This is a genomic window from Actinosynnema sp. CA-299493, from assembly GCF_050946825.1.
Classification (GTDB): domain Bacteria; phylum Actinomycetota; class Actinomycetes; order Mycobacteriales; family Pseudonocardiaceae; genus Actinosynnema.
Genome location: NZ_CP191993.1, coordinates 8636686 through 8749998 on the forward strand (window position 1 = coordinate 8636686; position 113313 = coordinate 8749998).

Annotated in this window: 103 protein-coding genes, 2 tRNA genes and 5 pseudogenes (2 of these 110 cut by a window edge); 48 read left to right on the forward strand and 62 right to left on the reverse strand. The window is 72.6% G+C overall.

The features are described from left to right. The 5 genes from ACQPYE_RS37035 to ACQPYE_RS37055 all read right to left on the reverse strand — a co-directional run. On the reverse strand, positions 1–197 hold the 5' portion of the coding sequence (locus tag ACQPYE_RS37035; protein WP_498717771.1) for a nucleotidyltransferase family protein. Its footprint begins 112 nt before the window's first position; only the first 197 of its 309 coding nucleotides appear in the window; its start codon is at positions 195–197; its stop codon lies off the left edge, out of view. Between the two features lie 16 nt (positions 198–213). Beyond that, positions 214–1038 carry an exodeoxyribonuclease III gene (locus tag ACQPYE_RS37040; protein ID WP_498717772.1) on the reverse strand — a complete coding sequence of 275 codons (825 nt, stop codon included), beginning with the start codon at positions 1036–1038 and terminating at the stop codon, positions 214–216. 9 nt (positions 1039–1047) lie between these two features. Continuing rightward, positions 1048–1266, reverse strand: a complete 219-nt coding sequence (locus ACQPYE_RS37045) for a hypothetical protein (RefSeq protein WP_498717773.1) — start codon at positions 1264–1266, stop codon at positions 1048–1050. A 12-nt stretch (positions 1267–1278) separates the two neighbouring features. Beyond that, complete coding sequence (locus ACQPYE_RS37050; RefSeq protein ID WP_498717775.1) at positions 1279–1593, reverse strand: SH3 domain-containing protein; 315 nt, start codon at positions 1591–1593, stop codon at positions 1279–1281. Between the two features lie 212 nt (positions 1594–1805). Continuing rightward, positions 1806–3026: an NADP-dependent isocitrate dehydrogenase gene (locus tag ACQPYE_RS37055; protein ID WP_498717776.1), complete on the reverse strand. Its 1221-nt coding sequence runs from the start codon at positions 3024–3026 to the stop codon at positions 1806–1808. Between the two features lie 350 nt (positions 3027–3376). Here ACQPYE_RS37055 and ACQPYE_RS37060 point away from each other — a divergent pair, with 350 nt between their 5' ends. Both ACQPYE_RS37060 and ACQPYE_RS37065 read left to right on the forward strand, forming a co-directional pair. Continuing rightward, positions 3377–4183 (forward strand): metal-dependent hydrolase, encoded by an 807-nt coding sequence (locus ACQPYE_RS37060; protein WP_498723064.1) that lies wholly within the window; start codon positions 3377–3379, stop codon positions 4181–4183. A 141-nt stretch (positions 4184–4324) separates the two neighbouring features. Continuing rightward, positions 4325–4804, forward strand: a complete 480-nt coding sequence (locus tag ACQPYE_RS37065; RefSeq protein ID WP_498717777.1) for a hypothetical protein — start codon at positions 4325–4327, stop codon at positions 4802–4804. 29 nt (positions 4805–4833) lie between these two features. Here the strand turns inward: ACQPYE_RS37065 and ACQPYE_RS37070 are convergent, their stop codons facing one another. From ACQPYE_RS37070 to ACQPYE_RS37080, 3 genes are all read right to left on the reverse strand, one after another. Further along, a complete protein-coding gene (locus ACQPYE_RS37070) occupies positions 4834–5091 on the reverse strand; it encodes a metallothionein (RefSeq protein ID WP_498717778.1) in 258 nt (85 codons plus the stop codon). A 100-nt stretch (positions 5092–5191) separates the two neighbouring features. Beyond that, positions 5192–5265, reverse strand: a tRNA-Pro gene (locus ACQPYE_RS37075). Next, positions 5266–5339, reverse strand: a tRNA-Pro gene (locus tag ACQPYE_RS37080). A 59-nt stretch (positions 5340–5398) separates the two neighbouring features. Between ACQPYE_RS37080 and ACQPYE_RS37085 the strand changes: the two genes are divergently transcribed. Beyond that, on the forward strand, positions 5399–6514 hold the full coding sequence (locus ACQPYE_RS37085; RefSeq protein WP_498717779.1) for a J domain-containing protein: 1116 nt from the start codon (positions 5399–5401) through the stop codon (positions 6512–6514). Here ACQPYE_RS37085 and ACQPYE_RS37090 read toward each other — a convergent pair. Continuing rightward, positions 6507–7847, reverse strand: coding sequence for a glycosyl hydrolase (locus ACQPYE_RS37090; RefSeq protein WP_498717780.1), 1341 nt, complete (start codon positions 7845–7847; stop codon positions 6507–6509). The two genes, ACQPYE_RS37085 and ACQPYE_RS37090, sit on opposite strands and share 8 nt — an antisense overlap. 165 nt (positions 7848–8012) lie before the next feature. Between ACQPYE_RS37090 and ACQPYE_RS37095 the strand changes: the two genes are divergently transcribed. Further along, the gene (locus ACQPYE_RS37095) at positions 8013–9191 is read left to right on the forward strand and encodes an LLM class flavin-dependent oxidoreductase (RefSeq protein ID WP_498717781.1); all 1179 of its coding nucleotides are present in this window, start codon (positions 8013–8015) and stop codon (positions 9189–9191) included. Positions 9192–9221: 30 nt separating this feature from the next. Here ACQPYE_RS37095 and ACQPYE_RS37100 read toward each other — a convergent pair whose 3' ends face one another. Beyond that, positions 9222–9983, reverse strand: a complete 762-nt coding sequence (locus tag ACQPYE_RS37100; RefSeq protein WP_498717782.1) for a hypothetical protein — start codon at positions 9981–9983, stop codon at positions 9222–9224. Then, on the reverse strand, positions 9983–10252 hold the full coding sequence (locus tag ACQPYE_RS37105) for a hypothetical protein (protein WP_498717783.1): 270 nt from the start codon (positions 10250–10252) through the stop codon (positions 9983–9985). The genes ACQPYE_RS37100 and ACQPYE_RS37105 overlap by 1 nt, the downstream gene beginning before the upstream one ends. A gap of 225 nt (positions 10253–10477) precedes the next feature. Here ACQPYE_RS37105 and ACQPYE_RS37110 point away from each other — a divergent pair. Then, positions 10478–11050 (forward strand): annotated as a pseudogene (locus tag ACQPYE_RS37110) (HhH-GPD-type base excision DNA repair protein); the annotation flags it as partial. 165 nt (positions 11051–11215) lie between these two features. After that, the gene (locus ACQPYE_RS37115) at positions 11216–12706 is read left to right on the forward strand and encodes a serine/threonine-protein kinase (protein WP_498717784.1); all 1491 of its coding nucleotides are present in this window, start codon (positions 11216–11218) and stop codon (positions 12704–12706) included. Here ACQPYE_RS37115 and ACQPYE_RS37120 read toward each other — a convergent pair. Next, positions 12640–13839 (reverse strand): MFS transporter, encoded by a 1200-nt coding sequence (locus tag ACQPYE_RS37120; protein WP_498717785.1) that lies wholly within the window; start codon positions 13837–13839, stop codon positions 12640–12642. The two genes, ACQPYE_RS37115 and ACQPYE_RS37120, sit on opposite strands and share 67 nt — an antisense overlap. 76 nt (positions 13840–13915) lie before the next feature. On the opposite strand from ACQPYE_RS37120, the gene ACQPYE_RS37125 reads away from it, so the two are divergent. The 7 genes from ACQPYE_RS37125 to ACQPYE_RS37155 all read left to right on the forward strand — a co-directional run bounded on the left by ACQPYE_RS37125 (position 13916) and on the right by ACQPYE_RS37155 (position 17952). Further along, positions 13916–14233: an ArsR/SmtB family transcription factor gene (locus tag ACQPYE_RS37125; RefSeq protein ID WP_498717786.1), complete on the forward strand. Its 318-nt coding sequence runs from the start codon at positions 13916–13918 to the stop codon at positions 14231–14233. Between the two features lie 11 nt (positions 14234–14244). After that, on the forward strand, positions 14245–14658 hold the full coding sequence (locus ACQPYE_RS37130; protein ID WP_498717787.1) for a hypothetical protein: 414 nt from the start codon (positions 14245–14247) through the stop codon (positions 14656–14658). A 49-nt stretch (positions 14659–14707) separates the two neighbouring features. Further along, positions 14708–15484 carry an ABC transporter permease gene (locus ACQPYE_RS37135; RefSeq protein WP_498717788.1) on the forward strand — a complete coding sequence of 259 codons (777 nt, stop codon included), beginning with the start codon at positions 14708–14710 and terminating at the stop codon, positions 15482–15484. Next, positions 15477–16274 carry an ABC transporter permease gene (locus ACQPYE_RS37140; RefSeq protein WP_498717789.1) on the forward strand — a complete coding sequence of 266 codons (798 nt, stop codon included), beginning with the start codon at positions 15477–15479 and terminating at the stop codon, positions 16272–16274. The genes ACQPYE_RS37135 and ACQPYE_RS37140 overlap by 8 nt, the downstream gene beginning before the upstream one ends. Further along, positions 16271–17227: an ABC transporter ATP-binding protein gene (locus ACQPYE_RS37145; protein ID WP_498717790.1), complete on the forward strand. Its 957-nt coding sequence runs from the start codon at positions 16271–16273 to the stop codon at positions 17225–17227. Before ACQPYE_RS37140 ends, ACQPYE_RS37145 begins: the two co-directional genes overlap by 4 nt. A 37-nt stretch (positions 17228–17264) precedes the next feature. Then, positions 17265–17660 (forward strand): bacteriophage spanin2 family protein, encoded by a 396-nt coding sequence (locus ACQPYE_RS37150; protein WP_498717791.1) that lies wholly within the window; start codon positions 17265–17267, stop codon positions 17658–17660. 67 nt (positions 17661–17727) lie between these two features. Continuing rightward, positions 17728–17952 (forward strand): DUF1918 domain-containing protein, encoded by a 225-nt coding sequence (locus ACQPYE_RS37155; protein WP_123745377.1) that lies wholly within the window; start codon positions 17728–17730, stop codon positions 17950–17952. Here ACQPYE_RS37155 and ACQPYE_RS37160 read toward each other — a convergent pair. The 3 genes from ACQPYE_RS37160 to ACQPYE_RS37170 form a co-directional block, all read right to left on the reverse strand. Beyond that, positions 17874–18065 carry a hypothetical protein gene (locus tag ACQPYE_RS37160; protein WP_498723108.1) on the reverse strand — a complete coding sequence of 64 codons (192 nt, stop codon included), beginning with the start codon at positions 18063–18065 and terminating at the stop codon, positions 17874–17876. The genes ACQPYE_RS37155 and ACQPYE_RS37160 overlap by 79 nt on opposite strands. A gap of 355 nt (positions 18066–18420) precedes the next feature. Then, positions 18421–19230 carry an inositol monophosphatase family protein gene (locus tag ACQPYE_RS37165; protein WP_498717792.1) on the reverse strand — a complete coding sequence of 270 codons (810 nt, stop codon included), beginning with the start codon at positions 19228–19230 and terminating at the stop codon, positions 18421–18423. A 55-nt stretch (positions 19231–19285) separates the two neighbouring features. Then, entirely contained in the window at positions 19286–20275 is a 990-nt protein-coding gene (locus ACQPYE_RS37170) for a malate dehydrogenase (RefSeq protein WP_498717793.1), read from the reverse strand. A gap of 155 nt (positions 20276–20430) precedes the next feature. On the opposite strand from ACQPYE_RS37170, the gene ACQPYE_RS37175 reads away from it, so the two are divergent. Continuing rightward, positions 20431–21018, forward strand: a complete 588-nt coding sequence (locus tag ACQPYE_RS37175; protein ID WP_498717794.1) for a pentapeptide repeat-containing protein — start codon at positions 20431–20433, stop codon at positions 21016–21018. Here ACQPYE_RS37175 and ACQPYE_RS37180 read toward each other — a convergent pair. The 6 genes from ACQPYE_RS37180 to ACQPYE_RS37205 form a co-directional block, all read right to left on the reverse strand. Beyond that, positions 21015–23891, reverse strand: coding sequence for a TNT domain-containing protein (locus tag ACQPYE_RS37180; RefSeq protein WP_498717795.1), 2877 nt, complete (start codon positions 23889–23891; stop codon positions 21015–21017). The two genes, ACQPYE_RS37175 and ACQPYE_RS37180, sit on opposite strands and share 4 nt — an antisense overlap. A gap of 83 nt (positions 23892–23974) precedes the next feature. After that, positions 23975–25477 carry a TNT domain-containing protein gene (locus tag ACQPYE_RS37185; protein WP_498717796.1) on the reverse strand — a complete coding sequence of 501 codons (1503 nt, stop codon included), beginning with the start codon at positions 25475–25477 and terminating at the stop codon, positions 23975–23977. Further along, positions 25474–25950 (reverse strand): hypothetical protein, encoded by a 477-nt coding sequence (locus tag ACQPYE_RS37190; protein ID WP_498717797.1) that lies wholly within the window; start codon positions 25948–25950, stop codon positions 25474–25476. Before ACQPYE_RS37190 ends, ACQPYE_RS37185 begins: the two co-directional genes overlap by 4 nt. After that, positions 25913–32338, reverse strand: a complete 6426-nt coding sequence (locus ACQPYE_RS37195; protein ID WP_498717798.1) for a WXG100-like domain-containing protein — start codon at positions 32336–32338, stop codon at positions 25913–25915. Before ACQPYE_RS37195 ends, ACQPYE_RS37190 begins: the two co-directional genes overlap by 38 nt. Before the next feature lie 11 nt (positions 32339–32349). Further along, entirely contained in the window at positions 32350–32661 is a 312-nt protein-coding gene (locus ACQPYE_RS37200) for a WXG100 family type VII secretion target (RefSeq protein WP_498717799.1), read from the reverse strand. Next, a complete protein-coding gene (locus tag ACQPYE_RS37205) occupies positions 32658–33161 on the reverse strand; it encodes a YbaB/EbfC family nucleoid-associated protein (RefSeq protein WP_498717800.1) in 504 nt (167 codons plus the stop codon). Before ACQPYE_RS37205 ends, ACQPYE_RS37200 begins: the two co-directional genes overlap by 4 nt. A 109-nt stretch (positions 33162–33270) precedes the next feature. Here ACQPYE_RS37205 and ACQPYE_RS37210 point away from each other — a divergent pair, with 109 nt between their 5' ends. From ACQPYE_RS37210 to ACQPYE_RS37225, 4 genes are read left to right on the forward strand one after another with little or no spacing between them, the layout of a single operon-like run. After that, positions 33271–34479 (forward strand): MFS transporter, encoded by a 1209-nt coding sequence (locus ACQPYE_RS37210; RefSeq protein ID WP_498717801.1) that lies wholly within the window; start codon positions 33271–33273, stop codon positions 34477–34479. Beyond that, a complete protein-coding gene (locus ACQPYE_RS37215) occupies positions 34472–35401 on the forward strand; it encodes a DMT family transporter (RefSeq protein ID WP_498717802.1) in 930 nt (309 codons plus the stop codon). Before ACQPYE_RS37210 ends, ACQPYE_RS37215 begins: the two co-directional genes overlap by 8 nt. A gap of 16 nt (positions 35402–35417) precedes the next feature. Beyond that, positions 35418–36266, forward strand: a complete 849-nt coding sequence (locus tag ACQPYE_RS37220) for a bifunctional methylenetetrahydrofolate dehydrogenase/methenyltetrahydrofolate cyclohydrolase (RefSeq protein ID WP_498717803.1) — start codon at positions 35418–35420, stop codon at positions 36264–36266. 21 nt (positions 36267–36287) lie between these two features. Continuing rightward, positions 36288–36581 (forward strand): DUF3017 domain-containing protein, encoded by a 294-nt coding sequence (locus ACQPYE_RS37225; protein ID WP_498723065.1) that lies wholly within the window; start codon positions 36288–36290, stop codon positions 36579–36581. A 28-nt stretch (positions 36582–36609) separates the two neighbouring features. Here ACQPYE_RS37225 and ACQPYE_RS37230 read toward each other — a convergent pair whose 3' ends face one another. Next, entirely contained in the window at positions 36610–37173 is a 564-nt protein-coding gene (locus ACQPYE_RS37230; RefSeq protein WP_498717804.1) for a TetR/AcrR family transcriptional regulator, read from the reverse strand. 96 nt (positions 37174–37269) lie between these two features. Between ACQPYE_RS37230 and ACQPYE_RS37235 the strand changes: the two genes are divergently transcribed. Beyond that, the gene (locus ACQPYE_RS37235; protein ID WP_498717805.1) at positions 37270–37839 is read left to right on the forward strand and encodes a dihydrofolate reductase family protein; all 570 of its coding nucleotides are present in this window, start codon (positions 37270–37272) and stop codon (positions 37837–37839) included. A 281-nt stretch (positions 37840–38120) separates the two neighbouring features. Further along, a pseudogene (locus tag ACQPYE_RS37240) lies at positions 38121–38730 on the forward strand (IS982 family transposase); the annotation flags it as partial. A 1-nt stretch (position 38731) separates the two neighbouring features. Here the strand turns inward: ACQPYE_RS37240 and ACQPYE_RS37245 are convergent. The 4 genes and pseudogenes from ACQPYE_RS37245 to imuA' all read right to left on the reverse strand — a co-directional run. Continuing rightward, positions 38732–39633, reverse strand: a pseudogene (locus tag ACQPYE_RS37245) (PHP domain-containing protein); the annotation flags it as partial. Beyond that, complete coding sequence (locus tag ACQPYE_RS37250) at positions 39633–39887, reverse strand: hypothetical protein (protein ID WP_498717806.1); 255 nt, start codon at positions 39885–39887, stop codon at positions 39633–39635. The gene ACQPYE_RS37250 and the pseudogene ACQPYE_RS37245, both read right to left, overlap by 1 nt. Next, on the reverse strand, positions 39887–41083 hold the full coding sequence (locus tag ACQPYE_RS37255) for a Y-family DNA polymerase (protein WP_498723066.1): 1197 nt from the start codon (positions 41081–41083) through the stop codon (positions 39887–39889). The genes ACQPYE_RS37250 and ACQPYE_RS37255 overlap by 1 nt, the downstream gene beginning before the upstream one ends. Before the next feature lie 30 nt (positions 41084–41113). After that, positions 41114–41785, reverse strand: a complete 672-nt coding sequence (gene imuA', locus ACQPYE_RS37260; protein ID WP_498717808.1) for a DnaE2-dependent mutagenesis accessory factor ImuA' — start codon at positions 41783–41785, stop codon at positions 41114–41116. A gap of 200 nt (positions 41786–41985) precedes the next feature. On the opposite strand from imuA', the gene ACQPYE_RS37265 reads away from it, so the two are divergent. Further along, on the forward strand, positions 41986–42774 hold the full coding sequence (locus tag ACQPYE_RS37265) for a hypothetical protein (protein ID WP_498717809.1): 789 nt from the start codon (positions 41986–41988) through the stop codon (positions 42772–42774). A 50-nt stretch (positions 42775–42824) separates the two neighbouring features. On the opposite strand, the gene purH is transcribed toward ACQPYE_RS37265, so the two are convergent. From purH to ACQPYE_RS37300, 7 genes are all read right to left on the reverse strand, one after another. Next, positions 42825–44408 carry a bifunctional phosphoribosylaminoimidazolecarboxamide formyltransferase/IMP cyclohydrolase gene (gene purH / locus ACQPYE_RS37270; RefSeq protein ID WP_498717810.1) on the reverse strand — a complete coding sequence of 528 codons (1584 nt, stop codon included), beginning with the start codon at positions 44406–44408 and terminating at the stop codon, positions 42825–42827. After that, a complete protein-coding gene (gene purN / locus ACQPYE_RS37275; protein WP_498717811.1) occupies positions 44405–45067 on the reverse strand; it encodes a phosphoribosylglycinamide formyltransferase in 663 nt (220 codons plus the stop codon). The genes purH and purN overlap by 4 nt, the downstream gene beginning before the upstream one ends. Positions 45068–45095: 28 nt before the next feature. After that, positions 45096–46679 carry a cell division protein PerM gene (locus tag ACQPYE_RS37280; protein ID WP_498717812.1) on the reverse strand — a complete coding sequence of 528 codons (1584 nt, stop codon included), beginning with the start codon at positions 46677–46679 and terminating at the stop codon, positions 45096–45098. Positions 46680–46781: 102 nt separating this feature from the next. Then, positions 46782–47432 carry a DUF5336 domain-containing protein gene (locus ACQPYE_RS37285; RefSeq protein WP_498717813.1) on the reverse strand — a complete coding sequence of 217 codons (651 nt, stop codon included), beginning with the start codon at positions 47430–47432 and terminating at the stop codon, positions 46782–46784. Positions 47433–47617: 185 nt separating this feature from the next. Continuing rightward, on the reverse strand, positions 47618–48508 hold the full coding sequence (sucD, locus tag ACQPYE_RS37290) for a succinate--CoA ligase subunit alpha (protein ID WP_498717814.1): 891 nt from the start codon (positions 48506–48508) through the stop codon (positions 47618–47620). A gap of 2 nt (positions 48509–48510) precedes the next feature. Then, complete coding sequence (gene sucC / locus ACQPYE_RS37295; RefSeq protein ID WP_498717815.1) at positions 48511–49680, reverse strand: ADP-forming succinate--CoA ligase subunit beta; 1170 nt, start codon at positions 49678–49680, stop codon at positions 48511–48513. Between the two features lie 267 nt (positions 49681–49947). Beyond that, the gene (locus ACQPYE_RS37300) at positions 49948–51579 is read right to left on the reverse strand and encodes a hypothetical protein (protein ID WP_498717816.1); all 1632 of its coding nucleotides are present in this window, start codon (positions 51577–51579) and stop codon (positions 49948–49950) included. Positions 51580–51698: 119 nt separating this feature from the next. Between ACQPYE_RS37300 and ACQPYE_RS37305 the strand changes: the two genes are divergently transcribed. Together ACQPYE_RS37305 and ACQPYE_RS37310 are read left to right on the forward strand one after the other, a co-directional pair. Next, positions 51699–52643, forward strand: coding sequence for an alpha/beta fold hydrolase (locus ACQPYE_RS37305; protein WP_498717817.1), 945 nt, complete (start codon positions 51699–51701; stop codon positions 52641–52643). 272 nt (positions 52644–52915) lie between these two features. Continuing rightward, positions 52916–53674 (forward strand): M23 family metallopeptidase, encoded by a 759-nt coding sequence (locus ACQPYE_RS37310; RefSeq protein WP_498717818.1) that lies wholly within the window; start codon positions 52916–52918, stop codon positions 53672–53674. A 360-nt stretch (positions 53675–54034) separates the two neighbouring features. Here ACQPYE_RS37310 and pcrA read toward each other — a convergent pair whose 3' ends face one another. Next, on the reverse strand, positions 54035–56368 hold the full coding sequence (pcrA, locus tag ACQPYE_RS37315) for a DNA helicase PcrA (protein WP_498717819.1): 2334 nt from the start codon (positions 56366–56368) through the stop codon (positions 54035–54037). 186 nt (positions 56369–56554) lie between these two features. Here pcrA and ACQPYE_RS37320 point away from each other — a divergent pair. Continuing rightward, positions 56555–56845 (forward strand): annotated as a pseudogene (locus tag ACQPYE_RS37320) (chorismate mutase); the annotation flags it as partial. A 3-nt stretch (positions 56846–56848) separates the two neighbouring features. On the opposite strand, the gene ACQPYE_RS37325 reads toward ACQPYE_RS37320, so the two are convergent. Further along, positions 56849–57910: an arginase family protein gene (locus tag ACQPYE_RS37325; protein ID WP_498717820.1), complete on the reverse strand. Its 1062-nt coding sequence runs from the start codon at positions 57908–57910 to the stop codon at positions 56849–56851. 64 nt (positions 57911–57974) lie between these two features. On the opposite strand from ACQPYE_RS37325, the gene ACQPYE_RS37330 reads away from it, so the two are divergent. From ACQPYE_RS37330 to ACQPYE_RS37355, 6 genes are all read left to right on the forward strand, one after another. Beyond that, positions 57975–58289 carry a hypothetical protein gene (locus ACQPYE_RS37330; protein ID WP_498717821.1) on the forward strand — a complete coding sequence of 105 codons (315 nt, stop codon included), beginning with the start codon at positions 57975–57977 and terminating at the stop codon, positions 58287–58289. 202 nt (positions 58290–58491) lie between these two features. Next, positions 58492–59466, forward strand: coding sequence for a hypothetical protein (locus tag ACQPYE_RS37335; protein WP_498717822.1), 975 nt, complete (start codon positions 58492–58494; stop codon positions 59464–59466). A 160-nt stretch (positions 59467–59626) separates the two neighbouring features. Next, entirely contained in the window at positions 59627–60412 is a 786-nt protein-coding gene (locus ACQPYE_RS37340) for a hypothetical protein (RefSeq protein ID WP_498717823.1), read from the forward strand. A gap of 159 nt (positions 60413–60571) precedes the next feature. After that, positions 60572–61483 (forward strand): hypothetical protein, encoded by a 912-nt coding sequence (locus ACQPYE_RS37345; protein WP_498717824.1) that lies wholly within the window; start codon positions 60572–60574, stop codon positions 61481–61483. 394 nt (positions 61484–61877) lie between these two features. Further along, a complete protein-coding gene (locus ACQPYE_RS37350) occupies positions 61878–63236 on the forward strand; it encodes a serine/threonine-protein kinase (protein WP_498717825.1) in 1359 nt (452 codons plus the stop codon). A 108-nt stretch (positions 63237–63344) separates the two neighbouring features. Continuing rightward, the gene (locus ACQPYE_RS37355) at positions 63345–64955 is read left to right on the forward strand and encodes a serine/threonine-protein kinase (protein ID WP_498717826.1); all 1611 of its coding nucleotides are present in this window, start codon (positions 63345–63347) and stop codon (positions 64953–64955) included. Between the two features lie 36 nt (positions 64956–64991). Here ACQPYE_RS37355 and ACQPYE_RS37360 read toward each other — a convergent pair whose 3' ends face one another. Beyond that, complete coding sequence (locus ACQPYE_RS37360; RefSeq protein WP_498717827.1) at positions 64992–65885, reverse strand: LysR family transcriptional regulator; 894 nt, start codon at positions 65883–65885, stop codon at positions 64992–64994. Positions 65886–65960: 75 nt separating this feature from the next. Here ACQPYE_RS37360 and ACQPYE_RS37365 point away from each other — a divergent pair, with 75 nt between their 5' ends. The 3 genes from ACQPYE_RS37365 to ACQPYE_RS37375 all read left to right on the forward strand — a co-directional run bounded on the left by ACQPYE_RS37365 (position 65961) and on the right by ACQPYE_RS37375 (position 69078). Continuing rightward, positions 65961–66917, forward strand: coding sequence for a DMT family transporter (locus tag ACQPYE_RS37365; RefSeq protein ID WP_498723067.1), 957 nt, complete (start codon positions 65961–65963; stop codon positions 66915–66917). 195 nt (positions 66918–67112) lie between these two features. Next, positions 67113–67523, forward strand: coding sequence for an SsgA family sporulation/cell division regulator (locus ACQPYE_RS37370; protein ID WP_053721570.1), 411 nt, complete (start codon positions 67113–67115; stop codon positions 67521–67523). 37 nt (positions 67524–67560) lie between these two features. Beyond that, a complete protein-coding gene (locus tag ACQPYE_RS37375) occupies positions 67561–69078 on the forward strand; it encodes a serine/threonine-protein kinase (RefSeq protein ID WP_498717828.1) in 1518 nt (505 codons plus the stop codon). 51 nt (positions 69079–69129) lie between these two features. Here ACQPYE_RS37375 and ACQPYE_RS37380 read toward each other — a convergent pair whose 3' ends face one another. Both ACQPYE_RS37380 and ACQPYE_RS37385 read right to left on the reverse strand, forming a co-directional pair. Further along, positions 69130–69780: a response regulator gene (locus ACQPYE_RS37380; protein ID WP_498717829.1), complete on the reverse strand. Its 651-nt coding sequence runs from the start codon at positions 69778–69780 to the stop codon at positions 69130–69132. Next, complete coding sequence (locus tag ACQPYE_RS37385) at positions 69777–71015, reverse strand: ATP-binding protein (protein ID WP_498717830.1); 1239 nt, start codon at positions 71013–71015, stop codon at positions 69777–69779. The genes ACQPYE_RS37380 and ACQPYE_RS37385 overlap by 4 nt, the downstream gene beginning before the upstream one ends. Before the next feature lie 110 nt (positions 71016–71125). Here ACQPYE_RS37385 and ACQPYE_RS37390 point away from each other — a divergent pair, with 110 nt between their 5' ends. Then, entirely contained in the window at positions 71126–72382 is a 1257-nt protein-coding gene (locus ACQPYE_RS37390; RefSeq protein WP_498717831.1) for a PspC domain-containing protein, read from the forward strand. Then, a complete protein-coding gene (locus ACQPYE_RS37395; protein WP_498717832.1) occupies positions 72375–72578 on the forward strand; it encodes a hypothetical protein in 204 nt (67 codons plus the stop codon). Before ACQPYE_RS37390 ends, ACQPYE_RS37395 begins: the two co-directional genes overlap by 8 nt. Before the next feature lie 63 nt (positions 72579–72641). On the opposite strand, the gene guaA is transcribed toward ACQPYE_RS37395, so the two are convergent. Then, the gene (gene guaA / locus ACQPYE_RS37400; protein ID WP_498717833.1) at positions 72642–74201 is read right to left on the reverse strand and encodes a glutamine-hydrolyzing GMP synthase; all 1560 of its coding nucleotides are present in this window, start codon (positions 74199–74201) and stop codon (positions 72642–72644) included. A gap of 51 nt (positions 74202–74252) precedes the next feature. Between guaA and ACQPYE_RS37405 the strand changes: the two genes are divergently transcribed. Both ACQPYE_RS37405 and ACQPYE_RS37410 read left to right on the forward strand, forming a co-directional pair. Next, positions 74253–74963, forward strand: a complete 711-nt coding sequence (locus ACQPYE_RS37405; protein WP_498717834.1) for an aminoglycoside phosphotransferase family protein — start codon at positions 74253–74255, stop codon at positions 74961–74963. Between the two features lie 92 nt (positions 74964–75055). After that, on the forward strand, positions 75056–76501 hold the full coding sequence (locus ACQPYE_RS37410; protein ID WP_498717835.1) for an aldehyde dehydrogenase family protein: 1446 nt from the start codon (positions 75056–75058) through the stop codon (positions 76499–76501). Here ACQPYE_RS37410 and ACQPYE_RS37415 read toward each other — a convergent pair. Further along, positions 76491–77057 (reverse strand): TetR/AcrR family transcriptional regulator, encoded by a 567-nt coding sequence (locus ACQPYE_RS37415; RefSeq protein ID WP_498717836.1) that lies wholly within the window; start codon positions 77055–77057, stop codon positions 76491–76493. The two genes, ACQPYE_RS37410 and ACQPYE_RS37415, sit on opposite strands and share 11 nt — an antisense overlap. A 79-nt stretch (positions 77058–77136) precedes the next feature. Here ACQPYE_RS37415 and ACQPYE_RS37420 point away from each other — a divergent pair, with 79 nt between their 5' ends. After that, positions 77137–77928 (forward strand): SDR family NAD(P)-dependent oxidoreductase, encoded by a 792-nt coding sequence (locus ACQPYE_RS37420; protein WP_498717837.1) that lies wholly within the window; start codon positions 77137–77139, stop codon positions 77926–77928. Continuing rightward, on the forward strand, positions 77925–79262 hold the full coding sequence (locus ACQPYE_RS37425) for a cytochrome P450 (protein WP_498717838.1): 1338 nt from the start codon (positions 77925–77927) through the stop codon (positions 79260–79262). The genes ACQPYE_RS37420 and ACQPYE_RS37425 overlap by 4 nt, the downstream gene beginning before the upstream one ends. Positions 79263–79272: 10 nt before the next feature. Here ACQPYE_RS37425 and ACQPYE_RS37430 read toward each other — a convergent pair. The 4 genes and pseudogenes from ACQPYE_RS37430 to guaB all read right to left on the reverse strand — a co-directional run. Beyond that, positions 79273–79695: pseudogene (locus ACQPYE_RS37430) on the reverse strand (MBL fold metallo-hydrolase); the annotation flags it as partial. 33 nt (positions 79696–79728) lie between these two features. Then, positions 79729–81447 carry an FAD-dependent oxidoreductase gene (locus ACQPYE_RS37435; RefSeq protein WP_498717839.1) on the reverse strand — a complete coding sequence of 573 codons (1719 nt, stop codon included), beginning with the start codon at positions 81445–81447 and terminating at the stop codon, positions 79729–79731. Between the two features lie 112 nt (positions 81448–81559). Next, positions 81560–82693 (reverse strand): GuaB3 family IMP dehydrogenase-related protein, encoded by a 1134-nt coding sequence (locus ACQPYE_RS37440; RefSeq protein WP_498717840.1) that lies wholly within the window; start codon positions 82691–82693, stop codon positions 81560–81562. Between the two features lie 80 nt (positions 82694–82773). Beyond that, the gene (guaB, locus tag ACQPYE_RS37445; RefSeq protein WP_498717841.1) at positions 82774–84285 is read right to left on the reverse strand and encodes an IMP dehydrogenase; all 1512 of its coding nucleotides are present in this window, start codon (positions 84283–84285) and stop codon (positions 82774–82776) included. Between the two features lie 65 nt (positions 84286–84350). On the opposite strand from guaB, the gene ACQPYE_RS37450 reads away from it, so the two are divergent. Beyond that, a complete protein-coding gene (locus tag ACQPYE_RS37450; RefSeq protein WP_498717842.1) occupies positions 84351–84800 on the forward strand; it encodes a DUF5319 domain-containing protein in 450 nt (149 codons plus the stop codon). Between the two features lie 60 nt (positions 84801–84860). On the opposite strand, the gene ACQPYE_RS37455 is transcribed toward ACQPYE_RS37450, so the two are convergent. The 5 genes from ACQPYE_RS37455 to ACQPYE_RS37475 form a co-directional block, all read right to left on the reverse strand. Beyond that, positions 84861–85769 (reverse strand): anti-sigma-D factor RsdA, encoded by a 909-nt coding sequence (locus tag ACQPYE_RS37455; protein ID WP_498717843.1) that lies wholly within the window; start codon positions 85767–85769, stop codon positions 84861–84863. 36 nt (positions 85770–85805) lie between these two features. Then, positions 85806–86378 carry a sigma-70 family RNA polymerase sigma factor gene (locus ACQPYE_RS37460; RefSeq protein ID WP_033436769.1) on the reverse strand — a complete coding sequence of 191 codons (573 nt, stop codon included), beginning with the start codon at positions 86376–86378 and terminating at the stop codon, positions 85806–85808. 520 nt (positions 86379–86898) lie between these two features. Further along, complete coding sequence (locus ACQPYE_RS37465) at positions 86899–87495, reverse strand: response regulator transcription factor (RefSeq protein ID WP_015805222.1); 597 nt, start codon at positions 87493–87495, stop codon at positions 86899–86901. Positions 87496–87575: 80 nt separating this feature from the next. After that, the gene (locus tag ACQPYE_RS37470; RefSeq protein ID WP_498717845.1) at positions 87576–88475 is read right to left on the reverse strand and encodes a hypothetical protein; all 900 of its coding nucleotides are present in this window, start codon (positions 88473–88475) and stop codon (positions 87576–87578) included. 66 nt (positions 88476–88541) lie between these two features. Next, positions 88542–89549: a MerR family transcriptional regulator gene (locus tag ACQPYE_RS37475; RefSeq protein ID WP_498723068.1), complete on the reverse strand. Its 1008-nt coding sequence runs from the start codon at positions 89547–89549 to the stop codon at positions 88542–88544. A gap of 189 nt (positions 89550–89738) precedes the next feature. Between ACQPYE_RS37475 and ACQPYE_RS37480 the strand changes: the two genes are divergently transcribed. After that, entirely contained in the window at positions 89739–90035 is a 297-nt protein-coding gene (locus ACQPYE_RS37480) for a WhiB family transcriptional regulator (protein ID WP_033428626.1), read from the forward strand. 78 nt (positions 90036–90113) lie between these two features. On the opposite strand, the gene groL is transcribed toward ACQPYE_RS37480, so the two are convergent. Beyond that, positions 90114–91736 carry a chaperonin GroEL gene (gene groL, locus ACQPYE_RS37485; RefSeq protein WP_498717846.1) on the reverse strand — a complete coding sequence of 541 codons (1623 nt, stop codon included), beginning with the start codon at positions 91734–91736 and terminating at the stop codon, positions 90114–90116. 79 nt (positions 91737–91815) lie between these two features. After that, positions 91816–92109, reverse strand: coding sequence for a co-chaperone GroES (gene groES, locus ACQPYE_RS37490; RefSeq protein ID WP_015105192.1), 294 nt, complete (start codon positions 92107–92109; stop codon positions 91816–91818). 226 nt (positions 92110–92335) lie between these two features. On the opposite strand from groES, the gene ACQPYE_RS37495 reads away from it, so the two are divergent. Then, the gene (locus tag ACQPYE_RS37495) at positions 92336–93853 is read left to right on the forward strand and encodes an alkaline phosphatase D family protein (RefSeq protein ID WP_498717847.1); all 1518 of its coding nucleotides are present in this window, start codon (positions 92336–92338) and stop codon (positions 93851–93853) included. On the opposite strand, the gene ACQPYE_RS37500 is transcribed toward ACQPYE_RS37495, so the two are convergent. Continuing rightward, positions 93854–94714 carry an NAD(P)-dependent oxidoreductase gene (locus tag ACQPYE_RS37500; protein WP_498717848.1) on the reverse strand — a complete coding sequence of 287 codons (861 nt, stop codon included), beginning with the start codon at positions 94712–94714 and terminating at the stop codon, positions 93854–93856. A 105-nt stretch (positions 94715–94819) separates the two neighbouring features. Here ACQPYE_RS37500 and ACQPYE_RS37505 point away from each other — a divergent pair, with 105 nt between their 5' ends. Beyond that, positions 94820–97840, forward strand: a complete 3021-nt coding sequence (locus ACQPYE_RS37505) for an AfsR/SARP family transcriptional regulator (RefSeq protein WP_498717849.1) — start codon at positions 94820–94822, stop codon at positions 97838–97840. A gap of 86 nt (positions 97841–97926) precedes the next feature. On the opposite strand, the gene tsaD is transcribed toward ACQPYE_RS37505, so the two are convergent. The 3 genes from tsaD to tsaB are packed head-to-tail and all read right to left on the reverse strand — an operon-like array spanning position 97927 to position 100101. Then, complete coding sequence (gene tsaD / locus ACQPYE_RS37510) at positions 97927–98979, reverse strand: tRNA (adenosine(37)-N6)-threonylcarbamoyltransferase complex transferase subunit TsaD (RefSeq protein WP_498717850.1); 1053 nt, start codon at positions 98977–98979, stop codon at positions 97927–97929. Further along, positions 98972–99430, reverse strand: coding sequence for a ribosomal protein S18-alanine N-acetyltransferase (rimI, locus tag ACQPYE_RS37515; protein WP_498717851.1), 459 nt, complete (start codon positions 99428–99430; stop codon positions 98972–98974). The genes tsaD and rimI overlap by 8 nt, the downstream gene beginning before the upstream one ends. Next, positions 99427–100101 (reverse strand): tRNA (adenosine(37)-N6)-threonylcarbamoyltransferase complex dimerization subunit type 1 TsaB, encoded by a 675-nt coding sequence (tsaB, locus tag ACQPYE_RS37520; RefSeq protein ID WP_498717852.1) that lies wholly within the window; start codon positions 100099–100101, stop codon positions 99427–99429. The genes rimI and tsaB overlap by 4 nt, the downstream gene beginning before the upstream one ends. Positions 100102–100172: 71 nt before the next feature. Here tsaB and ACQPYE_RS37525 point away from each other — a divergent pair, with 71 nt between their 5' ends. The 4 genes from ACQPYE_RS37525 to ACQPYE_RS37540 are packed head-to-tail and all read left to right on the forward strand — an operon-like array spanning position 100173 to position 103408. Continuing rightward, entirely contained in the window at positions 100173–100544 is a 372-nt protein-coding gene (locus tag ACQPYE_RS37525) for a MerR family transcriptional regulator (protein ID WP_498717853.1), read from the forward strand. Then, on the forward strand, positions 100532–100837 hold the full coding sequence (locus tag ACQPYE_RS37530) for a thioredoxin family protein (protein ID WP_498717854.1): 306 nt from the start codon (positions 100532–100534) through the stop codon (positions 100835–100837). Before ACQPYE_RS37525 ends, ACQPYE_RS37530 begins: the two co-directional genes overlap by 13 nt. Before the next feature lie 34 nt (positions 100838–100871). After that, positions 100872–102197, forward strand: coding sequence for an acyl-CoA synthetase (locus tag ACQPYE_RS37535; protein WP_498723069.1), 1326 nt, complete (start codon positions 100872–100874; stop codon positions 102195–102197). Continuing rightward, the gene (locus tag ACQPYE_RS37540) at positions 102194–103408 is read left to right on the forward strand and encodes a carboxyl transferase domain-containing protein (RefSeq protein ID WP_498717855.1); all 1215 of its coding nucleotides are present in this window, start codon (positions 102194–102196) and stop codon (positions 103406–103408) included. The genes ACQPYE_RS37535 and ACQPYE_RS37540 overlap by 4 nt, the downstream gene beginning before the upstream one ends. 642 nt (positions 103409–104050) lie before the next feature. On the opposite strand, the gene tsaE is transcribed toward ACQPYE_RS37540, so the two are convergent. From tsaE to glmS, 5 genes are all read right to left on the reverse strand, one after another. Further along, positions 104051–104509, reverse strand: a complete 459-nt coding sequence (tsaE, locus tag ACQPYE_RS37545; RefSeq protein WP_498717856.1) for a tRNA (adenosine(37)-N6)-threonylcarbamoyltransferase complex ATPase subunit type 1 TsaE — start codon at positions 104507–104509, stop codon at positions 104051–104053. Then, complete coding sequence (locus ACQPYE_RS37550; protein ID WP_498717857.1) at positions 104506–105609, reverse strand: alpha/beta fold hydrolase; 1104 nt, start codon at positions 105607–105609, stop codon at positions 104506–104508. Before ACQPYE_RS37550 ends, tsaE begins: the two co-directional genes overlap by 4 nt. Beyond that, positions 105606–106718, reverse strand: a complete 1113-nt coding sequence (gene alr, locus ACQPYE_RS37555; protein WP_498717858.1) for an alanine racemase — start codon at positions 106716–106718, stop codon at positions 105606–105608. The genes ACQPYE_RS37550 and alr overlap by 4 nt, the downstream gene beginning before the upstream one ends. Before the next feature lie 148 nt (positions 106719–106866). Next, on the reverse strand, positions 106867–108261 hold the full coding sequence (locus tag ACQPYE_RS37560) for an NAD(P)H-hydrate dehydratase (protein ID WP_498717860.1): 1395 nt from the start codon (positions 108259–108261) through the stop codon (positions 106867–106869). A 15-nt stretch (positions 108262–108276) separates the two neighbouring features. Beyond that, on the reverse strand, positions 108277–110139 hold the full coding sequence (glmS, locus tag ACQPYE_RS37565; protein WP_498717861.1) for a glutamine--fructose-6-phosphate transaminase (isomerizing): 1863 nt from the start codon (positions 110137–110139) through the stop codon (positions 108277–108279). Positions 110140–110273: 134 nt separating this feature from the next. Between glmS and ACQPYE_RS37570 the strand changes: the two genes are divergently transcribed. Then, on the forward strand, positions 110274–111089 hold the full coding sequence (locus ACQPYE_RS37570; RefSeq protein ID WP_498717862.1) for a dienelactone hydrolase family protein: 816 nt from the start codon (positions 110274–110276) through the stop codon (positions 111087–111089). A 446-nt stretch (positions 111090–111535) separates the two neighbouring features. Here the strand turns inward: ACQPYE_RS37570 and ACQPYE_RS37575 are convergent, their stop codons facing one another. Together ACQPYE_RS37575 and ACQPYE_RS37580 are read right to left on the reverse strand one after the other, a co-directional pair. Further along, positions 111536–111994, reverse strand: coding sequence for a hypothetical protein (locus tag ACQPYE_RS37575; RefSeq protein ID WP_498717863.1), 459 nt, complete (start codon positions 111992–111994; stop codon positions 111536–111538). Continuing rightward, a protein-coding gene (locus ACQPYE_RS37580; protein ID WP_498717864.1) for a WXG100 family type VII secretion target crosses the window boundary here: on the reverse strand, positions 111991–113313 show its 3' end. It continues 1530 nt past the right edge of the window; 1323 of the gene's 2853 nt are visible here — the last part of the coding sequence; its start codon lies off the right edge, out of view; its stop codon occupies positions 111991–111993. The genes ACQPYE_RS37575 and ACQPYE_RS37580 overlap by 4 nt, the downstream gene beginning before the upstream one ends.

Below are 113313 nucleotides of genomic sequence, written 5' to 3' on the forward strand. Positions count from 1 at the left end.
CCTTCCTTCAGGGCGAAGTAGCTGTCGAAGTAGTCGAAGCCCGGACCGGCGTCGAACTCCACGAGGACGTCCACGTCACTGGACACCACGTCGAACGAGTCACCGACAGCGGACCCGAACACATCGAGACGACGAACGCCCAACGTGCGGCACAGGTCCCCCACCTCGGACGACCTGGCCGTGATGATCTCGTGCACGGACGTCACCTCCCGCTCACGATTGTGCCTGATCCCCGGCCTTGGGCCAGTCAAAGCTGACGGTGACGGGAGCGTGGTCGGACCAGCGCTCGGCGTACGTGGCCGCCCGCTCGACCACGGCGGTGCGGGCGGTGGCGGCCAGGGGTTCGGTGGCGGCGTGCAGGTCGATCCGCCAGCCGGAGTCGTTGTCGAAGGCCTTGCCGCGATAGGACCACCAGGTGTACGGGCCCGTCACGTCCGGGTGCAGGGAGCGGACCACGTCGACGTAGCGGGCCTCGCCGAACACGCGGTCCAGCCAGGCGCGCTCCTCCGGCAGGAAGCCGGACGACTTCTGGTTCGTCTTCCACGCCTTCAGGTCCTCGGCCCGGTGCGCGATGTTCCAGTCGCCGCACACCAGCACCTCGCGCCCGTCGGCGGCGGCCTTGTCGCGCAGCTCCACCAGGTACGGCAGGAACGCCGCCGTGAACCGGTCCTTCTCGTCCTGCCTCGGCGTGCCGACGTCACCGCTGGGCAGGTACAGCGACGCCACGACCACGTCGGCCAGCTCGACCTCGACGTACCGGCCCGAGTGCTCGAACTCGGGCGCCCCGAACCCGATCCGCACGGCCCGCGGCGCCTCGCGCGTCAGCACGGCGACCCCGTTGCGCCCCTTGACCTCGGAGTACGCGTGCGCCACGTGCCAACCCTCCGGCGACCGCACCTCGTCCGGCAGCTGCCCGGGCTCGGCGCGCACCTCCTGGAGGCACACCACGTCGGCCGCCGTCGCGGCCAGCCACTCGAGGTAGCCCTTCTTCGCCGCGGCGCGCAGCCCGTTGACGTTGATCGAGGAGACGGTCAGCACCCGGGCAGCCTAACCGCGATCCGCGACCGCCCAGCCGTGCGGGTACTCGGCGCCGCAGCCCGTGCAGGACGCGGCCAGGCCCCACATCAGCACCAGCGGGCTGCTGCCCTCCGGCGACGGCACCCCCGCCAGCTCGTGCCCGTCCACCACGGCCCGCAGACCGGGCCACTCCGGCTCGCACGCGCAGGTCACCACGCCACGCCGGAACGACCGCCACTTGAAGAACATCCGCCCATCAGATCACGTGCAGCCGCTGTCCGAGGTGGGCGTCACGAACTCGGCCTTCACCCACCGCCCGTCCGACAGCAGCCGGAAGCCGTTCTCGATCCTCGGCTCGGCCCGCACCACCGCGTCACGCGGCATGGTCGCCACGATCGGCTGGGTGTCGGCCGGCCCGGACCGCACGTTGAGGATGTCGGCGATCACCGTCACCCTGCACTCGTGGCCGGCGGTCTCGTCCACGCCGAGCCTCTTGCCCTCGTTGGCGACGTACATCAACCCGGCCGCCGCGAGCACACCCACGACGACCACGCCACGCACCGGAATCCCGAACATCACGCCTCCCGACACCGCTGCCGAAGTGCAGATATAGCGCGAGCGGGCAGGGCTCGGGACGGTCGGCGGCACATTCCACCCCACCGGGGAACCGGACGGGTGACGCCGTCACGGAAACGGAACAGCACGCGCCGGCGCCGGCGTGGTTGCCGAAACGGATCAGGGGACCGCCCGGAGGCGGTCCCCTGATCACGCGAGCCGAAGGGCGGGCGTCAGCCGGCCATCTTCTTCTGCAGGTTCTCGTCCAGCGTGCCGAGGAAGTCCTCGGTGGTCAGCCACTCCTGGTCCTTGCCGACGAGCACGGCGAGGTCCTTGGTCATCCGGCCGCTCTCGACGGTCTCCACGATGACCTGCTCCAACGTCTGCGCGAAGCCGGTCACCTCCGGCGTGCCGTCCAGCTTGCCGCGGTGCTTCAGGCCACCGGTCCACGCGAAGATCGACGCGATCGGGTTGGTGGACGTCGGCTTGCCCGCTTGGTGCTGCCGGTAGTGCCGGGTGACGGTGCCGTGCGCGGCCTCCGCCTCGACGGTCCTGCCGTCCGGCGTCATCAGCACCGACGTCATCAGGCCCAGCGAGCCGAAGCCCTGCGCGACCGTGTCGGACTGGACGTCGCCGTCGTAGTTCTTGCACGCCCAGACGTAGCCGCCCTCCCACTTCATCGCGGCGGCCACCATGTCGTCGATCAGGCGGTGCTCGTAGGTCAGGCCCGCCGCGTCGAACCGCGCCTTGAACTCGTCCTCGAACACCTGCTGGAAGATGTCCTTGAAGGCGCCGTCGTACGCCTTGAGGATGGTGTTCTTGGTCGACATGTACACCGGGTAGTTGCGCTGCAACCCGTACGAGAAGGAGGCACGCGCGAAGTCCTCGATGGACTTGTTGAAGTTGTACATGCCCATGGCCACGCCGCCGTCGGCGCCGTAGTTGGCCACCACGTGCTTGATCGGCTCGGAGCCGTCCTCGGGCGTGAACGTGATGGTCAGCTCGCCCGCGCCGGGGACCTTGAAGTTGGTCGCCTTGTACTGGTCGCCGTGCGCGTGACGGCCGATGATGATCGGCTTCGTCCAGCCCGGCACCAGCCGCGGGATGTTCGAGATGATGATCGGCTCGCGGAACACCACGCCGCCGAGGATGTTGCGGATCGTGCCGTTCGGCGAGACCCACATCTTCTTCAGGCCGAACTCCTCCACCCGCGCCTCGTCGGGCGTGATGGTGGCGCACTTCACGCCGACGCCGTGCTTCTTGATGGCGTGCGCGGAGTCGATGGTGACCTGGTCGTCGGTGGCGTCCCGGTGCTCGATGCCCAGGTCGTAGTACTCGAGGTCGACGTCCAGGTACGGGTGGATCAGCTTGTCCTTGATGAACTGCCAGATGATCCGCGTCATCTCGTCGCCGTCGAGTTCGACGACGGTCCCCTGAACCTTGATCTTGCCCATACTCAGGGCGCTCCTCTCGCGACAATGCAAGCAAGACAAGCGTACTGCTATGTCGGGTTGCTTGCGTCCATCCGGGCGGAAAAAGGGAACGGCGTCACACCTGCGCCGAGGCCGCTGCCGCCGGTGGCACGTGTGGTCTCCCGGCCAATACAACCAGCCGCGCCCACCGGCCGCCGCACGGGGACGACCCACGGGACGACCGACGGGGCGACCGATGAGCGAGCGATGAGCGAGCGACGGGCGAGCGACGGTGGCACTCGGCGAGACTCGAACACGCGTTCGCGGGATGCGCGCGCCACCGGGCCGCGTCCCGCTAACCTCGACCCGTACGAGTGATCAAGGGGGCAGCGTTGTCGACGGGTCCGACCCACGCCATGAGCGGTCTGCTGGCCTGGGCGGCGGTGACCGCGATGGCCGAGAACCACCCCATCGGCCAGCTCACGCCGCAGAGCTGGGCGGTCGGCGCGGTGCTCGCCACCGGCGCCGCCCTGCTGCCCGACCTCGACCACCCGTCCTCGACCATCTCGCGGACGTTCGGGCCGGTCAGCGCGGGCGCGTCGGCCCTGATCAACACGATCAGCTCGTTCGTCTACCGCACCACCCGCACCCGCAAGGACTCCAACCGCGACGGCGGGCACCGCGGCCTGACGCACACGCTGGCGTTCGCCCTGGCCGCCGCCGTCGGCACGACCGCCGTGGTGCAGCAGTCGCAGAAGTGGGCGCTGCCCGCGCTGATGTTCGTGTTCGCCGGCCTGGCCGTGCGCGGGATCATGAACGACTGGTGCCCCCAGAAGGACGCCCTGCTCATCACCGGCGTCTCGGCCGCCATCACGGTTGCCTGCGTGGCCTGGACGGCGCAGACGCCGGCCAGCGCGGCGGCGTGCGGCATCGCGGTGGGGGTCGGGTGCTTCGCCCACTACCTCGGCGACGCGATCACCGAGCAGGGCTGCCCGATCCTGTGGCCGATCCCGCTGATGGGCAAGACCTGGTTCCCGGTCGCGCCGCCGAAGATCATGCGGATGAAGACCGGCGGCACGGTCGAGATGGCGATCGTCGGCCCGCTGGTCACGATCCTCAGCGTGTGGCTGTCCGCCGCCGCGTTGCAGCAGACGGGCGCGCTCCCGTTCCTCGGAGGTTTCGACCTGCTACCCATCTGAGTTTCGGATACCGGCCATTCGGCGGCTACCACTTCATCACCCGAACGGACTAGCCTCCACCGAAATCCTGTCCCGCGCCGACCGCGCCGAGGAGGACTTCGTGCCCCACCCCACGCACGACGACGTCGCCGAGGCGGCCGGATGACCACCTGGCTCGGCCTCAACGCCGGTCACGACGACCGGACGACCGCGGACACCGTCGCGGTGTCGCTGTACGAGACGTTGCTGTTCCACGCCCAGCTCGTGTGCGTCCACGACGTGGAGGGACGGCACGCGATGTCGTTCCGGCTCGCCGAGGAGCCCTCGGAGAACACCGTGTCGACGCTGATCGAACGCGGCTACGGCGTGGCGGTGCACAACGGCTCGCTGCACACCCTCGCCGGACCCGAGGAGCTGAACCGGGGCGCGCTGCGTGCGGCGTTGGCGCACCGCGACCGGCGGGAGGGCCGGGCGCTGCGGTTCCCCGGCCAGCGCGCGCTGCGCGGCCGTTACGGCGTGTCGGACATCCTCGCGTTCAGCGCGATCGAGGAGGTCCTGCCGCACGGCACCAAGAGCGTCGACGCGCGCGGCGACCTGCAACCGGCGTTCGTCAACGGCAAGCTGGTGCTGGACTGCGGCTGAGACCGGCTGAGACCGGCTGAGACCGGTGGTCAGCCGGGGTGCGCGCCGACCGTGTCCTTGATCTCGGCGCCGAGGTGGTCCGCGCTGCGCGCGCAGTGGGCGCAGCAGAAGAACCGGCCACTCACCTCGACGCCGTGGCCCAGGATGCGGCAGTCGCAGTGCTCGCAGCGGGGCGCCAGGCGTTGGATCGCGCACTCGAAGCTGTCGAACGTGTGCACGCCACCGCCGACCGTGCGGACCTCGAAGGCCATCCAGTAGTCGTTGCCGCAGACGTCGCAAGTCGCCATGGCCCGAAGCGTGCGCCGGCCGGCGGGCACCGGCAACTCGAACCCCGCCGACGCCCGCCGGCCGCTCGAATACCCCCGCGCGCGACGAGGTCGCACCGAGCGGACCAGGCCGGACTCGAACCGGCGTCCTCCCTCCCAGGGGGAGGGCGCGTCAACCACTGCGCTACATGGTCCCGAGCCGGGCCGGATTCGAACCGGCGTCCTCCCTCCCAGGGGGAGGGCGCGACAACCACTGCGCTACCGGGCTCCTGACCCAACACTAACCATGACCGCGGTCCCGGAGACAGGGCCGCTAAGGTCTGCCCTCGTGCGCGGAGTCGACTACTACGAACTCCTCGGGGTCGGCCGCTACGCGTCCGAGGCGGAGATCAAGTCCGCTTACCGCTCCCTGGCCAAGGTCATGCACCCGGACGCGGGCGGGTCCTCCGGCACCTTCCGGATGCTGCAAGAGGCATATGACACCCTGCGGGACCCGACCCGCCGACGTGACTACGACCGCGGGTGGACGTTCACCCGTCCGGGCGCACGGCCGACCTCGCCGACCCGCCCGCCGCGCTCCGGTCGGACCGGCCGGTTGCGCAACTTCGGCGAAGACCCCGACTTCGTACCTCCGAAGCCCGTGGTGGACCTCGGCGGCCTCGCGTGGTGGCACCTGGTCGACGTCGCCCAGCGGGTCCGGTACGTGCCGGCCGCCGGTCCGGGGCACGCGCCCGCGCTGGCGGCCATGTGCGGCTGGTTCTTCCTGCTGCTGCCGGTGGTCGTCATCGACTTCTCGCCGTTGGCGCTCGGCGTCTGGCTGCTGGTGGTGGCCGCGGCGGCGACGGCGGCGTTCCGGCTGGTGCGGCGGTACCTGGCGGCGATCCGGGCCGACCGGTCGTTCACGCTGGACCACGACACCGGCGTGGTGCACGGGACCACGGACGACCGGGTCTGCGAACGGCTCACCGCCGACCTGCTCAACCAGTACCTGACCCGGCTGCCCGGCGCGCGGATCTTCCACGGCCTCGCCTGGCCCGGCTCGGTGTTCGCCGACGTCGACCACGCCGTGCTGTGCGGGCGGAGGTTGGTGCTGATCGAGTCGAAGTCGTGGCTGCCCGGGCACTACGAGGCCGAGGACGACGGCGCCGTGTGGCGCAACGGCCACCCGTTCCGGGGCGGCGGCATGCGGATGCCGCGCAGCCTCGCGGTGTACCGGAAGCTGCTGCCGTGGCTGGACATCCGGACCGCGCTGCTGGTCTACCCGAGCCGCGAGGGCGTGGTGACCACCGAGGAACCGGCGGACGCCATCGTGCCGCCGATGACGCCCGCCCAGTTCGTCGAGGAGATCGGCGACTGGCTGGCCGAGGACCCGGCCACCGTGGACCGGGAGGCGCTGCGGCTGCTGATCGGGCAGGTCGTGCCGATCGTGCGGACCGCTAGCTGAACACGCCCATCTCCCAGAGCGAGTAGCCGTACGGGGTGGCGCGTTGGAAGGCGTGCAGCTTCACGTAGCGCGCGCTCGTGTCGAGCACGATCTCGTCCGTGCCGCCGTCGGCCGCGTAGTCCTCGTGCACGGTGGTCCAGGTCGTGCCGTCGGACGAGACCTGGACCTGGTACTGCCGGGCGTGCGCGGCCTCCCAGTCGAGCCGGACGCGGCGGACCGGTCGCGTCGAGCCGAGGTCGACCCACAGCGAGTGCCGGTCGGTGAACGCGCTGCTCCACCGGGTGGTCGGGTCCCCGTCGAACGCGTGGGCAGGCGGGTGGGCGGCGCTCTCGGTGGTAGTCGACCAGGACGGGCGGCCGAGGGCGAGGTTGCCGCCGCCGTCCAGCCGGCCCTGGTTGACCGCGCGCGGTGAGGCGTAGGTGGCGCGGACGGCGCTGTCGGGGTTGAGCTGCTTGTCGTCGAAGAACTCCGGCCACGCCATGAAGTACGCCCAGTCGGGTTGGGACGCCAGCTCGGCGGGTGACGGGACCTTGCCGACCTCGGCCAGCGCCAGCGGCTTGCCCGGCGCGAGCGACTTGAGGGTGTCGTAGTACGTGGTGGCGGGCCAGAAGCTGTTCCACGCGTCGAGCGACACGACGTCGGCGTACGCCGGGCCCGGGTAGTAGTCGGCGATGCGGGCGGGGTCGAGGTCCTTGACGTTCCAGACCCACGCCATGCCGGTCAGGCCGCGCGTCCGGACGAGGTGGTCGTGGGTGAGCTGGTAGAGGCGGCGGCTGCCGCTCGCGCCGGGTCGCCCGCCCCACCAGGACCAGCCGTCGTTCATCTCGTGCAGCGGCCGGAACAGCGGTTGCACGCCGGCGTCGAGGAGTCGGCGCAGGAACGGCACGACCTCGTCGAGGCGCGACTTCCAGGCGTTGTTGAGGGCGGTGCCGTCGGTGACCAGCTGCGCCCACTGCGCGTCGGTGAGGTCGTCGTTCACGCCCGCGTCCCAGCCGCAGGCGGTGGGTCGGGTCGGCGGGCAGACGTGCCAGGTCAGCGTGACGAGCGAGCCGTTGCGCCACTCGGTCAGGGCCTGGTCGACCATGGTCTGGCGGTGGGTGACGTCGTCCTGCGCGAAGAGGAAGTCACCTCCCCACAGACCGGGGTGGACGCCGGTGATCGCGTGGACCTTGGCGGTGTGGCGCGCGGGGTCGGAGTTGGGCTCTTTGTTGTGCATCCCGGTCACCGTGCGGCTGCCGGTGATCCGCTTCAGGTAGTCGACCACCGGGGTCGGCGGCGGTGCGGCCGCGGCGGGTGGGGCGAGGGTCGCCAGAAGGAGGGCTACCAGCGTCATCGCTGTTCGCACTGCGTCCTGCCTCTCGAAGGGTGGCGGCCTTTGAGCGTGGCGGCGGCGTGGTTGGACGGTAGCGATTAACCGGTTAAGCAGTCAACCGAATGGCGCATGTCGCGGCGGGCGTCCGCGGGCTACGTTTCGGCGAGCCCACGGGAGGAGTCGGCTGTGCAGATCGACGTCTTCAACGAGATCCAGGACCCGCGCCCGTGGCAGGAGGGTCACCAGCACGCGCGCATCACCGAGGCGTTGGCGCAGGCGGAGCTGGCCGACGAGCTCGGCTACGGCTGCTGGTGGCAGGTCGAGCACCACGGCGCCGACGAGTTCAGCCTGTCGTCCGCGCCGGAGCTGATGCTGGCCGCGATCTCGCAGCGGACGTCGAGGATCAGGCTGGGCCACGCCGCCGTGCTCGCGCCGGCGCGGTTCAACCACCCGATCAGGGCAGCCGAACGCGCCGCGATGCTCGACCACCTGAGCGGCGGGCGGCTGGAGTTCGGCTTGACCAGGTCCACCGCGCCGGAGTGGCGGCTGTTCGGCGTCGACCCGGCGGACGTGCGGCGGCAGACGCAGCAGGCGTTCGAGATGATCCCGCGGATGTGGACGTCGGAGCGGTTCTCGCACTCCAGCGAGGACTTCGAGATCCGCGACGTGCCGATCGTGCCCAAGCCGCTGCAACGACCCCACCCGCCGCTGTGGCAGGCGGCGGCCAGCCCGGCGTCGTTCGAGGAGGCCGGGCAGCGGGGCGTCGGCGTCCTCGGCACGACCATCTGGGAGTCCGTCGAGCGGGTGCGCCGGATGGTCGGCCTGTACCGGGCGGCGGCCGCGGCGTGCACGTCGCCGGTCGGCTCGTTCGTCAACGACCAGGTCGCTTTCTTCACGTTCGTGCACTGCGCGGAGACCGACGAGCAGGCGATCCGCAACGGCGCCATCGCGGCGGCGGCCTGGTACACGGTCAAGGCGCTGACGTTCTTCGAGGCGGCGGACTCCTTCGTCGAGACCGTCCGGCGGCAGGAAGCGCTGCTGAACGACCCCACCGGCGGCGGGCTGACCGGCGAGTTCCTGCGGGCGGAAGCCGCGGGCGCCACCGGCCCGAACCGCGCCCAGGTGGTGATCGGCCGCGTCCTGCAGGGCGACGACGTGGAGCCGGAGGAGATCTTCGAGGCGCTGAACGAGCAGGACTCGCTGATCGTCGGCAGCCCGGAGACGTGCCGGAAGAAGCTGCGCGTCTACGCGGACATGGGCATCGACCGGCTGATGGCCTTCCACCAGGTCGGCAGCCTGAAGCACGAGGACGTCATGCAGAGCCTGCGCCTGGTCGGCGAACTGATCCCCGAGTTCGCCAAGTGAGGTAGCGGTTGGTGGACCGTTGGTGCACGACTAGCCGGCTTCGCACCCTTCGAGGAGCCGTGCCGCCTCAGCGGGATCCATGAGGTTGGAGTACGCCTGCTCACCAGGACGGAGCTGCCGGTTCGGCATGGCGAACTCGGGGTACCACCCGTCCCGGTCACAGCCGGGCACGAGGCTGAGGACCACAGCCACCATGTTGTCAGGCACCGGACCGGTGATCCGCAGCGCTACGTACGTGCCCCGCTCCTCCGAGCCTTGGACGAGCACACCGAGTTCCGCGCCCGCGACTTCATCAGCGTGCTCGTGCCCGTCCAACAGTGAAGCGCGCACCAGTCGGCGCACGGTGTCCCGCAGCGTGCGCAGGATGCGAACACCCGCTTCAGCCCGGTACCGGTCGCGGTCATCATCTCCGGGAAGCCACGGCTCGCAGCACGTCTGCGATTTCAGAGGCGGACTGTGCTCGGCGTTGTACCGAGCACGTGCGGCCACTGCCGCAGTGGCGAGCGCTTCGTAGAAGTCATCGCGACTGCCGTCTTCCCGCACTCCAGCCGCCAAGAGCCAACTCGGCTCTCCCGTTTCGACAACGGCTCCTCGCCACCGCTGCACCTTGACCTTGAACAGGACCACGTCGTCCACAGACCGGATGCGCTCACGGGGTCCGGTCGGCACGGCGAATTGTTCGTTGGCCTTCCGGATCAGCGGATGGTCGATCTCGTCCAACGGGTCGTCGATCGGTGGCGGTGCGATCCCCAGATCATCGCGCAGGCACCGCAGGGTGGGGCGGACGGCCATCAGCTCTCTCGAACTCCACCGAGCTCGTCGAGGCGCTCGCGGGACAAGCCGGTCAGGACGGCCACCCGGCCGGCTTCCGTGCCGTCGATCATCTGCATCGTGCGGCGCAGGGCGGCGTTGATCTCCTCCCGACGACCACTCAGGTACTCGCGAACCGCCGCAGCGAGGAGATCCTTCTGCGACATGTGCAGCGCGGTAGCCGCATGAGCGATCAGAGCATGCGTCTCTTGATCGACCTTGACCGGAGCGGACTGAGCAGCCATGAACACCTCCAGTACCCTAGGGTACTCTGGTACCGTCGTTCGTCAAATCTCCGGAGCCGGCGCGGAAGAAGCTGCGCGTCTACGCGGACATGGGCATCGACCGGCTGATGGCCTTCCACCAGGTCGGCAGCCTGAAGCACGAGGACGTCATGCAGAGCCTGCGCCTGGTCGGCGAACTGATCCCCGAGTTCGCCAAGTGAGGCCGGGGCAGCGGGTGGGAGGATGGCGCGCATGCCGAAGAAGCTGCGCCTGACCGGTGACCCGGCCGCCGACAAGCTGCTGAGCGACGACCCGTTCGCCTTGCTGGTAGGCCTGTTGCTGGACCAGCAGTTCCCGATGGAGCACGCCTTCGCGGGGCCGCGGAAGATCGCGGACCGGATGGACGGGTTCAGCATCGAGAAGATCGCGGAGACCGAGGTCGAGGCGTTCGTGGAGCTGTGCGTGCAGCCGCCCGCCATCCACCGGTACGGCGCGTCGATGGCGCGTCGGGTCCACGCGCTCGCGTTGCACGTGATCGAGCACTACAAGGGCAAGGCGGCGAACATCTGGAAGGCCGGGAAGCCGGACGGCCGGGAAGTGCTGCGGCGGGTGAAGGAGTTGCCCGGGTTCGGCGACCAGAAGGCCCGCATCTTCGTCGCGCTGCTCGGCAAGCAGCGCGGGGTGACGCCGGACGGGTGGCGGGAGGCGGCTGGGGCGTACGGCGAGGAGGGCTCGCGGCGGTCCATCGCGGACGTGACCAGTGCCGAAACGTTGGCCGAGGTGCGGGCGTTCAAGAAGGCGGCGAAGGCGGAGGGCAAGGCCGGGGGCGAGGCCGGTGGTCCGGTGGGAGCGAAGGCCCCGGTGAAGGCCGAGGTGAAGGCGGCGGCGAAGGGCAAGGCGGCGGTGAAGGCGCCCGCCAAGGCTCCTGCGAAGGCGCCCGCGAAGGGGAAGACGACGGGCAGGGCGGCGGTGAAGGGCTAGAGTCCCGGCGTGGAGTTGCCTGGTCTGACCGATCTCACGCCGCTGGGCCAGGGTGGTTTCGCCACCGTCTACCGCGCCCGCCAGGTCCAGCTGAACCGCGAGGTCGCGGTGAAGATCGACAACCGGGTGCTGCAGAGCGAACGTGACCGGCGGCGGTTCCTGCGCGAGGCGCACGCGGCGGCCCGGCTGTCCGGGCACCCGCACGTGGTGTCGGTGCACGACGCCAACTTCACCCCGCAGGGCACGCCCTACCTGGTCATGGAGCTGTGCACGGGCGGCTCGCTGGCCGACGTGGTCGAGCGCGACGGGCCGCTGACCGCGGCACGGGTGCGCGAGCTGGGCGTGCAGTTGGCGGACGCGCTGGCCGCGGCGCACGCGGAAGGCGTGCTGCACCGGGACATCAAGCCGGGCAACATCCTGCTGGACCGCTACGGCACGGTGAAGCTCGCCGACTTCGGGTTGGCGGCGCTGCTGGACGCCGAAGGCTCCAGCACGGTCACGCGGGACGCGTTGAGCCCCAGCTACGCGCCACCCGAGGCGTTCGCGATGGCCCAGCCGACGCCGGCGGCGGACGTGTACTCGTTGGCGGCGACGTTGTACGACCTGCTGGCGGGCAAGCCGCCCCGGCCGGTGCCGTGGCCCGTGGAGTCGTTCGACCACCTGGGGCAGGTGCTGCGGTCGCCCGTGCCGTGGGTGCCCGGGGTGCCGCAAGGGCTGCACGAGGCGCTGGTGCGGGCGTTGGAGCCCGAGGTCGGCCGTCGTACGGCGACGGCGGCCCTGCTGCGCGACGAGTTGAGCCGGAGCGTGGTGGAGCCACCGGCCCAGGCTCCGCGTCCGGTGGTGGGGTCGCCCTGGGCCCCGCGACCGGCGGCGGAGTCGTACCGGGCTCCACGACCGGTGGCCGCGTCGGCTCCGGTCTTCCCGCCGGCGGCGGGGTCGAGCTACGTCCGGCCGCCCACCAAGAAGCCGTGGGGGCTGGTGATCGGCGCATCGGTGCTGGCCACGGTCGTCGCCCTCGGCACCTGGTGGTGGGCGACGCGCAACCAGGCACCCGCGACCACCTCCACCTCGACCACCACCACCGCGCAGGGCGCCGACGCGCAGGACGACGCGGTGGCGCCGCCCCGGCTGGCGCAGTGCGGGACGGGCTACTGCGTCGCCGAACCCACCTGCTACCACGGCATCAACAACGCGGGCGGGGAGCAGGCCGCGGCACGACGGGCCGGCGACTGCTCGGTCGAGCACTTCTGGGAGGCGTTCGCCGGTGGCTGGCTGTCCGGCGCGATCCCCAAGGTCGGCAGCGACGAGCTGCTGAAGGCCCCGGAGGTCGGCGACGTGTGCACGGCCGAGGCCATGGCGGCCAACACCCGCCCGACCGTGGACACGTCGACGTGGCGGATCACCGCCGTGGCGTTCGCGGACGGCGACCGCAACTACTTCCACTGCCTGGCGAGCGAGCCGGGGGTCGGCGAGGTCACCACCAGCGCCTTCGGGTCCTGACCCGGCCTGAGCGCGAAGATCAGCACGACGAGGGCGGCCAAGGCGAGGAGCGCCGCGATCGGGGCCAGCGGGACGAGGCCCACCCAGCTGATCACCAGGCCGCCGAGCACGCCGGACAGGCCGACACCGAGGTAGATCGCGGAGGCGTTGAGCGACAGCAGCAGACCGCTGTTGGCGGGTGCGAGCTCGATCAGCCAGCTCTGGATGGGCGGGTTCGCCGACCAGGTGAGCGCGCCCCAGACGAAGAGGGCGACGGCGGCCGACACGGGGGTCGCCATGGTGAGGGGCAACGTCGCCAGCACGACGGTGAAGCAGCTGAAGAGCACGACGAGCAGCTTGCGGGTGTCGAAGCGGTCCGTGAGGCGGCCGGCGGCCCAGTTGCCGAGCACGGAACCCAGGCCGTAGGCGATGAGCAGGATGCCGACCGCGGCGCCCTCCACGTCCGCGGTCACGGCCAGCAGCGGTGCGATGTAGTTGAAGACGCTGAACACGGCCAGGCACGCGAGCACGGTCAGGCCGAGCACCATCAGCACGCGGCGGTCGGCGGCGGGTGCGAAGCGCTGCCGCAGGCCGACGGCGGGCGGTGCGTCGACGCGGGGCAGCCAGAGCCGCACGGCGATAGCGGCGAGCACCGAGACGGCCGCGATCAGCGCGAACACGCCCTGGTAGCCGAGGGGTCCGCCGAGCAGGTTGCCCGCGGGCACGCCGAGGACCAGCGAGAACGTCAGGCCGCCGAAGACCAGCGCGACGGCCCGGCCGCGGTGTTCCGGTGGGCTCAGGACGGTGGCGACGAGGGTCGCGGCGGGTGTGTAGACGGCCGCGCCGAGGGCGCTGACGACGCGGGCGGCCAGGAGCAGCGGGTAGTTCGGGGCGAGGGCGGCGAGGAGGTTGCCGACGGCGGCGACGCCGAGGGCGACGACGAGGAGCGTGCGGCGCTCCCACCGGCCGGTGAGGGCGGCGAGGACGGGTGACGAGATCGCGTAGGCGATGGCGAACGCGGTGAGCAGCTGCCCCGCCGTCGCGTGCGAGACGTCCAGCTCCTCGCTCACGGCCGGCAGCACACCGGAGACGATGTACCCGCTCGTGCCGATGGCGAACGCCCCGGCGGCGAGCAGGTAGGTCCGTGCCGACATGTGAGCTCCCCGGTCGAGTGATGTTGCGACGCCGACCGTACTACGACGTTCATCAAAGTTCGACAGGTCTCGTAGTATGGACGTCATGACCACCTCGCTGGCCCACCCCGAGCGGGACGAGATCCGGATAGCGTCGGTGCTGCACGCGCTGGCCGATCCGGTGCGGCTCCGGATCGTGCGCGCGTTGGCGACGCACGAGGAGGGCCTCTCGTGCGGGGTGCTGCCGCTGGGGGTGACGCCGTCGACCCTCACCCACCACGTGCGGACGTTGCGGGAGGCGGGTGTCGTGCGCGTCCGGCCGCAGGGGACGTCGCGGATCAGCTCGTTGCGCCGGGAGGACCTGGACGCGTTGTTCCCGGGGCTGCTCGACGGCGTGCTGGCGGCACGGCGATGAACGACGCGGCGATGAACGACGCGGCCACGAGCGGCGCGGTGACGAGCGGCGCGGCGGGTGACGCCAACGACTGGGAGTGGGTCCGGGTGCTCGCCCAGGGACGGGTGTACGACGAGGACCGGACCCCGGTGAACCGGGCGGCGTGGGCGGCGGTGGCGCTGGCCGCCTCGCACGGCGGTGAGCGGAGCGGGGTGCGGCGGGCCCGTGCGGTCGCGGACCGGTTCGCGTTGCGGGCCCGGGTGGCGCGGTCGTTGGGCGCGTGGGCGGCGGACCCGGACGTGCTGGCGGAGGACGTGATGGCGGAGGACGGGCTGTCCGGCCGGTACGGGAAGTCGGTGGCACGGGCGGTCGAGCCGGTGCTGCCGCAGGTGCGGGACGAGGGGGTGCGCGAGCGGCTTTCCGGGTGGGTGCGGGCCCGCACCTAGAACCGCGCCGGCGGTAATCGGGTTGCGCCGGTTCCTAGGGTGGACAGACGTGCGCGCTTACGCCTTTCTGGCGCTGGCCGGATTCCGCAGGTACTCCACCTACCGACAGGCGATGGTCGCCGGGATGGCGACGAACGTCGCGTTCGGGCTGCTCAGGATGGCTGTGCTGGTCGCAGCCGTCGGGCAGGGGCCCATCGCCGGCTACGACATCGCCGCTACTACGACCTACGTGTGGCTCGGCCAAGGGCTGATGGCCGTCGTCGTCCTCTGGGGCGACAAGCACCTCGCCGATCGGGTGCGCAGCGGCGACGTGGTGGTCGACCTGTACCGACCGTGGCACCTGCAGTTCGCGTTGTTCGCCGAGGACGTCGGCCGGGCGGGGTACGCCGTGCTGGTCCGGCTCGCGCCGCCGGTGGCGTTCGGCGCGTTGTTCTTCCCCTTCCGGTGGCCTTCGACCGGCACCGCGCCGGTGTTCGCGATCAGCGTGGGGTTGGCGCTGGCCGTCAGCTTCGGCATGCGGTTCCTGCTCGGCGCGACCACGTTCTGGCTCCTGGACAACCGCGGCGTCCAAGCCCTCTACACGGCCTTCACCTGGCTGTTCTGCGGACTGGCCGTGCCGCTCGCGTTCTTCCCCGAGTGGGCGTTGCCGATCGTGTGGTCGACGCCGTTCGCGGCCGTTCTGCAAGCGCCGATCGACATCTTCCTCGAACGCGGCTCCCCTTGGCCCTTCCTCGCGGGACAGGCGTTCTGGGCGGTCGCCGTGCTGGCCGCGGGGCACCTGGTGCTGAACCGGGCGGTGCGGAAGCTGGTGGTCCACGGTGGCTGAGCGGGTGTACGCGAAACTCGTCGGCGCGCGGTTGCGCGGGCAGGTGTCCTACCGCGCGTCGTTCCTCTTGCAGTGCCTCGCGCAGGCGGTCAACCAGCTCGCCGAGCTGGCGATCATCCTGGTGCTGTTCGACCGGGTGAGCGCGTTGGGTGGGTTCCCGGTCTCGGAAGTCGTGCTGATGTACGCGATCGCGGGCACGGCGTTCGGGATCGCCGACATGGTGGCCGGGCAGCTGGACGAACTGCCCACCTGCATCCGCACCGGGACGTTCGACGTGCTGCTGCTGCGCCCGTTGAGCACGTTGGCGCAGATGATGGCCTCCGACCTGCACCTGCGGAAGGTCGGGCGCATCGTCGCCGGCCTCGGCGCGCTGGCCTACGCCTTGAGCCACAACGACATCGCGTGGTCGGTGTGGACCGCCGGGCTGGTCGTCCTGGCGCCGATCAGCGGCGCGGTGATCTTCTCGTCCATCTGGGTGGCGGCCAACGCCGTGTGCTTCTGGACCGTGGACGGCCAGGAGCTGGCCAACACCGTCACGTACGGCAGCAACGCGTTCACCTCCTACCCCGCCACGGTCTACGGGCCGTGGCTGCGGCGGTTCTTCGCGTTCGTCATCCCCGGCGCGTTCGTCGCCTACTACCCCGCCCTCGCGCTGCTGGACCGGCCCGACCCGCTGGGCGGTCCGGTCTTCCTGGGCTGGATCTCACCGCTGGTCGCGCTCGCGGCGGCGGTCGTGGCCGGTCTGGTGTGGCGGACGGCCGTTCGGCACTACCGAGGGACTGGATCATGATCGAAGTGCGCGACCTGCGTCGCGAGTTCACGGTGTCCGCCAAGGTCGGCCGGTTCCGGCGGGAGAAGCGGGTGGTGCGGGCCGTCGACTCGGTCGGGTTCGACGTGGCGGCGGGCGAGGCGGTCGGGTACGTCGGGCCCAACGGCGCGGGCAAGTCGACCACCATCAAGATGCTGACCGGGATCCTGGTGCCCACGTCCGGCCACGTCCGGGTGTGCGGGGTGGAACCCTCGCGGAGCAGGCGGGAGCTGGCGCGGCGGATCGGCGTGGTGTTCGGTCAGCGCAGCCAGCTCTGGTGGGACCTGCCGCTGCGGGACAGCTTCGAGCTGCTGCGGGCGATCTACCGGGTGCCGAAGGGCGACTACGAGGGCCGGTTGCGGGAGTGCTCCGAGCTGTTGGAGCTCGGGCCCTTCCTGGACACGCCGGTCCGGCAGTTGTCGCTCGGGCAGCGGATGCGGGGCGAGGTCACGGCGTCGCTGCTGCACGGGCCGGAGCTGCTCGTCCTGGACGAGCCGACGATCGGGCTGGACCTGGAGTCCAAGGAGCGGCTCCGGGAGTTCCTGGCCGAGCTGAACGCGCAGCGGGGCACCACCCTCCTGCTCACCACGCACGACCTGGACGACATCGAGCGGCTGTGCCCCCGGTTGGTGGTGATCGACCGCGGCACGGTGCTCGCGGACGGCGCGCTGGAGGAGCTGCGCGCCGAGGTCGCGCCGGACCGGGTGCTGGTGGTCGACCTGGAGAAGCCGAGCGGCGACCTGGCCGGGCTGCCCGGCGTGACGTCGAGCCGGGTCGAGCTCGACGGCTTGCGACACCGCCTCACGTTCCGCCGGACCGAGACCACGGCGGCGGCGTTGATCTCGGCCGTGGCCGCACGGGCGGAGGTGCACGACCTGGTGGTCGTCGAGCCGGAAATCGACGACGTGGTGCGTCGGCTGTACGCGCGTCGGTAGAGTCGGACGAAACGGTCACTCAGAACGGGAGCACCCCATGCGCGCAGGTCGTCCGGTAGCCACCCTCTTGCTGGCAATGGGACTCGCCGCCGCGGTCTCCGGCTGCGAGGCCGTGCAGCAGGCCTCGGACACCGCCAACCAGGTCGGCGCGGCCGCGGACAAGGCGCAGCTGTGCGTCGAGGCGCTCAAGCTGGCCGGCTTCACGCCCGACGCCACCGACCCGCAGAAGGCGCTGGAGGAGACCCAGAAGAAGGCCGAGGAGCTGAACGCGCTCGCCGCGAAGGCGGGCGACACCACGCTCCAGGACGCCATCACCGGTGTCTCCGACACCATGGGCAAGGTGACCCTGGAGGACCTGAACCCGGCCAACATCGCGACCTGGTCGCAGCAGAAGCTGGACCAGGTGGCGAAGCTGTCCAGCGCCTGCGCCTGAGCGGAAACGTCAGGCTGTCGGTACCTTCGGAACAGTCCTACGCTGTGACGCACCGGAGGTGTTGCAGATGCACGCGACAGTAGGCGACCGGTTGCACATCCACAGCCGCGCGGTTGGTCTCGACGAGACGGTCGGCGAGATCCTCGAAGTGCGCGGCCGGGAAGGTGCACCCCCCTATCGGGTCCGCTTCTCCGACGGCCACGAAGGGCTGGTCTACCCCGGCCCCGACAGCCTGGTCGAGCCCCGGACCCCCGAATCACCCAGGATCAAGGACTCGACCTCGGCGCGGTAGAGCAGCGCCGGGTCGGTTCCCCTCGGGCCGAACCGGCCCGAGACCTCCAGGCTGAGCACGCCGTGCGGCCTGGTGAACGCACGCACGCCGGTGAGCAGCACGGCGGGGGGCACGCCGCCCTCGCCGCGCCCGCTCGCCCACCCCGCGAGCTGGGTGTCCAGTGTGGACGGCCCGGCTGCGGCGGAGCCCTCGCGCGGCAGGACGCCGAGCAGCGCGCCACGCGTCGCGGATCAGGTCGTCGCACCCTTGGAGTACCGGTGGAGCGGCTTGGCGACGGCGTTGACCGAGACCCCGGCGCCCCCCTGCTCGGCCGGCTGCTCCAGCGCGACGCGGAGGGCCGGGAGGTTCGGGCTGTCACACGTTCGGGTGGAGTTCCGGAGGGCGCGAGGGACGTGCGCGGCGAGCCGGGCAAGCGCTTGCGGGCGGCTCGGGTACCGGGATGAGCGAAACGGCAACCTGGGAACGGTGTCAGCCCAGGATGGTGGTGATCAGGTCGTCGGCGAGGGCGGGCGTGGCGGCGGCGATGCCCGACCAGCGGCGGGACAGGTCGAGGTCGAAGGTCAGCGGCCGGCCGCGCAGGTCGAGCAGCGCTCCCCCGGCGGCGGGCACCGTGACGAGGGCGGCGATCAGGTCCATCAGGCGGTGGGTGTCCGAGCCGGGGTCGGCGAACGCGTCCACCGCGCCCTCGGCGACCAGGACCGCTTCCAGGCACGTGGTGGCGAGGATGCGGATGCGCTCCGCCTGGGTCGCCACGCGCATCCAGGCGTCCTCGCTGCCCCGCTTCGGCCGCATCATGCACATCGAGGCGCCCTTGAGGGTCGTGCGGCCGGTGGTGCGGTAGGGCGTGGGCCTGCCCGCGTGCGCCGACCAGGCCCGGCCGGTGTCGAACCAGACGGTGAGCGCCTCGACCGGCTGGTCGTCGAGCACCAGGGCGCCCGCGAAGCAGGACAGCGGCACGCCCATGGCGGCGTTCGCGGAACCGTCCACCGGGTCGACCACCAGGGTGGCGGCGGAACCGTTGTCGATGAACCCGGCCTCTTCGGACAGCAGGTTCGCGCCCGCCTCGGCGGCGGCTTCGGCGATCGCGGCCTCCACGATCGCGTCCACCCGCATCGTGGGCGTGCCGTCCGCGCCGTCGGCGACCTCCTCGCGCAGTTGCACGCGGGTGAAGTCGCGGCGCGCGCCGGCGTAGGCGGCCGAGGCGGCGAACGCGGTGGCGGCGAGCGCCGGGTGCACGTCGGCGGGCAGGTTCGGGCTGGGCACTGGCCACTGGGTCATGCACCGAACATGCCACGGGAGGGCCACCGGCGGCGGCCCTCCCGCGGGGTTCGACTCAGATCAGGCCCAGGGCCTTGACCGCGTCGCGCTCCTCGACCAGCTCGGCCACGGAGGCGTCGATGCGGGCGCGGGAGAAGTCGTCGATCTCCAGGCCCTGCACGATCGAGTACTTCCCGTCGGTCACCGTGACGGGGAACGACGAGATCAGGCCCTCCGGCACGCCGTAGGAGCCGTCCGACGGGACCGCCATCGACACCCAGTCGCCCTCGGCCGTGCCGTTGACCCAGTCGTGGACGTGGTCGATGGCCGCGTTCGCCGCGGACGCCGCCGAGGACGCGCCGCGCGCCTCGATGATCGCCGCGCCGCGCTTGGCGACGGTCGGGATGAACTCGTTCTCCAGCCAGGCCTGGTCGTTCACGGCCTCGGCCGCGACCCGACCGCCGACCTCGGCGTGGAACAGGTCCGGGTACTGGGTGGCCGAGTGGTTGCCCCAGATGGTGAGCTTCTTGATGTCGGTGACCGACACCCCGAGCTTCTTCGCCAGCTGCGACAGCGCCCGGTTGTGGTCCAGGCGGGTCATCGCGGTGAACCGCTCGGCGGGCACGTCGGGCGCGTGCTGCTGGGCGATCAGGGCGTTGGTGTTGGCCGGGTTGCCGACGACCAGCACGCGCACGTCGTCCGCCGCGCCCGCGTTGATCGCCTCGCCCTGCGGCTTGAAGATGCCGCCGTTGGCCTCCAGCAGGTCGCCGCGCTCCATGCCCTTCGTGCGCGGGCGGGCGCCGACGAGGAGCGCCACGTTGACGCCGTCGAAGGCGGTCTTGGCGTCGTCGGTGATGTCGATGCCGGACAGCAGCGGGAACGCGCAGTCGTCCAACTCCATCGCGGTGCCCTCGGCGGCCTTGACGGCCTGCGGGATCTCCAGCAGGCGCAGGCGGACGGGGACGTCGGGACCCAGGAGGTGGCCGGAGGCGATGCGGAACAGCAGTGCGTAGCCGATCTGGCCGGCCGCACCGGTGACGGTGACGTTCACGGGCGTGCGGGTCATGTGCCTTCCCGAATGTTGTGGCTTCAGTCCTCGGGCACGACCACTAGGCAGGCTGACGACCTGTCAGCGGCGGTCTCTACTCCGGGACCGCGCACCGGGCGGGTTGCCCGGCAGGTCGGAGGTTACCAACTGGGCGACGGTGGCAAGGTGTGACAGTGGACATCATCGGCGAGGACTACTCCGACGCGGTCTTGTACGGGCAGGAGTGGGAAGGCAGGTCGTTCGTCCGGTGCGACTTCGCCGAAGCCGACCTGCGCGGGCTGGCGACGTCGGGGTGCACGTTCACCGACTGCACGTTCGACCGGACCGACCTGGGCGGGTCCACGCACAAGGCGACCGCGTTCCGCTCCTGCCGGTTCACCGGGGCCGTGCTGGGTTCCGCCGGGTTCACGTCGTGCTCGTGGCTCGGGTCGGTGTTCGTGGACTGCGCGCTGCGGCCGATCACGGTGATCGAGACGGATCTCACGCTCGTCGGCCTGTCCGGAGCCGTGCTGCGGAAGGCGTCGCTGCGCGGTCTGCGGCTGCGGGAGGCCAACCTCCAGGACGCCGACCTGCGCGACGCGGACCTGCGCGACGCCGACCTGACCGGCGCGCGGCTGCGCGGGTGCCGGTTGGAGGGCGCGGACCTGCGCGGCGCGCGGCTGGACGCCGACGGGCTGGTCCAGGCCACCCTGCGCGGTGCGCGGGTGGACCTGGACACGGCCGTCGCCTTCGCCGCGGCGCACGGCTTGCGCGTCGGCTAGTGGCCCGGGGCCTCCTGGCCCGCGACCTCGACCAGCAGGCCGTCGGCGACCATGTCGTCGATCGTCTTCGGCATCAGGTAGGCCGTGCCGCCGCCGGGCTGCTCGAACCACGGCACGGCCACGCCGGTCAGCACCTCGACCGGTCGGCGCAGCCGGTACACGTGGTACGGGCGGTTGATCCACGACGGCACCAGCGAGCGCTGCGCGAACGGGGTGCCCGCCGCGTAGACGAGGTTGCCCTCGCCCTCGCCGAAGCGGTCCACCTCCACGCCGGCGGGCAGCTCGACCATCGTCTTGTGCCGGAACAGGGTCAGCGGCGGCTCGCCGTTCATCGGGTTGATCGGCCACGACCGCTGGGGCTTGGGCTCCTGCGTGGACGTCGTGGCGCCCGAGGGCTGCGGCGAGCCCTGCTGCGCCTGGACCGGGGCGGGCGGCTCGACCGGCGGGCGTTGCGGCGGCGCGGGACGGCGCGGCTCCTCGCGGAAGCCGTTGTTCATCGGCGGGCGGGGGCGCTGCGGCGGCGGGGGCGGCGGCAGCGGGCGCGACGGGCGGCGGCTGGTGAGCACCAGCTTGCCGGTCAGGTACGCGGCGGCGTCCTCCAGCCGGTCGAAGCGGACCGGGTTGGTGGGCCCGTGGTCGAACCACGACACCTCCCAGTCCGGGCCCTCGGTGCGCAGCAGCCAGGCGCGGTCGGCGGGCTCGCCGAACCGGTAGGCGGCGGGCGGCACGTCGAGCTCGTCCAGCGCCCGTCGGATGCCCGAGAGCTCGCGCTCCTCCTCCGGGGTGACCTGGCGCGGCTCGACCGGTGGCGGCTGGACCGGCGGTGGCGGCGGAGGCGGCGTCAGGCTCGGCACGGGCGCGGGGGCCGGGGTCACGTCGTCGAACGGCTGCACGGGCTCGGCGAACCGGGTCGCCTGGTCCGCGAACGGCGGCGGGACCTGTTCCACGAACTGCGGCTGGCCGGCCGGTTCGACGTGGGCGTCGCGCTCGGCGTGGTCCCGGTCGGCGTGGGCGTCGCGGTGGTCCCGGTCGTCGCGGTGGTCCCGGTCGTCGCGGTGGTCCCGGTCGTCGCGGTGGTCCCGGTCGTCGCGGTGGTCCCGGTCGTCGCGGTGGTCGTGATCGTCGTGGTGGTCGTGATCGTCGTGGTGGTCGTGGTCGGCGAAGTGGGACTCGGGCTCGTCGCGCCGGTCGTCGTGCCGTTCGTCGTGCCGGTCGTCGGCCTGCGCGGCGAACAGCGGCTCGTCCGGTTCGGTGAACGCCTGCTCGGCGGGCTCCTCGAACCGGGACTCGACGCGGTCGGCGAAGGCAGGCTCCTCGACGTGCTCCGGCGTGTAGAGGCGGGCCTGGTCGACCTCGAACTCGGCGGTGACCTCGGCCTCGTCGGCGGCTTCGTCGGCGTCGGCGGAGTGGCGCGCGTCGAGCTCGGGCGCCTGTTCCTCGGCCGGTCGAGGCTCGTGCACGGCCTGCTCGTGCGGTTGCTGCTCGTAGACCGGCTCGTGCGAGGGCTGGTCGTACGCGGGCTGGTGCGAGGGCTGGTCGTGCGGCGGCAGGTCGTGGGGTGACTGGTCGTGCGGCGCGTGGTCGTGCGCGGGCTCGTCGGCGACCGCCTCGGCCTCGGTGGTCCCCTCGGCGCGCCCGGTCTCCGGCTCCTCGTCGGTGAACGGGTTCCAGGTCTGGGTGTCGTTGAGCTCGCGCCGGTCGTCGGCCGCCTCACGCTCGTAGACCTCGGGCGCGAACAGGTCCATCCCGTCCACGTAGGACTCGCGCCGGTACCGGTCGTCGATCACCGGGCCGTCCTCGTCGAACCGCACCCGGTACGGCGGGCCCTCCTGGGCGTACTCGATCACGTCCGGCTTCAGCTCGGTCAGGTTCGCGGTCTCCTCGACGTCCGCCCGACCGGCCGCTCCCCCGGCGGGCCGCGGCTCGTCGGCCGGCAGCTCGGGCAGCGGCGCGGCGACCGTCGCGCCCACCTCGGCGGGCGGCTCGACCGGCGCGGGCGCGGGGTCGGCCACCGGCACCCCGGCGCCCTGCGGCGCGGCGGGCGCGCCCAGGTTCGCGGCGGCGGCGACCCGCGCCTCCTCGGTCACCTCGGGCAGCACGAAGTCCAGCGCCTTGGCCCGCTCGACCAGCTCCGGCTCCGGCGGCACGCCGTAGGCGCGCAGGTAGTAGCCGACCGCGGCGGGCCAGATCCAGTGCCCGTCGGTCTGGAACGCCACCGGCACCACCGACGGCGCGTCCGGGTTGAGCACGTCCGCGTCGAAACCGCGCCCGATCACCGCGACGGGCGCCCGGTCCAGGTAGCTCAGCAGCAGGTCGTGGTCGGTCTCGGCGACCGGCGGCCGGTTCACCGAGGGCCGACCGCCGGGACCGGCGCCGTCGAACACCCTGGCCGTGCGGAACGCGCGCGGCGGCGGTTGGTCGGCGGGTGGCGGCGGGGGCGGCGCCTGCTGGAGCCGTCGGCGCAGCCAGTCCGGCACGTTGTCGTCGGTGCGCGGGAAGAACCGCATCTCGTCCAGGTACGCCTGCGGCGGCGGTGGCGTGGTCCAGGACGGCTCGGCGCGGTCGAAGTCGAGGTTGTAGCTGGACGGGTGGTCCAGCTGGTAGCGGGCGTTGGACCAGCTGCCCCGGCCGTCGCGGTACATGCCCGCGCGCAGCCTGGAGAACAGCCCGGCCACTTCCTGGGGCGGTGACCAGGCACGCAGGGCGCCGTCGGCGGTGCGCACCTCGGCGGCCAGCTCGAAGTACCGGCCGGTCGCGCGGTACTCCGCGGTCACGTGCCGCCACTCCTCGGGCGCGGCCCGCATCAGCGTCAGGCCGATCTGCTTGACCAGCGCATCCTGCTCGGTCGGGTTCAGCGGCTTCAGCTCGGACACGTGCAACATCTTCCCCCGCGACTCCCCGTGCCCGCACGGCCCCCCGCTGAGCCGAACGGGGTAATGACGCCGCGCGACCGTGCCTAGACGCCCGGTTGCGACTGCTGGACCGCTGGTGGCGGCACCTCGACCAGGCTCCCGTCGGCCAGCAGATCACGCACGGAACTCGCCAGGAAGAAGCCCGTGCCGCCGCCGACCTGCCCGAACCACGGCACCGCGACGCCCTTCAGGGCCGGCACCGGCTTCTGCACCCGGTACACGTGGTAGCGGCGGTTCAGCCAATCCGGTGGCAACGACCGGTGGGCGAACATGGTCCCGGCCGTGTAGACGAGGTTGCCGGGCTCGGCCCCGAACCGGTCGATCTCGACCCCGACGGGGATGACCACGTTCTCGCGGTCGCGGAACAGCGACAACGGCGGCTCGTCGGGCATCGGCTGGATGTCCGCGACCGGCAGCACCAACGCGCTCGTGTCCGCCGCCGCGCTCGTGCGGTCCGGGTCGGCCCGCCACAGCAGCTCGGCCAGCAGCACCTTCGCCGCGTCCACCGCGTGCTCGTACACGCGCGGCCGACCGTGCGGCCCGCGGCTGGCGTCCCAGAACTGGACCTGCCAGCCGGCCGGGCCGGGCGCGGGCTCGACGACCAGGGCGTCGGGCTTCGGCTCGACGATCCCGTACTCGGACTCCGCCACCCCGTAGTGGTCCAGCAGCTCCTTCAGGCGGTCGAGCGCGCGCTGGTCGACCTCGGTGATCACGCGCGGCTCGTGCTCGGGCAGCGGCGCGCCCTCGGCCTGCCCGGTGGCGACGGCGGCGGCTGCCCGCTCGGCCTCGGCGGTGACCGGCGGCACGGTGTAGCCGTTGTCGCGGATGTGCCGCACGAGCTGCGGCACCGGCGGCACGTGGTGGTTGCGCAGGTAGTACCCCACCCCGCCGGGCCACACCCACGTGCCGTCGGTGTGGAAGGACAGCGGCACGGACGGCGTCGCGTCCGGCTTGAGCGCGTCCGGGCCGTAGGAGCGCGCGGCCAGCACGACCGGCGCGTTCTCCAGGTAGGCCAGGACGTCGTCCAGCTCCTGCGGGTGCACGGCCGGCCGGTCGTGCGCGGTCGGGTCCGGCCCGTCGAACAGCGGCGCGGCGATCACACCGCTCCCGGCCGGCCCGAGGCCCGCGCGGTCGCGCAGCCAGGCCGGGATCGCGGCGTCGTCGCGCGGGTAGAGCTCCAGCTCCTCGGCGTGGTGCTCCGGCGAGGGCGGTCGCGTCCAGTCCGGCTCGGCGTCCCGGTCGAACTCCGCCGAGTACGTGTCGGGGTGCACGAGGTGGAACTTCAGCGTGAACCACGTGCCGTGGCCCGGTCGCGCCATGCCGTCGCGCAGCTGCACGAAGAACGGCAGCGCCTCCGGCGGCAGCTCCCAGTCGAACGACGAGCCGTACATGGTCAGCCCGGAGACCTGCGTCTCCAGGTGGCGGCCCACCATCCGGAAGTCGACGAACAGCTGCTCCCAGTCACCGGGCAGGCGCTGCACCAGCAGGGTGGTGACGGAGCCGAGGATCGCGTTCTGGTCCTCGACGTCCAGCTGCGGTGCGGTCATGCGTTCTGCTCCTCGGTCGTCTCGCTCGCCTCGACCAGCTCGGCGCGCAGCCAGTCGGGGATGAAGGCCTCGTCGCGCGGGAAGACCCGCAGGTCGCGGGCGAAGTCCGCGGCGGGCACGGGCGGGTCGAACCGCGGGTCGTGGTCGAAGTTGTAGGTGATGTCGATGCGGACCGGCGCGTTCACCACGCAGCGCGCGGAGAACCACGTGCCGCGACCCGGCTGGTACAGCACCTGCCGCATCTCCTGGAACGCGGCGTTCAGCCCCTCCGGCGGCATCACCTCGGGGGTGGTGCGGTCGGGCAGGTAGACCTTCAGCGTCGCGTCCTGCACGGCCACGGTCATCCGCACCAGCAGGTCGATCCGCCGGAAGCCGTCCGGAGCAGCGTCCAGCAGCATGCCGCCGATGTGCTGGAGCAGCTCGTCGTGGCGCTGCTCAGAACTCGGCCGGCCAGAGGGCTGCGTTGTGCTCATTCGGGTAGCTCCTGACGTAGATCCCGGTCGTGCCGTCGGCGAGCGTCACACGCCACCGCGTCTGGTAGGTGTGCGGGTGGCGCTGCAACGGGTCGCGCAGGGCGAACGTGTCGATCATCTCGACCGTACCGCCGGACTTCATGAACTTCGCGCGGTCGCGCTCCATCCGGTGCCACGTCTCGGCGGTGACGAACGCCGGGCGCTCGTTGCCCTGGTTCTGGTCGCGCTGCTGGCTCGACTGGTTCGCCGCCTCGCCGGGACCGCCGGTCTCGTTGCCCTGGTGGTGCCCGCCGTCGGACAGCTTCTTGCCGTCCGCGTCGACCTCGCCGTGGTTGCCGACGTCGAGCTGGGCGCTCCCGTCGCGCCGGATCGCGCCACCGGACTTCAAGTCGGGCCGGCCGGTCGTCGCGACCGTCTCGCCGTCGCCGTTGGTGCGACCGCGCCACGCGTCGTTGTCGGCGACCAGCACCGCGTTGGGCAGCGGGTTGTTCAGGTCCGGGCTGAACGGCCGGAAGGTGTGCACGTGCGAGGCCGCGCCGCCGGGGTCGGTCTGGAACGTGCCGTAGCCCTGCTTCTTGTGGTCGTCCAGCACGAACCGGGTGTCCGGCGGCAGGTCGGCGCGGCCGGCGAACGGGTCGGCGTTGGAGAACGGCCTCGTCACCGCGGCGCGCTGCTCCGGCGTCCAGCCGCTGGTGTCGCCGCTGACGACGTCCACCGAGTAGACGTACCCGTCGTCGGTCCTGGTGCGTCGCATGGCGAGCTGGACCTCGCCGTTGGCGGGCGTCGGCCAGGTCCGGGTCGGGTGCTCGGCCTTGCCGAGGCCGTAGAAGCCGTCGGACGTCACCGCGGCGTGCGCCGGGGCCTGGGTGATCTCGGCGTTGACCCGGCTGCGCTGGCCCGAGTGGGTGTCCTCGAACACCACGTGGCCCGACTCGTCGGTGAGGAACCGGCCGCGGTGCTGGCCGTGCTCGTCGGTGACCACGTACTCGGTGCTCGCGTCGTGCACCTGGCCGGGCCGGCTGAACGGCTCGCCCTGCTTGAGGTCGGTGACCGGGGACTGCCTGGTCGTGGTCGGCTCGGTGCGCTCGACCGCGTGCTGCGGGTGCCCCTCGGCGTTGGTGGTGAACTCCTGGTGCAGGGGGCCGCGGTCGATGTTGTAGTTCGTGCCCTGCGAGGTGTGCTGGACCTCGGGGTTGCGGACGTCGGTGGACAGGTGGTCCGGCGCGGCCACCCACCTCGGCTTGCCGTCCGCGTCGGTCTGCACCGTGCCGCGGTACGTGCCGTCGGTGTCGTGGACCTCCATGCGCGTGTTCGGCGGGAGGTCGGTGCGCGCGGTGAACGCCTCGTCCGGTCCGGGCGACAGCGGGTGGTCGCGGTCGATCACCTGGCGGCCGTTGGCGGGCTCGGGGATCGGCTCGATGAGCACCGCGCGGTCGACCGTGACGGTTCGGTCGCCGATCTTGAAGGTGTCCTGGGTGGTCTGCCGGGTGCCGTCGGCGTTGGCCACGAACACGTCGTGCCGGTGGCCCAGCTCGACGCGGTAGTGGGCGTTCGGCGCGGGGTGCCGGACCTCGGGGTTGTCACCCAGCCGGGTGTTCGGGGCGATGGCGTCGACGTGGACGTTGCCGTCGGCGTCCACGTGCACGACGGTGCGGATGACCCCGTCCTCGCCCTGGACCGTGATCCGGGTGTCCCTCGGCAGGTCCTGGCCGCCCTGGAAGAGGGACTGGTCGTCACGCAGCCGGACGTGCTGCTCGTGCGAGGTCTCGGGGGCCGTCCACGGCTGCTGGACCTGCGGCTCGATGTCGAGCCGGCCGCGGTGCTCCTGGCCGTCGGTCGCGAGGTCGCCCCTGGGCTCGTGGCCGGGCGGCATGCCGTTCTCGCCGGCCGGCGCGTGCGTGCCGTCGGGCTCGAACGCGTGCCAGCTCCCGTCGGGCGGGAGCTTCGGGCCGGTGCCCGCCTCGTTGGGCGCGCTGGCGTAGACGTTGCCGTCCCGGTCGGACCAGGCCAGGTTGTCCGGCGCGACGACCTGCTGACCGGTCTCGCGGGCGACGTGCGCGGCCAGGCTGTTCTCGCCGCCCGTGCCCGCGTCGCAGCCGAGGAGCACGATCGGCCGGCCGGCGAGGTCCGGGTGGTTGTTGATCAGCTCGACCAGCTCGGCGCGGGTGTAGCGCGTGTCGCCGATGCGGACGCCGTCGCCGTCGGTGTGGATGTCGAGGACGACGTGGTTCTCGTTCGCGGGGATCCGGCTCGACAGGTCGCGCAGGCGGTCCTCGGTGTGCAGCGCGACGCCCGAGTCGGTGACCTGGCTGTTGCGGATCGCCTGGTCGACGCGCTGGGAGACCTCGCCGATCGGGATCGGGCCGTGGTGGGAGACCGGGCCCAGGTCGGGGTTCGGGGTGAGGTTGGCCGGCGGGTCGGACGGGGTGTGGTGGTCGAACGCGCCGTTCTGCGCGTCGGCCACGCTCACCGGGTCGGGCGTGCGGACGTTGCCGTCGGCGTCGAACGTGCCGAAGTCGGGCGGCAGCACGCGGCCGTCTGCCGGGGGCACGGCGACCTCGTGCAGGACGCCGAGGTCGATCAGGCGCTGGACGCTCATCTGGCCCGTGGACGGGTCGGCGAGGGTCGCGTCGAGGACCGGCTGGAGCTGGCGCGCGCCGCCGTTCTGGTCGAACGCGGGCGCCACCTGGGCCAGCTCGACGGTGAGCGGGGCGTCCAGGACGTAGACGTGGTAGCCCTTGCCGAGGCTGTCCGGCATGATCGCGCGCTCGCCGAACCCGTACGCCTGGCCGTCCGGGCGCAGCGGCGACAGGAAGTCGCCATTGGGGCTGCCGAACCGGTCGAGCACGGTGCCGGCGGGCAGTTCCACGACGACGCGCGGGCCGTCCGCGCCCTGGTTCGGCGGCCAGTCGATGCTGCCGTCGGGCTTGGAGTGGGCGTCGCGGAACGACTGGAAGTCGCCGTACGGGCCGTAGGGCTGGTAGGTCGGCTCGACGAGGGCGGCGGCGCGCTGGTCGTACGTGCCGACGGACTGGTCGGTGGGGCCGGTGCTCTCGTGGACGGGGACGTAGGGGCCGTCCTGGGAGAAGCCCGGGACGACGCCCGCGGGCTGGCCCCAGACGTTCTTCTGGGGGAACGGGTCCGTGCCGGTGCCGGCCGCGGTGTCGGGCTTGGCACTGGTCTCGGCGGGCCACTCGTGACCGGCCGCCGGGCTGTGCTCGTCGCCCGGCTCGCCGACCAGGTCGCTCGGCGTCCCGGTGTCGGTGCGGTCGGTGGCGGTGTCCGCGGTGTCGGGCGGTGCCGTCTCGGACCGCGTGGTGTCGGACGGCGTGGTGTCGGACGGCGTGGTGTCGGACGGCGTGGTGTCGGACGGCGTGGTGTCGGACGGCGTGGTCTCGGTGGGCGTGGTCTCGGTGGGCGTGCTGTCGACCGGGGCGCTGTCCGGCTTGGGCCCGTCGGTGGCCGGCTTGGATCCATCCGCGGTCGGCTTGGGCCCGTCCGCGGTCGGCGTCGGGCCGTCGCCGCCACGGGCGGCCGGAGCGGGGCCGTCGGTGCGGATCGGAGCCGTGGGCGGCGACGCGGCCGGACGGGCGGCGGGTTCGGGGGTGCGCGTCGGGGCCGAGGCCTCCGGCCGGGCAGGCGCGGCGTTTTGCGGACCGGCGGGTTGCGGACCGGCGGGCGCGGGGCCCCCGGGCTGCGGACCGAAGCCGCCCGGCTGCGGTCCGAACCCACCGGGCTGCGGCGAGGGCATCGAGGTCTGGGGCGGCGCGCTGGAAGCGGGGCCGCGCTGCTCGGGCATCGACACGGGGCCGGTGGCGGGCAACGACTGCACCGGCATCCCGGTCAGGGAACTGGCGGTGACGGCGTCGTTCCCGCGAGCGTGCTGATCGCGGCCGGGAGCAGGAGGAGCGGACGGTTCGGGGCTGAAGCCCTGCGCGGCAGGCGCGGCAGGTCCACGACCGCCAGGCGCACCACCTGCCGGAGGCGCGACCCCACCAGCCGCACCCGCCATCGGAGCACCACCCACGGGCCCGGTCCCGGCCGCAGGCGCAGCACCGGCAGGCGCGGCACCGGCAGGCGCGGCACCGTGCGCAGGCCCACCCGCAGTAGCGGGACCGGCCGGCGCGGGACCGGCCGTCGGCCCGCTCGTGGGCGCCGGCCCACCCAACGCCGAACCACCAGGCGTGGCCCCATGAGGCGTCGAACCACCGGGCACCGACCCGCCAGGCGTGCCACCACCAGGCACCGACCCACCCGGAGCGGCCCCACCAGGCGCAGCCCCGCCAAGCGGCACCCCACCGGCGATCACACCACCGGCAACGGGCCCGCCGGGCGCGGTTCCACCGGGCGCACCACCCGGCACCGGTCCGCCGGCAGCCGGACCACCGGGCAGCGACCCTCCAGGCGTGGCGCCACCGGGCGTCGGACCACCGGGAACCGTCCCGGGCGTCGGACCACCCGGCACCGAACCACCGGGCACCGCTCCACCAGGTGTGGCACCACCAGGCAGAGCACCACCGGGAACCGGCCCACCGGCGGTCCCACCACCGGGCAGCGCGCCGCCAGGCGTCGTACCCGGCACCGAGCCACCGAGCGTGGATCCACCAGGCGTCGCGCCACCAGGCGTCGGACTACCCAGCGCCGAACCACCGGGCGTGGGTCCACCGGGCGTCGCGCCACCAGGCGTCGCGCCACCAGGCGTCGGACTACCCAGCGCCGAACCACCGGGCGTGGGTCCACCGGGCGTCGCGCCACCAGGCGTCGGACCGCCCAACGGCGAACCACTCAGTGCCGAACCACCGGGCGTGGCACCGCCCGGCACACCGCTACCCGGTGCACCAATCCCCGGCGAACCGGCCGAGCCGGCCCCCGGCACACCCGCACCGGGCGTCGTCCCACCGAACGGAGAACCACCCGGCACAGCCCCACCCGCGGCGGGACCACCGGGTCGAAGACCGGGCGCGGCGGACGGACCCTGAGGCGTCGCGGCGGGAGCCGCGCTCAACCCGTTCGGCGGACCGCCGTTCGTGCCAGGCGTGAACGCCGGCCCACCAGCCGGCATCCGGGCAGCGGCAGCGCCCGGCGCCGAACCGGGAGCCGAACCCGGGGCCGGACCACCGGGCGCGCTGCTCGGGACCGGGCCGCCGGGAGCCGTCCCGAGCCGACTGCCGATGGAAGGTCCGGTCCCACCGCCACCGGGCGACGTCGGCACCGACGCGCCGCCGCGCCCACCGGGCGTCCCGGCCGGAGCACCGCCGAAGGCCGAAGGCGCCGGCGAACCACCTGACGAAGACCCGCCGGACTCCCCGCCGACCGAAGGCGGCGCGACGACCCTCGGCCCCGGTGCGGGCGGCGCGGCCACGGACGAAGCCGCGGTCGTCCCGGCGGGCGGCCGGTTCAAGCCGTCACGGCTCACCGGCGGCCCGCTCGGCGACCCTCCCGGAACACCACCGGGCGCACCTCCCGGCGCACCGCCGGGAAGGGCGCCGGGCACGGGTCCCAGGTTGGGCGGACCGCCGTCCGGTCCACCGGCGTTGATCCGTGGCGGCTCGACGGAGATCCCGTCCTTCGCCCCGCCGATCCCACCGGACACCGCACCGGCCGACGCGCCCATCAGCACGTCCCGCGCGGAGATGTCCTGCCCCATCACGGCCGCCGTGCCCACCGTGGACACCGCGCCCACGACCGCACCGCGCGTCGCGCCGGCCGCCACCTGCCCGGCCAGCCCGCCGCCCTCGAACTTCAGCCCACCCGCCACACCGCCGACCAGCCCGGACACCGCGCCCGAGACCGCCGCCTCGGTGGTCTTGCCCCAGTCCCACGACTCGCGGTCGCCGCGCGCCACCTGGATCCCCTGGATGGCCGCGTCGATGCCGACCGAGATCGCGACCTCCTTGAGGATCGCGATGATCAACTGGCGGAACGTGAACTGCACGATCAGCCGCGTCGCCTGCTGCGCGATCGGGATGCCCGCCGTCGTCGCGCCGAACGTGCCGAACGCCGCGGCGATCAGCGCGGCGATCTCGATCGCCAGCGCGATCAGCGACGCGATGATCGTCAGCTTGGTGTACTCCACCTCCAGCGCGGTGTTGTCGCAGCTCTGCGCCAGCTGCTCGCAGACCTTCTGCAGCTTCGGCAGGTAGGAGTCGTCGCCGTCGGAGAACTTCTTCCAGTACTCCTCGAACGCCTTGACGGCCGCGCCGGTCTGGCTCGCGTACACGCTGGACGCCGCGCCGTTGCCGTCGTCGATGACCGACTTCACGCCTTGCGCGGCCGTGCGGTAGGCGTCGGCCATCCGCCGAAGCGCCGTCTCGTCACCCTCCGGCCAACTCTGCCCGACCACGATCGGGAAGAGCCAGGTGACCTCGCCCGGGATCTCGATGCCCACCGCAGTGCCCCTCAGTAAGTCCGGGAGATCCCGGTCGCGTTGCCCTGGTCGGAACCCTCGTAGGCATCGGCGGTCTGCTCGACCCCCGTGCGGATGTCGGAAAGGGCCTTGGCGAGGTTGCCGAAGGCCTCCAACGTCGCTTGCGAATTCGGCACGTACTGCTTGGCGAACGCCTGCCCCGACTCGTCGCCGCCCCAGCACTGGCCCTCGGCCTGCAACGCCGAGTTCAACGCCTGCAGGACACCGCTGAGCGAGTCGCCCGCCGCACCGAACTGACCCGCGCCTCGGCGCAGGCCGGACACGCTGACATCGAACCCGCTCACCAGCCACTCCTGTCCATGAAGGTGTCGCCGTCGTCGTCGTCCGACCGGGGCGCGGGGCGACGCGGCTGCGTCGACGGCTGCGGCACGGCGGGCGGCTGGGGGATGAGGTCGGCCAGGGACGGCACGCCGGGCAGCATCTCCGACAAGTCGATGCTCGGACCGCCCTGCGCGGGCGCCAGCACCTCGTTCAGCTCGGTCCTGGCCTTGGCCACGGCCTGCTGCACCGTCTCGGCGGTGAGCCGGGCCAGCTTGTCCGGCGTGGTGCGCTCGAACGCGTTGGCGGAGAACTCCAGGGACGTCAACGCGCCGGCGGAGTCGACGGTGGCGCGCACCGAGCCGTCCTTGGACACCGCGGTCGCCGTGATCGCCATGGCCTGCGCCTGCGTCTCGCGCAGGTCGTCGGTCTTCTTCCGCAGCTCGGCGAGGAGCGTGTCGACCTGCTCGCGCATGGCCGCGTTCCGCGCCTCCAACTCGGCGCGTCGTCCTGTCGGATCGGTCACAGCGGTCCCCTCGTGAGCGCTCTCCAGAGGTGCTGACGCTAACCGAGGCCCGCGGGTTCCCGCGGATATTCGGCGGTGCGTTGTCGGTGCGGGCGGGCAGAGTGTCACCGTGCTCCGTCCGTACCGGGAACTCGCCGCGATACCCCACCTGCCGTGGCTGCTGGTGTGGTCGATGGTCGGCCGCATCCACCTGCCGGGCACGCCGTTGGCGGTGTCGTTCCTGATGGCCGGGTGGACCGGGTCGTACGCGGTGGCGGGCGTGGTCGGCGGGGCGTTGACGCTGGGCATGGGCGTGGCGGGTCCGCTGCGCGGGCGGGCGGCGGACCGGAGCCCGGCCGGGCGGTTGCTGCTGGTCACTTCGGTGGGCTACGGCGTCGGCATCGCGGTGCTGGGCGTGCTGCCGGCCGTCGCGCCCGGTGCGGCGTGGCCGTTGGCGGTGGTGGTGGCGTTCCTGACGGGGTTGTCCACGCCGCCGGTGACGGCGATGAGCCGGGCGAGCTTCCCCCGGCTGGCGACGGGGTCCGCGCAGTCGGCGGTGTTCACGGTCGAGGCGTCCATGCAGGAGGTCATGTACATCGTCGGCCCGGCGCTGGCGGCGACCGTGGTGGCGGTGTGGAACGCGCAGGTCGCGCTGTGGCTGTGCGGTGCGCTGGCGGTGCTCGGCGCGCTCGGCTTCGGCGGCGCGCTGCGGCGGGCGGGGCTGGACCGGCCGGTGGCGCGCGCGGCCGGGCGCGGTGGTCGGACGTTGCTGCGCGACGGTTCGCTGGCGCTGGCGTTGCTCACGGCGCTGTTCCTGGTGGCGTCGCTGGTGTCGATCGACATGGTGATCATCGCCTGGGCGCGTGACCTGGGCAGACCCGCGATGGCCGGTGTACTGACGGCGGTGTGGGGCGTCGGGTCGGTGGTCGGCGGGTTGATCGCGGGCGGGCTCGCCGGGCAGGCCCGGCTCACCCGGCGGATGCTGCTGATGGCACTGGGCATCGCGCCGCTGGTGCTGGTGCTGCCACCGGTGCTCGCCCCCTCGTCGGTGTGGTTGATCGGCGCGGTGCTGGCGGTGGGCGGCATGGCGATCGCGCCCGCCATCGCGGCCAACAACCAGCGGATCAGCGGGCTCGCGCCGGACGAGCGCAAGGCCGAGGCGTTCGGTTGGATGGGCACCTTCACCACGGCGGGCTCGGCATTGGCGCTGCCGGTGGCCGGGTCGTTGCTGGACCACTCCGGCCCCGCGGCGGCGGCCGGCGCGAGCACGGTGGCGGCGCTGATCGGGGCGTTGTTGGCGAGCCGGGTGCGCGAGCGGAAGGCGGTGCCGGTTGGGTGACCGGGTTCGGCTGGTCGGCGCGCTGCTCGCGTTCGTGGGCGGGGCGTTCCTGGCCGTCCAGGGGCGGTTGAACGGCGAGTTGGGGCACGTGTTCGGCGACGGGTTCCTGGCCGCGCTGGTGTCGTTCGGCGGCGGGCTCGCGTTGTTACTGCTCGGCGTGCCGACGACGGCGGCCGGGCGGGCCGGGCTTGGTCGGCTGTGGTCGTCGTTGCGGACCGGGCGGATCCGCTGGTGGCAGTGCCTCGGCGGGGCGTGCGGCGCGTTCTTCGTGGCCACGCAGGGTTTGACGGTCGCGGCGCTCGGCGTGGCGGTGTTCACCGTGGCGGCGGTGGGCGCGCAGGCGGTGAGCAGCCTGCTGGTGGACCGGGCCGGTGTCGGTCCGGCCGGACGGGTGGCGTTGACCGGGCCGCGCGTGGCCGGTGCGGCGCTGGCCGTGGTGGCGGTCGCGGTGGCCGTGTCGGACGAGGCCGGTGACCCGTCGGCGTTGTGGCTCGCGCTGCTGCCCGCGGTGGGCGGGTTCGGGCTCGGCTGGCAGCAGGCGGTGAACGGGCTGGTGCGCGAGGCGGCGCGGAGCACGCGCGTGACCACGTTGGTCAACTTCGGCACCGGGACGGCGGTGCTCCTCGTCGTGTGCGCGGTCGACGTGGCGATCCGCGGGCTCCCCGAGGCCGCGCCGAGCGAACCGTGGTTCTACGCGGGTGGCGCGCTCGGCGTCTGCACCATCGGCTCGGCCGTGCTCGCGGTGCGCCGGCTGGGCGTCCTGCTCGTCGGCCTGTGCCAGGTCGCCGGCCAGCTCGTCGGCGCGCTCGTGGTCGACCTCCTCGCTCCCGCCGCAGGTGAGCAGGTGTCCGTGCTCGCGTTCGTCGGCACGGCGTTGACGCTGCTCGCCGTGGTGGTCGCCGCGTTGCCCGGCCGGCGGTGATGAGAGGATGAGGCACGTGACTGCGACGATCCTCAACGGCAGGGCCACCCGGGACGCGATCTTCGAAGACCTGCGGGCGCGGGTCGGCGCGTTGCGCGAGCGGGGGGTGACGCCGGGGCTGGCCACCGTGCTGGTCGGTGACGACCCGGGCTCGCACTCGTACGTGCGGGGCAAGCACCTGGCGTGCGAGAAGGTCGGCATCACGTCGATCCGCCGCGACCTGCCCGCGGACACCACGCAGGCGCGGCTCGAAGAGGTGATCGACGAGCTGAACGCCGACCCGGCGTGCACCGCGTACATCGTGCAGCTGCCGCTGCCCGCGCACCTCGACCCCAACCCGATCCTGGCGCGCATCGACCCGCGCAAGGACGGCGACGGGCTGCACCCCGTCAACCTGGGCAAGCTCGTGCTCGGCGACGAGGCCCCGCTGCCCGCCACGCCGCGCGGTGTGGTGGAGCTGCTGCGCCGGTACGACGTGCCGCTGTCGGGCGCGAACGTCACCGTCGTCGGTCGCGGTGTGACGGTCGGGCGGCCCATCGGGCTGCTGCTGACCAGGCGTTCCGAGAACGCCACCGTGACGTTGTGCCACACCGGCACCAAGGACCTGGCCGCCGAGGTGCGGCGGGCGGACATCGTCGTCGCGGGCGCGGGCAGCCCCGGCCTGATCACGGCGGACATGGTGAAGCCCGGCGCGGCCGTGGTCGACGTCGGCATCACCCGCACCGAGACCGGGCTGGTGGGCGACGTGCACCCGTCCGTGGCCGAGGTGGCGGGTTTCCTCGCGCCGATCCCGGGTGGCGCGGGTCCGATGACCATTGCGATGCTGCTGACCAACACGGTCGAGGCAGCCGAGCGCACGGCCTGAGGCGGGGAAGCGGTGGAGTTGTTGCCGGAGCAGCGCTGGCGGTCCGCGGCGGGCAAGCACCTGCCGTTCGCGCTGGTGCTCGTGGTCGCCGGGCTGGGGCTGCTGCGGATCGTCCAGTACCACTGGCGGCAGGGCGCGGTGCTGATCGGCGTCGCCCTGCTGGTCGCCGCGCTGCTGCGGGTGCTGGTGACCGACGAGCAGGCAGGGCTGATCGCCATCCGGGGCCGGAGCGTGGACGCGCTGCTGTACTCGATGCTGGGTATCGCCGTGATCTTCGTGGCGATGACCATCATCGGCGGCCCGCTGGACCGGTGACCCGGGGCCGCCCACTCCGTCCGGTGGCCTAGGTCCGCTCGACCAGTGCCGTGATCACCTCCGTCATCTCCTCTCGCGGCAGCACGTCGGGCAGGGTCAGGTGCTCCACCATCAGGCCGCTCATCGCCAGGTAGAGCGACACCACCGTGGTGCGGTCGCCGGGTAGGCCCGCGTCCAGGTGGAAGCGGACGTTCTGCTCCAGGTTGTCGCTGATCGTCCTGGTCAACGCGGCCTGGAGCTCGGGGCGCCTGGTGGCCTCCAGTCTCAGCTCCAGCAGGGCCAGGTAGCCCGTGCGGTCGACCTGGAGGCGTTCCAGCAGTTCTTGCAGCAGGCGCACCACGAGGCTCTTGTCCGGTGGCGCGTCCATCGTCCTGGCCAGCCGCTGCGCGTCCGGCGTGAGGCGCACGTGGATGTGCTCGCCGACCTGCCGCAGCAAGTCGTCACGACTGGTGAAGTAGTTCGACGCCGTGCCGTTGGGCACCGCCGCCTCCTGGTCCACCGCGCGGAACGTCAGACCTCGCGCGCCCTCGCGCGCCAACACCTCGATCGCCGCGTCGACCAGCGCCATACGCCTGTTCGGGTTACGCACCAAGATCCCTCCTTGACAACCACTCCAACCATAGTACTACAGTCGCAGTGGTTGTCGAACCCTGACCGAACCCGAACCGGCCCCCGAAGGAGCCCCACCATGCGAACCCTCACCTACTTCGTCGCGACCTCGCTCGACGGCTTCATCGCCGACCCCAAGGGCGGTTACGGCGACTTCCTCTTCGAGGGCGACCACATGACCGCCCTGGTCGAGGAGTACCCCGACACGCTGCCCGCGCAGGCCCGCGAGGCCATGGGCATCGACGCGCCGAACCAGCACTTCGACACGATCCTCATGGGCCGCGCCACCTATCAAGTGCCGGACGGGCTGCCGAGCCCCTACCCACATCTGCGCCAGTACGTGGCGTCGACCAGGCTGAGCACCACACCGGACGACGTGGAGGTCGTCGCGGACCCGCTGGCCAAGGTCCGCGAACTGAAGGAAGAGCCGGGCGACCTGGGCATCTGGCTGTGCGGTGGAGGCAGGCTGGCCGCCGGTCTGCTGCCCGAGATCGACGAACTGGTGCTCAAGGTCCACCCGATCGTGCTGGGCCGGGGCATCCCCCTGTTCGCGGGCGATTTCCCGACCGCACGCTTCGCCAAAGCGTCGACCAGGACCTTCGACTCGGGTGTCGTCTTCACGTCCTACGCGAAGGCGGACACCACATGATCGACAGCTGACGGGCTCGCACTTCCGTGAGGCGGGAGCGCCGCCGATCACCTCGGCGGTGTCCCCGCCCACCGGCACCCTGCCGGACGCACCCCACGGCCGCCCGCCGAACGCCACGCCCCACCTCGATCTCGTGGCCTCGGGTGCGCCGAAGCGTGTCGGGTCGGGTGCGGCCCATCGCGAGGGAATCGGGCGCGGCCCAGGACCGGCTGGATGATTGATTCCAAGGGGTAGGCACCTGGAGACGTGGGACGAGGGTGTCGATGTACGGGTTGTGACGACCGAAATTGACCGACGCGGAACTGGTGACCCTGGCGGTGATGCAGGTGCTGCTCGGGTTCACCAGCGAGGCCCGTTGGTTACGCCACGCCCGCGCCCACCTGGGGCACCTGTTCCGCTACCTGCCCCGCCAACCCGGCTGCAACAAGCGGCTGCGCAACGCCGTCGGCCTGGTCAAGACCATGATCCGGACTCTGGCGGTCGACACGACGCTGTGGACCGATGACGTGTGGCTGGTCGACTCCACCCCGGGCGGCCTGCCGGTCGCCTTCGCGCTAACCGGCGCCAAGGCCGACGAACGCGCCACCCTGCTCGACATCCTCGACACCGACACCGACACCGACACCGCGCTCGCGGCCGAGCGTCCCGGCCAGGTCCTGATCGCCGACCGGTAGTACTACGGCCACGACTTCGAACACGACCTGGCCGACACCGGCCTCCGGCTGCTGCGCCCGACCCGCAAGGGCGAGACCGAACGGCCCGGCGCGGCACTGTTCAAGCCACTGCGTCAGACCACCGAGTCGATCAACCAGACTTTCAAGGCCCAACTCGACCTCGAAACGACACGGCGGACGCACACCCGCCGGGGTCATCGTCCGCGTCCTGCAACGCACGCCGTGCGGCCGGGCGGCAGCCAACCCGCCATCTCGTCCAGGCTGCGCCCGCGCCCGCACCGCCGCCATCGCTGCCGCCAGCCGACCCCGCGCGGGCACCGCGTAGGCACGGCGTTCGTCGCCACGGTCGGCAGTCCGAGGTCGTGGGCCATGCCCCAGAGCAGCTCGTTGCGCGGACCGTCCTCGGGGTAGCCGTGGTCGGCCAGCTCCACGAACACCCGGTCTGCCCCGTACAGGTCGACCAGCCTCCGCAGCCGCGCGAACGCCGCCTCCGGCCCTTCCCGCGCCAACGCCCGCCGCACCGCGCCCTTGCGGCAGCCGGTGAGCACGACGCAGTCGTCCCGGGTGTCCGCGACGACCTTCTCCAGCCGGTACACCGGCCGCCCCTTCTCGCCGCCCCCGCGAGTTGGCCGGTGGTGATCGTGCGGCACAACGAGTGGTAGCCGTCGCGGTTGGCGGCCAGCAGGAGCAGGTGCTCGCCCTCCGGGTCCGGCACACCGTTGCGCGACGCGGACAGCCCGAGGCCCAGCTCCGTGCCGAACACCGTGCGCACGCCGAGCTCCTCGGCCGCCTCGGCGAACCTGACCACGCCGTACATGCCGTCGTGGTCGGTCAACGCCAGCCCGTCCAGGCCGAGCTGCTGCGCCGCCTCCACCAGCTCCTCCGGGTGGCTCGCGCCGTCGAGGAAGCTGAAGTTGGAGTGGCAGTGCAGCTCGACGCACGGCACGCGGGCGCGGGTCGACCCGAGGTCGTCCACCTTGACCGCGAAGTCGGGCGGGGCCTCGTAGCGGTCGCGGTGGCGCGTCCACGCCGGGCTGTCACCGCCGTCGGGCGCGGGAGGCTCGCCCGACAGCGCGCGCTCCAGCTCCGACCACCGGACCGGTGGGTTGTTCCAGCCCATCAGCGCGGGTCGTCGGACGCTCGTCGGGGTGACGGGATCGACGGCGCCACCGGTGGCAGCCGGGCCGGCAGCCAGCCGAAGCTCACCACGTAGGCCGGTCCACCGCGCTGGTCCGGCACCTCACCCCGGTCCGGTCCCTCGCCCCGATCCGGTCCCTCGTCCCGGTCCGGCACTTCGCCCCGGTCCGACCCGGCCCAGTCGTCCAGCCACTCGGCCAGACTCCGACGATCCTGCTCGGAGAAGTCACCGCTCATCAGTCGTACACCCCTTCCACCGCCCACTTGCCGCCCGCGCGGATCAGCAGGAACGCGAGTTCCTCGCCGTCCGCCGCGGTTCCCAGCACTTGCAGTCGTGCACCGCGCATCGCGGTCTCCGCGTCCCACCAGCGCTCGTCCACCGGCCACGGCCCCGACCACGCCACGACCTGCCGCGCACGGCCGCCGTGCACGATCCGGTGCGGCCGCACGACCAGCTCGGCGTAGCCGGTGACCACGACGTCCGCGCCCGAGGAGTCCAGCAGCGCGACCGGTTCGGGTTCGGCGAACACCGTCGCGGGCGACGGTCCGGGCAGCTGCCCCGGCCACGGCAGGGCCGGGTCCGCAGCCGGGGTGCGCTCGTCGCCCCACGGCACCAGCCGCACCCGTTCGACCGGCCCACGTCCACCGCCGAGCACGGGCGTGAGCACGGCGTCCTGCCCGAGGCCCAGTTGCAGCGCGGTGGCGTCGACCACCTCTGCGGGGTCCAGGCGCAACTGGCGGATGCCGGACGTGGGGCCGGCCCGGTCGAGGCGGGCACGGGTGAGCCAGCCGCCGAGCTGCCGGCGGACGCGGTCGGCGATGCCCTGCGGGGTGAGCGGCTCGGCGCAGCGCCACAGCCGGTGCAGCTCCTCGCCGTGCTCGGTGGTGGCCCGGATGCCGAGGCGGGTGCAGGCCAGGCCGCGGTCGGCGAGGCCCGCGTGCAGTCGTTCGGCGAGTCCCTTGGCCGCGAACGCCGCCACGTCGACCCGGTCGATCGGCGGGTCGAGTTCCCGGATGACCGACAGCTCGGGCGGCGGGCGACGCCGTGACCTGGGACGTTCCTCCAGCCCGGCGGCCAGCCGGTGGGCCGGCACGGTGGCGCGGCCGAAGCGGGTGGCGACGACCACCAATCCCGGCCGCACCACCTCGATCCCGGGCGCGAGCTCCTCCACCGCCAGTGCGACCGGTTCGAAGAGACGGGCGTCGCGCACCTCGTCGTGCTCGAAGACGGCCAGCTCGGGACACTGCCCCTGGGCCGCGCGCCGCCGCATCCCACGCTGCACCCCTTCGGCGCGCGCGACCGCCGAACAGGCGATGACTTCACCCGATCCGACGACAGCGGCGGGGAGGTGCGGCGGGAGGGAAGCCTCAGTGGAGGCCGCCACCACCGGCCAGTCAGGACACCAGACGGCAAGCGTGTACAAGGTGTTCACCTCTTCGACGACTCGGGGAACGCGCACGGCTCACACCGCCGTTTCGGCGGTGGTGGTCGGTGCGGAAGGCTTGGGAGACAAAGGAAGCAAGGTCGCACCGGGCGCACGAGGCGCACCGGCGGAGGCGGGATGCGGCAGGCCGGCGGACGGCGGTGAACCGGCGGGCACCAGCGGCAGACCGGTGGTCGGCAGTGAGTCGGCAGACACCAACGGCCGGCCGGCGGGCGGCAGCGCTGGGCCAGTGGTCGGCCACGAGACCGTGAACGGCAGCAGGACCGCCTTGCGGTGACGCGCCCGTGCCGAGAGCTTGCGCGAAGTCGCGGGCGTGACCGGCACGACCAGGTCGAACCCGTCCAACAGGGCCGCCACGGTCTTCTCGACCTCACCCTGATCCCTACCAGGCCGAGGGACCAGGGCGAGCCGGTGGACGGCCACGCCCGACTCGGCCGCCGCGAGTGCCCCACACCCCGGCAGGCCGATCACGGCCGCCCAGCACCCTTCCGCGGTCGCCGCGGCCATCAGGGCGAACAGCAACGATGTCGACCCTCGCACCGACACCGTGCTGCCCCGCCGCAGGCCACCCCACGGGAGGAGCCCTGCCAGTTCCCCGCGAACCGGCAGGGCCCGGACCGGTGCCTCGGTCAGCTCGCCCGCCGCGCCTACCCCGAGCGCGGTCAGCGTCGCCGTTGCCGACCTGGACACCCGCCCTCCTCCCACAGATCCGCGCGCACCCCTGTGCGCGGATCGCCGTGGGAAGTTCGGCGACCTGTCTATCGAACATCTGTTCGAACGACATGGTGATCTTATCCCGAACCGACCACCCGCTGTCAATGGCGGCAGCGTCCACGATCGGGTGGCCGGCAGACTGCTCCGCGCGCACCGACCGCACCACGGGGGGAACCGTGAACGCACCGCAGCACCCGCAGCACCCGCAACAACCTCGACACCCACAACAGCCGCAGCAGCCGCAGAACTGGCCCCAGCAGCCAGGTCACGGCCCGCAGCCCACCGTCGGCGGGTACGGGCCGCCGCCCGGCTACCAGCAGCCGCCCGGCGGGTACGGCCCGCCACCACCGCCGCGCAAGAAGCGGACCGGCCTGGTCATCGGGATCGTGATCGGCGTCGTCGTGCTCGTCGTGGCCGGTGTGGTCGGCTCGATGTACCTGGAGTACGCGGAGGAACCCGGCGGCGGCCCCGGCACGGACCCCATCGCCCAGTGCGAGTTGAGCGCCGACCTGAAATCACGGGCGCACGTCAGCAGCTTCCGGCTCATCCAAGCCCCGACCGACGCCAAGAAGGGCATGAAGCAGACCCACTGCGCGTGGGAGCAGACCAAGGGCGAGGACGGCCGCGACCCGCGCCGCCTCAGCTTCCTCGTCTACGACTTCACCACGTTCTCCGACAAGCCGGACCGCAACCTCGACCAGGCGCACGACAACTACACGAGCTTCACCTCGTACGCCACCGGCGAGCAGGCCAAGGCCCTCGACGTCGGCGACGAGTCGATGATCCTCATCCCGTCCTCGCCGGGCGACCTCACCGAGGTGAACCTGTTGGTGCGCAAGGGCGCGGTGGTGTGGAACATCCGCTACCAGGGCCGCGACAAGGGCTTCTTCACCGACTCCGACTTCCCCGTCGCGGACGCCGAGGCGGTGCTCCTCCAGGTCGCCGGGGAAGTGACCTCGGAGTAACGCCGAAGGGGGCTCCTCGCACCCGGCGAAGAGCCCCCGCTCACCGACGACTAGTGCGCGAAGTGCCGCGTGCCGGTCAGGTACACGGTCGCGCCGGCCGCCTCCGCCGCCGCGATCACCTCGGCGTCGCGCACCGACCCACCCGGCTGCACGACCGCGCGCACACCGGCCTCCAGCAGCACCTCCAGCCCGTCCGGGAACGGGAAGAACGCGTCCGACGCGGCCACCGCGCCCCGCGCCCGGTCACCGGCACGCGCCACCGCCAGCCGCGCCGCGTCGACCCGGTTGACCTGACCCATGCCCGCGCCGACGGTCGCGCCGCCGGACGCCAGCAGGATCGCGTTCGACTTCACCGCCCGGCACGCCCGCCACGCGAACGCGAGGTCGGCCAAGCCCTCCTCGTCCAACGGCGTGCCGCACACGTGGGTCCACTTGGCCGGGTCGTCGCCCTCGGCCTCGATGGTGTCCGACGTCTGCACCAACAACCCGCCGGACACCGCGCGCATCTCGACCCCGCCGCGCTCGGGCGACGGCGCGACCAGGATGCGGATGTTCTTCTTGCGGGTGAGCACGTCCACCGCGCCGTCGGCGTACGAGGGCGCGATGATCACCTCGGTGAAGATCTCCGCCACCTGCTCGGCCATCTCCACGGTCACCTCGCGGTTCGCCGCGATCACGCCGCCGAACGCGCTCACCGGGTCGCACGCGTGCGCGTTGCGGTGCGCCTCGGCGACCGCACCGGGACCGTCCACCTTGGACACCGCGATGCCGCACGGGTTGGCGTGCTTGATGATCGCCACGCACGGCAGCTCGTGGTCCCACGCCGCCCGCCACGCCGCGTCGGCGTCCACGAAGTTGTTGTAGGACATCTCCTTGCCGTGCAGCTGCTCCGCCGTCGCCAGCCCGGAGCGCCCGTCGCCCTGCGTGTACAGCGCCGCCCGCTGGTGCGGGTTCTCGCCGTAGCGCAGCACCTGCTTGCGGTTCCACGTCGCGCCGACCCAGCCCGGGAAGCCGGAGCCCTCGTCGTCCGACGCGACCACGCTGCCCAGCCACGACGCCACGGCCACGTCGTAGGACGCGGTGTGCCGGAACGCGTCCACGGCCAGCCCCTGCCGCTCGGCCGGCGTGAAGCCACCGGCCTCGACCTGCGCCAGCACCCACGAGTACCGCGACGGGTCCACGACGACGGCCACGCTGGCGTGGTTCTTCGCCGACGCGCGCACCATGGCCGGCCCGCCGATGTCGATCTGCTCCACGCACTCGTCCGCCGACGCGCCCGACGCCACCGTCTGCGCGAACGGGTACAGGTTCACCACGAGCAGGTCGAACGGCTCGATGCCCAGCTCGCGCAGCGTCTCCACGTGCGAGGAGCGCCGGGTGTCGGCGAGCAGGCCCGCGTGCACGCCGGGGTGCAGCGTCTTCACCCGGCCGTCCAGCGCCTCCGGGAACCCGGTGACCGCTTCGACCGGCGTGACCGGCACGCCCGCGTCGGCCAGCGCGCGCGCCGTGCCGCCGGTGGAGACGATCTCGACTCCGGCCGCGTGCAGGCCGGTGGCCAGTTCCACCAGCCCCGACTTGTCGGAAACCCCGATCAGGGCCCGGCGAACCGGTCGCCTCTCGGCAGGAGTGGTCACGGGATGCTCACCTTTCGTCCGTTCACGGTGCAGCCCTCGCGGGCCAGGCGGGCGACCACGTCGACCAGCAGCCGCCGCTCCACCACCTTGATGCGCTCGTGCAGGCTTTCGACGTCGTCGTCATCGGCGACGACGACCGCTTCCTGGGCCAGGATCGGCCCGGTGTCCACACCGCCGTCCACCAGGTGCACGGTCGCGCCGCTCACCTTCACGCCGTAGTCGACGGCGTCGCGGACGCCGTGCGCGCCGGGGAAGGCGGGCAGCAGCGCGGGGTGGGTGTTGACCATCCGGCCGCCGAAGCGGGCCAGGAAGGCGGGTCCGAGGATCTTCATGAACCCGGCGGAGACCACCAGGTCTGGTTCGTGCGACTCGACGGCGTCGGCGAGCGCGGTGTCCCACGCGCCGCGGTCGGCGTGGTCGCGCAGCTTCACCGTGAAGGCGGGGACGCCGGCGCGCTCGGCGCGGCTCAGGCCTTCGATGCCGGCGCGGTCCGCGCCGACGGCGACCACCTCGACCGGGTATCCGGGGTCGGCCGCCGCGTCCAGCAACGCCTGCAACAGGGTGCCGGAACCGGAGACGAGGACGACGACCCTGGCGGGGACGGGAAGCCGGAGTGTGGTCGCGGCGCTCAGCGTGCTCTCCTTGCTGGGGACTGTCACAGCAGCTCAAGAGCAGCCTAGGCGGTGCCTAGCGAGGCTTGTCGGCCAGGTCCTCCGGGTCGGCGTCGTCGGCCTCGTCGCCCTCGCCCGAGCCGCCCTCGCCCGAGCCGCCTTCGTCGGAGCCGTCCTCGTCGGAGTCGTCCTCGTCCGGGTCGCCCTCCTCGTCGGAGTCGTCGCCTTCCTCGAAGTCCTCGGAGTCGTCGTCCTCGGCCAACTCCTCGTCGAGGTCGTCGTACTCGTCGAGGTCGTGGTCGAACTCCTCGTCCTCGCCCTCTTCTTCGTCGTCCTCTTCGTCGTCTGCGTCTTCCTCGTCGAACTCTTCGAGCTCGTCGGCTTCCTCGTCGTACCCGGCCTCGTCGTCGTAGTCCTCGTCGGCCTCGTCGCCCTCTTCGTCCACGACGACCTCCGCTTCGGGCTCGGGCAGGACCACGCGCGGCGGCCGGGGGCCGGCGAACCAGGCCACCACCGCGCCCGGCACGGCCACCCAGCCGAACGTGAGCACGGCCAGCAGCCCCGCCGGGATGGTGACCGGGTTGAACGCCCCGCCGCCCAGCGTGCCACCGGCCACCGCCGCCAGCACCAGCGCGGTGACGCCCGCGGTGACGGCCGCGACCAGCACCGCGCGCACCCGGGTCCGCGGCGTCTCGGCCGCGTCGCGCAACGAGAACCCGACCGCCACGCCGACCACGCCCGGCAGCACGAGCACCAGCGGCAGGTAGCCCGCCTGCGCCTCGGGCAACGCGGCCAGCAGCGGCACGGGCGGCACGGGACCGCCCACGAACTCCAGCGGGCCGACCACCGCCGCGCCGATCGAGAACCCCGCGCCCACCACGTACGACAACGCGCCGACCACCGCGTTCGGCAGGTACGCCAGGCACAGCAACCAGATGCCGAGACCGGTGCCGATGGTGCCACCGCTCTGGTCGAACAGCGACGCGGTGGTCGACCACGAGAACACCAGCCCGAGCGCCAGCACCAGCGCACCGCCCGCGACCAGCCCGAACAACGCCAGCGCGCCCGCGCGCAACCCGCGCCGCGCCACCGGGTCGATCCGCTCGAACACGACTTCCACCAGACCGCACCGCTGCGCGACCCCCGCGACCGCAGCCAGCCCGGACACCACCGCGCACCCGAAGAACGCCACCGCCGGCGTGGCCCGGACCGGACCCTCGTCACCCATCAGGAACGCGATCACGCTGCCCACCACGGCGTGCGCGCCGGCGATGCTGAACACCACCGACCGCGCCTGCAACGGCTCGAACAGCCCCAACCGGTCCGCCGCGCCCGCCGCCGCCCGGTACACCAGCAGCATCACCAGCGCCGTCGGCAGCAGCGGCAGCAGGCCGAGCTGCCCGCCGTCGAAGCGCAGCGGCACGTGGTGCGCGACCAACCAGCCCGGCGCGGCTGCCGTCAGCACACCGGTCGTCGAGAACGACGCGTGCGCGGCCGTCGAGGAGATCAGCGCCAACAGGGCGGCGACGCCCGCGTAGCCGATGACCACCGACCCGGCGGCGGTCATCGTGAGCACGCGCACCCGTTCGGCACGGGAGAACTCGGGCGGGCGGACGGAGTCCGTCACGACGCCGTGCGAGGTCGTTTGCTGCACCGACATCCTCCCACTGTCCCAGTAGCGGTGAGCCGTTCGGGCGAGACTCGCCGGACACGCGAAGAGGGGTGGCGCCGGAGTACCGGCGCCACCCCTCCCACGACTTGGTCAGCCCTGCTGGGGGCTGCCGAACCCACCGGGCGGCGTGCCCTGGCCGGGCTGCTGGCCCGGCTGGCCGAACTGGCCGGGCTGCGGCATGTAGGACGTCGGCTGCGGCTGGCCCGGCTGCTGGACCTGCTGCTGCTGCGGCGGCGCCTGCTGGCCGAACTGGCCGGACGGCGGGCCGAACTGCTGCTGGCCCTGCTGCGGGAACGCGCCGGACTGCGGGTTCCAGCCACCGGGCTGGCCGTAGACGTTCGCGGGCTTCGGCTGGAGCTTCACGATGCCGGTCTCCAGCAGCAGGCTCATCACGACGGCCGCCGACAGCAGCAGCGCCACGATCAGCAGCACGATCTGCATGCCCTGGACGTCGGCCTCGGTGGTGATCAGGCCCTGGAGCAGGTTGAGCGTGGGGATCAGCGCGAGCGGCACCGCCGCGTACAGCAAGCCCCTCGGCGCCTTCGGCAGCACGGACAGACCCGCGAGGATGCCCGCCGCGATCAGGAACTGGTCGAACTGGACGTCGTCGGCGAACGCGAGCAGGAACACGATCAGCGCCAGACCGGCGGCGACCAGCGGAAGGATGAGGTTCAGGTTCACACCCACCGCCGGCTGCGCCGGACCCGGCTGCTGCTGAGGGGCGCCGTACGGCTGGGACATGATGCGGTCTCCTCCACCTGCGGAACTGATTTCGGGTCGACAGAACGCTAGCCGATGCGCACTCTCCGACGGCGACCGGACCTCCGTGGTTCCCCCCAATGTGCGCATTGACTCGTCCCGGAACGCACTGAGGGCCACCTCCCGGCAGGAGATGGCCCTCAGCGTCGCTCACGAACGGCCCAGTGTCAGCCGATGGACTGCATGATCTCCCGCATCAGCGCGGCCGTCTCGCTCGGCGTCTTGCCGACCTTGACGCCCGCCGCCTCCAGGGCTTCCTTCTTCGCCTGCGCGGTGCCGGCCGAGCCGGACACGATCGCGCCCGCGTGGCCCATCGTCTTGCCCTCGGGCGCGGTGAAGCCCGCCACGTAGCCGACGACCGGCTTGGTGACGTTCTCCTTGACGTAGGCCGCGGCCCGCTCCTCGGCGTCGCCGCCGATCTCGCCGATCATCACGATCGCCACCGTCTCCGGGTCGGCCTCGAAGGCGGCCAGCGCGTCGATGTGGGTGGTGCCGATGATCGGGTCGCCGCCGATGCCGATGGCGGTGGAGAAGCCGAAGTCACGCAGCTCGTACATCATCTGGTAGGTCAGCGTGCCGGACTTCGACACCAGACCGATCTTGCCCGCGCCGGAGATGTTGGCCGGGATGATGCCCGCGTTGGACTGCCCGGGGCTGATCAGGCCGGGGCAGTTCGGGCCGATGATCCGGGTCTTGTTGCCGGTCGCCACGGCGTGCGCCCAGAACGCGGCGGTGTCGTGCACCGGGATGCCCTCGGTGATCACGACGGCCAGGCCGATGCCCGCGTCGATCGCCTCGATCACGGCCGCCTTGGCGAAGGCAGGCGGCACGAAGATCACGGTGACGTCGGCGCCGGTCGCCTCCATGGCCTCGGCCACCGAGCCGAACACCGGCAGCACGGTGCCGTCGAAGTCGACCTTCTCGCCGGCCTTGCGCGGATTCACGCCGCCGACGATGGTCGTGCCGGAGGCCAGCATCCGCTTGGTGTGCTTGGTGCCCTCGGCGCCGGTCATGCCCTGGACGATGACCTTGCTGTCCTTGGTGATGAAGATAGCCATCGTCAGACCCCCGCAGCCGCGAGCTCGGCGGCCTTGTCGGCCGCGTTGTCCATAGTGTCCACCACGGTGACCAGCGGGTGGTTGGCCTCGGCGAGGATCCGCCTGCCCTCCTCCACGTTGTTGCCGTCCAAGCGGACCACGAGCGGCTTCTTGGCCTCGTCGCCCAGGATGCCGAGCGCGGCCACGATGCCGTTGGCCACCGCGTCGCACGCGGTGATGCCGCCGAAGACGTTCACGAAGACCGAACGCACGTCGGGGTCGTGCAGGATGATGTCCAGGCCGTTGGCCATGACCTCGGCCGACGCGCCGCCGCCGATGTCGAGGAAGTTCGCGGGCTTGACGCCCTTGTGCTTCTCGCCCGCGTAGGCCACCACGTCCAGGGTGGACATCACGAGACCGGCGCCGTTGCCGATGATGCCGACCTGGCCGTCCAGCTTGACGTAGTTGAGGCCCTTCGCCTTGGCCTTGGCCTCCAGCGGGTCCTCCGCCTGCTTGTCCACCAGCGCCTCGTGGTCGGGGTGGCGGAAGGAGGCGTTCTCGTCGAGCGTGACCTTGCCGTCGAGGGCGACGATCCTGCCCTCGGGGTCGCGGACCAGCGGGTTGACCTCGACCAGCGTGGCGTCCTCGGAGACGAAGGTCTCCCAGAGCTTCACGATGACGTCGGCGACCTGGTCGGCCACCTCGGCGGGGAACTTGGCGGCGGCCACGATCTCGTCGGCCTTCGCGCGGTCGACACCGGTGATCGCGTCCACCGGCACCTTCGCCAGGGCCTCGGGCTTGGTCGCGGCGACCTCTTCGATGTCCATGCCGCCCTCGACGCTGGCCATGGCCAGGAAGGTGCGGTTGGCGCGGTCGAGGAGGAAGGAGAAGTAGTACTCCTCGGCGATGTCGGACGCGGGCGTCACCAGCACGCGGTGCACGATGTGGCCCTTGATGTCGAGACCGAGGATCGCCTCGGCCTTGACCGAGGTCTCGTCCGGGGTCTCGGCGAGCTTGACGCCACCGGCCTTGCCGCGGCCGCCCGTCTTGACCTGGGCCTTGACCACGACGGTCTGGCCGAAGCGCTCCGCGATGGCCTTGGCCTCGGCGGGGGTGGTCGCCACGTCGCCCGGAAGTACCGGGACGTCGTGGGCGGCGAAGAGGTCCTTCGCCTGGTACTCGTACAGGTCCACTCGGGTCTCCTGCGACGTCGGTGTCGGACACCGCGTCAGGTCGTGCGGTCCTCTGAGGTCCCGGCGCTCCAGGCTGGGGCCTGGTGCCCACACGTACCAGGCATCACCTGGAACGCCGGCACAGCCGTGGGGGGACCGGCTCGACGCGGCTTCGCAAGACACTATCGACCAGCCCGGAGTCCACCGCACCCCACGCCCGTGAAGTCCGTCATAGAGGTGGTGAGGTCGATCACCACCACCGGCCGGGCGGTCGACCCCACGACCGGTTCAGCGAGCCGTCCGCAACGCGCCGGCGATGACGAACGCGGCCGTCGCGGCGGCGGCCAGCCACAGCCCGGGGCCGGGTGCGGCCTCGGCGGCGCGCGCCGCCGTGAGCGGGTACTCCCAGGCGCGGACGGCGGTGACGACGGCCGCGCCGAGCAGCAGGGCCGCGCCGCGGCTCGGCCGGGCCTTGAGCGCGACCACCGCCGCGACCACGACCGCGAGCAACGCCACGAGCAGGCCGAACGAGCCGACGCGCAGCCCGAACGCGCCGATCGGCACGTAGTCGGGCGCCCGCAGCACGGGCAGGGTGAACGCCCCGATCGCGAGCAGCCCGGCGATCAGCGTGGCGGCGACCAGCGGCAGGGGCGGTTCGGCCGCGGTCGTGCCCACCTCGTCCCGCTCGACCGCGCCGGCCAGGGCGGCGGTGACGGCGGCGACCGCGGCGGCGACCACCGAGCCCGCCGTGAACCAGACGCCGACGCCCGGCTGGACCACGTCGACCTGCGTGGCGGTGAAGACGGCGTCGAGCGCGCCGGCGGCGCTCAGCGGGATGGTGGCGACGGCGACGGTGAAGGCGGGGCGGACGGCGGCCTTGGCCGGCAGCGCGGCGGCGAGGACCCCGGTCGCGATGGCGGCCGGCCAGAGCAGGCGGGCGGCGTAGTCCACGGGCGGCGGGAAGCCGTCGGGCAGGACCAGGTGGTCGGTCGACGCGCCGACCGCGGCCATCGCGGCGGCGACCAGGCCCACCGCGCCGGCGATGACGTGCAGGCGGCGTTGCCCCGGCAGTTCGACGTCGCGCTCTTCTGTGTTCTTGTCGTCTTCCACGGCCCGCTGCGGCCAGGCGAGCGCGACGGCGCCGGCGAGGACCAGGAACGGGCCGACGGCCAGGCCGAGGGCGTCGACCGCGACGGCCGCGGCGATCGGCGGTACGGCGAAGGACAGCAGGACGGCGGCCAGGCCGAGCAGCCCGCCCCGGCGCCCCTCGTGGGTGGTGGCGCTGGCCGCGAGGACGGCGAGCGCGGGCGCGGCCAGGGTGACGACGAGGCCGCCCACCATCGGCAGCGTCGGCGAGTCGACCGCCCCGCGCGCCGGGACCAGCGCGTCGGACGAGGTGAACGGCGCGGTGAACAGGCCGACGCCCGCGACGATGCCCGCCGTGGCGGGCAGGGCGAAGCTCGCGCGTTCGCCGCGCACGTCCGGTTCCGCGCCCAGGGTGGCCAGCAGGCCCGCGACGACCAGCAGGACGTGCCCGGCCAGGAGCAGCCACAGGCCGGCGGCGGGTCCGGGCGGGTCGAGGCTCGCCGGGCGCATCAGCTCGGGGCGCGCGGCGTCGATCGGGTCCACCAGGAGCTGCAGGTCGGCGCACAGCCGGCCGACCGCGAACACGGCGGGCGCCACCAGTGCCGCCGCCGCGGTGAGCTCCTGCCCCCTGGCGAGGAAGAGCACGGCCAGGGCCGCCGGGAGCAGGGCGAGCGGCGCCAGCAACGGCCAGGCGGTGAACGCAGGTGGCGCGGAGCCGTCGACCACGCCGACAGCCGGGGCCACCGCGGTGAGGAGCGCGCCCGCGACGGCCGTGCCGACCGCCGTCCGGAGCCTCGTGCGGGTCGGTGAGACCGGTTCAGCGGTTCGGATCACCGGTCGGACGCTAGCAAAACGGGGCCGGCGGCGACGGCGGCGGTCGGGACCGCCGGGGGTTGTGGACACCGCCCTCCGGGTACTGCCCGTGGGTGAGGGCATCACCTACGTTCAGCCCGGTGAGTGACGCGGTGCGGCGGCTCGTGGAGACCTGGTCCGGCCGGGTCGGCGCCGGCGTGGACGCCGGGCTGGGCGTGGCGGGCGAGGCCCTCGGGCTCGCCGGCGGTGTGCTCCGGGCCGCCGCCTCCCCCGGCGGGGTGCGAGGTGTCGCCGTCGAGGCCGCCTGGCTGGCCGCGCGCACCGTCCTCTACCCGTGGGGCGTCCTGGAAGAGCGGGTCAAGCCCGACGCGCACTACCGCACCGACCGCCTGCCGCCCCGCCGGCGCGGCCTCCTGGTTTCGGCCCCGGAGGCGGCGGGCACCCCGATCGTGTTGGTGCACGGCATCGGGGACAACCGGTCCGCCTTCGCAGTGCTGTCGGGGGCGCTGCGGAGGCGTGGCTTCGGGGTGGTCCGCGCGGTGAACTACAGCGTGCTGACCGCGTTGACGGGGGACGTCCGGCGGTCGGCGGAGCTGCTGGGCGAGCACGTGGAGCGGATCTGCGAGGAGACCGGGTCCGACCAGGTGCACGTCGTCGGCCACTCGCTCGGCGGCCTGATCGCCCGTTATTACGTGCAGCGCCTCAACGGCGACGCGCGGGTGCGCACGCTGGTCACCCTGGGCACCCCGCACCGCGGCACGGTGGCCGCCTACCTGCTGCCCACGGCGCTGACCAGGCAGTTGAGGCCCGGTTCCGACCTGTTGTCCGAATTGGCCGCGCCGTCCCCGCCCTGCCGCACCAGGTTCGTCGTGGTGTGGAGCGAGATGGACCAGGTGATCGTCCCGCAGCGGAACGCCCGGTTGGAGCACCCGGCGTTGGTCGTGGAGGAGCACCGGATACGTGATTCAGGTCACCTTTCACTACCGGTTGATACCCGCACCCTTGAGCTGGTTGTGACCGCCATCACTCGTTCGCATGACAGTGGGGATCACCCCATCGTGCCTGCACGCGCCGTGTTTTCGTAGCCCGTTCATGACCCTGAGTCACCGGTCATACGCGCGGATGTCCCACTCACCCCTAAACGGGCATCCCTGGCTTCGGGGATTGCCCTTAAGGGCTCCGCGCCGTTATCTTCCCCCGGTCCGTTGTCACGGTCTGGTCACAAGCAGGACGACGAGCCGGTACCCCGACCGGCTCAACCGGGATCCCCCGCCCGGTAGTCCGACCGGACTCCCCGAAGACGGAAGGCCAGGTTTTGTCTCAACACCGCTCCCCCGGCGGCCATTCGAGTTCTGCTGTGCTCGACGAAGCGGTAGACCGCGCTTCGGCCCGCACGGTGAGCACGCACCGGCTCCCGCCCCCGCCCTCGGCGCTGCGCGGACGGATCGTGGTCGCCGCCGTCGCCGTCGGCGCCTTCGCCGCCGCCGGCGCGGGGCAGACGCTCCACGCGCTCGGCTCCGACTCGCCGGCCTCCGCCGACGAGGTCACACCGCTCGCGAACGCCGCGGCCGATGGCGCCGCCGCGTTCGGCGTCGGTGGCACCGGCCCCGCCTCCCCGCAGGTCCTGCCCGTCGCCAAGACGGTCGACCCCGCGGCCGAGGCGCAGAAGCTCGTCAAGAGCCAGCACATCACCGAGACCCGCGAAGCCGAAGAGGCCGAGGCTCGGCGCCCCAAGTTCGCCCGTCCCGCCGCCGGTGAGTTCACCTCCGGGTACGGCGGTCGCTGGGGCGAGATGCACTACGGCATCGACATCGCGGGCCCCATCGGCACGCCGATCCTGTCCGCCGCAGATGGTGTCGTGATCGAGGCCGGTCCGGCAAGCGGTTTTGGCCTGTGGGTCAAGGTCGAGCACGCCGACGGCTCGGTGACCGTCTACGGCCACGTGGACACCTACTCGGTGCGCAAGGGCCAGCGGGTCCTGGCGGGCGAGCAGATCGCGCGCATGGGCAACCGCGGTTTCTCCACCGGTCCGCACCTGCACTTCGAGGTGTGGAACGCGGACGGCAAGAAGATCAACCCGCTGGGCTGGCTGAACGCCCAGGGCATCAGCGTCTGAGCCGACGGGGCTCGTCACGAGCGTGGAACGGTCGGAGGGGCCGGGCTGCTGGGCAGCCCGGCCCCTCCACTGCGCGGAACCGCCCCCCGAAGGTGGTCCCTCGTGCGGTCACCGCCCCGACGCGACTCCCGCCCGTCGCCTACCCCCGTAGGCAACCCCCCTGCGCCACCGAGCGGCTCCCCCCTGGCCGGTTCGCCCCGAACGACCCGGCCACCCCGCTGGTGACACCCCTATAGACGCACGTGCGGGATTCGGGTTGCACGAGAATTCGGCCACGTTCAGGTGAACACCGGTCGACCCTCGGGGGTCGACCGGAACACCTATACATACGTAGGACGGCGAACTACGGCTGAGCGCGCCTCAGAGCTTCACGAGGGGCACGCCGCCGATGAGCATCAGCCGCACCGTCCCCGCGCCGCCGAAGTCGATCGTGGCGGTCGCGCGGGGTCCGGAGCCGTCCACGGCCACCACCCGCCCGAGGCCGTACTTGTCGTGGCTCACCCGGTCGCCCACGTCCAGCTTCAGCGCGGGCGTGTCCTTCCAGCCCGCGTTCGTCGGCGCCGGGCGCGACGTGCCCGACCCGCGACCGCCGCCCCACGACGTCGGCGCGGACGGCGCGGAGCGCTTGGGCTCCATCCGCCGCCAGTCGAGCAGGTCGGCCGGGATCTCGTCCAGGAACCGCGACGCCGGGTTCGCCGAGGGCTGGCCCCACGCCGAGCGCACCAGCGCCCGCGACAGGTACAGCCGCTGCCGGGCGCGCGTGATGCCCACGTACGCCAGGCGGCGTTCCTCGGCCAGCTCCGCCGGGTCGCCCAGGGCGCGCATGTGCGGGAAGACGCCGTCCTCCCACCCGGTGCAGAACACCACCGGGTACTCCAGGCCCTTGGCGGTGTGCAGCGTCATCAGCGTGACCACGCCGTCGGACTCCGCGTCCGGCACCGAGTCGGCGTCCGCCACCAGCGACACCCGCTCCAGGAACGCGGCCAGCGAGCCCTCGGCGGGCAGGCCCTCGTCCTCGTCGGGGATCGGCACCGCGGCGCCGAGATCGCCGAACTCGCGGGCCACCGTGACCAGCTCGTTCAGGTTCTCCACCCGGGTGTGGTCCTGCGGGTCCTCGCTGGCCTCCAGCTCGGCCCGGTAGGCGGTCTTCTCCAGCACCGCTTCCAGGATGTCGGCCACGTCGTCACCGCGCTCGACCAGCACGCCGAGCTCGTCCATCAGCTCGACGAAACCGGCGATCGCGTTGCGGGAACGCGGGTTGAGCAGCGGCACCTTGCCCGTGACCGCGTCGCGCAACGCCGCCGCGAAGCCGATCCGCTCGCGTTCGGCGTACAGCGACACGCACGCCTCCGCGCGCTCGCCGATGCCGCGCTTGGGCACGTTCAGGATGCGCCGCAACGACACCGTGTCGTCGGGGTTGGACAACGCCCGCAGGTACGCCAGCGCGTCGCGCACCTCGCGCCGCTCGTAGAACCGGACGCCGCCGACCACCTTGTAGGGCAGGCCGAGGCGGATGAAGATCTCCTCGAACACGCGCGACTGGTTGTTGGTCCGGTAGAACACGGCGATCTCGCCGTTGTTCGCCTCGCCGCCGTCCACCAGGTGGTCGATCTCGCGGGCGACGAACGCCGCCTCGTCGTGCTCGTTGTCCGCGACGTAGCCGACGATCTTCTCGCCGTCGCCCAGGTCGCTCCACAGCCGCTTGTCCCGGCGGTCCGGGTTGCGCGAGATGACCGCGTTCGCCGCGCTCAGGATCGTCTGGGTGGACCGGTAGTTCTGCTCCAGCAGGATCGTGGTGGCCTGCGGGTAGTCCCGCTCGAACTCCACGATGTTGCGGATCGTCGCGCCGCGGAAGGCGTAGATCGACTGGTCGGCGTCGCCCACCACGCACAGCTCACCCGGCGGCACGCCGTCGGAGCCGGTGCCGATCAGCTCGCGGACCAGCGTGTACTGCGCGTGGTTGGTGTCCTGGTACTCGTCGACCAGCACGTGCCGGAACCGGCGGTGGTAGTGCTCGGCCACGTCCGGGTGGTTCTGCAGCAGCTCGACGGTCCGCATGATCAGGTCGTCGAAGTCCAGCGAGTTCGAGTCGCCGAGCCGGCGCTGGTAGCTCTCGTAGACCTCGGCGACGCGGCGCTCCAGGTCGTTGGTCGCGCGCTCCTTGGCGGTGGCGGCGTCGACCAGCTCGTTCTTCAGGTTCGAGATGTGGATCGCCAGCGTGCGCGCCGGGTAGCGCTTGGGGTCCAGGTCGAGGTCGCGCGCCACCAGCGTGATCAGCCGGCGGGTGTCGTCGGAGTCGTAGATCGAGAAGCTGGACGACAGGCCGAGGGTCTTGGCCTCGCGGCGCATGACCCGCACGCACATCGAGTGGAACGTGGACACCCACATCGACCGGGCCCGCGCGCCGACCAGGTCGGCCACGCGCTCCTTCATCTCGGCGGCGGCCTTGTTGGTGAAGGTGATCGCCATGACCTCGCCGGGGTGGACCTGGCGCTCGGCGAGCAGGTAGGCGATGCGGCGGGTCAGCACGCGCGTCTTGCCCGAGCCCGCCCCCGCGACGACCAGCAACGGGGCGCCCGCGTGCTCGACCGCCCGTCGCTGGGACGGGTTGAGGTCTTCGAGCAGCCGCCCAGAGGGGGAGTGCGCGGACCGGGGGGAGGGGGGACTTGCAGGCAAGTCGAACAAGGCGCTCATCGCCTGTCCACGTTACCGGGTGCCCCCGACAGTCCGCGGCTGTGGCATGATGAGCCGGTGCGCATGGCCCACTTCGAGTTTTTTTACGGGAACCGGACTCCGGCTCCCGTGGACCGCTAGCGCCGACAAGCCACCACGAAGCCCCGGAGTCCTCGGACCCCGGGGCTTCGCTGCTGCCAGGGCTGGGACTCCAACCAGAGTCGAGAGGTCGTCACGATGAACAGCACCGAAGCCGCACCGGACATCGACGCGCTGCGCCAGGAGATCGACCACCTGGACGCCGAGCTGCTGAGGCTGGTCAAGCGGCGGGTCGAGATCTCCAAGGTCATCGGCGCGGCGCGGATGGCCGCCGGCGGCACCCGGATCGTGCACAACCGGGAGATCGACGTGATCAACCGCTACAAGGACCTCGGCCCGGAGGGCCGTGACCTGGCCATGATCCTGCTCAGGCTGGGCCGCGGCCACCTCGGGCGGTGATCGTCAGGCGCAGAACCCCCAGTCGGTGAGGGTGGACCTGGCCCTCGCCAGGTCCACGTCCACCAGCTGGGTGTCGTCCGGCACGTAGGCGATCGGGTCCTCCAGCAGGTCGAGGCCGAGCAACCCCTCCACCAGCGCGTGCAGGCACAGCGCCGAGTAGCCGCGCAGGTAGCCGCCCTCCTGCGTGAGCACCGTCGGCAGGCCCAGCCCCGAGACCGCCCGGCCGATGTCCCGGTAGCCGGCGGCGGTGAGGTTGTGCCTGCCGTTCGGGTCGAACGCGGAACCGTCGAACCCCGAGGCGCAGACCAGGAAGTCCGCGCCGAACTCGGCCAGCGCCGGGAGCGCGATCTCCGCCAGCGCCCGCCGGTACGCGCCGTCGCCCGCGCCCAGGGACAGCTCGACGTTGACGTTCGACGCGCCCGACTCGGCCGGCGCGCCGGTCTGGGCGTGGTTGGCGCCCCACGGGCCGTGCCGCATGTGCACGGACACCGTGAGCACGTCGTCGGTGTCGCGGAACACCTCCTGCGTGCCGTTGCCGTGGTGCACGTCCCAGTCCAGGACGGCGACCCGGCGTCCCGCGCGGCGGGCCGTCTCGGCGACCAGCGCGGCGTTGTTGACCAGGCAGTACCCGTCCGCCATGGTCGGCTGGGCGTGGTGGCCGGGCGGGCGGACCAGGGCGTACGCCAGGCGCGTCCGGCCGGCCGCGACCGCCTCGTAGGCCGCCAGCGCGGTGCCGGCGGCGGCCCGGATCGCGTCCCACGAGCCGGGGCCCACGACGGTGTTCGCCTCCACGGCCGTGCGCCGTTCGCACGCGGCCCGCAGCCCGGCCAGGTAGGACGGCGCGTGGACGCGGGCCAGCTCCTCGTCGTCGGCGAACCGGCCGGCCGACCAGGACAGGTGCGGCGCGACCGGTCCGTGCGCCAGCGCGTGCCGGAACGTGCGCAGCCGGGCCGCGTTCTCCGGGTGCGGTTCGGCCACGTCGAGCCACTCCCACCGGCCGGGCAGCTCCCACAGCCCGGCGCCGGTGTCGTGCTCCAGGCAGGCGTCGTGCCAGAAGACCTCCATCCCGGTGGGATATCAGGGCGATCACGGATGGTCCAGCCGGTTCGGCGACGGGCACACTGGTGCCATGGTCATCGGTCTCATCACGGGCCTCATCGCGATCATCGGTGTGCTCGCCGCGCTGGCGCACGACGGTTACCTCGCGATGCTCGGTTCCGCCGCCAAGTCCAAGCGCGCCGCCGGCGCGCCCATCGCCCAGTACGTGCGCAGCCGGTGGACCGTCGCCGGGGTGACGACGATCATCGCGCTCGTGGGCCTGCTGATCACGTCGGGCGCGTCCACCTCGGGCGACATCATCGGCGCGCTGATCGCGGGCGGCGCCGGCCTGGCCGCCGGCAACGCGCTCCAGGGCACCAGGAAGAAGCTGAACAGCGGGAGCTGAAAATTCACTCTTACGTGTGTCGCTGGGCCCCACAAGGCTGATCAGCGCAGCTCTCCGTGCACCCTGCACCTACTCTGAGGTAGCGGCGGGGTCCTCGGCGTCCCACCCCCATTCCCCGCGCCACTCGGACCCGCAGTGAGTTCGAGCCGACAGGTGAACCGCGAGGACCGTCAGGTCGGGGGGCGGGAGGGGTCTGCACAGCATGGACATCGGGGAACCGGAACGGTCGGGTCGGCATCGGCTGGAGGACGGGGCGGCGATCTGGCTGCCCATGGGCGGGGAGCTGGACCACACACCGCTCGACCGCGGGGTGGCACGGCCGTCGCCCGCGGTGGCACCACCGGCGCTGACGCCACCGCCGCCTCCCCCCGAGCCACCACCGCCGGACCCGTTCGTCGACACCGACGCGATGGGGCTGCGCAAGTTCAACATCGGCCTGGTGCCCGCCTCGGTGACGCCGCCCCGGACGTGGCGGCGGGCCGCCTGGTTCACCGTGCTGTCGTCGGCGGGCGTCCTGGTGGGGCTGGCCGTCGTGGCGTCCCACCTGGTCGGCACGAACGGCCCGGCCGAGCGCATCGGGCTGCCCGGCTACCCGACCGGCATGCCGCTGCTGACCGGCTTCCCACCGCCACCGCCGCCGCCCACCTCGACCACGGCGCGCCGCGTGCCCGCCGAGGCCGTGGTGAACGACCTGGTCCCCGCCGGCGGTGAACGAGCCGGGGCGGCGGGCAGCGCCCCGGGCGACCTGCCCGGCGACCCGACCGGCGACCCGACCGGCGGTCCGATCGGCGGTCCGACCCGCGACCCGGCACCGGAGACGTCCGCGCTCGTCACCACGGTGCCCTCCGAGTCGGTGCCGGTCGTGGACGCCGACACGCTCGCGGTGAGCACCGAGCTGTTCTACGAAGAGGTGACGACGAACTCCGAGGGCGCGCTGGGGCTGGTCTCGGACGCGTTCCGGATCGCGGGCGAGGTGCTGGACCTGGAGCGGGAGTTCGCGGACGTGTCGCTGATCGAGGTGCTGGAGATCAGCGTGGACCCGACGCGCGGTGTCACGGTGAGCACGTTGGGCGTGACCCACGAGGACGGGTCCAGGACCACCGAGAAGCGGGAGCTGGTGTTCACCACCACCGGCACACCGCTGATCGACGGAGAACGGCCCGCCGGCGGCGCCTGAACCCACCGGGGGTGGGCGTCGCTCCGTAATCCTTCCTCCGTTCGAGGTACGGACGTCGACCGCTGGCCGCCACGAAGGAGTGAAGTCCCACGCTGAGCTGGCTTCCCGCCGCTCCCCCACGGTACGAGTCTTGGCGACTACACGACCGAGGGAGTCGCCAGTGCAGCGCCCTACGACGAGCGGTCGCAGGCACAACCGCGCGGGTTCGGTCACGGTGGCGGAGCTGATCAGGAAGCACCCCGCGCCGGTGCGGATCCGGACCCGCGAGCAGGCCGCCACCCATGGCCCGACCACCGACCTGTTGCGTGAGGAGAACGACACGGCCCCCTCAGGGAGACGTCCCACCCGCACGGCGAAGCTCGCCGGCGTGACCACCGGGGCGGTCGTGCTGCTCGTCTCGATCGCCGCCACCGCGGTCCTCGCGGGCCACCGCTCCGCCGGTCCCGACGGGCCCCGGGTCGAGCCGCCCGCGTCGATCAGCGGGTCGGCCGCGTTGCGCCCGGACCTGCTGTCGGCGCACCTCGGCGCCGGCCGGCCCGACGGGGTGCCCGCGCAGGTGCGCCTGGCCACGCCGACGGCCCACTACACGCCGACGGAGCCACCGATGATGGTCCCGCCGACGCAGGTCGACGTGGGCCCCGAACCGCAGGTCGACATCGTCCGGAGGTTCTTCGAGCTGCTGCCCGCCAACCCCACGCGGGCGGCCCGGCTGCTGTCGCCGGAGCTGCTCGGCGGCAGCCGGCACGACTTCGTCGAGTCCTGGGGCCACGTGCAGGCGATCACGATCGAGTCGACCTCGCTGCGACCGGACGGCGCGGTGCTCGCGGTGGTGTCGATGCAGGAGCGCACGGGCCGGTGGATGCGGGTCGAGCAGCTTTTCCGGTTGACCGACACGAGCGTTCCGCGCATTGTCGCGACCGAGGTCCTCTCGGCCCAGCGCGGTTGACGCACCGTGACGATCAAGCTCTAAGTGTTCACTCAGCGTTCAACAAACCTGCGAAAGCGTAGGAAACTTCACTCAAAGGGGTTACGTAGACGGTCACGATTCGGTATCCATGGTCCCGGTCAGTAGCGCAATGCTCTCCCCCGGGAAAGGTGTCCAGCGGTGTCGAACGACGACAAACGCCGTCGCCAGGATGGCTCGACGGCCAAGCTGTCGGTCGCCGACCTGCTCGCCAGGCGTGAGGCGGAGACGCAGCCGATCCCGCGGATCACCGACCGGACCACCGACGGCGGAGCTGCCGGCCGGGCCGTCGACAGCCGGGCCGTGAACCGGGCCGCCGACGACGAGGAGACCGTGCGCTTCTCGGTGGCCGCCCTCTCGGCCGCGGCCGGTGCGAAGAACGTCACGAACCTCTCGGGCCGCGAGCTGCACATCACCGAGCTGCTGCGCCGCGAGGGCCGCGCCGGCGAGGAGGAGCGGGGCGGCGGCGGGTTCTCCGTGCCGAAGCTCGTCGCGATGGCCAGTGGCGGCGTGGTGCTCGCCGGCACCGTCGCGTTCACCGCGACCAACCTGATGTCGTCCCCGGACGAGCGCCCGCTGGCGGAGGTGCGCTTCGACGCCCGCCCGGCGGCGCGCGCCACCAACACGCTCACCAAGGACCTCGGCGCGGCAGCCGCCCAGCAGGCGCAGGCCGAGACCACCACGACGACGCCCGAGCAGACGGTGGAGACGACCACGCAGCGCGCTCCGCGGCCCGTCACGCAGCAGCCGACGGCCACGACGCAGCAGGAGACGCAGCAGGCCCCGCCGAGCACGACCACGCCGGCGCCGAGCTCCAGCACCCAGCAGACGACGACGCCACCGCCGCCGAGCACGACGACTCCCCCGCCGCCGCCGAGCAGCAGCTCCCAGTCGCCGTCGTCCTCGACGCCGCCGCCGTCCTCCACGCCGCCGTCCTCGGCCACCCCGAGCACCCCGCCGTCCGACGACGGCTCGGGCCTCGGCCTCGACCTCGACCTGGGCGGGATCCTGAACCCGATCGGCGGGTTCGACTTCTTCGCTCCGGCCGGCTGACCTCCTCACCGCCCTTCCCCGCACCCACCGCTCGGGCACGCCGAGTGGCGGGTCCGCGGCGTGCCGCGGTGAGAGGGCTTCCGGTGTCGCCTCGGCGCGTGAGCCGTGAGCCCGAACGGGTGACACGTCGAACAGTTAGCCCGTTCGGCCGCAAAACTGGCGATCTTCGTGCGAACGGGTGTCCTTACGGCCCGGTATCAGGTATCCCTTCCCGGTCACCTCTCGGCTCACGTGACCTGCGCAACGGCTCGAAAGTCGCAGTCACGGCCGGGGTAGGCTCTGCGGGCGAGCGGTGGCCTAGCCTGTTCCGCGCACCGATCCGCACGACGAGGAGCCCGAGCGTGAGACCTGCTGCCCTTGCCGCGGTCACGCAGCGCCCCAGCGAGGTGGTCCGGTGAGCAACGACGGTCGCGTCATCGCCGAGCGCTACCGCTTCCTGGACCGGATCGGCAGCGGTGCGATGGGCGTCGTGTGGCGTGCCCAGGACGAGCGCCTCGGCCGCATCGTGGCGATCAAGCAGTTGCTGCTGGCGCCGAGCCTCGACGAGCGCGAGCAGGACGAGGCGATCCAGCGCGCCATGCGCGAGGGCCGCATCGCCGCCAAGCTGCACCACCCCAACGCCATCGCCGTCTACGACGTGGTGGAGGAGAACGGCGCTCCGTGCCTGGTCATGGAGTACCTGCCGTCCTACAGCCTGGCCGACACGATGGCCGAGCACGCCCCGCTGGACCCGATCGAGGTGGCGCAGATCGGCATGCAGGCCGCCTCCGCGCTGGCCGCCGCGCACACCGCCGGGATCGTGCACCGGGACGTCAAGCCCGGCAACGTGCTGATCGCCGACAACGGCCTCGTCAAGATCACCGACTTCGGCATCTCCCGCGCCAGCGACGACGTCACGGTCACCAAGACCGGCCTGATCGCCGGCACGCCCGCCTACCTGGCGCCGGAGATCGCGCGCGGCCAGGACCCGAGCCCCGCCTCGGACGTCTTCTCGCTCGGCTCGACGCTGTACGCGGCGGCCGAGGGCGAGCCGCCGTTCGGGCTGTCGGAGAACACCCTCGGCGTGCTGCACGCCGTCGCGGCGGGGCGGATCAACCCGCCGACGGTCGACCACCCGTTGACCGACGTGCTGCTGCGGCTGCTCAACTACGACCCCGCCGACCGGCCGACCATGGCGCAGGCCCGCGACCTGCTCAGCGCCGTCGCGCACGGCCGCAACCCCAGCCTGACCGGCCTGCTGCCGGCCAGCTCGCCGGGTTTCGCGCCGGTGCCCGCGGGCGCCACGGCCCTCCTGGACGCCGACCGCACCCGCGTGGTGCGGCCCGGGCCGCGGTCGACGAGCGGCGCCACGCCGGTCGCCGCGCCGCCGCCGTCGAGGTCGTCGTCGAGCGGCAACCGGCCGCTGGTGATCGCCGCCGTGGTGCTCGGCGCCGTGCTGCTGCTCGGCTTCCTGGCGGTGGCGCTGGACTGGTTCGGCGGCAAGGAGCCGGTCGCGCCGCCGGTGACCGAGACGAGCTCGTCCACGGCCAAGCCGACCACGACGACCCCGCCGCCGACCACGACCACCGTGGAGACGGAGACGGTCACGGTCGAGCCGACCACGACGACCGAGCCGACCACGACCACCACCACGACGACGACCACGCCGCCGCCGGCCACCACGACGACGCCGCCGCCGAGCTCGGTGAACCCGACCACGACCGCGCCGACGACGACCGTTACAACCCCCACTGTGGGAGTGGGTGGTCCGTGAACCTCGTAAGGTGGTGCCGAACCCGATCGGGTGACGCACCGTTCTTGTCCTAGTGGCGTCTTGTCGTTCGCCACTGAATGAAGCCCTAGCAGCTACTGGGAGCACGCCGTGAGCGACGATGGCCGCCTGGTTGCCGGCCGCTACCGACTTGGCCGGCGGATCGGCAGCGGTGCTATGGGCATCGTCTGGGAAGCGCACGACGAACGGCTGCACCGCACCGTCGCGGTCAAGCAGCTGCTGCTCCAGCCCGGCTTGGCCGAGTCCGACACCGACGAGGCGAAGCGCCGCGCCATGCGCGAGGGCCGGATCGCGGCACGCCTGCAGCACCCGCACGCGATCGCGGTGTACGACGTGGCGGAGGACGACGGCCAGCCGTGGCTGGTGATGGAGTACCTGCCGTCCAAGAGCCTGTCCACGGCGCTGTCGGAGCGCGGCACGCTGCCGCCCCGCGACGTGGCGTCCATCGGCTCCCAGGTCGCCTCGGCGCTCGCCGCCGCGCACAACGCGGGGATCGTGCACCGCGACATCAAGCCGGGCAACATCCTGCTCGGCAACGAGGGCACGGTGAAGATCACCGACTTCGGCATCTCCCGGGCCACCGGCGACGTCACGGTCACCGCGACCGGAATGCTCGCGGGCACGCCCGCCTACCTCGCGCCCGAGGTGGCCAAGGGTTACGACCCGGGCCCGCCCTCGGACGTGTTCTCGCTCGGCTCGACGCTGTACGCGGCCATCGAGGGCGCGCCGCCGTTCGGCCTGAACGAGAACACCATCGCCCTGCTGCACCAGGTCGCGTCGGGCAAGGTGGTGCCGCCGAAGCAGGCGGGCCCGTTGACCGCGCTGCTGATGCGCCTGCTGCGCGCCGAGCCGGAGGACCGGCCGACCATGGCCGAGGCCCGCGAGGCGCTGGCCGCGGTGGCGGCGGGTCGGGCCGCGCCGGAGTTCCCGGTGGCGATGCCGCAGAGCCACCCGCCGTCGTGGCAGGGCGCGCCCGTGCAGGCCCAGCCGACCCGCGCGGCGGCCCCGGCGGGCCGGCACAACCCGCCCGCCGCGCCGAACAACCCGGCGCACCCCGCGACCAGGGTGGCGCCCGCGCCGATCCCGCAGCCCGCGCCGCAGCGGCAGTCGAGCCACCACCAGCCCGCGGCCCGCCCGGCCGGTGCGTCGAGACCGGGCGGCGGTCCGATGAAGAGCAAGCGGTCCACGGTGCTCACCGCGCTCGCCATCGCGGGCGCGGCGGTCGTGGGCATCCTGCTCGCGAGCGTGTTCTCGGACAAGGACGAGCCGGGTGGGAACCAGGCCGGCGCGACCACGACGACCGCGGTGCAGGAAGCGGGCGGCGAGGCGTCGGTGACGCCGTCGAAGAAGCCGTCCACCCCGACCGCCAAGATCACCGTCGAGCCGACGGCCGGGCAGCAGGAGCAGGCGGTCCGCGACTACTTCGGCCTGCTGCCGGAGAACGTGGACGACGGCTACAGCCGGTTGACCGCCAGGATGCAGGCCACGGCCGGCGGCCCGAGCTCCTACCGGGGCATCTGGACGCAGGTGAAGTCGGTCGAGCTCAAGAGCGTGCGGATGAACTCGCCCTACGCGTACGAGGTCGACATCGTCTACCGGATGAAGGACGACTCGACCAAGACCGAGCGCAAGCTGATCGTCCTGAAGTGGGAGAACCAGGGCATCTACATCGACAACGAGCAGATGCTCGATCAGCCGTAGATCAGGTCGGCCGCGGGCCGGTCGGCCGCGGGTCGGTCAGCGGGACGACGCCTTCAGGGCGTCCAGCAGGCTGGTCACGGCCGGTGAGCCGGCGCCGTCCTCGCGGATCGCGGCGCAGATGGACCTGGTCGGCTCCGGGTGGCGCAGCTTGCGGACCACCACGCCGGGGTGCACGACACCGAGGCTGAGCTTCGGCACGATGGTCACCCCGAGCCCGGCCGCGACGAACCCCTGCGCGGTCGGGTAGTCGTCGGCCTCCACCACGGTGTTGGGCGCGAACCCGGCGCCCGCGCAGGCGTTGAGCACGATGTCCCGGCACGGCCCGGGCGGCGTCACGGCGTCGACCCACTGCTCCTCGGCCAGGTCGGCGAGGTCGAGCACGCGCTTGCGGGTCAGCTCGTGGCCGCGCCGCAGCACGGCCACGTACGGGTCGTCGAGCAGGTGCACGAGCCGCACGCCGCGCGGCGGCTCCGCGTCCGGCTGGTGCACCACGATGGCCACGTCGGCGCGGCCGGCCTCCACCTCCACCATCGGGTCGTCCGGCTCGGTCAGCTTGAGGTCGAGCCGGACGTCCGCGTGCTTGGCCCGGAACAGGGCGACGGCGGGTGGCACGAGCGCCGCGCCCGCCGTGGCGAAGTAGCGCACCCGCAGCCGCCCGGTGCGGCCCGCGCGCAGGTCCGCGAGCGCCGCCTCCGCCTCGACCAGCCGGTCGGTGATGTGCGCGGCGTGCTCGGTGAGCAGCCGGCCCGCCAACGTCGGCCGCACGCCGCGCCCGACCCGGTCCAGCAGCGGCAGCCCGGCCTGCCGCTCCAGGGCCGAGACCTGCTGGCTGACGGCCGAGGGCGTGTACCCGAGGTTGACCGCCGCGGCGGTGATGGAGCCGGTGGTGACCACGGCCCGGAGCACCTGCATGCGTCGCACGTCCAACATGGCGCAACCTTACAGCTGTGCTTAAGGATTGTGCAGAACTATTCACTTGTGCTGATACTTCGCGACGCGCACAGTGTGGTCGTGAACAAGCCTGGCACGCTGATCAGGATGGGTGTCCTGGCCCTGCTCTGGGGTTCCAGCTTCCTGTGGATCAAGATCGCGCTCACCGGCCTCTCGCCGATCCAGATCACGCTCACCCGCACCGTGCTCGGCGCGGCGGTGCTGGTCGCGCTCGTCTACTGGAGCAGGCAACGCCTGCCGAGGGACCGGACGTCGTGGCTGCACCTCGGCTTCGCCGCCCTCTTCGGCAGCGCGGTGCCGTTCGCCCTGTTCGCGCTGGGCGAGGAGACGGTGGACTCGGGCGTGGCCGGTGTGCTCAACGCCACCACGCCCCTGTTCGCGATGGGCATCGGGCTGGTCCTGGGCACGGAGCGGCAGCGCAACCCGGCCCGGTTCGCCGGCCTGGCGCTCGGCTTCGCGGGCGTGCTGATCATCTTCGCCCCGTGGCAGCAGGCCGGTCTGGCGAGCTGGGGCGCGCTCGCGTGCCTGGCCGCCGCGGCGTCGTACGCGGTCAGCTACGCCTACGTGGGCCACAAGGTGTCCGGGCGCGGCCTGACGCCGATGCAGATCTCCTCCAGCCAGCTGGTGGCCGCCGCGGGCATGACGGCCCTGGTGGTGCCGGTGGCCGGGTTGCAGCCGGTGCACCTGTCCTGGCAGCCGCTGGTCGCCGTGGCGATCCTGGGCGTGTTCGGGACGGGCGTGGCGTTCGTGCTGAACTACCGCGTCATCGAGGACGAGGGCGCGACCAACGCCACGATGGTCGGCTACCTGCTGCCCGTGGTGTCGGTGCTGCTGGGCGCGCTGTTCCTCGGCGAAGCGCTCAACCTCCGCGTCGTGCTGGGCATGGCCGTGGTCCTCGTCGGCGTCGCGCTGACCCGCAAGCAGCCCGCGACGGCCATCGTGCCGATGGCGGAGAAGGCCGAAGAGCCCGCCGCGGAGGTCGTCGAGGTCGAGGTCGCTACGCTCAAGTGACCTGGGATAACGCAGTGTTACCCGTCGGTATGGCGGGGCCTGGGGCCAACTGAGACAGCTGTCCTGGGCAAACGGGTGGACTTGAGACGCAGGTCTCCCCCGATCGCGTGGTGTTCAGGCGATACGCGTCCTGATTCGCCTTCTCGGACGTCTCCTCACATGAGAGGGACGACTCCGGAAGGGAACCCACAGGACATGAGCAACGACAGCATCACCATCACGACGACGTTCCACCTCCTCGTCCCGGGCGTGGCCCCGGCGCCGGTGGAGGCCGAACTCCACTACGAACCCGAGGACCCGTACGCGGTAGCCGTGCTGTTCCACACCGGCCAGGGCAAGGTCGAGTGGATCTTCGCCCGGGACCTGCTCGCGGACGGCCTGCTGACCTCGTCCGGCGAGGGCGACATCCTGGTCCGACCGGCCGCCGACGACCCGGAGCGGGTCCTGGTGGAGCTCAACGCGCCGACCGGGTTCGCCATCCTGTCGGCCGACGCCGAGGACATCGCCGAGTTCCTGGACCTCACCTACGACGTGGTCCAGCCCGGCGAAGAGGACCTGTGGATCGACTTCGACCGGGAACTGGCCAAGCTGGTCTCGACCAACTGACACCCCCGCGGGCCACGCCATCGCCTAACCTGCTGGCGTGGCGGAGTCCGGGGGGACGGGAACAGGGACCGGTGCGGGGACGGTCGGCGGTCGGTACGCGCTGGTCGAGCGGATCGGCAGCGGCGCGATGGGCGTCGTCTGGCGGGCGCGGGACGAGCTGCTGGACCGCGAGGTGGCGGTCAAGCAGCTGCGGTGGCCCGACCTGACGGCGGACGAGGTCGAGGTGGCCAGGGCGAGGGCGATGCGCGAGGCGCGCAACGCGGCCCGGTTGCAGCACCCCGACGCGATCTCCGTGTTCGACGTGGTGGTGGAGGACGACCGGCCGTGGCTGGTCATGGAGTACCTGCCCTCGCGCAGCCTGGCCGGGCTGCTGGCCGAGCGGGGCAGGTTGGGCCCGGACGAGGCCGCCAGGATCGGCGGTCGGGTGGCCGCCGCGCTGGCCGCGGCGCACGCGGCGGGCATCGTGCACCGGGACGTGAAGCCGTCGAACGTGCTCATCGGACACGACGGCACGGTCAAGCTCACCGACTTCGGCATCTCGCGGGCCACCGGCGACGGCACGTTGACCGACAGCGGCATGATCACCGGCACCCCGGCGTACCTGGCGCCCGAGGTGGCGAGGGGCGAGCAGCCCGACCAGGCGTCGGACTTGTTCTCGCTGGGCGCGACGCTGTACGCGGCGACGGAGGGCCGGTCGCCGCACGGGGTGAGCGACAACAGCTTCGGGCTGCTGTACCGGGCCGCGGCGGGGCTGATCGAGCCGCCGACGCGTTCCGGGCCGTTGACGGGTGTGCTGATGAGGTTGCTCGCCTCCGATCCCGCGGCGCGGCCCACGGCGGTGGAGGCGGTCGAGTTGCTGAACGGTCCCGAGCGGGCCGGGCTCAAGGCGGGAGGCGCGAAGCGGGCCGGCGCCGAGACGGTCGCGGTCAAGAGGCCTGGCGCGAAGCGGGTGGACCCCGGGCAGGTCGGTCCCGGGCAGGTCGGTTCCCGGCGGGCGGACTCCGAGCGGACTGGTTCCGAGCGGACTGGTTCCGAGCGGGTGGACTCCGAGCCCGTAGACCCCCGGTCCGCGGAAGTCGAGCTGCCCGGTCCGGGAGCGGTCGAGGCTCGGGCGGGCAAGCAGCGGAGGAAGTGGTTGGCGCCCGTGGTGGCGGCGGTCGTGCTGCTGATCGGCGCGGGGGCGGTCGCGGTGGCGGCGCTCCAGCCCTGGGACGCGGGCTCGGCGACGGCGCCTCCCCTGGGCCTCACGGCGAGCGACGCGGCCGAACTCGTGCGCAGGCACTACGAGGCGCTGCCCGAGGACACGGCGGCGGCCTACGCGAACCTGGCCGTGCCGTTCCAGCGGCCCTTCGCGGAGTACCAGGCGTTCTGGGGCCAGTACGACGACGTGCGCGCCGACGGCATCGAGGTGGTCGAGGTGAGCTCCGCCAGGTACGCCGTGCGGGTGCACGTGAACTTCTCGCACGCGGGCACCGCGTCGCAAGGGCGGTACGAGCTCGGTGTGTGGCCGGACGAGGGCAGGTTGCAGATCTTCTCGTCCCAGCAGCTGGAGTAGCCCGGTCCGGGCCTGCCAGGCCAGACCGGTTCGAGGGGCGGGCCCGGCCGGTCAGACCAGGCGGCGGTCCGAGGCCCAGCGGGACAGTTCGTACCGGTTCGAGAGCTGCGTCTTGCGCAGCACGCTCGACACGTGCGTCTCGACCGTCTTGACCGAGATGAACAGCTCGGACGCGATCTCCTTGTAGGCGTACCCACGCGCCAGCAGCCGCAGCACGTCCCGTTCGCGCGGGGTCAGCAGGTCGAGCTCGGGGTCGCTGATCGGCGCCGCGCCGGGGCGGTCGGCGAACGCGTCCAGCACGAACCCGGCCAACCGCGGGCTGAACACCGCGTCGCCCTCCGAGACCCGCACCACCGCGCGCACCAGCTCCTGGCTGGAGATGGTCTTCGTCACGTACCCGCGCGCGCCGGCGCGGATGACCGCGATGACGTCCTCGGCCGCGTCGGACACCGACAGCGCCAGGAACACCACCTCCGGCAACGCCGTGCGGACCTGCCGCAGCACCTCCGCGCCGCCGCCGTCGGGCATGTGCACGTCGAGCAGCACCACGTCCGGGCGGTGGTGCCCGATGCCCACGACCGCCTCGCCGACTGAACCGGCCTCGCCGACCACCTCGACCTCGTCGGTGATCGAGTCCAGCTCGGCCCGCACCCCGGCGCGGAACAACGCGTGGTCGTCCACCAGGAACACCCGAACGGTCATGTCCTGGCCCCCGTCTCTCGCTTGTCTGCGGTCTTCCTCGGCATCATCAGCTGCACCTCCGTGCCCTCACCCGGTCGGGTGCGGATCCGGACCTCACCGCCGTGCCGGTCCATCCTCCCCCCAATGGAGTCCGCGAGGCCATGCCGGTCGTCCGGAACGGTCTTCGGGTCGAAGCCCTTGCCCCGGTCGCGGACGAACACCGTCACCCGTTCGGGTTCGACTTCGCCGTACACGCTGATCTCGCCGACGCCCGCGTGCTTGGCCGCGTTGACCATGGCCTCGCGCGCGGCCTGCACCAGCGCGTACAGGTTCGGGTCGAGCTCGCAGTCGCCGACCACGACCTGCTGCACGGCCAGCGCGAAGCTGTCCTCGACCTCGCCGGCCGCCTTGGCGATCGTGGCGGACACGGTGGTCGGCTGGTTGTTCTCCTCCACGACCCGCCCGTAGAGCCACTCGCGCAGCTGCCGCTCCTGGCCGCGCGCCAGGCGCTTGACCTCGCGCGGCTGCTCGGCCTGCTTCTGGATCAGGGCGAGCGTCTGGAGCACGGAGTCGTGCAGGTGGGCGGCGATCTCGGCGCGCTCCTCGGTGCGGATGCGGACCCGGCGCTCCTCGCCGAGGTCGTTGATCAGCTTGATCCACAGCGGCACGGTGAGCACCGCCACACCACCGAGGGTCGCGACCACGGCGAGCAGCGCGAACCGGAGCTGGTCGACGCCGTAGCTGTTGACGAGCAGGACGCCGATGCCGATGGCGACGAGCGCCACCCCGGCGAGGACGCGCACGATCGTGCTGCGGCCCGTGCCGCCGAAGATGCCGGACTTCGCGCCGTCCCGCCAACGGCGGCGCTGCGCCTCGTCCGCCTCGCGCCACACCACGGCCGCGCCGACCAGGGCCACCGCGAGCGGCCCGGCGATCCAGCCGCTGACCGGGCCGGAGAACAGCCCGGCGAGCACGGCCGCGGCGATGCCGATGGCGACCAGGCCCAGCGCCTGCTGGCGTTCCCTCGGGTTCGGGGGCTCCTCCGGCTCACCGGCCGCGCGCTGCGGCACGAACAGCCACAGCAGGCCGTACGCGATCACGCCGACGCCGTTGAGCGCGGTCAGCGCGGCGAACGCCGCCCGCACCCAGAACACCTCGATGCCGAGGTGGTCGGCGACACCGCCCGCCACGCCCGCGACCACCCGGCCGGTCCGCCTGCGGCGCACCGGCTCGACGGCCTTCGTCTCCACACTCACCCCGTGATGGTCACACGCGGGTCGGGGCCGGTCATCAGGGTTCCACCCGATGCGCGGTTCAGGGTGGGTCCCCGATGTGCCGGCCGCGCCGGTTCAGCAAGCTTGTCGTTGTGAGCGGGAGCATCAGCGCGGCCAGCGTCGAAGAGACGCTGAAGGACTTCTGGGCCACCCGGCCCAGGCGGCCCCACGACGGTCGCAAGATCGCCGGTGTCGCCGCCGGTATCGCCCAGCGGTACCAGATCGACCCGGTGATCGTCCGGGTGGCGTTCGTGGCCATGGCGTTGTGCAACGGCGCAGGGGTGCTCGTCTACCTGCTCGGCTGGCTGTTGCTGGCGCAGGCCGACGACGAGGTGTCGGCGGCGGAGGCGCTGATCGGGCGTGGGCGCAGCTCGACGCCGACGGCGTTGACGGTGCTGCTCGGGCTCGCGGTGATCCCGGCCACCGGGTTCTTCGTGGACGGCGGCTTCACCATGGTCGGCGGCGTGCTGCTGTCGGTGGGCGCGATCTACCTGCTGCACCGCGGTCGCGGGCAGCTCAACCGGCCGGAGCCCGTGGTGGCGTTCGGCGCGGGTGGAGGTGGTGCGGGGACTGTCGGGTTCGGAGAGGTGGGAGGCGAGGTGTCGACGGACGAGCAGACGACCGGGCAGGTGAAGCCACCGGCCTGGGACCCGCTCGGCGCGGCGCCGTTCGCGTGGGACCTGCCCGAACCCGGGGGCGCGCCGGCCCCGGTCGGTGCCGCACCGGCACCGGTGGTGGCACGTCGGCCCAGGTCGCGGGTGGGTGTGGCGACGTTCGGGGTGGCGCTGGTGGCGCTGGCCGGGTCGCTGGTGACGTCGACGTACTCGGACTGGTTCCACGCGCAGCACATCATCGGCCTGCTGGTCGCGGTGCTGGGCGGGGGCATGGTGCTCGGCGCGCTGCGCGGTGGCGGTGGGCGCGGGCTGATCTGGCTCGTCGTGCCGCTGTCGGCGGTGGGGGTGCTGCTGACCTCGGTGGACTTCGACGTGGACGGCAAGCAGATGGGCAGCACGAGGGCCACGCCGACGACGGTCGCCGAGGTGAGGGACCGGTACACGGCCAGCGTCGGCGAGGTGGACCTCGACCTGACCGGGCTGCCGAACGACGGGACCGTCACCACGGTCGTCGAGGTCGGGGTGGGCAGCGCGAAGGTCCGGGTGCCCGCCGACGCGGACGTGACGGTGGACTGCCGGGCGGACCTGGGCTCGGTGCGCTGCCTCGACCGGGAGTCCGATGGCGAGGGGCGGCACGAGTCGGTCACCGACTACGGCGACGACGGGCCCGGCGGCTTGAAGATCGTGCTGGACGTGCGCAGCGATCTCGGAGAGGTGGAGGTGCGTCGTGGCTGACCAGGATGCGATCGAGAAGCGCGGGGTCGACGTGGTGGGGCTGGTGTTCGGGGTCGCGGCCCTGGTCGCCGCGGCCTACATGCTCTCCGACGGCGCGGCCTGGCCGGACTTCCTCGACCTGAGGTGGGCGTTGGCCGGAGGGGCGATGGTGATCGGGTTGGGGTTGCTGGCGGGGTCGGCTCGACGTCGCCGGTAGGGGGAGTGAGCGAGAAGGCCCGTCCTGGGGAGGACGGGCCTTCTCGCTCGGGTGGCTGCTTCCCTACTCCCACTCGATCGTGCCCGGCGGCTTGCTCGTCACGTCCAGGACCACGCGGTTGACCTCGTTCACCTCGTTGGTGATGCGGGTCGAGATGCGCTCCAGCACGTCGTACGGCAGGCGGGTCCAGTCCGCGGTCATGGCGTCCTCGCTGGACACCGGGCGCAGGACCACGGGGTGGCCGTACGTGCGGCCGTCGCCCTGCACGCCCACGCTGCGCACGTCGGCCAGGAGGACGACCGGGCACTGCCAGATCTGGCGGTCGAGGCCGGCGCTGGTCAGCTCCTCGCGGGCGATGGCGTCGGCCTTGCGCAGGATGTCCAGGCGCTCCTGGTTGACCTCGCCGATGATCCGGATGCCCAGGCCGGGACCGGGGAACGGCTGGCGCTGCACGATCGTCTCCGGCAGCCCCAGTTCGGCGCCCACGCGGCGGACCTCGTCCTTGAAGAGCGCGCGGAGCGGCTCGACCAGCGTGAACTGGAGGTCATCGGGCAGGCCGCCGACGTTGTGGTGGCTCTTGATGTTGGCCGCGCCCGTGCCGCCGCCGGACTCGACCACGTCCGGGTAGAGCGTGCCCTGGACGAGGAACCCGTAGTCGCCCTCGGCCTTGAGGTCGCGCTCGGCCTGCTCGAAGACCCGGATGAACTCGCGGCCGATGATCTTGCGCTTCTGCTCGGGGTCGGTGACGCCCTTGAGCGCGTCGAGGAACCGCTCGCGGGCGTCGACGGTGACGAGGTTGACGCCGGTCGCGGCCACGAAGTCGCGCTCGACCTGGGCGCGCTCACCCGCGCGCAGCAGACCGTGGTCGACGAAGACGCAGGTCAGGCGATCACCGATGGCGCGCTGGACGAGAGCGGCGGCCACTGCGGAGTCGACGCCGCCGGACAGGCCGCAGATCGCCTTGCCGTCGCCGACCTGCTCGCGGATCCGGGCCACCTGCTCGTCCACGATCGAGGACGTCGTCCACTGCGGCCGGATGCCCGCGATCTCGTGCAGGAACCGGCGCAGCACCTCCTGGCCGTGCGGCGAGTGGCCGACCTCCGGGTGGTACTGGACACCCGCGAAGCGGCGCTCGGCGTCCTCGAAGGCGGCCACGGGCGCGCCTTCGCTGGTCGCGGTCACCGTGAAGCCCTCGGGGGCCTTGGTGACGCAGTCGCCGTGGCTCATCCACACCGGGTGGTTGGCGGGCAGCTCCTCGTGGAGCAGGCCGCCGGCGTGCTGGACGCCGAGTTCGGTGCGGCCGTACTCGCGGGTGCCGGTGTGCTCGACCGTGCCGCCGAGGGCGCCCGCCATGGCCTGGAAGCCGTAGCAGATGCCGAAGACGGGGACGCCGACGTCGAACAGCTTCGGGTCGACCTGGGGCGCGCCGGGCTCGTACACGCTGGACGGACCGCCGGACAGCACGATGGCGGCCGGGTCGCGTTCCAGCAGTTCCGCCACGGGTGTGGTGTGCGGGACGACTTCCGAGTAGACCTGCGCCTCCCGGACTCGCCGGGCGATCAGCTGCGCGTACTGCGCGCCGAAGTCGACTACCAGCACAGGGCGGTTGCTGCTCTCGGCCACTGGGGGAAAACCTCTCGTCTGGCGGATCCGCGCAGGTGAAGGATGTCATGCGTGGAAGAGGAACTGCTCACCGGAGGCGGGCTCAACGAGGTCGTGCGGATCGGGTCGACGGTGCGGAGGCCGACCGGCCCGTGGACGCCCACCGTGCACCGGTTGCTGGAACACCTTGCGCCGCTTGGCATCGCGCCGGAGGCGCACGGGGTGGACGAGCGCGGGAGGGAGGTGTTGACGTACCTGGAGGGTGAGGTCGGCCACCCGCCACTGGCCGCTTGGTTGCGCACGGACGAGGTGCTGGTGGCGGTGGCGCGGATGGTGCGGCGGCTGCACGACGCGTCGGTCGGGCTGACAGGTATGGTGGAGGGGTGGCAGTTCCCGCCTGTTTCACCCGTTGAGGTGATCTGCCACAACGACCTCGCCCCGTACAACATGGTGTTCCGGGACGGGATGCCGGTTGGCGTGTTCGACTTCGACGGTGCGCGACCCGGACCCCGGTGGTGGGACGTCGCCTACACGGCTTACTGCCTGGTGCCGTTCTCGCCGGAGTTCGGCGGGGTGCGGGAGCAGCGGCGGCGGGCGCGGTTGTTCGGCGAGGCGTACGGGTTGCCGGTGGCGGGGATGGGGCGGTGGGTGTTGGCGAGGTTGGAGGACATGGTCGCGATGATCCGGGAGCGGCCGGAGTTCCGGCGGCAGCGGGAAGAGGGGCACGAGGGGTACTACCTGGGGCACATCGAGTACGTGCGGGAGAACTTGTCGGATCTGTGAGCGGTCGGGTCCGGCTCGGTCGACCCCGCCGGTCGGGTGGGAGCGCGAAGATCGGTAGGTCGGGTGCGCGGGTCGGGCTTACGGTGTTCGGCATGGACGCGTTCACGCCCCAGCCACGGCCCTGTTGGATTGCCGGACACGCCGAACAGGGCGTTTCCGCCCTCGCTGTCCACCACCCGTTCGACGGGACGGAGGTGGCCTCGGTCGCGGTGCCGGGGGCGGAGCAGGTGGAACGGGCCGTTGCCGCCGCGGCGGCGGTGGCGAAGGAGTTCAGGCGGACGCCGGCGCACGTGCGGGCCGCCGCGCTGTCGCAGGTGTCGCAGGCGTTGGCCGATCGCGCCGAGGAGATCGCGGAGACGATCACGGCGGAGAACGGGAAGCCGTTGAAGTGGGCCGAGGTCGAGGTGCGGCGGGCCGTGAGCACGTTCCGGTTCGCGGCGGAGGAGGCGCGGCGGTTCACCGGCGACCTGCAGCGGTTGGACACCGACGCGGGTGGCGAAGGGCGGATGGCGGTGGTCCGGCGGGTTCCGCGCGGGCCCGTGCTGGCGGTGGCGCCGTTCAACTTCCCGTTGAACCTCGTGGCGCACAAGGTGGCGCCGGCGTTGGCGGTGGGTGCGCCGGTGATCGTGAAACCGGCGTCGGCCACGCCGTTGTCGGCGTTGTTGTTGGGCGAGTTGCTGGCGGAGACGGATCTGCCCGAGGGCGCGTTCTCGGTGCTGCCGGTGCGCGGGGCCGACATGAAGACCTTGGTGGCGGACGAGCGGTTGCCCGTCATCTCCTTCACCGGGTCGACGGAGGTCGGGTGGTCGTTGATGGACTCGGCGCCGCGCAAGCACGTGGTGATGGAGCTGGGGTCGAACTCGGCGGCGATCGTGTGCGCGGACTGGGACGACCTGGAGTTCGCGGCGCGGCGGATCGCCACCTTCGGCAACTACCAGGGCGGCCAGTCGTGCATCGCGGTGCAGCGGGTGCTGGTGCACCGGGAGGTGGCCGGCGAGTTCGTGCCGAAGCTGGTGGCGGCGGTCCGGGCGTTGAAGACCGGCGATCCGCACGACCCCGAGGTGGAGGTCGGGCCGTTGATCGACGAGGACAACGCCCGGCGGGTCGAGGAGTGGGTCGCGGAGGCCGTGGCCGGTGGCGCGGTGCTGCACGTCGGCGGTGGGCGGTCGGGGACGACGGTCGAGCCGACGGTGGTGCAGGACGTGCCGGCGGGGGCGAGGTTGTGGCGCCAGGAGGTCTTCGGGCCCGTGCTGGCGGTCGCCGTGGTGGACTCGGTCGACGAGGCGTTCGAGCAGGCCAACGCGACCGAGTACGGGCTCCAGGCGGGCGTGTTCACCAAGGACGTGACGGTGGCGTTCGCGGCGGCGGCGGAGCTGGAGGTCGGTGGGGTGATCATCGGCGACGTGCCGTCCTACCGGGCCGACCAGATGCCCTACGGCGGGGTGAAGGGGTCGGGGACCGGGCGGGAAGGCGTCCGGTCGGCGATGGTGGACTTCACCGAGGAGCGCACGATGGTGCTCACCGGCATCACTCTTTGAGCGCGCCCTTGGCGATCATCAGCAGGCCGTTGACCAGGTCCTCGGTGCCGGAGCCGGTGGCCAGGGCGCGGAGCTTGAGGCCCATGACCATGCCGACGACGGCACTGGCGACCCGGTCCGCGTCCGGCACGCCGATGGACGCCAGGACGGTTTCGGCGAGCTTGTCGTAGGCGGCGAAGCACTCGGCGGCGGCGGCCCGGAGTTCCGGGTCGCGGCCGGCGTGCAGGTAGAGCTCGTAGGGCGCGATGCGGTCGCTGTCGGTGCCGGTGGCCTCGGCGACCTGGCCGACGATCTCGACCACCTGGCCGAGGTCGTCGCACTGCGCGTTGTTCCGGGTGGCCAGTTCGCCGAAGCGCTTCGTCTCCTCGGTGACGAAGTGGAGCAGGCTCTCCCGCAGCAGGTCCTGCTGGGTGGCGAAGTGGTAGGTGACGGAGCCGAGCGAGACGCCCGCCTCCTGCGCGATGCGCCGGTTGGTCACGCCCGCGACGCCGTCGTCGCCGATGATCCGCAGCACGGCCGCGATGATCCGCTGCCTCGTCTCGGCCGGTCTCGTCATGTCGTTCATTGTCCGCCATGGGACGGGTCCGCCGATTCGCGATACTGTTCGTTCGAACGAACAGTATCGAGGAGGCGTCATGCGGGTGTCCGGGTCGACCGTGTTGCTGACCGGTGCGACGGGTGGGATCGGGCACGCCATCGCGCGTGCCCTGGCCGGTCGCGGGGCCGAGTTGGTGCTGACCGGGCGGAAGGTCGCCGAGCTGGAGCGGCTGGCCGACGAGGTCGGCGGGCGGGCCGTGGCGGTCGACCTGGCCGAGCCGGGGGCGGCCGGGCGGTTGGTGGCGGAGGCGGGGGCGGTCGACGTGCTGGTCGCCAACGCGGCGCTGCCGGCCAGCGGGGCGTTGGTGGACTTCACGGCCGAGCAGGTGAAGCGGGCGCTGGTGGTGAACCTGGAGGCGCCGATCGCGCTGGCCCACGAGCTGGTGCCGTCGATGCTGACCGCGGGACGTGGGCACGTGGTGCTCATCGGGTCGTTGGCGGGCAAGGTGGCGTCGGCCCACGCCTCGCTCTACAACGCGACGAAGTTCGGGCTGCGCGGCTTCGCGCTGGGGCTGCGGGAGGACCTGCGCGGCAGCGGGGTCGGCGTGTCGATCGTGCAGCCCGGGTTCGTGCGGGACGCCGGGATGTTCGCCGACACCGGCGCGAAGCCACCGGCGGGGATGCGGACGGTGTCGCCGGAGCAGGTCGCGGCGGGGGTGGTGAGGGCGATCGAGGAGGACCGGGCCGAGCTGAACGTGGCGCCGCCCGAGCTGCGGGTGGCGAGCGTCCTCGGTGGCGCGTTCCCGGCGTTCTCCTCGGGGTTGCAGCGCCGGCTGTCGAACGACGAGGCGATGGAGCGGATGAGCACGGCCAACCAGGGGAAGCGATGACGGCCGCGGTGATCCCGCACCCCCGGTGGCGGGTGCCGTTCCTGGGCGACGTGCTCGGCACGAGCCGGCGCACGCCGGTGCAGGACACGATGCGGATGGGGCGCGACCTCGGACCCGTCTTCACGCGGCGGTTCCTGGACCAGGAGATCGTGTTCGTGGGCGGGGCGGCGTTGGCGGCGGACCTGGCCGACGAGTCGCGGTTCGCCAAGCACCTGGCGCTGGGCGTGGAGGCGTTGCGGGACGTCGGCGGTGACGGGCTGTTCACCGCGTACAACGAGGAGCCGAACTGGAGGGCGGCGCACGAGGTGCTGCTGCCCGCGTTCACGCAGAGCGCCATGCGCGCCTACCACCCGACGATGGTCGACGTGACCGCGCAGCTGGTCGGGAAGTGGGACCGGGGCGGTGCCGTCGACGTCTCCGGCGACATGACGAAGCTGACGTTGGAGACGATCGGGCGGGTCGGGTTCGGGTACTCGTTCGAGTCGTTCTCGCGGTCCGAGACCCACCCGTTCGTGCGGGCGATGATCGGGTCGTTGCGGTACGCGCAGCGCAAGAACTTCGTCCTGCCGCTGGTGCGCAAGGTGTTCGGGCGGGAGGCGGAGGAGCGCTACCAGCGCGATCTCGCCTACCTCGCGGAGGTCGTGGACGAGGTGGTGCGCTCCCGGCGGGGGTCGGGCGGGTCCGACCTGCTCGGGCTGATGCTGTCGTCCGGGGAGCTGGACGAGGTGAACATCCGCAACCAGGTGATCACGTTCCTGATCGCCGGTCACGAGACGACGTCCGGCGCGCTGTCGTTCGCGCTGTACTACCTGTCGCGGCACCCCGAGGTGGCGGAGAAGGCCCGCGCGGAGGTCGACGCGGTGTGGGGCTCGGCGGACGTGCCGGAGTTCGAGCAGGTCACCAAGCTGCGGTACGTGCGGCGGGTGCTGGACGAGGCGTTGCGGCTGTGGCCGACGGCGCCGGGGTTCGCGCGGGAGGCGCGGGCGGACACCGTGCTCGGCGGGCGGTACCCGCTGCGGGCGGGCCAGTGGGCGCTCGTGCTGCTGCCGCTGGTGCACCGGGACCCGTCGGTGTGGGCGTCGCCGGAGGCGTTCGACCCGGACCGGTTCGCGCCGGCGGAGGTGAGGGCGCGGCCCGCGCACGTCTACAAGCCGTTCGGGACGGGGGAACGCGCGTGCATCGGGAGGCAGTTCGCGGTGCACGAGGCGACGTTGGCGCTGGGCACGGTGCTGCGCCGGTACGACCTGGTCGGGTCCGCCGACTACCGGTTGCGGGTGGCGGAGATGCTGACGTTGAAGCCGGACGGGTTCAGCTTGACGCCTCGGCGGCGGTGAGGCCCCGGGGTCATCGCAGCGCCGCCCACACCTCGCGGTCCCGTTCGGCGGTCCGGATCCGGGGCCACACCACGCCGGCGCACTCGTCCCAGTACCGCTGCACGTCGAACGGCAGGCAGCGCTCGAAGGTCGGCCGACGGCCGTAGCGCGGCGCCAGGGCCGCGTGCGCGGCCTCGAACGCGTCCTTCACGGTGCCGCCGCCGACGTGCGCGGTCCCCACCGCGCGGCGCAGCACGTCCAGGAAGTGCCGCGACCGGGCGATGGCCGCCTCGACCTCGACCCGGTCGCGGGCGGGCGCGCCCCGGCCGCCGACGAGCTGCTCGGCGCCCAGCGCGGCCACCCGGTCGAGCGTGGACGTGGCCCACTCGTCGTGGAACGCGTCGCCGGCGCAGGGCGCGGCCTGGGCCTCGACCAGGTCGCCGGCGAACAGGACGGCTTCGATGCCACACGACCCACCATAGGGCGATCAGCTCGACTTGACCTCCACGATCGGCAGCCGCAGCGCCCCGGGCGCCTCGGCCGGGACGGCGGGGTTCTTCGGCGCGACCGGCGCGATCCGCCGGTAGCCGGCCGACTGGTCGGGACGCCCGTCCGGCTCGCCCTTGTTCGGCCACACCGAGAACGCCCGCTCGGCCTGCGCGGTGATGGTCAGCGACGGGTTCACGCCCAGGTTCGCCGAGATCGCCGAGCCGTCCACCACGGACAGGCCCGGGTAGCCGTAGACCCGGTGGTACGGGTCGATGACGCCGCCCGCCGGGTCCGAGCCGATCGGGCAGCCGCCGATGAAGTGCGCGGTCAGGGGGATGTCGAACAGCTCGCCCCACGTGCCGCCCGCGATGCCGTCGATGTGCTCGGCCGCGCGCAGGTTGGCCTCGTGACCGGCCTTGATGAACGTGGGGTTCGGCTGCCCGTGCCCCTGCTTCGAGGTGAGCTTGCGGCCGAACAGCCCCTTCTTGGTGTACGTGGTGATGGAGTTGTCGAGGCTCTGCATCACCAGCAGGATCACCGTCCGCTCGCTCCACCGGTGCACCGACATGAGCCTGGCCAGCCGCAGCGGGTGGCGGACCGCCTGGGACAGGAACTGCAGGATGCGCGGGGTGGCCTTCGCGCCGTCCGTGGCCAGCGTCTGGAGCAGCCCCATGACGTTGCTGCCCTTGCCGTAGCGCACCGGCTCGATGTGGGTCTGCTCGTCCGGGTGGATGGACGAGGTGATCGCCACGCCCTGGCTGAAGTTGCGCTCCTCGTCCACCGTGAAGCGCGCCGCGCCGATGATCGACTCGGAGTTCGTCCTGGTCAGCTCGCCGAGCTTGGGCGAGAGCTTCGGCAGCGCGCCGTCAGCCCTCATCCGGTGCAGCAACTGCTGGGTGCCCCAGGTGCCGGCGGCCAGCACGACCTGGCCGGCGGTGATCGTCCGCCGGCCCCGGCGCAGCTTGCCGCCGGTGCGCCGGGTTCCGATCGCCCACGTGCCGTCCGGCGCCTGGCGCAGGTCGGTGACGGTCGTCAGCGGCAGGACCTCCGCGCCGTTGCGCTCGGCCAGGTAGAGGTAGTTCTTGACCAGGGTGTTCTTCGCGCCGACCCGGCAACCCGACATGCACGCGCCGCACTGCGTGCAGCCGGTCCGGCTCGGGCCCTCGCCACCGAAGTACGGGTCCTCGGCGGGCCGGCCCGGCTCGCCGAAGAACACGCCGACCGGCGTCGGGTGGTAGGTGTCGGCCACGCCCATGTCCTCGGCGACCCGTCGCATCACCACGTCCGACGGCGTGGTGGTCGGGTTCTCCACCACGCCCAGCATCCGGCTCGCCTGGTCGTAGAACGGGGCGAGCTCGGCCTCCCAGTCGGTGATGTGCGCCCACTGCCGGTCGGCGTAGAACGGCTTGAGCGGCCGGTACAGCGTGTTCGCGTACACCAGCGACCCGCCGCCGACGCCCGAACCGGCCAGGACCATCACGCTGCGCAGGGCGTGGATGCGCTGGATGCCGTAGCAGCCGAGCGCGGGCGCCCACAGATATCGCCGCAGGTCCCAGGACGTCTTGGCGAACTCGTCGTCGGCGAACCGGCGGCCGGCCTCGACCACCGCCACCCGGTAGCCCTTCTCGGTGAGCCGGAGCGCGGCGACGCTGCCGCCGAAGCCCGACCCCACCACCACGACGTCGTAGTCGGTGTTGTTACCGGCGAGTTCACCCATGGTTGGGAGATTAGGCGTAACTTCCGGTAACAGTCTAGTGCTCACTCGGTTCAGGCGTCCGCGGGCACGAAAAAGGCCCCCGCCTGGAGCAGGGGCCTCTTCGAGCGGTGGCCTAGCCGCGGATGGTCAGGCCGACCTTCTGGAACTCCTTGAGGTCCGAGTAGCCGGTCTTCGCCATCGCCCGGCGCAGCGACCCGAACAGGTTCGTCACGCCGCGCGGGTCGACGGACGGGCCGAACAGCAGCGTGCGCAGGTCGACGACCTGGTCCACCCCGGTCGACACGTGGCTGCGGGGCACCGACGGGTGCGCCGACGCGGCCGTCCAGTACAGGCCCTGGCCCGGCGCCTCGGACGCCGCCGCCAACGGCTCGCCCAGCATCACCGCGTCCGCGCCGCACGCGATCGACTTCGCGATGTCGCCGCTGGTCAGCACGCCGCCGTCGGCGATCACGTGCACGTACCGGCCACCGGTCTCGTCCAGGTAGTCCCGGCGGGCCGCAGCGGCGTCGGAGATGGCCGTGGCCATCGGCACGCCGATGCCGAGCACCGAGTCCGTCGTGGTCACGCCCGGCGTGTAGCCGTAGCCGACGATCACGCCCGCCGCGCCCGTGCGCATCAGGTGCATCGCGGTCCGGTAGTCGCCGACGCCGCCCGCGATCACCGGGATGTCGAGGTCCGCGATGAACGACTTCAGGTTCAGCGGCTCGCCGTCGCGCGAGACGTGCTCGGCCGAGATGATCGTGCCCTGCACGACCAGGATCTCCACGCCGGCCGCCAGCAGGTCCGGGGTCAGCTCGGCCGCGCGCTGCGGGCTGACCCGCACCGCCACCGTGACACCCGACTCGCGCACCTGCTTGATCGCCTCGGCGATCAGGTCCATCCGCACCGGCGCGGCGTGCAGCTCCTGGAGCACCCGGACCGGCGCGGCCGGGTCGTCGGTGTCCTCGACCGCCTGCACCAGCCGGAACAGGGCCTCCTCCACGTCGCCGTGCCGGGCCCACAGGCCCTCCGCGTTGAGGACGCCCATGCCGCCCAGCTCGCCGATCGCGACCGCCGTGCCCGGCGACACGATCGCGTCCGTCGGGTGGGTGATCAGCGGGATCTCGAACCGGTAGGCGTCGATCTGCCACGCCGTCGAGACGTCCTTCGAGGACCGGGTCCTGCGGGACGGGATGATCTCGAGGTCGTCCAGCTCGTAGGCCCGCCTCGCGGTCCGGCCCATGCCGATCTCGACCAGGTCGCGCACCTTTGTCGTCCTTCCGTGGAGCTGATGGTCCCCGGTGGGAGCCGGCGGAACCTGCGAACACTAGCCCAAGGCGATCCGAGTCAGCGGGTCGTGTAGTTCGGGGCCTCGACGGTCATGGTGATGTCGTGCGGGTGGCTCTCCTTGAGCCCGGCCGCCGTGATCCGCACCAGCTGCTTGCGCTGGAGGTCGGCGACGGTCTTCGAGCCGGTGTAGCCCATGGCCGCGCGCAGGCCGCCCACCAGCTGGTGCACCACGGTCGACAGCGGGCCGCGGAACGGCGTGCGGCCCTCGATGCCCTCGGGCACCAGCTTGTCCTCGGACAGCACGTCGTCCTGGAAGTAGCGGTCCTTGGAGTACGACTTGCCCTCGCCACGACCCTGGAGGGCGGCCAGCGAACCCATGCCGCGGTAGGTCTTGAACTGCTTGCCGTTGACCAGCACCAGCTCGCCCGGCGCCTCGGCCGTGCCCGCGAGCAGGCTGCCGAGCATGACCGCGCTCGCACCCGCCGCGATCGCCTTGGCGATGTCGCCCGAGTACTGGATGCCGCCGTCGCCGATCACCGGCACGCCGGCCGGACCGCACGCCAGGCTGGCCTCGTAGATCGCGGTGATCTGCGGCACGCCGACGCCCGCGACCACGCGCGTGGTGCAGATCGAGCCGGGGCCGACGCCGACCTTCACGCCGTCCGCGCCCGCGTCCACCAGCGCCTGGGCGCCCGCGCGGGTGGCGACGTTGCCGCCGACCACGTCGACCTCGTCGCCCAGTTCCTGCTTCACCTTGGCGACCATCTCCAGCACGTTGCGCTGGTGGCCGTGCGCGGTGTCGACCATGATCACGTCGACGCCCGCGTCGGCCAGCGCCATCGCCCGCGCGAAGCTGTCGTCGCCGACGCCGATCGCCGCGGCGCACAGCAGCCGGCCGTCCGGGTCCTTCGAGGCGTTCGGGTACTGCTCGGTCTTGACGAAGTCCTTGACCGTGATCAGGCCGCGCAGCTTGCCGTCGCCGTCCACGATCGGCAGCTTCTCGATCTTGTGCCGGCGCAGCAGGCCGAGCGCGGCCTCCGCCGACACGCCCACCTGGGCGGTGACCAGCGGACCCTTGGTCATCACCTCGCTGACCTTGCGCGAGTGGTCGACCTCGAAGCGCATGTCGCGGTTGGTGATGATGCCGACGAGCTTGCCGTTCGCGTCGGTCACCGGCACGCCGGAGATCCGGTAGCGCGCGCACAGCTCGTCGACGTGGCGGATCGTGTCGTCCGGGGTGCACGTCACCGGGTCGCTGACCATGCCCGCCTCGGACCGCTTCACGGTCTCCACCTGGCGGGCCTGCTCCTCCAGGGACAGGTTGCGGTGCAGCACGCCGATGCCGCCCTGTCGGGCCATCGAGATGGCCATCCGACCCTCGGTCACGGTGTCCATCGCCGCCGAGGCCAGCGGCACGCGCACGGTGATGTTGCGCGAGAGCTTGGTGCTGGTGTCCACGCCGCTCGGCACGATCTCCGACTCGGCGGGCAGCAGCAGTACGTCGTCGAAGGTCAGTCCCAGCATGGCGAACTTGGGCGGGACTCCGTCAGCGTTGAGCTCGCTGGTCATGGCGGCTGGCTTGCCTTCCGTCGTGCGGCGATCCCGCCGCCGCGGATCGGTTCCACGCAGCGGCGATGGGTTCAGGTCATGGTATCTGGACGTGGCCGGGGGTCCGCCCGGTACCGTGCGGGGTCGTGCCGCACGACGCGTTGCCACCAGACCCGTTCGCGGGCGACCCGGAGGACCCGGCCCGGGTCCTCGGCGAACCCGACCACGACCACGACCACCCGCCGATGGACGACGCCGAGCGGGCCGAGCTGGTCGGCGACCTCAGCGACCTCGCGGTGTACCAGGCCCTGCTCGAACCCCGTGGTGTCAGGGGAATCGTGGTCGACTGCGGCGAGTGCCAGGAGCCGCACTACCACGACTGGGCGCTGCTGCGGTCGAGCCTGGAGCAGCTCCTGGCCGACGGCCGGATGCGCCCGCACGAGCCCGCGTACGACCCGGACCCGGCGGCCTACGTCAGCTGGGAGTACTGCCGCGGCTACGCCGACGGGGTCACCGCGACCGAGAGCGCCCGCTGACGATGTGACGAAGCCCGCCCCGTGGTGAGGGGCGGGCTTCGTCACATCCGTGCTCCGCGGTCAGTTCTCGACCGTCGTCCTCTCGCCGTCGGTGGAACTCGGGGTCTCCCCCTTGGTCTCGTCCCGGCCCTGGCCGCCCGCCGGCGGGTCGCCCGACGTGGGCGGCGGGGGCGGTGGCACGGGCAACGTCTCGTCGTCCACCGGGGGCGGCGTGCCCTCGACGGGCACCGACGTGGTCGTGGTGGTCGGCAAGGGTGGCGTGGTCGTCGTGGTGGTCGTCCCGGGGAGGTCGACCGGCGGGACCTCGGGCGTCGTCGACGGTTCGGCGGTGGTCGGCGTGTTCGACGGCGTGGTGCTGGTCAGCTCGTCCAGCAGCGACTCGTGCTGCTGGGCGAGGGAGTCCTTGTCGTCGTCCGGCGAGACCGCCGGCAGGCTCGCGCTGGCCTTGAGCAGCGCGTCACGGGCCTCGCCGTAACGGCCGTCGCGCAGTGCCGCGCGAGCGGTGTCGAGGTCGGTGCGCACGGCGACGGCGGCTTCCACCGATCGCGCGTGCTCGGAGTAGAGGACGCGGGTCAGGCCCCAGAGCGCGTCGCCCGGCTCGGCGTCCCGCGCGACCAGGCTCATCCCGGTGAACGCGATCGCCAGCACGGCGGCGGCGGTCGCGAGGGGGATGAGGAGTCGTTGCCTGCTCCTCGGCTGGGTGCGGGCGGCGGCGATCGTGGCCACCGCCGTCTCGGTGTCGACCAGCTCGCCCATGGGCGGGCGGTCGACTTCGCGGCGCCAGGCCAGCAGCAGCGCGTTCAGCTCGTCGTCGACGAGCGATTCCGGCTGGTCGCCGTCACGCCCGCCGAGCACGTCGAGCAGCGCGTCGTCAGCCCGGATGCCGGCGAGGTCGTCCCCCGGCTCAGCCGCGGTGTCCTCCACCAGGGTGTCATCAGACTGCGGCGGTCTCTCATCTCGTCCGCGCACGACTTCTCCATTGCCCTTCTCGTGCTGGTCAGCCACTCAGACCACCTCCTCCGCTGCCAACGTCTTGCGAAGGCGGGCCAGGGCGCGGTGTTGTGCCACCCGAACCGCGCCCGGCGTGGAGCCGACCGCGTCGGCGGTCTCTTCGGCCGACAGGCCGACGACCACGCGAAGCAGCAGGATCTCCCGCTGCTTCTCCGGAAGGACCTTGAGGAGCACGGCCATCCGCTCGGACAGCTCGCCCTGCATGGCGCGCTGCTCGGGACCAGCCTCCGTCTCGGGGGCGTCAGGCACCTCCGGGACCGGTTCGGACCGGTTCCGGGCTGCGGAGCGATGCGCGTCGGCCACCTTGTGCGCGGCGATCCCGTAGACGAACGCCAAGAACGGCCGACCCTGGTCGCGATAGCTGGGCAGGGCCGTCAGCACCGCGAGACACACCTCCTGGGCCACGTCGTCCGCCGAAGCGAAAGACCTCTCCTGCCTTCCGACTCTGGCGCGGCAGTACCGCACCACGAGGGGTCGGATGGATGCCAGGAGCCGCTCGATCGCGTGGCGGTCGCCATCGACGGCTGCGCCCACTTCGGCGTCCAGTCCGTCCCCCAAGTTGGTCATCGCAGACAACTGCCCTGGTGTTACGCGTAGGCGTACCGGCAAAGAACAGCACGGGACGATCGATGTCGCCCGTACTGGTGATGCTCACCGTACCGGTCGGCCGGCCGGATGTTCGGCAATGGGGTCCAGATGGGGTCTTTAGACCTCACCTGACCAGCCGAATCCGACCGGCCGACGCGCGGTGAGCGCGCGACCACCGTGCGACGTACGGCGACGTGCCGGCTGCACCTGTCCTCGGGTCGCGCACCACGGGCCCGCGGAGATCCTCAGAGGCGCCCACCGAGGGCCTTGGGGTCTTGAGGGCCCCTGCGGATCCGCAGGGGCCCTCAAGGGGTCTTCAAGACTGCATCGCGATCCGCGCGGTGGTTCCGTGGCGCACCCACCCGTCAGCGGACGCACGGCGGCCCGGCGACGCCTGTCGGCGTCACCGGGCTGTGGCTGGAGGAAGGAGTGCCGGTGGTGCGGCTCGTCCGACGAGTCCGACGAGCCTGTGCCCCGAGCCCCTGGGTCCGTGCGCCGGCTAAGACACGAGGCCGCGCCGGAAACCGTGTGCGACGGCCTGGGCGCGGTCGCGCACGCCGAGCTTGCGGAACAAGCGCCGGGCGTGCGTCTTCACCGTGTCCTCGGACAGGTAGAGCTCACGCCCGATCTGCCCGTTGCTCTTGCCCTGGCTCATCCCGCGCAGCACCTGGAGCTCGCGCTCGGTGAGCTGGACGCCCGGATCCGACGGCTGGCGCGGCGCGGGCACGCTCGTGCTCGCGAGCGTGTGCGCCAGCGCGGCGACCAGTTCGGGGCGCGAGGCGTCCCAACGCAGGTAGCCACGAGCTCCGCCGGCGATCGCGGCGGCGATGCTGCCCGCGTCGTCCGGTGCGCCGAAGACGATGACGTTTGCCTGCGGGTTGGCCGAGACGAGTCGTCGGGTCGCTTCGACCCCGGTCGGGACGGCGCGCTGGGTGCCAACCAGTACGACGTCGACCGGCTGCCGAGAGAACCGAGCCAACAACTCGTCACCGTGCGCTACGCAGTCGATGCGGCTGACCCCTGGGACAGCCGACATCACGCGGGTGAGACCCTCCCGCACACTGCGCCGGTCGTCGCAAATAAGGACCGTGGTCACGGGGACTCCTTCCTGCAGCCGAGTGACGTTCCACATCCCCTATCGGACGCTAGAGGCCGAACCTTGACACGATCCGGTGCTTAATCCGTCAAGAAGTTCGTCTCAGCGTCTGCGTTCGGGGGTTCCCCGGAACGGAGCAGCGCGGTGGGGATCCACGGCGAGCGGTCCGCGAGCAGGCGGCCCAGCGGGTCGGCTCTGCGCAACACGCAGCTCAGAGCGTTTTCCGCGCATTCCTTCATGTTTTCCCTGCCCGCAATAGTGCGGTCTGCCAGGGCGTTTGCCAGGACAAGCGCCGTCGGCCAGATCAACGAGAAAAGCCCTCGACGGTCAGTGTGATTTAGGTCACAGAGTAGCACTTCGACCCCTCGGTCGACGCTTTCGGGTGTCCCCCACGCCACCAATGCCGCACCGAGGACGAGGTCGGACTTGAGGATGTGTCGCGTCGCGCCGGCCTCGCGGGCGGTCGCGGCGGCCACCTCGGCCGGGTGCACGGCGTGCTCGGCGAGACCGCCGGCCAAGGCGATCTCGGCGGCCAGCCACTGGTGCCGCACCCGGCTGCGCCACCCGCGCGGTTCGACCCGGGCGTGCAGCCGGCGCGCCTCGTCGAGCCGGCCGGTCCCGATCGCGTCGGCGGCGAGCCCGAGGAGCGCGTCGGCCCGCGCGCCGGCCGGGTCCACGTCGTCCGGGTCCGCGCCGCCGCCTCCGGGCGCCATGGCCAACGCCCGCCCGTCCAGCACCCGTGCCGCCGCGTGGCCGCCGAGCTGCCGCCGGTGCGACGCGAGCGTGGAAGCCGCCAACGACCCGAACAGCCCACCTCGCCCGATCAGCTCACCGAGCACCGAGGCCGCCGCCGCGTAGTGCCCCTGCCCACCCAGCACCACCGCCGCCGACCAGCGTTCCTCCGCCCCACCCCGCAACGCCGCCCAGACGTCGGCCTCGGGCCGGTCCCCGAACGCCGCCTCCCGCACCCCTGCCCGCATCACACCTCCGCGCTCCGGCACCCCTGTGCGGCCAGGATGGCAGGACGGGAGCCGGCGGGGCGGAGGTCAGCAGACGGCGCGTTCGACGGCGTCCGCGGCGGCGGCCAGGTCGTTGATCCGCTCCGCCGGCTGCGGCACGACGCCGCGCTCCCAGCCCGGGCCCCCGACGAACACGCGGACCTGCTGACGGGTCCTCGGCAGCGCCGCCACGACACCCGGATCGGCGTAGCGCGGCAGCTGGGCCCACAGCACCACGGCGGCCGGCGCGGTGCGGCGGACGGCCGAGGCCAGGGCGTCCGCCGGCAACGCCGCGCCCAACTGCCGCACCCCGACGCCGCGCTGCGCCAGCACCGCCGCCAACGGGTACAGCGGCAGGTTGTGCCGTTCGTCCGGCATGCACGCGAGCAGCACGGGGCGGTGGTTGCGCGGGACCGCCACGACCGGGGTCGCGCGCACCACGGCGGCCAGCACGCACTCCTCCACCAGGTGCGACACCTCGACCCCCGCGCCGGAGTGCTCCCACCTGGTCGCGATGGCCGCCATCACCGGCCGCACCACCTCGTCCCACGTCGTGACCACGCCGTCCGCCTCGATCGCGTCGGCCAGCAGCGCCTGCACCGCCGCCGAGTCCATCGCCAGCGCCGCCCGCCCCACCCCGCGCGCCCGCCTGCCCGCCGCCTGGAGCCTCAGGCCGCGCCCACCGGCCGGCGCCGACCCGCCGTCGAGCTCACCGCCGGTCAACGACGCGGGCACGGCCGCCAGCGGCGCGCGGACCGGGCCGGCGAGGGCGTACTTGGCGGCCTCGGCGGACGACGCGCCGCGCAGCAGGGCCCGCTGCATCAGCTCCAACCGGGCCACGTCCAGTGGCGCGTACTTCCGGTGTCGCCCGGTTGTGTGATCACTGGGTCCGAGGCCGTACCGCCGGTCCCAGGTGCGCAGGGTGGCCGGCGCGACGCCGAGCCGGCGCGCGACGGCGGCCACCGAGAGGGTCACCGAATGCGCGGGATCGTCTTCCGCCACAACGACTTCCTGACCGCCTTCCGGCACGGTCCCGGTGTGGTCAGGTGGCGTCATCACGCTGACATGGTCCGTTCACCGGACGTCACCGGCAACTCCGGCGCGAGCCCTGATCGATCACCCATCGTATGAATTGCCGGCAAAAGCCTCCGCACCCCCTTGAACAAGTTTTGGCGCGGTTCTACGGTGGATCATCGTTAAGCCGAATGGAGCAGTTCTCGTCCATGGGCCAAGGAGGCGGTCTCGATGGCGGACACCCGAAGGCTTCCCGGTCCCAACGCGGATCTGTGGGACTGGCAGATGCGCGGCTCGTGCCGCGGGATGGACAGCGCGTTCTTCTTCCACCCGGACGGGGAGCGCGGACCGGCGAGGGCTCGGCGGGAGGCGCGGGCGAAGGCCGTGTGCCTGTCGTGCCCGGTGCTGGAGATGTGCCGGCGGCACGCCCTGGCGGTCCAGGAGCCCTATGGGATCTGGGGCGGCCTGTCGGAGTCCGAGCGGGACAGCATCATCAAGGCGCGCAAGCGGCAGTTGACGCCCGCCTGACGCCGAACGCGCGGGAGGGACGGCGCCTCGTCGGCGCCGCCCCTCCCGTTCGCGCTGTGCCAGACCGATGAGGCCTGGTCAGTGACCGTGGCCGTGGCCGTGGCCCTGACCGGAGCCGGCGGGCTCCTCTTCCTTCTTCTCCACGATGGCGCTCTCGGTGGTGAGCACCATGCGGGCGATGGAAGCGGCGTTGGTGACCGCGGAACGCGTCACCTTCACCGGGTCGATGATCCCGGCCTCGAGCAGGTCGCCGTAGACCAGGGTGGCGGCGTTGAGGCCGAAGCCCCAGTCCTGCTCGCGCACCTTGTTCACCACGACGGCGCCTTCGAGGCCCGCGTTCGCGGCGATCCAGAAGAGCGCCGAGCCGAGGGCCTCGCGGACGATCGCGACACCGGTCGCCTCGTCACCGGACAGGCCGAGGCCGCCGTCGAGCACCTTGGCCGCGTGCACCAGGGCCGAACCGCCGCCGGGCACGATGCCCTCTTCCACCGCTGCCTTGGTCGCGTTCACCGCGTCCTCGATGCGGTGCTTGCGCTCCTTCAGCTCGGTCTCGGTGGCCGCGCCGACCTTGATCACGGCGATGCCGCCGGAGAGCTTGGCCAGCCGCTCCTGGAGCTTCTCGCGGTCCCAGTCGGAGTCGGTCGACTCGATCTCGCGGCGCAGCTGCTCCGCGCGACCCGCCAGGTCGGCCTTGGCGCCGCCGCCGTCGACGATGGTCGTGTTGTCCTTGGACACGACGACCCGCCGGGCGGAACCCAGCACGTCGAGGTTGGACTCGGACAGCTTCAGGCCGACCTCGGCCGCGATGACCTGCGCGCCGGTGACGACGGCCAGGTCGTCCAGGAACGCCTTGCGGCGGTCGCCGAAGTACGGCGCCTTGACCGCGACCACGCGCAGCGTCTTGCGCAGGGCGTTGACGACCAGGGTGGACAGCGCCTCGCCCTCGACGTCCTCGGCGATGATCACCAGCGGCTTGCCGGCCTCGGCGACCTTCTCCAGGATCGGCAGCAGGTCGGCCAGCGCCGAGATCTTCTCGCGGTGCAGCAGGATGCGGGCGTCCTCGAACACCGTCTCCTGGGCTTCGAGGTCGGTGGCGAAGTGCGCCGACACGTAGCCCTTGTCGAACTGCACGCCCTCGGTGATCTGGAGCTCGGTGGCCATCGAGGAGGACTCCTCGACGGTGATCACACCGTCCTCGCCGACCTTCTCGATGGCTTCGCCGAGCAGGGCGCCGATGGACTCGTCGCGGGACGAGACGGTGCCGACCTGGGCGATGTTGTCGCGGCCCTTGACCGGGGTGGCCTTGGCCTTGAGGGCGTCCACGACGGCCTCGGCCGCGGCCTGGATGCCGACGCCGAGCGACATCGGGTTCGCGCCGGCCGCGACGTTGCGCAGGCCGACCCGGACCATGGCCTGGGCCAGGACGGTCGCGGTCGTCGTGCCGTCGCCGGCCACGTCGTTGGTCTTGGTGGCGACGCTCTTGGCGAGCTGCGCGCCGAGGTTCTCGAACGCGTCGTCCAGCTCGATCTCACGGGCGATGGTCACGCCGTCGTTGGTGACGGTGGGCCCGCCGAACTTCTTGTCGAGGACGACGTGCCTGCCGCGCGGGCCGAGGGTGACCTTGACGGTGTCCGCGAGCTTGTTCACGCCGCGCTCGAGGGCCCGACGAGCGTCCTCGTCGAAGCTGATCTGCTTGGGCATTGCTTACCTCTCTTGATGCGAAACGCCCCGGGAGCCCCGGGGAGGGGTTCGCCGGGGCGTGTTGCGTGTCGGCCGAGCGTCAGTTGATGACGGCCAGCACGTCGCGGGCGGAGAGGATGAGGTACTCCTCGCCGTTGTACTTGACCTCGGTGCCGCCGTACTTGGAGTAGATGACGACGTCGCCGACAGCCACGTCCACCGGGACGCGGTTGCCCTTGTCGTCGATCCGGCCGGGGCCCACCGCGATGACCTTGCCCTCCTGGGGCTTCTCCTTCGCGGTGTCCGGGATCACGAGGCCGGAAGCGGTCGTGGTCTCGGCCTCACTGGCCTGGACGACGATCTTGTCCTCGAGCGGCTTGATGTTCACGCTCACCGGGCTGACCTCCACGGTCGTCGAAAGCGTTGGCAGGTTGCGTTACGGCTCCTGCCACCCCGCCGTCGCGGGGGTCGGGGCGGTTGCTGGCGCCGTGCATCTAGCACTCTACCCATGCGAGTGCCAACGCTTCAACGAGCCCCCCGCAACCGGTCGGGTGAAGTCGTCCACTCGTGTCACACCGCCGTTCACCTGGTCGCCAACCTCGTCGGCAACGGTGTGGCCCATGACCACGGTGACCCGACGTTCCCTGCTCATCGGCGGTGTGGCCGGTGTGGCGCTCGCCACCGCCGGCGCGGGCTTCCCCCGGCTCGACAACCCGTTCACCCTCGGCGTCGCCTCCGGCGACCCCCGCCCCGACGGCGTGGTGCTGTGGACGCGCCTCGCGCCCCGGCCGCTCGCCGAGGACGGCCTCGGCGGCATGCCCGACCGGGTCGTCCCGGTGCACTGGGAGCTGGCCGAGGACGAGCGGTTCCGGCGCGTGGTGCGCCGCGGCGTGCAGCCCGCGCGGCCCGAGCTCGGGCACAGCGTGCACGTGGAGCCGTTCGGCCTGCGGCCCGGCCGCGAGTACTTCTACCGGTTCCGGGTCGACGGCCACCTGTCCCCCGTCGGCCGCACCCGGACCACGCCCGAGCCATGGGTGCTCGGCCAGGACCTGACCATGTGCTTCGCGTCGTGCGCGCACTACGGCGAGGGCTACTTCACCGCGTACCGGCGGCTGGCCGAGGACCACCCGGACGTGGTGCTGCACCTGGGCGACTACCAGTACGAGTACGCGGCCAAGGCGGCGGACGTGCGCCCGGTGCTCGGGCCGGAGACGCGGACGCTGGCCGACTACCGGCTGCGGCACGCCCAGTACAAGACGGACGCCGACCTCCAACTGGCGCACGCCGTGGCGCCGTGGCTGGTCGTGTGGGACGACCACGAGGTCGAGAACAACTGGGCCGACGACGTGCCCGAGCAGCCCGACCCGGCCTTCGCGGCCCGGCGGACGGCGGCGTTCCAGGCGTACTACGAGAACATGCCGCTGCGGCGCGGGGCGCGACCCAACGGCGTCGACATGCAGCTCTACCGGCGGGCCCAGTGGGGCGGGCTGGTCAACTTCCACCTGCTCGACACCCGGCAGTACCGCGACGACCAGGCGTGCGGCGACGGGTGGAAGACCTGCGCCGACGCCGGGCTGCCGACGCGGTCGATCACGGGCGCGGAGCAGGAGGAGTGGCTGCTCGACGGGTTCCGCCGGTCCCGGGCGCGGTGGGACGTCCTGGGCCAGCAGGTGTTCTTCGCCGAGCGCGACCGCAAGGACGGGCCCGAGAAGGAGGTCTCCATGGACGGGTGGGACGGCTACCTGGCCTCCCGCGACCGGGTGACGCGCGGGTGGGTCGACGCGGGCGTGCGCAACGCCGTCGTGCTGACCGGCGACGTGCACGCGCACTACGCGGCGGACGTGAAGCTGGACTGGGCCGACCCGGCGTCGTCGCCGACCGTCGGCACCGAGCTGGTGTGCTCGTCGGTGACCTCCGGCGGTGACGGCAACGACACCGCCGACGAGGTGCAGCTGCGGCTGAACCCGCACATCAAGCTGCACAGCAGGCGGCGCGGCTACGTGCGGACGAAGTTCACCGCGCGGGAGGTGCGGGCGGACTTCCGCACGCTGCCATACGTGCGTACGGCCGGGGCCGGGGCCACGACGCTCAAGTCGTTCGTCGTCGAGGACCGCAACCCCGGCCTGAACCCGGTGTGATCAGCTCCGCAGGACGTTGACCAGGGCGGTGAAGCTGTCCTTGCCGTGCCCCGCCGCGATGGCGCGGTCGTAGAGGGACTTCACCGCCCCGGGCAGCCCGGCGTCGATCCCGGCGGCCTCGCTCGCGCCCACGACGTGCGCCGCGGTGGCGCCCATCATGGCCGTGGTGGCGAGGTCGCCCGGGTGCTCGCCGGAGTCGACGTGCTTCGCGATCCCCGGCACGTACATCGACAGCGTGGAGACGTTGTCGCTGAGGTAGGGCGCGAACCGCTCGGCCGTGACGCCCGCCGACTTCGCCAGGGCGATGCCGTGCAGCATCGCGGCCAGCGAGGTGAGGAAGACGTCGAGCTGCGCCTGGTAGAGCAACTGCGCCAGGGCGTGGTCCGCACCCAGGTAGTCGGGCCTGCCGATCACGGCGAGCGCGTCGGCGTGCCGGTCGAACACCTCGCGCGGTCCGCTGTAGAAGACGTACGCGTCGGGGTGGCCGACCATCTCCGCGTTCGCCATGACGCCGCCGACCAGCAGTTCCGCGCCGCGTTCGGCGAGCCGGGCGGCGGCCTTGACGGTCTCGGCCGGGGTCTCGGAGCTGAGGTTGACCACGACGCGGCCGGCGAGGTCGACGCCGTCGAGGAGGTCGTGCATGGCGGCGTAGTCGGTGAGGCTGAGGACCACCAGCCGGTTCGCGGCCACGGCGTCGGCGACGGTGGCGGCCCGGACGGCGCCCTTGGCGACGACGGCGTCGGCACGGGCGGGGGTGCGGTTCCAGACCGTGGTCGGGTGACCGGCGTCGAGGAACCGGGTCACCATGGCCTGGCCCATCGGGCCGAGGCCGATCAGGGTCAACGGGGTCTTGGCAGTCATGTGTTCTTCACTCCTTCGTGTGACTTCCACGGTGGCCGGTGGCGCGCACGGTCCGCTGCGGGTCCGCTGGGGGTCGGCTGACGGCGGCCCGGTTACGGTCCGGGCGTGAGATTCGGGGTGTTGGGGCCGCTCGGGGTGTGGACGGCGGGCGGTGAGGCGGTCCGGGTGCCCGAGGCGAAGGTCCGGTTGCTGCTGGCGGACCTGCTCGCGCACGAGGGGCGGCCGGTGTCGGCGGACCGGTTGGCGTTCGACCTGTGGGGCGACGAGCCGCCCGGCAACCCGGTGAACACGTTGCAGACCAAGGTCTCGCAGCTGCGGCGGGCGTTGGAGGCGGCCGAGCCGGGCGGGCGGGAGCTGGTCGCGCACGGTCCGGCCGGGTACGCGGTGCGGGTCGACCGGTCCACCCTGGACGTGCTGCGGTTCCGGGAGCTGGTGGCCGCCGGGCGGTTCGGCGAGGCGGTGGCGCTGTGGCGCGGCGAGCCGCTGGCGGAGTTCGCGGACGCGCCGTTCCTGGCGCCGGCGGTGGCGCGGTGGGCCGAGGAGCGGTTGGCCGCGCTGGAGGAGTTCGCCGGGTCGGACCCGGGCGGGGTGGACCTGGACGGGGTGGACCTGAGCGGGGTGGACCTGGCGGCCGAGGTGTCCCGGCACCCGTTGCGCGAACGCCTGCGCGGACTGCACATGCGCGCCCTCTACCGGGCCGGGCGGCAGGTCGAGGCGTTGGAGAGCTACGCCGAGCTGCGGCGGTCGCTGGCCGAGGAGCGGGGGTTGGCGCCGGGGCCCGAGCTGGTGGCCCTGCACCGGGCGATCCTCGACCACGACCTCGGTCCGGCGCCGGTGGCGCGCACGAACCTGCCGGTGCCCGTGACGGAGCTGGTGGGCCGGGACCAGGCGGTGCGGGACCTGTGCGAGCTGCCCCGGGACGCCCGGCTGGTGACGCTCACCGGTCCCGGTGGCGTCGGCAAGACGAGCCTGGCGCTGGAGGTCGCGCGGCGGGTGTCGGTCGCGGACGGGGTGTGGCTGGTCGAGCTGGCGGGCGTCGGCCGGGCCGAGCAGGTGGTGAGCGCGGTGGCGAACGTGCTCGGCGTGCGCGAGGACGCGTCGGGGACGGCGCTGGTGGAGGCGTTGCGCGGCCGTGAGGTGCTGCTCGTGCTGGACAACTGCGAGCGGCTGGTCGAGCCGGTCGCCGCGCTGGTCTCCCGGCTGCTGCGGGCCGTGCCGGGGGTGCGGGTGCTCGCCACGAGCCAGGAGCCGCTCGGCTTGGCGTTCGAGGCGGTGTGGGCCGTGTCGCCGTTGGACCTCTCGGACGCGGTCACGTTGTTCGCGGCGCGCGCTGCCGCCGCCGCGCCCGGTTTCACGGTGACGCCGGACAACGCGCCGGTCGTCGAGGCGATCTGCCGACGGCTCGACGGGCTGCCGCTGGCGGTGGAGCTGGCCGCGACGCGGGTGCGCGGGCTGGGCGTGACGGCCCTGCTCGACCGGCTGGACGACCGGTTCCGGCTGCTGGCCACCGGGCACCGGGACGCGCCCGCCCGGCAGCGGACGCTGCGCGCGATGATCGACTGGAGCTGGGACCTGCTCGGTGACGCCGAGCGGATCGTGCTGCGGCGGCTGTCCGTGCACGTGGACGGGTGCGCGTTGGACGCCGCCGAGGCGGTGTGCGCGGGTGGCGGCGTGGCGGCCGGCGAGGTGCTCGACGTGGTGACCAGGCTGGTGGACCGGTCGTTGGTGGTCGCGCCCGAGCACACCGGCGAGCCGCGGTTCCGGCTGCTGGAGTCGGTCGCCGACTACGGGCGGGAACGGCTGCGCGAGGCGGGCGAGTTCGACCTGGTGCGGGCGCGGCACGCGGCGTTCTACCTGGGGCTGGCCGAACGCGCGGACCCCCGGTTGCGCGAGGCCGGGCAGTTGGCGTGGTTGGCGCGGCTGGACGCGGACACCGCGAACCTGCGCGCCGCGCACGACGCGTTGGAGTCGGCGGGCGCCGTTCGGCTGACGTGCGCGTTGACCTGGTACTGGTTCCTGCGCGGGCGGCTGCGGGAGGGCCGGGGGCTGATGACCTCGGCCGATCCGGTGACGGCGGCGTGGCGTGCCGGGTTCGGGGTGCTGCTGGGCGAGGCGGCGGAACCGGCCGCGGTGGCCGGCACGGCGGACATCGAGGATCGTCGGCAGCGGGCGCGGGCCCGGTGGTTCCTCGGCTACGTCCTGTCGACCGTGGGCGACATGCCGTCCGGCGAGGTGCTGACCGGGCAGGCGCTGGCGGCCTTCGAGGAGCTGGGTGACGAGTGGGGCGTGGCCGCCGCGCACAGCGACCGGGTGAGCCAGGCGCTCGCCCGGGGTTCGGTCGAGCAGGCGCGCGAGTCGGCCGAGCGGTGTGCGGCGGCGTTCGAGTCCTCGGGTGAGCGGTGGGGGCAGCTGAAGGCGTCGTTCGGGGTGGGGGTGCTCGCGCAGCTGTCCGGTGACCACGTGCGGGCGGAGGCCGTGCACCGGGACGGGCTGCGGGTGGCGGAGGAGCTGCGGTCGTGGCCGGAGGTGTCGTACAAGCTGTCCTGGCTGGGGCGGGTCGCGTTGGCGGTCGGTGACTACGCGAAGGCGCGTGAGCTGCACGAACGGGCTCGGCGGACGGCGGCGGAGCACGGGTTCTCGCCGGGTGAGGTGTACGCGGAGACGGGGTTGGCGCTCGGCGCCCGGCGGGAGGGGCGGCTGGACGCGGCGCAGGCGCACTGGGAGCGGCTGCGGTCGTGGCACCGGCAGGTCGGGTTCGAGGCGGGCGCGACGTTGGTGCTGGCGGAGCTGGGGTTCGTGGCCGAGCTGCGGGGTGACGCGGCGCGGGCGGCGGAGTTGCAGTCGCAGGGGTTGGCGCTGGCGCGGCAGGTCGGCGACCCGCGGGCGGTCGCGCTGGCGTTGGAGGGCTTGGCGGGCGCTCGGGCGTTGGCGGGTGAGGCGGCGACGGCGGCCCGGTTGTTGGGCGCGGCGACAGCGGCGCGCGCCTCCGTGGGCGTGCCGCTGCCGCCCGGTGAGCGTGGCGACGTGGACCGGATCGCCGCCGCCGCGCGGGCCGTGCTGGGCGCGGAGTCCTACGCCGCCGCGTTCGACGCGGGCCACGCCGAGGGCCTCGACGTGACGTTCTGAGCGTTGGACTCAGGTGTCCTGAACGTAGGACTCTCGCGTTCCGAACGTAGGACTCTCGCGTCCTGGAGGTAGGACACGCGCGGGGGTCAGAAGATCTGGATGGTGCTCACCGGGAGGCCGGGGGTGGTGGACAGGTCCAGGGCGGAGGGCTTCGCGCCGGCGGCGACCAGGTGCGCGCCGAGGGCGGCGATCATCGCGCCGTTGTCGGTGCACAGCCGGGGGCGCGGGACGCGCAGCTCGATGCCCGCCTCGGCGCAGCGCTCGGCCGCGAGGCTCGACAGGCGCGAGTTCGCCGCCACGCCGCCGGAGATCACCAGCGTGTCCACGGCCAGGTCCTGGCACGCCCGGATCGCCTTGGCGGTCAGCACGTCGGCCACCGCCTCCTGGAACGACGCGGCGACGTCGGCCAGCGGGATCTCCTCGCCCGCGCGTTCCTGCTTCTCCACCCACCGGGCGACGGAGGTCTTCAGCCCCGAGAACGAGAAGTCGTACTTCGAGTCGCGCGGCCCGGTCAGCCCGCGCGGGAACGCGATGGCGCAGCCGTTGCCCTGCTTGGCGAGCTTGTCGATCGGCGGACCACCGGGGTACGGCAGGTCGAGCAGCCGGGCCACCTTGTCGTAGGCCTCGCCCGCCGCGTCGTCCACGGTCGACCCGATCTCGGTGATCTTCTCCGCCAGGCCCTCGATCAGCAGCAGCTGCGAGTGCCCGCCCGACACCAGCAGCGCCAGGCACCGCTTCGGCAGCGGGCCGTGCTGGAGGGTGTCCGCGGCGACGTGCCCCGCGAGGTGGTTGACGCCGTAGAGCGGCTTGTCCAGCGCCGCCGCGTACGCCTTGGCCGCCGACACGCCGACCAGCAGCGCGCCCGCGAGCCCGGGACCGGCGGTGACCGCGATGGAGTGCACGTCCCGCAGCTCGATCCCGGCCTTCTCGACGGCGCGCCGCATGGTCGGCACCATCGCCTCCAGGTGCGCGCGGGACGCGACCTCGGGCACGACGCCGCCGAAGCGGGCGTGCTCCTCGACGCTGGACGCGACCTCGTCGGCGAGCAGTTCCAGCGACCCGTCCGGACCGAGCCGGACGATGCCGACGCCCGTCTCGTCGCACGAGCTCTCGATACCGAGGATGAGCCGGTCAGTCACGGTTCGCGGGCCTTCCCATCGTGTACGCGTCGGCGCCCGACGGCTGGTAGTAGCGGCGGCGCAGGCCGACGTGCTCGAAGCCGTGCGCCAGGTAGAGGCCGATCGCCCGCGCGTTGTCCGTGCGGACCTCCAGGAACACCGGGAGCCCGCCCTCGTCGGCCTTCGCGAGCAGGGCGCGCAGCAGCGTCTTGCCGACGCCGCCGCCCTGGTAGTCGGCCACGACGGCGATGGTGTGCACGCTGGCCTCGAAGTCGGTCAGGCCGAGCCCGGCGTACCCGATCAGCGCGCCGCCGACGTACGCGCCGACGTAGAAGTTGCCGTTGTCGAGCTCGCTGCGGAACGCGTTCGCGCTCCACGGGTCGTCGCCGGGGAACAGGTCCTTCTCGATCTGCGCGCACCGCGCCGCGTCCTCCCGGCGCAGCGGCGCGATCGTGACGGTGCCGGAGCTCACGCCCTGGTCACCCGCTTGCGGCCGACCGGCTCCACGGCGTCGGGACGGCGCAGGTAGAGGGGGGTGAGCGCGGCCGGACGCGCGCCGGCCAGCAGCTCGTCGGCCGCCACCGCGACCAGGGACACCGGCGACGGGTAGCGCGCCGCCACCACCGGCAGCCCGATCACGTCGGCGTACAGCTCCGCGCCCTCGCCGGCGGCCTCGGCCACGGCGGGCAGCTTCGCGACCAGGTCGGCGGGCCGGTCCACGTGCGGGCCGTCGGTGCGCCGGCCGGCCGCGTCGTAGGCCGCCCAGTACACCTCCTTGCGACGCGCGTCGGTGGCCACGAGCAGCGGTTTGCCGGTGGCGGCGTCCAGCGCGACGGCGTCCGGCGTCGGCACGGGGTAGACGGGCCGGTTGAGCGCCTGGCCGAGGGCGGCGGCGGTGACCAGGCCGACGCGCAGGCCGGTGAACGGCCCGGGGCCCGAGCCGCACACGATCGCGTCGAGGTCGGAGAGCCGGTGGCCGGCCTCCGCCAACGCCGCCTGGAGGTGCGGTGTGAGCAGCTCGCCGTGCGCCTTCGCGTTCACCGTCACCCGCTGGGCGAGCAGCCGGGGAGGCGAGCCGGGCGTCAGTTCGACGACGCCGGCCGTCACGGCGGGGGTCGCGGTGTCCAAGGCGAGGACTAGCACAACTGACAAGGGTATCGGGTGGCGCGGAGCACACTTGTGTTGACGTCCACGTCAAGGCGGAGGATCGACGCGTGCGCATCGGAGAACTGGCACGGCGGGGCGGCACGACCACCCGCGCGCTTCGCTACTACGAGTCCCTCGGCCTGCTCACCGCCCGCCGCGCGGCGAACGGCCAGCGGGAGTACGACGAGGAGGACCTGAGGCTGGTGCGCGAGATCCGCTCGCTGGCCGACATCGGGTTCGCGCTGGAGGACACGCGGCCGTTCGTGCAGTGCCTGCGCGACGGCCACACCACCGGCGACGCCTGCGCGGCGTCCGTCGAGGTGTACCGGCGCAAGGTGGCCGAGCTGGACGACTGCATCACCAGGTTGCAGGCCGTGCGGGACCAGGTGCGCGCGCAGCTGGAGGAAGCCGAGCAGAGGAGCGTGCCGTGCGGACGTTGACCGACGACGAGTTCACCGGGGCCGTGGCCGCCGGGAACGTGCTGGTGGAGTTCGGCGCCGACTGGTGCGGGCCGTGCCGGATGCTGGAACCGGTGCTGGCCGAGATCGACCGGGAGCGCGGCGACCTGACCGTGCTGAAGGTGGACATGGACGCGAGCCCGCGCACGGCCCGTGACCAGCGGATCATGTCCGCGCCCACGCTCCAGCTCTACAAGGACGGCCAGTTGGTGGCACAGACCGTGGGCGCCCGACCGAAGGTCCACCTGATCGCGTGGCTCGAACCACACTTGTGATGCGGGCGGTGTCCGGCAAGGTCACTGTATGGAGATGCTGCTGCCGGCGCTGGCCTCGCCGTCGTCCAAGATCGCCCTTCGATTCCCCGAGCGGGAGCTGACGTACGAGCAGTTGGCGCGCGAGGCGCGTGCGGTCGCGGCCGGGTTGGCGGGCACGCGGCGGGTCGCGGTGTGGGCCCGCTCGACGCCCGAGACGTGCGTGGCGGTCGTCGGGGCGCTGCTGGCCGGCGTGCCGGTGGTGCCGCTCAACCCCAAGATCGGGGAACGGGAGCTCGCGCACATCCTCGCCGACAGCGCGCCGGACCTGGTGGTCGACGACCGGCTGCCGTCCGGTCCGGTGGGCGACCTGCCGGAGCCGGACGGCGAGGCGCCCGCGTTGATCGTCTACACGAGCGGCACCACCGGGCCGCCCAAGGGCGTGGTGCTGCCCAGGCGGGCGCTGGCGACGAACCTCGACGCGCTGGCGGAGGCGTGGGGGTGGACCGAGGACGACGTCGTGGTGCACGGCCTGCCGCTGTTCCACGTGCACGGGCTGGGCGTGGGGGTGATCGGGCCGTTGCGGCGGGGCGGGACGGTGCGCCACCTCGGGTCGTTCAGCGTGGCGCAAGCCGCCGAGGCGCTGCGCGACGGCGGCACGATGATGTTCGGCGTGCCCACCATGTACAGCCGGATCGCGGCCGAGCCCGAGCACGCCGAGGCGTTCGGCAGGGCCAGGCTGCTGGTGTCCGGCTCGGCCGCGCTGCCGGCGAGCGTGCACGAGCGCATCGAGCAGCTGACCGGTCAGCGGGTGGTCGAGCGGTACGGGATGACCGAGACGTTGATGAACACCAGCGTTCGCGCGGACGGCGACCGGCGGGCCGGGACGGTGGGGCTGCCGCTGGACGGGGTGGAGGTGCGGGTCGTCGGTGATGAGCCCGGTGAGATCGAGGTGCGCGGGCCGAACCTGTTCCTGGAGTACCTGAACCGGCCGGACGCCACGCGGGAGGCGTTCCGCGACGGCTGGTTCCGCACCGGCGACCTCGCCGTGGTCGAGCCGGACGGGTACGTGCGGATCGTCGGCCGCCGGGCCACGGACCTGATCAAGAGCGGTGGCTACAAGATCGGCGCGGGCGAGATCGAGAACGCCCTGCTGGAGCACCCGTCGGTGGCCGAGGTGGCGGTGACCGGCGAGCCGGACGACGACCTGGGCGAACGGGTGGTGGCGTGGGTCGTGGCGAACGGCGAGGCGCCCGCGCCGGAGGAGTTGGCCGATCACGTGGCCCGGCTGCTGTCGCCGCACAAGCGACCGAGGGCGGTCCGGTACTTGGCCGCGTTGCCGCGCAACGACATGGGCAAGGTGCTGAAGCGGGAACTGCGGTGAACCCGCTCGGCTGGCCGGGTTACGAGGACCAGCTCGGCCGCGCGCGCGAACGGTCCGGTGGCGTCGAGTCGGTGTCGTGGCGACGGTTGCCGCGCGCGGTGGAGGTCGCCTTCGACTTCCGGTTCCTCGGTGGTTCGGTCGGCACGGCCGCCGGCGCGCTGATCGAGGAGGCGTTCACCGAGGCGCGGCTGGCGCGACTGCCGGTGGTGTCGAAGATCGCGACCGGTGGCAGCCGGATGCAGGAGGGGATGCTGTCGCTGCGGCAGCTCCAGCGGGCGGCACGGCTGTGCGCGGCGCACCGGGAGGCCGGTCTGCCGCACGTGTCCGTGCTGCGCGACCCGACCACCGGTGGGGTGTGGGCGTCGCTGGGTGCGGGTGCGGACGTCGTGATCGGCGTGTCCGGCGCCCAGGTCGGGTTCGCGGGCAGCCGGGTGCGACCGGCGGACGACCCCGCTTACACGGCGGAGGGCCAGTTCGCGGCGGGCACGGTGGACCTCGTGGTGGAGCCGGAGGACGTCGACTCGACCGTGGCGAAGGTCCTCGGCCTGCTGACGCGCGGTGACGCCGTGCCCGCCGAGGTGCCGCGCGCCCTGGGTGCTCAAGACCTGCCCGTGGACGGATGGGACGCGGTGCTGCGAGCGCGCGCTGCGGACCGTCCTCGGGCTGAGGCCTACCTGGACGACTACTTCGACCTCCGGACGCCGATCAGCGGCGACCGGGCGGGCGGCGTCGACGCGGGGATGCGGTGCGGCGTCGGGCGGCGGGGTGAACGGGCAATCGCGTTCGCCGCGCAGACCGGCACCTCCAACACCCCCGCCGGCTTCCGCACCGCGGCCCGTTTGATCCGGTTGGCGTCACGCTTCGCCCTGCCGGTGTTGACGTTGGTCGACACCCCGGGCGCGGCCAACGACGCGGCGGCCGAGCGGGCGGGGGTGGGCGCGGCTATCGCGGAACTGTTCGCCGCGGTTGCGGAGGCACGGGTGCCGATCACGACGTTGGTCATCGGGGAGGGCGGGTCCGGTGGCGCGTTGGCGCTGTCGTCACCGGAGCACACGTGGATCACGCCGGACGCTTACTTCTCCGTGATCGCGCCTGAACTCGCGGCGGCGATCCTGAAGCGCGACGACGTGCCACGACTTGCCGACGACCTGCGGTTGCGACCACAGGACCTGGTGGAACTGGGTGTCGTGCGCGGTATTTCGGAAGGCTGACGGGCCGGGCGAAAGGCTCAAAAGATTTAAAGCATGTCCTCGCCGGACGGGCAGATCAGCAGGATGACCCCGACCAGGCGATCAAGCGCCGGGTCCGTCGTGGGTCCGGGGTGCGTGTCATCCCACCGACCTCCCTCCGGGCTACCACACGTATCAAGGGGGCGCCCCCAGTCGACGCCGCAGGCCAGCCTTCACCACGCCCCCTTGACACGCGCGGCAGGGCAAAGCCAGGTCGGCGGGATGACACGAACCCCTCTATCTGCAACAACCAGTGCCGGCAGTGGCAGCGGGTCCGGCACCCGGCCCACGCGGGATGACCCCGGCCCGCCCTCCACCGGTCCACTGACAGGCCCTTCCTCCCAAAGGAGGGGTTCGTGTCATCCCGCCGACCTGGCGCAGCCCTACCGCGCGTGTCAAGGGGGCACATCCCCTGCCACCAGGAACCTTTCCGCTGGAACCGCCCCCTTGATACGTGCGGTAGCCCTTGTGGAGGTCGGTGGGATGACACGGACTCCGGACCCACAACGGACCCGGCGCAGGATCGCTTTGTGGGAGTCATCCTGCTGATCTGCCCGTCCGGCGAGGACACGCTCTTGAAGCTCTTTAGCCCTTGGAAGCCCTCAAGCCCTCAAGCCACGACCGTCAGACCGGCAGTTCGCGATCGACCCAAGCACCGTGCGGGTGGAGGTGGGCGATGCGCACGTCGTCGTCCCGGCGTTCCAGCCTGATCAGCAAGTGGTCCTCGGAGAGCCGCTCGGCCGAGCCCTCACCCCACTCGACGGCGACCACGGCGTCCACCAGGTCGGTGTCCAGGTCGAGGTCGTCCAACTCGTCCAGGTGACCACCGAGCCGGTAGGCGTCGACGTGCACCAGAGGCACGCCGCGACCGGCCGGCGCGGGCTCGTGGACGCGGGCGATCACGAAGGTCGGGGAACTCACCCGGCCCGTCACGCCGAGGCCGTCGGCCAGGCCGCGCACCAGCGCTGTCTTGCCCGCGCCCAACGGGCCGGACAGCAGCACCAGGTCACCGCCCCGCACCAGACCACCCAGCTTGCGCCCGAACTCCTCGGTGTCGTGCACCTCGGGGAGCGTCACGCTCACGCTCGTCGCCACCACCGCCGCCTGCTTTCGCCCTGTTCGGCGGCACTGCGCCGAACCACTCCGACCAGGTGTCCGGTGACCAGGTCGGGTTGTTCCAACATGAGCATGTGACCCGCGCCGGACACGCGGACCAGTTCGCCGTGCGGCATCTCCTCGGCCATCCGCTCGGCGTGCGAGAACGGCGTCAGCTTGTCCGCGTCGCCGCTGATGACGAGCACCTCGCAGTGCCGGAGGCCGGCGAGCGCCTTGTAGCGGTTGTGGGTGCCGAGGGTCTCCAGGAACTCGGTGAGCACCTGCACCGTGGCGCGGCTGATCATCTGTTCCATCAGGTCGACCAACGACGGGCTGACCTTGCCGGTTCCGAAGGCCAGCGCGCGGATCCCGCTCCACGTCAGCGTGGACGCCCGGCGCCTGACCCACTCGACCAGGCCCGGTTGCAGGCCGGCGAGCCTGCCGACGCCCAGCGTCACCGGGTTGTGGCGGGACAGGACGGACTTCGGCAGGCCCGCTCCGCCGACCGCGCCGGCCGCCGTGCCGACGAGCGCGACGCCGCGCACCCGGTCGGCGAACAGGTCGGGCCGCTGCTCGGCCAGCGCCATGATCGTCATGCCGCCCATCGAGTGGCCGACCAGCACGAGCGGGCCGTCGGGGGCCATCGAGCGGATCACCGCGTCGAGGTCCTTGGCGCACTGCTCGATCGTGCTGCCCTCGGCGGTGGACCGGCCCGAACGGCCGTGGCTGCGCTGGTCGTAGAGGATCTGGCGGACGCGCGGCTCGGTGAGCGGGGCCAGGTCGCGGCGCTGGAAGTGCCAGCAGCGGCGGTCGAGGGCGAAGCCGTGCACGAGGACGACCGTGACCTCGGGTTTCCCGCCGTCCACCGGGTCGACCTCCTCGACCGACAGCGGCACGCCGTCGTCGGCCGCGACGGTGGACTCGCGGGTCGGGGTGAGGCGGCCGAGCGGTTCGTCGGCGAGCGGGTCGTCGGCCTGGCGGTCGTTCGAGACCTTCTTCTGGTTCGCGGCCACGCCGACCGCGACACCGGTCGCGGCGGCGCCGAGGATGCCGCCGGCCCAGCCGACGGCCTTCCACACCGCGTTCACGGGCGTGCCCCCACGTACGTCCGGGTGACCCGCGGTCGGTACATGCCGGTGACGATCTCGTAGTCGATGGTGCCGGTGGTGTCCGCCCACTCGCGGGCCGTCGGCTCGCCCGTCGTGCCGGGTCCGAACAGGACGACCTCGTCCCCCTCCGCCACCAGGTCGTCGCCGCAGTCGACGACGACCTGGTCCATGCAGACGCGGCCGACGACCGGGCGGCGGCGTCCGGCCAGCCAGACGTCCATCCGGTTCGACAGGCTGCGCGGCACGCCGTCGGCGTAACCGACGGGCACCAGGGCCAGGTTCGTGTCGTTCCGGGCGGTCCAGCTCAGGCCGTAGGACACCGACTCGCCGGCGGGGATGCGCTTGGCCAGCGCAACCGAGGACCGGAACGTCATCACGGGGCGCAGGTCGGCGGGGACGGGGACCGGGTTGAGGCCGTAGATCGCGATGCCCGGGCGGACCAGGTCCAGGTGGAGGTCGGGGCGGGTGATGAGGGCGGCGGAGTTGGCGATGTGGCGGCGCGGGTCGAGGCCGGCGGCGAGGGCCTCGCGGTAGGCGTCGTCGAAGCGCTCGGCCTGGGCGTCGGTGCCGCGGTGGCCGATCTCGTCGGCGACGGCCAGGTGTGACCAGATCGAGTGAACTTCGACGTTGTGGGTCTTGGCGGCGCGTTCGACCAGCTCGGACCAGCGGGTGGCCGGGCAGCCGCTGCGGGACAGGCCGGTGTCGATCTTGAGGTGGACGCGGGCGGTCTTGCCCACCCGGTCGGCCGCGGCCGAGATCTCCTCCAGCTGGGCGAGGGAGGAGGCGGACAGGTCGACGTCCTGCTCGACGCCGGGCGCGTAGTCGGTGCCCGCCGGGTCCAGCCAGGCCAGGATCGGCACGGTGAGCCCGGCCGCGCGCAGCGCCAGGGCTTCGGCCAGGGAGCAGGAGCCGAGCCACGTCGCACCCGCCTCGACCGCGGCTCTGGCCACCTCCACGGCGCCGTGCCCGTACCCGTCGGCCTTGACGACGGCCATCGTGTCGGCGGTGGGCGCGAGGGCGTCGAGGTGGGCGACGTTGTGCCGGAGGTTCTCGAGGTCGATCACGACCTCGGCGCGAGGAGCAGCCATAACGCCGTTCATGGTGACACACCACCGAGAGTCCTACGTTCACGTCGCGCGAGTCCTACGTCCAGAACGCGCGAGTCCTACGTTCGGAACGACCGTGTCCTACGTTCAGGACCCCCGAGTTGAACGCTCAGAGCACGCGCGCCCCCGTTCAGAGGGGGCGGACGGCGCGGATCGCGTCGGGGATCGCGGCCAGCAGCGAGGTGGCGGGGATGGGCGCGCCGTCGGCGGCCAGTTCCGCGGCCAGGACGTGGACCTTCGCGGCGCAGCCCGCCGCCAGCACCGGGTCGAGGCCGGCGGCCAGGAGCGAGCCCAGGACGCCCGAGAGGACGTCGCCGGAACCCGCCGTCGCGGCCCACGACGAGCGGGCGCGGTTGACCAGGACGCGGCCGTCCGGGCCGGCGATCACGGTGGCGTGGCCCTTCAGCAGCACGACGGCGTTGTACCGCTCCGCGACCTTCCGCGCGGCCGTCACCCGATCGTCGCCGACGGGGCCGGCCAACCGCTCGTACTCGCGGTCGTGCGGCGTCAGGACCAGCGGCGCGTCCGGGTCGCGGGCGTCCCACAGGTCCGGGTTGTTGGCCAGCATGGTGATCGCGTCGGCGTCCGCGCACACCGGCACGCCCGCCTCCAGGATCGTCCGCAGGACCGCCTCCGCGCCCAACCCGGTGCCCAGGCCCGGCCCGACGACCCACGCCTGCACCCGGCCGGCGTCCGTGACCGACCCCGTGCAGATGGCCTCCGGCCACTTCGCCCGAACGCCCTCGGCCGCCGCACCGGCATACCTGACCAGGCCGGACGTCGACAGCAACGCCGCACCGGTGGCCAGCACCGCCGCGCCCGGGTACGTCGCCGAACCGGCCGCGACACCCGTCACGCCCTGCGTGTACTTGTCGTCCTCCGGCCCCGGCACGGGCCACGCCAGACCGACGTCGGCGACGTCCAGCTCGACCAGGTCCGGCCCGTGCAGCTCGCCGGTCAACCCGATGTCGACCAGCCGCACGTCACCGCAGTCGGCCAGCGCGTGCACGGGCTTGAGGCAGCCGAACGTGACAGTGGTGTGCGCGCGCACCGCGGGCCCGGAGATCGCGCCCGTGTCGGGGTCGATCCCGCTGGGCAGGTCGACCGACAGCACGGGCGCGTCGAGGTGCGCGACGTGCTCGGCGGCGTCCGGGCGCAACGGGCCGCGGGCGGAGAGGCCCACGATGCCGTCGATCACCAGGTCGACGTCGCGCAGTTCCGGGACCACTCGGCCACCGACGCGGCGGAACGCGGCCAAGCCCTCGGCGTGCACACGATCAGGTGTCAGCAGGACGGCGGACACGGCAACGCCGCGTTTGCGGAGGTAGTACCCCGCCCACAGCGCGTCGCCACCGTTGTTGCCCGCGCCGACGAGCAGGCCGACCCGCCGCCCGCCCCCCAGCAGCTCCGCCGCGACGACCGCCACGCCGAACGCCGCCCGGCGCATCAGCGCACCGGCCGGCACGACCGCCATGACGCGTTCTTCCGCCGCCCTGACCCGATCCGTCGTCCACAGACCCCGCATGGGGCCAAGCCTGCCCTACTCGACCGTGACGGACTTGGCGAGGTTGCGCGGCTTGTCCACGTCGTAACCGCGGCTGCGGGCGATCTCCGCAGCCAGCACCTGCAACGGCACCGTGGAGATCAACGGCTGCAGCAGCGTCGGCACCGCCGGGATCTCGATCAGGTGATCCGCGAACGGGCGAACCGTCTCGTCACCCTCTTCAGCGATCACGATCGTGCGCGCGCCCCGGGCCTGGATCTCCGAGATGTTCGACACCAGCTTCGAGTGCAGCACCGCCCGGCCCTTGGGCGACGGCATGACCACGACCACCGGCAGGCCCTCTTCGATCAACGCGATCGGGCCGTGCTTCAGCTCGCCCGCCGCGAAGCCCTCGGCGTGCATGTAGGCGAGTTCCTTCAGCTTCAGCGCGCCTTCGAGCGCCACCGGGTAGCCGACGTGCCTGCCGAGGAACAGCACCGCCTTCGAGTCGGCCAGCTCCCGGCCCAGCGCGCGGACCTGCTCGATGGTGCCCAGCACCTTCCGCACCGCGTCCGGCATGGCCTCCAGCTGGTGGAACTCCTGGGCCACCTCGTCGGGGTACTTCGTGCCGCGCGCCTGCGCCAGGGCCAGGCCGACCAGGTAGTTCGCCGCGATCTGGGCGAGGAACGCCTTGGTCGACGCGACGCCGATCTCCGGGCCCGCGTGCGTGTAGAGCACGGCGTCGGACTCGCGGGGGATCTGCGCGCCGTTGGTGTTGCAGACCGCCAGCACGCGCGCCTTCTGCGACCGCGCGTGACGGACGGCCTCCAATGTGTCCGCAGTTTCACCTGACTGGGACACGGCGACGACGAGCGTGTCGCGGTCGAGCACGGGGTCGCGGTAGCGGAACTCGCTGGCCAGCTCGACCTCGACGGGCAGCCGCGTCCAGTGCTCGATGGCGTACTTGGCGACCAGGCCGGAGTGGTAGGCCGAGCCGCAGGCGACGACGAAGACCTTGTCGACGTCCCGCAGGTCCTGGTCGGAGAGGCGCTGCTCGTCGAGCACGATCCGACCGTCGCGGAAGTGGCCGCGCAGCGTGTTGGCCAGCGCTTCCGGCTGCTCCTCGATCTCCTTGAGCATGAAGTACTCGTGGCCGCCCTTCTCGGCGGCCGACAGGTCCCAGTTGACCGTGAACGGCTTGGCGTGCGCGGCCCCGCCGTCGAAGTCGGTGACCCGGTAGCCGTCGCGGTCGATCACCACGACCTGGTCCTGGCCGAGCTCGACGGCCTCGCGGGTGTGCTCGATGAACGCCGACACGTCGCTGGCGACGAACGTCTCGCCCTCACCGACGCCCACTACGAGTGGTGACGAACGGCGGGCGGCGACCACCACGTCCGGGTGATCCGCGTGCGTGACGACGAGGGTGAACGCGCCTTCGAGGCGGCGGACCACCGTGCGGACGCTCGCCACCAGGTCGCCCTTGGTGTCGCCCTCGTCGTACGCGCGGGCGATGAGGTGGGCGGTGGTCTCGGTGTCGGTGTCGCTGGCCATCTCGATGCCGACGGCCTCGAGCTCGGCGCGCAGGGCGGCGAAGTTCTCGATGATGCCGTTGTGGACGACGGCGACCCGGCCCGTGGCGTCGCAGTGCGGGTGGGAGTTGCGGTCGACCGGCGCGCCGTGGGTGGCCCAGCGCGTGTGGCCCATGCCCGCGGTGCCGGTGAAGGCGTCGCGGCCGACCTCGTCCAGTCGGGCCTCCAGGTTCGTCAGGCGACCGGCCTTGCGTTCGACGGCCAGGCCGCCGTCACCGTCGAGGACGGCGACGCCCGCCGAGTCGTAGCCGCGGTACTCCAGCCGCCGCAACCCGTCGAGCACGACGTCCAGCGCCGACCTGTGTCCCACATATCCCACGATTCCGCACACGCCGCACAGCGTAACTAGACCAGGGCCGTCACCCGAAAGGGCCACTTCACCGCGTTCGCGCAGGTCAGGCCGCTAATTGGTGTAGACCAATCGAAGCGTGCGCGCCGTCACCACGATCGACTACCGTTCGCGTGGTGAGCGGCTACTCGGCGAAGCAGGTGCTCGACCAGCTCAGCAGGCCCGGTGAGCACCCCGTGCTGCGCGGCGACCTGGCGTTGGTCGGACTTCCGGGCTTGATCTACACGCCCGCGGTCGGGCTGGGACTGCCGGCGGTGGCCTTCGGGCACGGCTGGTTGCAGCCGGTCAACCGCTACCGGGCGTTGCTGCGGCACCTGGCGTCGTGGGGTTTCGTGGCCGCCGCGCCGGGGACTCAGCGCGGGCCGCTGATGTCGTCGCGCCTGATGGCCGGGAACCTGCGGACGGCGCTCGACGTGTGCACCGGCGTGCGACTGGGCGACGGCGGGATCAGCGTGGACGCCTCACGGCTGGCGGTGGCGGGTCACTCGATGGGTGGCGGCGCGGCGGTGCTGGCCGCGGCGGACGACCAGCGCGTGCGGGCGGTCGTGACGTTGGCCGCCTCCGAGACCCGGCCGTCGGCGCTGGACGCGGCCCGGCGGGTCGCCGTGCCGGGGTTGCACCTGGCCGGCGGGGAGGATCGCATCGCGCCGCCGGTCGGGCACGCGGAGGCCATCGCGGAGGCGTGGCAGGGGCCGGTGCAGCTGCGGTCGTTGCCGAAGACCAGCCACCTGGGGTTCGCGGAGGGGCGGCACTGGAGCGAGCTGCTGCTCGACGGCAAGGGCGAGCGGGCGGCGCAGAAGCTGGCGCGGGCGCTGACGACGGCGTTCCTGCTGCGGACGCTCAAGGGCGAGAAGAAGTGGGACGCGCTGCTGGACGGCGACGTGAAGGGCGCTGTGCTGACGTTCCAGCGCGGTCCGCTGGTTCGCCGCTGACCCACCGGCCCACCCGCCACCGACCCATCCCCATCGCGGCCCCACCAGCCATCGGCCCACCAGCGGCGGACCCTCCAGCCGTCGGCCCACTCGCCGCTGGACTCACTCGCCGCTGAGTCCACTCGCCGCTGGGTCCACCCGTCGCACCGGGTCAGTACTCGGCCGGTCAGTGCTCGGCCGGTCAGTGCTCGGCCGGTCAGTGCTCGGCCGGTCAGTGCTCGGCTGGTCGCTGGTCGTGCTGGGCATGGTTCCTGGTTCCTCCGGCCCCTCGTCGTCGTGTGCCTTGGTGACGTGGTCCCCGTGGTCGCGTCCGTTGCCGTGGTGGCGTGGGGCGTGGTTGCGGGGGCGGTCATATCAACCGATGTACGGGAACAGTGTTTCCGTACATTTTCGGGCGATGTTCACCCGATCGAGTTGGCACGCGGGACGTGGGGCCGGAGGGAAGGTCAGGTCAGCCAGCTCTGGCTGCCGAAATCGTCGTCGTCGTCCACCGGCGTCGGACGGCGTGGGGCGGGGCGCGGTGGGGGTGGCGGCGGAGGCGGGGTGGCGGCCGGGGGTTGGACCGGTGGTGGCGGCGGGGTGGGCGTCCACGAGGAGGTGGGCGCGGGCGGCGGGGTTTCGTAGGTCGGCTCGTCGTCCTCGGCGCCGAACTTGAACTCGCCGCTCTTCTTCTCCGTCGCCGCCTTGGTGTTCCAGCCGCCGGCGGCCTTCTGCGCCTTCTCGTTCTCCTCCAGCCGCTCGACGATCTTCTGCGCGATCTGGCCCTGCTTGGAGAAGCTGTCCCGCGCCTGTTCCTTCGCCTCACGCGTGTGACGTTCCCGCAGCTCACGCCGGTCGGCGTGCTCCCGCGAAATCTGGTCCATGCGGCTCATCGCCGCGGCCAGCCTGTCCGACGCGACGCTCATCGGCCCTCCTCACCCAGCACACCCTGCACGCGGCTGAGGCTGGCGTCGTCGTCGAACAGCGACCCGGTCGTGCGCCACTGCCCCGGGCTGCTGCGCTCGTTGTCGCCGCCGCCACCCTGCTGACCGCCGCCGGGCTGGCCGCCACCCATCATCCCGCCGCCCATCATGCCGCCACCGGTGGCGGAACCGCCGGGCTGACCCGCGGTCTGGGACTCCTGCATGGACGGGAGCGTGGCGGAACCGGCCTGGCCCGCCTGCGAGGCGTTCGTGTCGGACGCGAGCCCCTGGTCGGCCGAGCTGGACGGCGGGCTGCTCCACGTGTTGTCCGAGCCGGACGACGACGAACCGCCGCCCAGCACCGAGTCCGCGCCGTTGAAGCCCGAGCCGCCGAGGACGGAAGCGCCGGACGCCGAGGTCATGCCCTCGGTGTTGTACTGCGTGAAACCGCCACCGCCCGCGAAACCGCCGCCACCGCCGTTGCCGCCGCCGTCGAAGGCGACGGGCGGGGCCTGGAAGCCCTGGGGCCCGGGGGCCTGGAACGCGGTGGGCGCCTGGAACCCGGACGGTTCGGTGAAGCCGGCGCTGACCGGCGACCCGGCGGCGCTGCCCGCGAAGCCCGAGTTGTCCGGTGCGGGCATCGTGGTGAACTGCGGCTCCGTGAAACCGGCACCACCGGCGAAGCCCTGGTCGGAGGCCACCGGAGCGGTGAACTGCGGCTCCGTGAAACCACCACCGGCGCCGCCGCCGAAGCCCTGGTCGGGCGCGGTCGGGGTGGTGAACTGCGGCTCGGTGAAGCCGCCGCCCGCGACGCCCCCGGCCACGGCCGGTTCCGGTTGGCCGATCAAGGTCTCCGCCTGGGCGGGCGTGACGTCGGACGGCAGGTCGCCGGGCACGTCGGCCGGCAGCGTCACGGCGTTGTCCAGGCCCGGGATGCTCGGCGTCTCGCCGGAGTCGGCGGTGTCCTCGCCGAACTCCACGCCGTACTCCTCGGGCGTGCCGTCGCCGTTGTCGACCGTGAGGTTGATCTCACCCGTCAGGGGGTCGACCTCGGCGGTGATGGCCAGGCCGTCCAGCTCGATCAACGCCTTGCCGTCGGCGCCGGCCTCGATCGGGATCGCGCCGTTCGCGCCGCCCTCGGCCGAGCCGGCGACCGCGCCGACCGCCGCGCCGGGCGTGCCCGGGGTACCGCCGGCCGCACCGGGCACCGCGCCCGTGGCGGACGTCGCACCGGCCAGCGCGCCCGCCAGCGCCGCCCCGCCGTTCTGGCCCATCAGGGCCTTCGCCGCGTCGGGGTTGTTGCTGAAGTCGACGTCGTAGGT

Excerpts from the sequence above, each read along its gene's own strand:
- ACQPYE_RS37045 (WP_498717773.1), bottom strand. The coding sequence starts at position 1,266 with ATGTTCTTCAAGTGGCGGTCGTTCCGGCGTGGCGTGGTGACCTGCGCG.
- ACQPYE_RS37050 (WP_498717775.1), bottom strand. The coding sequence starts at position 1,593 with ATGTTCGGGATTCCGGTGCGTGGCGTGGTCGTCGTGGGTGTGCTCGCG.
- ACQPYE_RS37055 (WP_498717776.1), bottom strand. The coding sequence starts at position 3,026 with ATGGGCAAGATCAAGGTTCAGGGGACCGTCGTCGAACTCGACGGCGAC.
- ACQPYE_RS37065 (WP_498717777.1), top strand. The coding sequence starts at position 4,325 with ATGACCACCTGGCTCGGCCTCAACGCCGGTCACGACGACCGGACGACC.
- ACQPYE_RS37070 (WP_498717778.1), bottom strand. The coding sequence starts at position 5,091 with ATGGCGACTTGCGACGTCTGCGGCAACGACTACTGGATGGCCTTCGAG.
- ACQPYE_RS37090 (WP_498717780.1), bottom strand. The coding sequence starts at position 7,847 with ATGACGCTGGTAGCCCTCCTTCTGGCGACCCTCGCCCCACCCGCCGCG.
- ACQPYE_RS37100 (WP_498717782.1), bottom strand. The coding sequence starts at position 9,983 with ATGGCCGTCCGCCCCACCCTGCGGTGCCTGCGCGATGATCTGGGGATC.
- ACQPYE_RS37120 (WP_498717785.1), bottom strand. The coding sequence starts at position 13,839 with ATGTCGGCACGGACCTACCTGCTCGCCGCCGGGGCGTTCGCCATCGGC.
- ACQPYE_RS37125 (WP_498717786.1), top strand. The coding sequence starts at position 13,916 with ATGGACGTCATGACCACCTCGCTGGCCCACCCCGAGCGGGACGAGATC.
- ACQPYE_RS37130 (WP_498717787.1), top strand. The coding sequence starts at position 14,245 with ATGAACGACGCGGCCACGAGCGGCGCGGTGACGAGCGGCGCGGCGGGT.
- ACQPYE_RS37145 (WP_498717790.1), top strand. The coding sequence starts at position 16,271 with ATGATCGAAGTGCGCGACCTGCGTCGCGAGTTCACGGTGTCCGCCAAG.
- ACQPYE_RS37150 (WP_498717791.1), top strand. The coding sequence starts at position 17,265 with ATGCGCGCAGGTCGTCCGGTAGCCACCCTCTTGCTGGCAATGGGACTC.
- ACQPYE_RS37155 (WP_123745377.1), top strand. The coding sequence starts at position 17,728 with ATGCACGCGACAGTAGGCGACCGGTTGCACATCCACAGCCGCGCGGTT.
- ACQPYE_RS37165 (WP_498717792.1), bottom strand. The coding sequence starts at position 19,230 with ATGACCCAGTGGCCAGTGCCCAGCCCGAACCTGCCCGCCGACGTGCAC.
- ACQPYE_RS37170 (WP_498717793.1), bottom strand. The coding sequence starts at position 20,275 with ATGACCCGCACGCCCGTGAACGTCACCGTCACCGGTGCGGCCGGCCAG.
- ACQPYE_RS37185 (WP_498717796.1), bottom strand. The coding sequence starts at position 25,477 with ATGACCGCACCGCAGCTGGACGTCGAGGACCAGAACGCGATCCTCGGC.
- ACQPYE_RS37190 (WP_498717797.1), bottom strand. The coding sequence starts at position 25,950 with ATGAGCACAACGCAGCCCTCTGGCCGGCCGAGTTCTGAGCAGCGCCAC.
- ACQPYE_RS37235 (WP_498717805.1), top strand. The coding sequence starts at position 37,270 with ATGCGAACCCTCACCTACTTCGTCGCGACCTCGCTCGACGGCTTCATC.
- ACQPYE_RS37250 (WP_498717806.1), bottom strand. The coding sequence starts at position 39,887 with ATGAGCGGTGACTTCTCCGAGCAGGATCGTCGGAGTCTGGCCGAGTGG.
- ACQPYE_RS37280 (WP_498717812.1), bottom strand. The coding sequence starts at position 46,679 with ATGTCGGTGCAGCAAACGACCTCGCACGGCGTCGTGACGGACTCCGTC.
- ACQPYE_RS37285 (WP_498717813.1), bottom strand. The coding sequence starts at position 47,432 with ATGTCCCAGCCGTACGGCGCCCCTCAGCAGCAGCCGGGTCCGGCGCAG.
- sucD (WP_498717814.1), bottom strand. The coding sequence starts at position 48,508 with ATGGCTATCTTCATCACCAAGGACAGCAAGGTCATCGTCCAGGGCATG.
- pcrA (WP_498717819.1), bottom strand. The coding sequence starts at position 56,368 with ATGAGCGCCTTGTTCGACTTGCCTGCAAGTCCCCCCTCCCCCCGGTCC.
- ACQPYE_RS37325 (WP_498717820.1), bottom strand. The coding sequence starts at position 57,910 with ATGGAGGTCTTCTGGCACGACGCCTGCCTGGAGCACGACACCGGCGCC.
- ACQPYE_RS37330 (WP_498717821.1), top strand. The coding sequence starts at position 57,975 with ATGGTCATCGGTCTCATCACGGGCCTCATCGCGATCATCGGTGTGCTC.
- ACQPYE_RS37335 (WP_498717822.1), top strand. The coding sequence starts at position 58,492 with ATGGACATCGGGGAACCGGAACGGTCGGGTCGGCATCGGCTGGAGGAC.
- ACQPYE_RS37360 (WP_498717827.1), bottom strand. The coding sequence starts at position 65,885 with ATGTTGGACGTGCGACGCATGCAGGTGCTCCGGGCCGTGGTCACCACC.
- ACQPYE_RS37370 (WP_053721570.1), top strand. The coding sequence starts at position 67,113 with ATGAGCAACGACAGCATCACCATCACGACGACGTTCCACCTCCTCGTC.
- ACQPYE_RS37380 (WP_498717829.1), bottom strand. The coding sequence starts at position 69,780 with ATGACCGTTCGGGTGTTCCTGGTGGACGACCACGCGTTGTTCCGCGCC.
- ACQPYE_RS37410 (WP_498717835.1), top strand. The coding sequence starts at position 75,056 with ATGGACGCGTTCACGCCCCAGCCACGGCCCTGTTGGATTGCCGGACAC.
- ACQPYE_RS37415 (WP_498717836.1), bottom strand. The coding sequence starts at position 77,057 with ATGACGAGACCGGCCGAGACGAGGCAGCGGATCATCGCGGCCGTGCTG.
- ACQPYE_RS37420 (WP_498717837.1), top strand. The coding sequence starts at position 77,137 with ATGCGGGTGTCCGGGTCGACCGTGTTGCTGACCGGTGCGACGGGTGGG.
- ACQPYE_RS37425 (WP_498717838.1), top strand. The coding sequence starts at position 77,925 with ATGACGGCCGCGGTGATCCCGCACCCCCGGTGGCGGGTGCCGTTCCTG.
- ACQPYE_RS37435 (WP_498717839.1), bottom strand. The coding sequence starts at position 81,447 with ATGGGTGAACTCGCCGGTAACAACACCGACTACGACGTCGTGGTGGTG.
- guaB (WP_498717841.1), bottom strand. The coding sequence starts at position 84,285 with ATGACCAGCGAGCTCAACGCTGACGGAGTCCCGCCCAAGTTCGCCATG.
- ACQPYE_RS37450 (WP_498717842.1), top strand. The coding sequence starts at position 84,351 with ATGGGTTCAGGTCATGGTATCTGGACGTGGCCGGGGGTCCGCCCGGTA.
- ACQPYE_RS37460 (WP_033436769.1), bottom strand. The coding sequence starts at position 86,378 with ATGACCAACTTGGGGGACGGACTGGACGCCGAAGTGGGCGCAGCCGTC.
- ACQPYE_RS37470 (WP_498717845.1), bottom strand. The coding sequence starts at position 88,475 with ATGCGGGCAGGGGTGCGGGAGGCGGCGTTCGGGGACCGGCCCGAGGCC.
- ACQPYE_RS37475 (WP_498723068.1), bottom strand. The coding sequence starts at position 89,549 with ATGACGCCACCTGACCACACCGGGACCGTGCCGGAAGGCGGTCAGGAA.
- ACQPYE_RS37480 (WP_033428626.1), top strand. The coding sequence starts at position 89,739 with ATGGCGGACACCCGAAGGCTTCCCGGTCCCAACGCGGATCTGTGGGAC.
- groL (WP_498717846.1), bottom strand. The coding sequence starts at position 91,736 with ATGCCCAAGCAGATCAGCTTCGACGAGGACGCTCGTCGGGCCCTCGAG.
- ACQPYE_RS37495 (WP_498717847.1), top strand. The coding sequence starts at position 92,336 with ATGACCACGGTGACCCGACGTTCCCTGCTCATCGGCGGTGTGGCCGGT.
- ACQPYE_RS37500 (WP_498717848.1), bottom strand. The coding sequence starts at position 94,714 with ATGACTGCCAAGACCCCGTTGACCCTGATCGGCCTCGGCCCGATGGGC.
- ACQPYE_RS37535 (WP_498723069.1), top strand. The coding sequence starts at position 100,872 with ATGCTGCTGCCGGCGCTGGCCTCGCCGTCGTCCAAGATCGCCCTTCGA.
- alr (WP_498717858.1), bottom strand. The coding sequence starts at position 106,718 with ATGGCTGCTCCTCGCGCCGAGGTCGTGATCGACCTCGAGAACCTCCGG.
- ACQPYE_RS37560 (WP_498717860.1), bottom strand. The coding sequence starts at position 108,261 with ATGCGGGGTCTGTGGACGACGGATCGGGTCAGGGCGGCGGAAGAACGC.
- ACQPYE_RS37575 (WP_498717863.1), bottom strand. The coding sequence starts at position 111,994 with ATGAGCGTCGCGTCGGACAGGCTGGCCGCGGCGATGAGCCGCATGGAC.